General features: G+C 65.3%; 102 protein-coding genes, 1 pseudogene and 1 riboswitch (1 of these 104 running past the window's edge). Of the genes and pseudogenes, 48 read left to right on the forward strand and 55 right to left on the reverse strand.

The annotated features are described in order from the left end of the window. Positions 1 to 93: 93 nt before the first annotated feature. Both J2X42_RS18080 and J2X42_RS18085 read left to right on the forward strand, forming a co-directional pair. Positions 94 to 921: pseudogene (locus J2X42_RS18080) on the forward strand (ABC transporter ATP-binding protein); the annotation flags it as partial. Between the two features lie 220 nt (positions 922 to 1,141). Beyond that, positions 1,142 to 1,372, forward strand: coding sequence for a hypothetical protein (locus J2X42_RS18085; RefSeq protein ID WP_310167229.1), 231 nt, complete (start codon positions 1,142 to 1,144; stop codon positions 1,370 to 1,372). Positions 1,373 to 1,587: 215 nt separating this feature from the next. Here the strand turns inward: J2X42_RS18085 and J2X42_RS18090 are convergent, their stop codons facing one another. From J2X42_RS18090 to J2X42_RS18105, 4 genes are all read right to left on the reverse strand, one after another. After that, complete coding sequence (locus J2X42_RS18090; protein ID WP_310167230.1) at positions 1,588 to 2,886, reverse strand: hypothetical protein; 1,299 nt, start codon at positions 2,884 to 2,886, stop codon at positions 1,588 to 1,590. A 523-nt stretch (positions 2,887 to 3,409) separates the two neighbouring features. Continuing rightward, complete coding sequence (locus J2X42_RS18095; protein WP_310167231.1) at positions 3,410 to 5,068, reverse strand: DUF3732 domain-containing protein; 1,659 nt, start codon at positions 5,066 to 5,068, stop codon at positions 3,410 to 3,412. 289 nt (positions 5,069 to 5,357) lie between these two features. Next, positions 5,358 to 5,864: a three component ABC system middle component gene (locus tag J2X42_RS18100; RefSeq protein ID WP_310167232.1), complete on the reverse strand. Its 507-nt coding sequence runs from the start codon at positions 5,862 to 5,864 to the stop codon at positions 5,358 to 5,360. Continuing rightward, entirely contained in the window at positions 5,854 to 6,945 is a 1,092-nt protein-coding gene (locus J2X42_RS18105) for an ABC-three component system protein (protein WP_310167233.1), read from the reverse strand. The genes J2X42_RS18100 and J2X42_RS18105 overlap by 11 nt, the downstream gene beginning before the upstream one ends. Before the next feature lie 978 nt (positions 6,946 to 7,923). On the opposite strand from J2X42_RS18105, the gene metH reads away from it, so the two are divergent. After that, positions 7,924 to 11,574, forward strand: a complete 3,651-nt coding sequence (gene metH, locus J2X42_RS18110) for a methionine synthase (protein ID WP_310167234.1) — start codon at positions 7,924 to 7,926, stop codon at positions 11,572 to 11,574. Here metH and J2X42_RS18115 read toward each other — a convergent pair. The 6 genes from J2X42_RS18115 to J2X42_RS18140 form a co-directional block, all read right to left on the reverse strand. Next, positions 11,564 to 12,562, reverse strand: a complete 999-nt coding sequence (locus J2X42_RS18115; RefSeq protein ID WP_310167235.1) for a Gfo/Idh/MocA family oxidoreductase — start codon at positions 12,560 to 12,562, stop codon at positions 11,564 to 11,566. The genes metH and J2X42_RS18115 overlap by 11 nt on opposite strands. After that, complete coding sequence (locus J2X42_RS18120; RefSeq protein WP_310167236.1) at positions 12,559 to 13,791, reverse strand: family 1 glycosylhydrolase; 1,233 nt, start codon at positions 13,789 to 13,791, stop codon at positions 12,559 to 12,561. Before J2X42_RS18120 ends, J2X42_RS18115 begins: the two co-directional genes overlap by 4 nt. A 295-nt stretch (positions 13,792 to 14,086) precedes the next feature. After that, a complete protein-coding gene (locus J2X42_RS18125; RefSeq protein ID WP_310167237.1) occupies positions 14,087 to 15,706 on the reverse strand; it encodes a DUF5597 domain-containing protein in 1,620 nt (539 codons plus the stop codon). After that, complete coding sequence (locus tag J2X42_RS18130) at positions 15,703 to 16,554, reverse strand: carbohydrate ABC transporter permease (RefSeq protein ID WP_310167238.1); 852 nt, start codon at positions 16,552 to 16,554, stop codon at positions 15,703 to 15,705. The genes J2X42_RS18125 and J2X42_RS18130 overlap by 4 nt, the downstream gene beginning before the upstream one ends. A 1-nt stretch (position 16,555) precedes the next feature. Then, complete coding sequence (locus tag J2X42_RS18135; protein ID WP_310167239.1) at positions 16,556 to 17,410, reverse strand: sugar ABC transporter permease; 855 nt, start codon at positions 17,408 to 17,410, stop codon at positions 16,556 to 16,558. An 88-nt stretch (positions 17,411 to 17,498) separates the two neighbouring features. Beyond that, positions 17,499 to 18,782: an extracellular solute-binding protein gene (locus tag J2X42_RS18140; protein ID WP_310167240.1), complete on the reverse strand. Its 1,284-nt coding sequence runs from the start codon at positions 18,780 to 18,782 to the stop codon at positions 17,499 to 17,501. Between the two features lie 108 nt (positions 18,783 to 18,890). Here J2X42_RS18140 and J2X42_RS18145 point away from each other — a divergent pair, with 108 nt between their 5' ends. Further along, positions 18,891 to 19,499, forward strand: coding sequence for a TetR/AcrR family transcriptional regulator (locus J2X42_RS18145; protein WP_310167241.1), 609 nt, complete (start codon positions 18,891 to 18,893; stop codon positions 19,497 to 19,499). Positions 19,500 to 19,549: 50 nt separating this feature from the next. Here J2X42_RS18145 and J2X42_RS18150 read toward each other — a convergent pair whose 3' ends face one another. Together J2X42_RS18150 and J2X42_RS18155 are read right to left on the reverse strand one after the other, a co-directional pair. Continuing rightward, positions 19,550 to 22,426: an ATP-binding cassette domain-containing protein gene (locus J2X42_RS18150; RefSeq protein WP_310167242.1), complete on the reverse strand. Its 2,877-nt coding sequence runs from the start codon at positions 22,424 to 22,426 to the stop codon at positions 19,550 to 19,552. Further along, a complete protein-coding gene (locus tag J2X42_RS18155; protein ID WP_310167243.1) occupies positions 22,423 to 22,980 on the reverse strand; it encodes a hypothetical protein in 558 nt (185 codons plus the stop codon). Before J2X42_RS18155 ends, J2X42_RS18150 begins: the two co-directional genes overlap by 4 nt. A 116-nt stretch (positions 22,981 to 23,096) precedes the next feature. On the opposite strand from J2X42_RS18155, the gene J2X42_RS18160 reads away from it, so the two are divergent. From J2X42_RS18160 to J2X42_RS18170, 3 genes are all read left to right on the forward strand, one after another. After that, the gene (locus tag J2X42_RS18160; protein WP_310167244.1) at positions 23,097 to 23,759 is read left to right on the forward strand and encodes a hypothetical protein; all 663 of its coding nucleotides are present in this window, start codon (positions 23,097 to 23,099) and stop codon (positions 23,757 to 23,759) included. A 137-nt stretch (positions 23,760 to 23,896) separates the two neighbouring features. Then, entirely contained in the window at positions 23,897 to 24,559 is a 663-nt protein-coding gene (locus J2X42_RS18165) for a GntR family transcriptional regulator (protein WP_310167245.1), read from the forward strand. Next, a complete protein-coding gene (locus tag J2X42_RS18170; protein WP_310167246.1) occupies positions 24,556 to 25,737 on the forward strand; it encodes an MFS transporter in 1,182 nt (393 codons plus the stop codon). The genes J2X42_RS18165 and J2X42_RS18170 overlap by 4 nt, the downstream gene beginning before the upstream one ends. Before the next feature lie 4 nt (positions 25,738 to 25,741). Here J2X42_RS18170 and J2X42_RS18175 read toward each other — a convergent pair whose 3' ends face one another. Both J2X42_RS18175 and J2X42_RS18180 read right to left on the reverse strand, forming a co-directional pair. Next, positions 25,742 to 27,616 (reverse strand): Na+/H+ antiporter, encoded by a 1,875-nt coding sequence (locus tag J2X42_RS18175; protein ID WP_310167247.1) that lies wholly within the window; start codon positions 27,614 to 27,616, stop codon positions 25,742 to 25,744. 41 nt (positions 27,617 to 27,657) lie between these two features. Continuing rightward, positions 27,658 to 28,581: a LysR family transcriptional regulator gene (locus J2X42_RS18180; RefSeq protein ID WP_310167248.1), complete on the reverse strand. Its 924-nt coding sequence runs from the start codon at positions 28,579 to 28,581 to the stop codon at positions 27,658 to 27,660. Positions 28,582 to 28,775: 194 nt separating this feature from the next. Between J2X42_RS18180 and J2X42_RS18185 the strand changes: the two genes are divergently transcribed. Continuing rightward, positions 28,776 to 29,201 carry a hypothetical protein gene (locus J2X42_RS18185; protein WP_310167249.1) on the forward strand — a complete coding sequence of 142 codons (426 nt, stop codon included), beginning with the start codon at positions 28,776 to 28,778 and terminating at the stop codon, positions 29,199 to 29,201. A 22-nt stretch (positions 29,202 to 29,223) separates the two neighbouring features. Here the strand turns inward: J2X42_RS18185 and J2X42_RS18190 are convergent, their stop codons facing one another. Beyond that, positions 29,224 to 29,988, reverse strand: a complete 765-nt coding sequence (locus J2X42_RS18190) for a peptidase (RefSeq protein ID WP_310167250.1) — start codon at positions 29,986 to 29,988, stop codon at positions 29,224 to 29,226. A gap of 465 nt (positions 29,989 to 30,453) precedes the next feature. Here J2X42_RS18190 and J2X42_RS18195 point away from each other — a divergent pair, with 465 nt between their 5' ends. Both J2X42_RS18195 and J2X42_RS18200 read left to right on the forward strand, forming a co-directional pair. Continuing rightward, positions 30,454 to 31,458: a helix-turn-helix transcriptional regulator gene (locus J2X42_RS18195; protein WP_396134113.1), complete on the forward strand. Its 1,005-nt coding sequence runs from the start codon at positions 30,454 to 30,456 to the stop codon at positions 31,456 to 31,458. Next, positions 31,451 to 32,326 (forward strand): SDR family oxidoreductase, encoded by an 876-nt coding sequence (locus J2X42_RS18200; RefSeq protein ID WP_310167253.1) that lies wholly within the window; start codon positions 31,451 to 31,453, stop codon positions 32,324 to 32,326. Before J2X42_RS18195 ends, J2X42_RS18200 begins: the two co-directional genes overlap by 8 nt. Before the next feature lie 51 nt (positions 32,327 to 32,377). Here J2X42_RS18200 and J2X42_RS18205 read toward each other — a convergent pair whose 3' ends face one another. Further along, positions 32,378 to 33,388: a transporter gene (locus tag J2X42_RS18205; RefSeq protein WP_310167254.1), complete on the reverse strand. Its 1,011-nt coding sequence runs from the start codon at positions 33,386 to 33,388 to the stop codon at positions 32,378 to 32,380. A gap of 97 nt (positions 33,389 to 33,485) precedes the next feature. On the opposite strand from J2X42_RS18205, the gene J2X42_RS18210 reads away from it, so the two are divergent. Continuing rightward, a complete protein-coding gene (locus J2X42_RS18210) occupies positions 33,486 to 34,055 on the forward strand; it encodes a TetR/AcrR family transcriptional regulator (protein ID WP_310167255.1) in 570 nt (189 codons plus the stop codon). 40 nt (positions 34,056 to 34,095) lie between these two features. Here J2X42_RS18210 and J2X42_RS18215 read toward each other — a convergent pair whose 3' ends face one another. Further along, the gene (locus J2X42_RS18215) at positions 34,096 to 34,680 is read right to left on the reverse strand and encodes a mismatch-specific DNA-glycosylase (RefSeq protein WP_310167256.1); all 585 of its coding nucleotides are present in this window, start codon (positions 34,678 to 34,680) and stop codon (positions 34,096 to 34,098) included. A gap of 164 nt (positions 34,681 to 34,844) precedes the next feature. Between J2X42_RS18215 and J2X42_RS18220 the strand changes: the two genes are divergently transcribed. Then, a complete protein-coding gene (locus tag J2X42_RS18220) occupies positions 34,845 to 35,144 on the forward strand; it encodes an antibiotic biosynthesis monooxygenase family protein (protein ID WP_310167257.1) in 300 nt (99 codons plus the stop codon). 130 nt (positions 35,145 to 35,274) lie between these two features. Here J2X42_RS18220 and J2X42_RS18225 read toward each other — a convergent pair whose 3' ends face one another. Continuing rightward, positions 35,275 to 35,931 carry a peroxiredoxin gene (locus J2X42_RS18225; protein ID WP_310167258.1) on the reverse strand — a complete coding sequence of 219 codons (657 nt, stop codon included), beginning with the start codon at positions 35,929 to 35,931 and terminating at the stop codon, positions 35,275 to 35,277. Positions 35,932 to 36,042: 111 nt separating this feature from the next. Here J2X42_RS18225 and J2X42_RS18230 point away from each other — a divergent pair, with 111 nt between their 5' ends. Continuing rightward, a complete protein-coding gene (locus tag J2X42_RS18230) occupies positions 36,043 to 37,767 on the forward strand; it encodes a BTAD domain-containing putative transcriptional regulator (RefSeq protein ID WP_310167259.1) in 1,725 nt (574 codons plus the stop codon). A gap of 226 nt (positions 37,768 to 37,993) precedes the next feature. Here the strand turns inward: J2X42_RS18230 and J2X42_RS18235 are convergent, their stop codons facing one another. Both J2X42_RS18235 and J2X42_RS18240 read right to left on the reverse strand, forming a co-directional pair. Next, positions 37,994 to 39,436 (reverse strand): SLC13 family permease, encoded by a 1,443-nt coding sequence (locus J2X42_RS18235; RefSeq protein WP_310167261.1) that lies wholly within the window; start codon positions 39,434 to 39,436, stop codon positions 37,994 to 37,996. An 11-nt stretch (positions 39,437 to 39,447) separates the two neighbouring features. Next, positions 39,448 to 40,563, reverse strand: a complete 1,116-nt coding sequence (locus J2X42_RS18240) for a PrpF domain-containing protein (RefSeq protein ID WP_310167262.1) — start codon at positions 40,561 to 40,563, stop codon at positions 39,448 to 39,450. A 241-nt stretch (positions 40,564 to 40,804) separates the two neighbouring features. Here J2X42_RS18240 and J2X42_RS18245 point away from each other — a divergent pair, with 241 nt between their 5' ends. Then, entirely contained in the window at positions 40,805 to 41,743 is a 939-nt protein-coding gene (locus J2X42_RS18245) for a LysR family transcriptional regulator (RefSeq protein WP_310167263.1), read from the forward strand. 4 nt (positions 41,744 to 41,747) lie between these two features. Here J2X42_RS18245 and J2X42_RS18250 read toward each other — a convergent pair whose 3' ends face one another. Continuing rightward, positions 41,748 to 42,071: a hypothetical protein gene (locus J2X42_RS18250; protein ID WP_310167264.1), complete on the reverse strand. Its 324-nt coding sequence runs from the start codon at positions 42,069 to 42,071 to the stop codon at positions 41,748 to 41,750. A gap of 121 nt (positions 42,072 to 42,192) precedes the next feature. Between J2X42_RS18250 and J2X42_RS18255 the strand changes: the two genes are divergently transcribed. From J2X42_RS18255 to J2X42_RS18265, 3 genes are all read left to right on the forward strand, one after another. Beyond that, on the forward strand, positions 42,193 to 42,978 hold the full coding sequence (locus tag J2X42_RS18255) for a GPP34 family phosphoprotein (protein WP_310167265.1): 786 nt from the start codon (positions 42,193 to 42,195) through the stop codon (positions 42,976 to 42,978). Between the two features lie 194 nt (positions 42,979 to 43,172). After that, a complete protein-coding gene (locus tag J2X42_RS18260) occupies positions 43,173 to 43,370 on the forward strand; it encodes a hypothetical protein (protein WP_310167266.1) in 198 nt (65 codons plus the stop codon). Between the two features lie 34 nt (positions 43,371 to 43,404). Further along, positions 43,405 to 43,731: a hypothetical protein gene (locus tag J2X42_RS18265; protein ID WP_310167267.1), complete on the forward strand. Its 327-nt coding sequence runs from the start codon at positions 43,405 to 43,407 to the stop codon at positions 43,729 to 43,731. Here the strand turns inward: J2X42_RS18265 and J2X42_RS18270 are convergent. The 3 genes from J2X42_RS18270 to J2X42_RS18280 form a co-directional block, all read right to left on the reverse strand. Next, entirely contained in the window at positions 43,728 to 43,940 is a 213-nt protein-coding gene (locus J2X42_RS18270; protein WP_310167268.1) for a hypothetical protein, read from the reverse strand. The genes J2X42_RS18265 and J2X42_RS18270 overlap by 4 nt on opposite strands. Before the next feature lie 74 nt (positions 43,941 to 44,014). Then, positions 44,015 to 45,895 carry a pectinesterase family protein gene (locus tag J2X42_RS18275; RefSeq protein WP_310167269.1) on the reverse strand — a complete coding sequence of 627 codons (1,881 nt, stop codon included), beginning with the start codon at positions 45,893 to 45,895 and terminating at the stop codon, positions 44,015 to 44,017. Next, positions 45,895 to 47,238, reverse strand: a complete 1,344-nt coding sequence (locus tag J2X42_RS18280; RefSeq protein WP_310167270.1) for a polysaccharide lyase family 1 protein — start codon at positions 47,236 to 47,238, stop codon at positions 45,895 to 45,897. Before J2X42_RS18280 ends, J2X42_RS18275 begins: the two co-directional genes overlap by 1 nt. A 319-nt stretch (positions 47,239 to 47,557) precedes the next feature. Next, positions 47,558 to 47,656, forward strand: a riboswitch (glycine riboswitch). Between the two features lie 161 nt (positions 47,657 to 47,817). Between J2X42_RS18280 and J2X42_RS18285 the strand changes: the two genes are divergently transcribed. Next, complete coding sequence (locus J2X42_RS18285) at positions 47,818 to 48,687, forward strand: methylenetetrahydrofolate reductase (RefSeq protein ID WP_310167271.1); 870 nt, start codon at positions 47,818 to 47,820, stop codon at positions 48,685 to 48,687. A gap of 33 nt (positions 48,688 to 48,720) precedes the next feature. Here the strand turns inward: J2X42_RS18285 and J2X42_RS18290 are convergent, their stop codons facing one another. Further along, the gene (locus J2X42_RS18290) at positions 48,721 to 49,239 is read right to left on the reverse strand and encodes an isoprenylcysteine carboxylmethyltransferase family protein (protein ID WP_310167273.1); all 519 of its coding nucleotides are present in this window, start codon (positions 49,237 to 49,239) and stop codon (positions 48,721 to 48,723) included. Between the two features lie 226 nt (positions 49,240 to 49,465). On the opposite strand from J2X42_RS18290, the gene J2X42_RS18295 reads away from it, so the two are divergent. From J2X42_RS18295 to J2X42_RS18305, 3 genes are all read left to right on the forward strand, one after another. Next, on the forward strand, positions 49,466 to 50,452 hold the full coding sequence (locus J2X42_RS18295; RefSeq protein WP_310167274.1) for a manganese catalase family protein: 987 nt from the start codon (positions 49,466 to 49,468) through the stop codon (positions 50,450 to 50,452). 150 nt (positions 50,453 to 50,602) lie between these two features. Next, positions 50,603 to 51,067, forward strand: coding sequence for a DUF3237 domain-containing protein (locus J2X42_RS18300; protein WP_310167275.1), 465 nt, complete (start codon positions 50,603 to 50,605; stop codon positions 51,065 to 51,067). Between the two features lie 54 nt (positions 51,068 to 51,121). Then, positions 51,122 to 51,493, forward strand: a complete 372-nt coding sequence (locus J2X42_RS18305; protein WP_310167276.1) for a VOC family protein — start codon at positions 51,122 to 51,124, stop codon at positions 51,491 to 51,493. Between the two features lie 248 nt (positions 51,494 to 51,741). Here J2X42_RS18305 and J2X42_RS18310 read toward each other — a convergent pair whose 3' ends face one another. From J2X42_RS18310 to J2X42_RS18330, 5 genes are all read right to left on the reverse strand, one after another. Continuing rightward, on the reverse strand, positions 51,742 to 53,115 hold the full coding sequence (locus tag J2X42_RS18310) for a DUF3100 domain-containing protein (protein ID WP_310167278.1): 1,374 nt from the start codon (positions 53,113 to 53,115) through the stop codon (positions 51,742 to 51,744). Then, positions 53,112 to 54,338, reverse strand: coding sequence for an amidohydrolase (locus tag J2X42_RS18315; RefSeq protein WP_310167279.1), 1,227 nt, complete (start codon positions 54,336 to 54,338; stop codon positions 53,112 to 53,114). The genes J2X42_RS18310 and J2X42_RS18315 overlap by 4 nt, the downstream gene beginning before the upstream one ends. A 35-nt stretch (positions 54,339 to 54,373) precedes the next feature. Then, positions 54,374 to 55,921 carry an aldehyde dehydrogenase family protein gene (locus J2X42_RS18320; protein WP_310167280.1) on the reverse strand — a complete coding sequence of 516 codons (1,548 nt, stop codon included), beginning with the start codon at positions 55,919 to 55,921 and terminating at the stop codon, positions 54,374 to 54,376. Positions 55,922 to 55,955: 34 nt separating this feature from the next. After that, on the reverse strand, positions 55,956 to 56,864 hold the full coding sequence (locus J2X42_RS18325; protein ID WP_310167281.1) for an NAD(P)-dependent oxidoreductase: 909 nt from the start codon (positions 56,862 to 56,864) through the stop codon (positions 55,956 to 55,958). A gap of 159 nt (positions 56,865 to 57,023) precedes the next feature. Further along, positions 57,024 to 57,923 (reverse strand): MurR/RpiR family transcriptional regulator, encoded by a 900-nt coding sequence (locus tag J2X42_RS18330; protein ID WP_310167282.1) that lies wholly within the window; start codon positions 57,921 to 57,923, stop codon positions 57,024 to 57,026. A gap of 144 nt (positions 57,924 to 58,067) precedes the next feature. On the opposite strand from J2X42_RS18330, the gene J2X42_RS18335 reads away from it, so the two are divergent. Continuing rightward, the gene (locus J2X42_RS18335) at positions 58,068 to 58,751 is read left to right on the forward strand and encodes a GPP34 family phosphoprotein (protein WP_310167283.1); all 684 of its coding nucleotides are present in this window, start codon (positions 58,068 to 58,070) and stop codon (positions 58,749 to 58,751) included. Positions 58,752 to 58,770: 19 nt separating this feature from the next. Here the strand turns inward: J2X42_RS18335 and J2X42_RS18340 are convergent, their stop codons facing one another. Then, entirely contained in the window at positions 58,771 to 59,292 is a 522-nt protein-coding gene (locus J2X42_RS18340; protein ID WP_310167284.1) for a hypothetical protein, read from the reverse strand. 283 nt (positions 59,293 to 59,575) lie between these two features. Here J2X42_RS18340 and J2X42_RS18345 point away from each other — a divergent pair, with 283 nt between their 5' ends. Together J2X42_RS18345 and J2X42_RS18350 are read left to right on the forward strand one after the other, a co-directional pair. Then, positions 59,576 to 60,784 carry an aspartate transaminase gene (locus tag J2X42_RS18345; protein ID WP_310167285.1) on the forward strand — a complete coding sequence of 403 codons (1,209 nt, stop codon included), beginning with the start codon at positions 59,576 to 59,578 and terminating at the stop codon, positions 60,782 to 60,784. A 25-nt stretch (positions 60,785 to 60,809) separates the two neighbouring features. Continuing rightward, entirely contained in the window at positions 60,810 to 61,487 is a 678-nt protein-coding gene (locus J2X42_RS18350) for a 4-carboxy-4-hydroxy-2-oxoadipate aldolase/oxaloacetate decarboxylase (RefSeq protein ID WP_310167286.1), read from the forward strand. 164 nt (positions 61,488 to 61,651) lie between these two features. Here the strand turns inward: J2X42_RS18350 and J2X42_RS18355 are convergent, their stop codons facing one another. Both J2X42_RS18355 and J2X42_RS18360 read right to left on the reverse strand, forming a co-directional pair. Then, positions 61,652 to 61,831 (reverse strand): hypothetical protein, encoded by a 180-nt coding sequence (locus J2X42_RS18355; protein WP_310167287.1) that lies wholly within the window; start codon positions 61,829 to 61,831, stop codon positions 61,652 to 61,654. A 184-nt stretch (positions 61,832 to 62,015) separates the two neighbouring features. After that, positions 62,016 to 62,936, reverse strand: a complete 921-nt coding sequence (locus J2X42_RS18360; RefSeq protein WP_310167288.1) for a LysR substrate-binding domain-containing protein — start codon at positions 62,934 to 62,936, stop codon at positions 62,016 to 62,018. A 558-nt stretch (positions 62,937 to 63,494) separates the two neighbouring features. On the opposite strand from J2X42_RS18360, the gene J2X42_RS18365 reads away from it, so the two are divergent. The 10 genes from J2X42_RS18365 (at position 63,495) to J2X42_RS18410 (ending at position 72,777) form a co-directional block, all read left to right on the forward strand. Beyond that, on the forward strand, positions 63,495 to 64,283 hold the full coding sequence (locus J2X42_RS18365; protein WP_310167289.1) for a 5-oxoprolinase subunit PxpA: 789 nt from the start codon (positions 63,495 to 63,497) through the stop codon (positions 64,281 to 64,283). 1 nt (position 64,284) lies between these two features. Then, positions 64,285 to 65,010: a carboxyltransferase domain-containing protein gene (locus J2X42_RS18370; protein WP_310167291.1), complete on the forward strand. Its 726-nt coding sequence runs from the start codon at positions 64,285 to 64,287 to the stop codon at positions 65,008 to 65,010. Then, a complete protein-coding gene (locus J2X42_RS18375) occupies positions 65,007 to 66,020 on the forward strand; it encodes an allophanate hydrolase (protein ID WP_310167293.1) in 1,014 nt (337 codons plus the stop codon). The genes J2X42_RS18370 and J2X42_RS18375 overlap by 4 nt, the downstream gene beginning before the upstream one ends. Before the next feature lie 55 nt (positions 66,021 to 66,075). Further along, entirely contained in the window at positions 66,076 to 67,413 is a 1,338-nt protein-coding gene (locus J2X42_RS18380) for an MFS transporter (protein WP_310167294.1), read from the forward strand. Positions 67,414 to 67,506: 93 nt separating this feature from the next. Then, positions 67,507 to 68,256 (forward strand): SDR family oxidoreductase, encoded by a 750-nt coding sequence (locus J2X42_RS18385; RefSeq protein ID WP_310167295.1) that lies wholly within the window; start codon positions 67,507 to 67,509, stop codon positions 68,254 to 68,256. A 51-nt stretch (positions 68,257 to 68,307) separates the two neighbouring features. Continuing rightward, positions 68,308 to 69,252 (forward strand): 2-hydroxyacid dehydrogenase, encoded by a 945-nt coding sequence (locus tag J2X42_RS18390; RefSeq protein WP_310167296.1) that lies wholly within the window; start codon positions 68,308 to 68,310, stop codon positions 69,250 to 69,252. Between the two features lie 146 nt (positions 69,253 to 69,398). Beyond that, positions 69,399 to 70,169 carry an SDR family oxidoreductase gene (locus tag J2X42_RS18395; RefSeq protein WP_310167297.1) on the forward strand — a complete coding sequence of 257 codons (771 nt, stop codon included), beginning with the start codon at positions 69,399 to 69,401 and terminating at the stop codon, positions 70,167 to 70,169. Beyond that, positions 70,169 to 71,299, forward strand: coding sequence for an L-idonate 5-dehydrogenase (locus tag J2X42_RS18400; protein WP_310167298.1), 1,131 nt, complete (start codon positions 70,169 to 70,171; stop codon positions 71,297 to 71,299). The genes J2X42_RS18395 and J2X42_RS18400 overlap by 1 nt, the downstream gene beginning before the upstream one ends. Further along, positions 71,296 to 71,817, forward strand: a complete 522-nt coding sequence (locus tag J2X42_RS18405) for a gluconokinase (protein WP_310167299.1) — start codon at positions 71,296 to 71,298, stop codon at positions 71,815 to 71,817. Before J2X42_RS18400 ends, J2X42_RS18405 begins: the two co-directional genes overlap by 4 nt. Before the next feature lie 51 nt (positions 71,818 to 71,868). Next, complete coding sequence (locus tag J2X42_RS18410; protein WP_310167300.1) at positions 71,869 to 72,777, forward strand: DUF817 domain-containing protein; 909 nt, start codon at positions 71,869 to 71,871, stop codon at positions 72,775 to 72,777. Here J2X42_RS18410 and J2X42_RS18415 read toward each other — a convergent pair. Next, on the reverse strand, positions 72,693 to 73,721 hold the full coding sequence (locus tag J2X42_RS18415; RefSeq protein WP_310167301.1) for an EamA family transporter: 1,029 nt from the start codon (positions 73,719 to 73,721) through the stop codon (positions 72,693 to 72,695). The two genes, J2X42_RS18410 and J2X42_RS18415, sit on opposite strands and share 85 nt — an antisense overlap. Continuing rightward, positions 73,718 to 74,320, reverse strand: a complete 603-nt coding sequence (locus J2X42_RS18420; RefSeq protein ID WP_310167303.1) for a TetR/AcrR family transcriptional regulator — start codon at positions 74,318 to 74,320, stop codon at positions 73,718 to 73,720. The genes J2X42_RS18415 and J2X42_RS18420 overlap by 4 nt, the downstream gene beginning before the upstream one ends. 250 nt (positions 74,321 to 74,570) lie before the next feature. On the opposite strand from J2X42_RS18420, the gene J2X42_RS18425 reads away from it, so the two are divergent. From J2X42_RS18425 to J2X42_RS18445, 5 genes are all read left to right on the forward strand, one after another. Then, complete coding sequence (locus tag J2X42_RS18425; RefSeq protein WP_396134110.1) at positions 74,571 to 75,707, forward strand: response regulator; 1,137 nt, start codon at positions 74,571 to 74,573, stop codon at positions 75,705 to 75,707. Positions 75,708 to 75,777: 70 nt separating this feature from the next. Further along, positions 75,778 to 76,500, forward strand: a complete 723-nt coding sequence (locus J2X42_RS18430) for a GntR family transcriptional regulator (RefSeq protein WP_310167304.1) — start codon at positions 75,778 to 75,780, stop codon at positions 76,498 to 76,500. A gap of 306 nt (positions 76,501 to 76,806) precedes the next feature. Beyond that, entirely contained in the window at positions 76,807 to 78,162 is a 1,356-nt protein-coding gene (locus J2X42_RS18435) for an MFS transporter (RefSeq protein WP_310167305.1), read from the forward strand. Continuing rightward, positions 78,159 to 78,962, forward strand: coding sequence for a putative hydro-lyase (locus J2X42_RS18440; RefSeq protein ID WP_310167306.1), 804 nt, complete (start codon positions 78,159 to 78,161; stop codon positions 78,960 to 78,962). Before J2X42_RS18435 ends, J2X42_RS18440 begins: the two co-directional genes overlap by 4 nt. After that, complete coding sequence (locus J2X42_RS18445) at positions 78,959 to 79,222, forward strand: hypothetical protein (protein WP_310167307.1); 264 nt, start codon at positions 78,959 to 78,961, stop codon at positions 79,220 to 79,222. The genes J2X42_RS18440 and J2X42_RS18445 overlap by 4 nt, the downstream gene beginning before the upstream one ends. A 68-nt stretch (positions 79,223 to 79,290) precedes the next feature. On the opposite strand, the gene J2X42_RS18450 is transcribed toward J2X42_RS18445, so the two are convergent. Further along, complete coding sequence (locus J2X42_RS18450) at positions 79,291 to 79,887, reverse strand: helix-turn-helix domain-containing protein (RefSeq protein WP_310167308.1); 597 nt, start codon at positions 79,885 to 79,887, stop codon at positions 79,291 to 79,293. Positions 79,888 to 79,969: 82 nt separating this feature from the next. On the opposite strand from J2X42_RS18450, the gene J2X42_RS18455 reads away from it, so the two are divergent. Next, the gene (locus J2X42_RS18455; protein WP_310167309.1) at positions 79,970 to 80,749 is read left to right on the forward strand and encodes an SDR family NAD(P)-dependent oxidoreductase; all 780 of its coding nucleotides are present in this window, start codon (positions 79,970 to 79,972) and stop codon (positions 80,747 to 80,749) included. 20 nt (positions 80,750 to 80,769) lie between these two features. On the opposite strand, the gene J2X42_RS18460 is transcribed toward J2X42_RS18455, so the two are convergent. The 3 genes from J2X42_RS18460 to hxlB form a co-directional block, all read right to left on the reverse strand. Continuing rightward, a complete protein-coding gene (locus tag J2X42_RS18460) occupies positions 80,770 to 81,342 on the reverse strand; it encodes an MOSC domain-containing protein (protein ID WP_310167310.1) in 573 nt (190 codons plus the stop codon). 369 nt (positions 81,343 to 81,711) lie between these two features. Next, positions 81,712 to 82,335, reverse strand: coding sequence for a 3-hexulose-6-phosphate synthase (hxlA, locus tag J2X42_RS18465; RefSeq protein ID WP_310167311.1), 624 nt, complete (start codon positions 82,333 to 82,335; stop codon positions 81,712 to 81,714). 48 nt (positions 82,336 to 82,383) lie between these two features. Further along, a complete protein-coding gene (gene hxlB / locus J2X42_RS18470) occupies positions 82,384 to 82,980 on the reverse strand; it encodes a 6-phospho-3-hexuloisomerase (RefSeq protein WP_310167312.1) in 597 nt (198 codons plus the stop codon). Positions 82,981 to 83,237: 257 nt separating this feature from the next. On the opposite strand from hxlB, the gene J2X42_RS18475 reads away from it, so the two are divergent. Next, positions 83,238 to 84,467, forward strand: a complete 1,230-nt coding sequence (locus tag J2X42_RS18475) for a LuxR C-terminal-related transcriptional regulator (protein ID WP_310167313.1) — start codon at positions 83,238 to 83,240, stop codon at positions 84,465 to 84,467. Positions 84,468 to 84,515: 48 nt separating this feature from the next. Here J2X42_RS18475 and moaA read toward each other — a convergent pair whose 3' ends face one another. The 5 genes from moaA to J2X42_RS18500 all read right to left on the reverse strand — a co-directional run bounded on the left by moaA (position 84,516) and on the right by J2X42_RS18500 (position 91,394). After that, positions 84,516 to 85,643 (reverse strand): GTP 3',8-cyclase MoaA, encoded by a 1,128-nt coding sequence (moaA, locus tag J2X42_RS18480; protein WP_310167314.1) that lies wholly within the window; start codon positions 85,641 to 85,643, stop codon positions 84,516 to 84,518. A 39-nt stretch (positions 85,644 to 85,682) separates the two neighbouring features. Continuing rightward, positions 85,683 to 85,871, reverse strand: coding sequence for a hypothetical protein (locus tag J2X42_RS18485; RefSeq protein WP_310167315.1), 189 nt, complete (start codon positions 85,869 to 85,871; stop codon positions 85,683 to 85,685). 98 nt (positions 85,872 to 85,969) lie between these two features. Beyond that, entirely contained in the window at positions 85,970 to 88,024 is a 2,055-nt protein-coding gene (locus tag J2X42_RS18490) for a BCCT family transporter (protein WP_310167316.1), read from the reverse strand. A gap of 650 nt (positions 88,025 to 88,674) precedes the next feature. Beyond that, positions 88,675 to 90,093 (reverse strand): ferredoxin reductase, encoded by a 1,419-nt coding sequence (locus tag J2X42_RS18495; protein WP_310167317.1) that lies wholly within the window; start codon positions 90,091 to 90,093, stop codon positions 88,675 to 88,677. Next, positions 90,090 to 91,394, reverse strand: coding sequence for an aromatic ring-hydroxylating dioxygenase subunit alpha (locus J2X42_RS18500; RefSeq protein WP_310167318.1), 1,305 nt, complete (start codon positions 91,392 to 91,394; stop codon positions 90,090 to 90,092). The genes J2X42_RS18495 and J2X42_RS18500 overlap by 4 nt, the downstream gene beginning before the upstream one ends. Before the next feature lie 159 nt (positions 91,395 to 91,553). Here J2X42_RS18500 and J2X42_RS18505 point away from each other — a divergent pair, with 159 nt between their 5' ends. After that, positions 91,554 to 92,486: a LysR family transcriptional regulator gene (locus J2X42_RS18505; RefSeq protein ID WP_310167319.1), complete on the forward strand. Its 933-nt coding sequence runs from the start codon at positions 91,554 to 91,556 to the stop codon at positions 92,484 to 92,486. A 38-nt stretch (positions 92,487 to 92,524) separates the two neighbouring features. Here J2X42_RS18505 and J2X42_RS18510 read toward each other — a convergent pair whose 3' ends face one another. The 7 genes from J2X42_RS18510 to J2X42_RS18540 form a co-directional block, all read right to left on the reverse strand. Next, entirely contained in the window at positions 92,525 to 93,325 is an 801-nt protein-coding gene (locus J2X42_RS18510; protein ID WP_310167423.1) for an IclR family transcriptional regulator, read from the reverse strand. Between the two features lie 113 nt (positions 93,326 to 93,438). After that, positions 93,439 to 94,320 carry a formate dehydrogenase accessory sulfurtransferase FdhD gene (gene fdhD, locus J2X42_RS18515; protein ID WP_310167320.1) on the reverse strand — a complete coding sequence of 294 codons (882 nt, stop codon included), beginning with the start codon at positions 94,318 to 94,320 and terminating at the stop codon, positions 93,439 to 93,441. Beyond that, entirely contained in the window at positions 94,308 to 95,579 is a 1,272-nt protein-coding gene (locus J2X42_RS18520) for a molybdopterin molybdotransferase MoeA (protein ID WP_310167425.1), read from the reverse strand. The genes fdhD and J2X42_RS18520 overlap by 13 nt, the downstream gene beginning before the upstream one ends. A gap of 153 nt (positions 95,580 to 95,732) precedes the next feature. After that, complete coding sequence (gene fdhA / locus J2X42_RS18525; protein WP_310167321.1) at positions 95,733 to 96,950, reverse strand: formaldehyde dehydrogenase, glutathione-independent; 1,218 nt, start codon at positions 96,948 to 96,950, stop codon at positions 95,733 to 95,735. Positions 96,951 to 97,248: 298 nt separating this feature from the next. Then, complete coding sequence (folE, locus tag J2X42_RS18530) at positions 97,249 to 97,851, reverse strand: GTP cyclohydrolase I FolE (RefSeq protein ID WP_310167322.1); 603 nt, start codon at positions 97,849 to 97,851, stop codon at positions 97,249 to 97,251. Further along, the gene (locus J2X42_RS18535; RefSeq protein ID WP_310167323.1) at positions 97,848 to 100,175 is read right to left on the reverse strand and encodes an FdhF/YdeP family oxidoreductase; all 2,328 of its coding nucleotides are present in this window, start codon (positions 100,173 to 100,175) and stop codon (positions 97,848 to 97,850) included. Before J2X42_RS18535 ends, folE begins: the two co-directional genes overlap by 4 nt. Before the next feature lie 12 nt (positions 100,176 to 100,187). Then, the gene (locus tag J2X42_RS18540; RefSeq protein WP_310167324.1) at positions 100,188 to 101,063 is read right to left on the reverse strand and encodes a methylenetetrahydrofolate reductase; all 876 of its coding nucleotides are present in this window, start codon (positions 101,061 to 101,063) and stop codon (positions 100,188 to 100,190) included. 177 nt (positions 101,064 to 101,240) lie between these two features. On the opposite strand from J2X42_RS18540, the gene J2X42_RS18545 reads away from it, so the two are divergent. Continuing rightward, positions 101,241 to 101,936 (forward strand): GntR family transcriptional regulator, encoded by a 696-nt coding sequence (locus tag J2X42_RS18545; protein ID WP_310167325.1) that lies wholly within the window; start codon positions 101,241 to 101,243, stop codon positions 101,934 to 101,936. Positions 101,937 to 101,948: 12 nt separating this feature from the next. On the opposite strand, the gene J2X42_RS18550 is transcribed toward J2X42_RS18545, so the two are convergent. The 4 genes from J2X42_RS18550 to purU form a co-directional block, all read right to left on the reverse strand. After that, positions 101,949 to 102,824, reverse strand: a complete 876-nt coding sequence (locus tag J2X42_RS18550; RefSeq protein ID WP_310167326.1) for a bifunctional 5,10-methylenetetrahydrofolate dehydrogenase/5,10-methenyltetrahydrofolate cyclohydrolase — start codon at positions 102,822 to 102,824, stop codon at positions 101,949 to 101,951. After that, positions 102,821 to 103,447 carry a cyclodeaminase/cyclohydrolase family protein gene (locus tag J2X42_RS18555; protein WP_310167327.1) on the reverse strand — a complete coding sequence of 209 codons (627 nt, stop codon included), beginning with the start codon at positions 103,445 to 103,447 and terminating at the stop codon, positions 102,821 to 102,823. Before J2X42_RS18555 ends, J2X42_RS18550 begins: the two co-directional genes overlap by 4 nt. A 131-nt stretch (positions 103,448 to 103,578) precedes the next feature. Beyond that, complete coding sequence (locus J2X42_RS18560) at positions 103,579 to 106,071, reverse strand: FAD-dependent oxidoreductase (RefSeq protein ID WP_310167328.1); 2,493 nt, start codon at positions 106,069 to 106,071, stop codon at positions 103,579 to 103,581. Positions 106,072 to 106,126: 55 nt separating this feature from the next. Further along, entirely contained in the window at positions 106,127 to 107,041 is a 915-nt protein-coding gene (gene purU, locus J2X42_RS18565; protein WP_310167329.1) for a formyltetrahydrofolate deformylase, read from the reverse strand. A gap of 137 nt (positions 107,042 to 107,178) precedes the next feature. On the opposite strand from purU, the gene J2X42_RS18570 reads away from it, so the two are divergent. The 5 genes from J2X42_RS18570 to J2X42_RS18590 form a co-directional block, all read left to right on the forward strand. Beyond that, positions 107,179 to 107,856, forward strand: coding sequence for a GntR family transcriptional regulator (locus J2X42_RS18570; protein ID WP_310167330.1), 678 nt, complete (start codon positions 107,179 to 107,181; stop codon positions 107,854 to 107,856). A 168-nt stretch (positions 107,857 to 108,024) separates the two neighbouring features. Beyond that, entirely contained in the window at positions 108,025 to 109,323 is a 1,299-nt protein-coding gene (gene glyA / locus J2X42_RS18575; RefSeq protein WP_310167331.1) for a serine hydroxymethyltransferase, read from the forward strand. Continuing rightward, a complete protein-coding gene (locus J2X42_RS18580) occupies positions 109,320 to 110,540 on the forward strand; it encodes a sarcosine oxidase subunit beta family protein (RefSeq protein ID WP_396134111.1) in 1,221 nt (406 codons plus the stop codon). The genes glyA and J2X42_RS18580 overlap by 4 nt, the downstream gene beginning before the upstream one ends. A gap of 14 nt (positions 110,541 to 110,554) precedes the next feature. After that, positions 110,555 to 110,974, forward strand: a complete 420-nt coding sequence (locus tag J2X42_RS18585) for a sarcosine oxidase subunit delta family protein (RefSeq protein ID WP_310167332.1) — start codon at positions 110,555 to 110,557, stop codon at positions 110,972 to 110,974. Then, positions 110,971 to 113,285, forward strand: partial view of a sarcosine oxidase subunit alpha family protein gene (locus J2X42_RS18590; RefSeq protein ID WP_310167333.1) — the 5' portion only. Its footprint extends 634 nt past the window's final position; 2,315 of the gene's 2,949 nt are visible here — the first part of the coding sequence; it begins with the start codon at positions 110,971 to 110,973; its stop codon lies off the right edge, out of view. The genes J2X42_RS18585 and J2X42_RS18590 overlap by 4 nt, the downstream gene beginning before the upstream one ends.

The raw sequence follows: 113,285 nt of genomic DNA on the forward strand, positions 1-113,285 counted from the left end.
GCCCCCGCCCCCCCCCCCCCCCCCCCCCCCCCCCCCCCCCCCCCCCCCCCCCCCCCCCCCCCCCCCCCCCCCCCCCCCCCCCCCCCCCCCCCGTCGGCGGAGCGCGTATTCTCGCTGTTGGATGAGGACGAGCAGTCGCCGGATCCTGCTTCAGGTGTCTCTGTTGACGGCGCCGGGCAGGGGCACCTGGTGTTTGAATCTGTTTCCTTCTCTTAGTCGCCGGACAAGCCGCTGATCTCCTCTTTGTCTCTGGTGGCTGAGCCGGGACAGACGGTGGCGATCGTGGGACCAGCCGGGGCGGGGAAGACCACGCTGGTGAATCTGATGATGCGGTTCTATGAGCTGGATGCGGGGCGGATAACGCTCGACGGCGTGGACGTCACCGCGGTGCCGCGGCGCGAGCTGCGCTCCCGGCTGGGGATGGTGCTGCAGGATACGTGGCTGTTCGGCGGGACCATCCGGGACAACATCGCGTACGGGCGGCCTTCGGTTACCGAGGCGGAGATTCTGGAGGCAGCGCAGGCGACGCATGTGGACCGGTTCGTGCATTCGTTGCCGGAGGGGTATGACACGGTGCTGGAGGACGAAGGCTCGAACGTGTCAGCGGGCGAGAAGCAGCTGCTGACGATTGCCCGGGCGTTCCTGGCCCGGCCCTCGGTTTTGATCCTGGACGAGGCGACTTCATCCGTGGACACCCGGACCGAGGTGCTGCTGCAGAAGGCGATGAGTGAGTTGCGGTCCGATCCGACGTCGTTCGTCATTGCGCACCGCCTGTCCACCATCCGCGACGCCGACCTCATCCTGGTGATGGAGGCCGGCCAGATCGTGGAGCAGGGGACTCACGCTTCGCTGCTTGCCGCGGGCGGGGCTTACGCGCGGCTGTATGAGGCGCAGTTCGCGGCGCCTGTGGCGGAGGTTTGAGGGGAAGACTGCCGCAAAGACTGCGGCACTGTGTACGTGCTGATGGGCCAGCGCCGGACCTGGGCAGCCGTCGTAGCCGGACGGCACCTGATTCCGGTGATGATCATCGACAGCCCCGAGGAAGCCAGCGCATCGTGACGCAGATCGTGGAGAACATCCAGCGCGCCGAACACACCGCAGCCGATGAGGCCAGCGCCTGCTCCAGCTCTCCCTCATCGGCATGACGGCAGCCACTGTCGCCAAGAAGATCGAACCCGCCAAAACCACCGTGGGAAGCGCCCTGAACGCCAAGGCATCCACGACCGGAACCAAAGTCGTCGCAGAGGGCTACACTCTGGACATGGCGTTAGTCATGGCCGAGTTTGAAGGGGACGAGGACGCGGTCGAGGAGCTTGAGTCGGGTATCCGGAGCGGAAGGCTCCGACCCAATATGGGCCGGAGCCTTCCATGAAAAGCCGATCGCCGGCCCGCTGAAGTGGGACTAATCGCCATATGCGAGTCCAACTTTCGGGGACCACTTCAATCCCTCCCCGGACAGCCCCTTTGCAGAGGGAAACCAGGAAGGTGCCAGTTATTCTACGAAGTGGGTAGCCAAGCTGATTGTCCGCAAGCCGGTGGTGTTGCGTTTAGATGTGGATAGCACGTGCGTGGCTGATTGAGAGGACGCTACGCGGCGGATCGCCGAGCCAGACGTAAGGCCGAGACTTCCTTAAAGAAGTCCCTGAAGGATACGCTCCAGTCTGATTCTGTGGGGGCGTTCTGCTCGGCAAAAACCTTGATCTTGCCTCCCCAGAGATTGCGCTTCTTCAAGCCGGTGCGAGCAACGGTGATGAGAGTAGACCTGGGGTATATGTTTCGTTTTGCTGCGATCCGGTCGAATGCGAAGGTGTGCAGGTCCTTGGCCGCGCGTAGTGCTCTTACCGCTTCAGGATGGGTTGGCCAGTACGCCCCATGCACTATGCGGTGGCGCAAGAGGTATGACGCTTCAAACCACTCACCAACTGGCCCTTCAGCTGTCGACCAGGACGCTCCTAATCGGCTGGAGAGTTCGCGGGTTATGCGCTGCAGAACCTTGCCTTCAACAAATAGCTTCTCTGCGTCTTTAGGATCTACGCCCTCCTCCCAAAGTAGCAAGCTCAATATGACGTCCATGAGCGTCTCTGTCGCGGTGTTTGCAAGAATCACACCGCCGGACCTGTCACCGAGACCGTTGATCGCCTCATCCGCTTCGATGATTCGCTCGCGCCACAGAACGACCGGGTTTCCTTGCCGGAGATATCGCATCCACTGGTGAAACTCCGAGACCTGTTCGTCGGACAGGGACTCACCTTTGAGTGGATCAGCAAGGTTCTTATGTTCGAGCAGGACTAGTTGGGGCCCCTGCCACGCGGCGGTCGGCCGTAACACGCTGAAGGGCCCCTGATCCTGTCGGTACACCTCACGTACACCGGGAGCGGTAAACCGTAGGACAGGGAACGGAATCCGCTCATAATGAGGGAGTGCCACACCTAGGCCGCTTTGCAGTCGATAGGCCCGCACATAATCGGTGACGAGACGCAGGCATCGCATGAACTCATCGGACCGGGGCTCCGCATCCTGAGCGCTCCCAAGCGCTGCTTCGCCTGACTTGTCGGGGGATTCGACAGGAGTCAATGCCTCCACGACCGTATAGGCCGTTTTGACAGAGCTTTCGAAGTCGGTTGACGACGATGCTGGCGGCTTCACTGTTCCTGACCGCTCGGTCGCTTTCAGAACAGCTTGGCTAACGCCTGCCATGCGACCGTGAGTGTATTCCAGCTGGTGAAAAACCAAGCTGACGTCGGGGTCGTCTGGCTGGCTGGGGTCGTCGGGGCCATTAGCGACCTTCTCGCTCATTTGCAAACCATCCGGGAAAGGTATCGGATGTGGCAGGGCGAAGTACCACAGCGCCAAAGGTACTTCCGTTGAACTGATGAGATCACCCAACGGAAGCGGGGGCACCTTTGCGCGCCGCGGGCTGGTAACTTTTCGCTCCGCTCGAGCTCGCTTACCACTCACTCCGGCGACGGGGTTCGTCTTGGGTGGCGGCGAGTTCGCGCAGCAGGAAGGTCAATGGCGAACCTCTTCAACTTTTCCTCACTCCACCTGTCTTTGACAATTTCAAGGTCAATGATTGTCATACGAACTACCCTAGTGACCGACGTGGACGGTGATGCTAGGCGCACAGTCTTAGATAATAGCGCGGGTTATCCAGCAGATTTCAGACACCTGGCTCGACGAGCCACCAGCTTTCTCGCTTCCCTCGGCCTCTATTTAATTAACCTTCGGAAGATCCTTCAGCGCTTCGGAACCGAGGAGCGTACCCAGGATTCCCAACGGACAGACGACCGCACCAATGAACGCATGTTCGGTTGTGGGCTTTAGCGAGACGACGATCGGAACAACAGCTGCTACGGTGCGCGACTATTTGCAGAAGGTAGTAGTTCTTTGAGGAAACGTAGGTTCCCTTCTAAAGCCAGCTGAGAGGGACGAGCTTGTCGTCCCTCCAGTTATGTACAACTGAGTCTGCGAACCAGTCTTCTGAAAGGTCTGCGTGGTCGCTCACTATGATTTGAAAATCGGGTGAGAGTTCTTCGACGACGTCTTTCATGAGCCGGAACATGGCCAACACGGCCGTTCTATCTGAAGGCCTGCCTGAGCGCTTCTCTTCTTCCGACTCGTAGTATGCCTGCGTCGGTTGATCGAGCATCAGAAACCGCGGAACTGGTCTATTTTGCCGGGTAAAGAACCTGTGGAGTGCCAGGTGGGTGACCAGGTGATAGCCGATCGAATTAGCCGCGCTGCCGATACCATACATGGGTATTGGGCCGGTTTCGCTGTCGACAACGACCGTGAGCTTGGCCAGATCGAGGCGAACTCCTTTTTCAGCATGTTCGAGGGCTAACTTTTCCGCAAACGCCGTCATGTCGCGCCCCAGCGCGACCAATCTAGAAGTTAATTGCTCACGGGCCTCATCGTCATCCAACTCTTGTTCAAGAGCAATCACGCTCGCCCTTGCTGCTTCAGCTTGGCGCTTGAGTACGCCGAGATGGTTGTCGTCAGCGTAGGAATGTCGACCAAGGATGGCGTCTATGCGACCACGAATAAACTCGCGGCTCTCGGCGTCACTGACCGTTCTCGCTTCATTGCCCCGAAGATTTACCGTCTCCAAGGCCCTGTCCAGGGCTTGAAGCTGGGTGCGCAACTCTGAAACGGAGTCCTCCAAACGGATGAGAGCTGCCCGACGATTCGGTTCTGCAGCCGCCAGTGTCACTAGCTCCTTCCTAAGCTCGGACAACCGTTGTTCCAACTGGCTCGCCGCAGGATCCGGAGTCGTAAGTTCCTGACTACAAACGGGACAGTGATCTGTCACCCCGTCGGCTTGCGGGCCCTTGTGCCCTGCCCGCAAGAGATCCAGGCTGGTCATTCGCCCTGTCTGCAAGGCCACGGACCGCTGATAACTGCCTTCGCCGCTACGGAAGTCGAGAAGGAGATCGCGTTCCGACAAGAGTTGCTTCATCTGTTGCCGAAGCTCAGCCCGTTGTCCTTCGATTTCACGCCGTGCATCCTGGGACCGCAGGTCGGAATCTCGATCCAACTCTTTTGACCCTGAAAACCGAATGCTACTGAGAACGGCAACCGTAGCCCGTATGTCTGGAGCAGATGGACGGTCTGTCATCCCTGCAGAGTGCGCTTCAGAGAGGAGAGCCTGCAGGGTGATGTCCGTTGTCTGCGCAGTTGACTCAGCGTCGGTCAAGGACAGTTCTGCCCTGCGCAGGTCTCTACGAGCATCCCGGAGCTGAGCGCGCTTTGTGGCTTGGTCTTCCTGCAAAGCCCCCAAGAAAAATGGCAGAGCATCCTTGAGCGTCTGGTCGATTCCTCTTTCAGCCTGTCGGTGGAAGAGCAGACTCCTGCTAGCGATTTCATCTTGCCCTTGAAAACAAAAGAGTGCAGCGCTGCCAAGCCCGATGGAGTAGGGAGACCGCGTCGAATACTGGGATGGTTCGAAACGAACCTCCGGCAAGCCGATTCGAAGCCCCACCTGGGACCGAAGGGCATCGGAGTCTGTATTCACTTCAAGATCACGAAGCTGAAAGCCGTCGAGATCGTCTCCGCCAAACTCAAGCATTGCTCGCGAATTCGAAGAGGCGGATGCCCTCATTGCAGGACGTGCCAAGAATGCCCGTGATCCAGGGCCTAGTTGCCAGAGGGTGCCGAACCACGCGACTGTGTCGGAAATCGGGCCGGCTGGAACTTTGGCACTGTCGCGCCCCAAACAGTAGTCAACGATCGTCAAGAGAGCACTTTTGCCCGTCCGGGACTCCCCAGTCACGATGTTGAGTGAACCGGGTTTGAATCTGACCGAGCGCTCACGGCCATCGTGGTTGTAAAGGGTGATATTCAGTAGCTGCACGGTCTCATGGTGTCACGCCGAAATAGCCGTATACCGTAGATGACCTCTCGATCTTTGTGAGCCATCTCCCCAGGAAGGCGGCAGCTCTGACAATTTCCCTTACATCGCCGGTGTTTGCCGGGCGGGCTTTTGCTGGCAGCGACCCCGTCAAGAGACCAGTCTCGTCGACATCGAGGACGCCTTCTCTAAGCGCGAAGCGAAGTCCTTCCCTAACATGGGGGACCATCGCTTTGGCTCGCTCCGGAAACCCAGCGTGGATAGTTGGATGATTCGCAATCCAGGCTGAGAGATGCGAGGCCGTTGTCCGGGGGAGTGCTGCACGGGTGTCGCGATGCAGTACGAGAGGAGCGATGATGAAAACCAGTTCCCAAGGCATACTCTTGCCGGCACGGCGTTCGTACTCTTCGGCAGAGGCGGCGAATATGGCTGCAAACAACGCGGGATTGAGCATTGTTGCCACGACAGGAGACCTGGAGTCCCATTCACCGAGTCCGGGAGAGTCATTGGCCATTAGTGAGCCTCTCCGCCAGGAGTGTCTGAACTCGGTCCTCAAAATCCGGATGCCAACCGATCAAGTGTCTGTCGGCCAACTCATGTCGCTTACCGCGTGCGAAGAAGGTGTCCGTATAACGGCTGCGGACTGCCACCGCCGTCGAGTCTCGAAGCTTGCGCCAGAGCTCCCGCCCGACATTTTCGCGTGAGGCATCGTCGGCATCTACGTCCAGGTCCTCCATCATGTCCGCGTAAGCGCGCTCCCACTCGTCCACGAGATTATCTTCGAAAGTACCAAGCTCGTTTAGCCCGATGAGCGAGCGATCAATCCACTCCGTTGTCTGGGTCACGGCCCGGTAGTAGTCGCCGACTGCTTTACGAAGGTGGGTTGTGCCGACATTCACCCAACGAAGTTGATGAACGAAAATATGTGCATCGTGGCTCTGTACCAGCGTCTCCTCGTCAATCTGGTTCAGTTCAACCAGTGTCGGCAGATTGTCCGGTACGAACATGTCCCGAATGACTTGAACTTGCTGCTGCGCCTCCAAGACGTCAACCCGCTCTCGCCGCTTCTGGAGTAGGTCCAAGGCAACGCGTCGCCACCATTGCCAAAACAGGCCGAGAAAGGTCTGTTCCTGGCCTATAGGGAGTGCCCAACTAATCTCGTTTCTGACATGGGTTTCAACGTCCTCAATACGGATCGCACCTCCTAAGACCCGAATCCGCTCAACCATCGAGATTCGTGATGAAAGCGGCGTCTTAATCCACTTCAGACGCGCTGCTTCTGTAGTAGAGGACGTTGATGTGGACGCTGCCGAGTTGAGAAGTTCCAAGGCGCGCCCTGGATCTCTATCGCTGCCCGGACCGAGGTGAGAGGCCGCCGTTCCAGTTCCGCAGTCGCTCGTCGTCAGCAATGTGAGTAGTGGACCCCCTATGTCCGCGAAGGCCGGGGTATCGAGCCAGACTTTGAGCGTTTTCCACAAGTCAACGCTCATGTCGGAGAGACTCCCTGCCGACTGCTGATGATGCTTCAGCTGGAGCAGCTCTTGTACTTCGCCGTTCTTTTCCCACGCGACGTCGTCGAAAAGTTCGATGGTCATTGCTTGGTCCGGACGGTCCCGAGCTCCTCTCAGGAGCTCCAAAAGGGCCCAATCCGTTTGGTAGAGGTAGCCAATAGCGCTAGATGACGCATCATGGGAAGTCATTCAACGCGCCTCCGGAGACTCGGCAGAAAACGCTCGTTCCTGCAAGTGCCAACTGGGGCAACAGTTATTAGCCCCCTTGGCTGTGACTTTAGCTCATGGCGCATGCCACCGTGTGACAGGCAACATCACTGTGATCGCGCCTAGCTACCGCGGCCTCGACCGTGGAGGTGCGCTTCCTGACCTCGACGTCATCGAAGCTGCGAGGTTTCGTAGCATCGCGTCGCGTTAGTGTCTTCCGTTTGCGAAGGGCAAACGACCGTAGGCTAGCTCAAAGAGGGATACCTGGGGTTCGTTTCCAGGTGACCATGAGGTCTTTGACGTCCTTTAATTGCCATATGCGGTTCCCACCCTTCATGGGAGACTCCGTTTTGGCCGTGGCCGACTTAGCGCTGATAGGCGCTAAGTCGGCCCCTTAGAGTCGTCTTATTCTCGGAGCTCAGCCCTGCTGCTTCTATGTACATGATGGGAGTACCGTCGACCCACCGGCGATATAAGTTCGAGCTCGGACTAGTCGTCGGGTCTTTCCTGTACGTTCCGCCCGTGCTGTTTTCGAGGAATGATGGCGGCCCTGTGCTTGGCCGAAGGATCACATTGCGGTTCATGGTCCAAAAGTTTCTGGGTTCCTCGAAGTCCGTCTCGTCAAGAACTGTCACCCTAGGCACGGGTTCAGTGTCGCAGGCCCCAAAGCGGGTCATCCACTCGCGCTGAGCGAACGGAGTGCTCCAAAACCACCTCAAAACGGCCGCTTTTGCTGTGGGATACGGGCGCCCCTGTATTTGTACGGTGGCCAGAAGTGGACAAGTATGGTTGCAGTCGTTCCGTAGTACACGGACACACAGCGCAACGTTCCGGCCCCGCGCGTAATCTGTTTAGATGCCTCGTTTTGCGCTTGATATTGACTCCGTCCCGCGTCCCGTCCGCGCCCAGGAGCTCCTGGACGCAGTGAACCAGCGGGTCGTCATTGCCGACGGCGCGATGGGCACCATGCTGCAGGGCCGGGAACTGTCGCTCGAGGAAGACTTCCAGGGCCTCGAAGGCTGCAACGAAATCCTCAACGACACGCGCCCCGACGTCCTCGCGGACATCCACGATGCGTACTTCGCCACGGGCATCGACGCGGTGGAAACGAACACCTTCGGCGCCAACTGGTCCAACCTCTCGGACTACGGCATCGACGACCGCATCGAAGAGCTCGCCCGCAAGGGCGCGGCCATCGCCCGCGAACGCGCCGAAGCGGCAGAACAAACAGACGGACGTATGCGCTGGGTCCTGGGCTCCATGGGCCCGGGCACCAAGCTCCCCAGCCTCGGCCACACCAGCTACGACTACCTCAAGCAGACCTTCGCCCTGCAGGCCGAGGGCCTCATCGACGGCGGCGCGGACGCCTTCCTCATCGAAACCAGCCAGGACCTCCTGCAGACCAAAGCCGCCGTCAACGGCTGCAAGCAGGCCATCGTCACCCGCGGCATCCGGCTCCCCATCTTCGTCGAGGTGACCGTCGAAACCACCGGAACCATGCTCATGGGCTCCGAAATCGGCGCCGCACTCACCGCCCTCGAACCACTCGGCGTCGACGCCATCGGCCTGAACTGCGCCACCGGCCCGGACGAGATGAGCGAGCACCTCCGCCACCTCTCCAAGCAGTCCTCCGTGGCCATCGCCTGCATGCCCAACGCCGGCCTGCCCGTCCTCGGCCCCAACGGCGCGCACTACCCGCTCTCGCCCAGCGAACTCGCCACCGCGCACGAGCAGTTCGTGCGCGAATTCGGCCTGGGCCTGGTGGGCGGCTGCTGCGGTACGACGCCGGAGCACATGGCCGCCGTCGTCGAACGCCTTGCACCCTTCCGCAACGGTGCCTCCGTCGCCAGCGGCGGAAGGGGCGCCGACGGCAGCCGCGTCCCCACCGAACGTGAAGCAGGCATCGCGTCCCTCTACCACCACGTGCCGTTCGACCAGGAGTCCGCCTACCTCGCCATCGGTGAGCGCACCAACGCGAACGGTTCGAAGGCCTTCCGCCAGGCGATGCTCGAAGAGCGCTGGGACGACTGCGTCGACATCGCCCGCGAGCAGGTCCGCGTCGGTGCCCACCTGCTCGACGTCTGCATCGACTATGTAGGGCGCGACGGCGTCGCGGACATCAAGGAGGTCGTCTCACGTTTCGCGTCGGCCTCCACCCTCCCGCTCGTCATCGACTCAACCGAACCTCCCGTCCTCCAGGCCGGGCTCGAACTCATCGGCGGCCGCCCGGTGGTCAACTCCGTCAACTATGAGGACGGCGACGGCCCGGAGAGCCGCTTCGCGCGCATCATGCCGCTGGTGAAGGAACACGGCACCGCCGTGATCGCCCTGACCATCGACGAACAGGGCCAGGCACGCACCACCGAGGGCAAGGTGGCCATCGCCTCCCGCCTCGTCGACGCCCTGGTGGGCGAATGGGGCATGCGCGTCGAGGACATCATCGTCGACGCCCTGACCTTCCCCGTCGCCACCGGCCAGGAAGAAACCCGCCGCGACGGCATCGAAACCATCGAGGCCATCCGCCAGATCACCACCAAGTACCCCGGCATCAACACCACCCTCGGCGTCTCCAACGTCTCCTTCGGCCTCAACCCGGCAGCGCGCGTGGTGCTGAACTCCGTGTTCCTGCACGAAGCCGTCCAGGCCGGCCTGTCCAGCGGCATCATCGACGCCGCCAAGATCGTCCCGCTCGCCTCGCTCCCGGAAGAACAGCGCAAGGTCGCCCTGGACCTCGTCTATGACCGCCGCGAATACGACGCCGACGGCAACGTCACGTACGACCCCCTGGCCATCATGCTGGACCTGTTCGCCGGCGTCGACACCGCAGCATTGAAGGACCAGCGCGCCGCCGAACTCGCCGCCCTTCCCACCGGCGAACGCCTGCAGCGGCGCATCATCGACGGCGAAGGCAAGGGCCTGGAAGCGGACCTCGACCTCGCCCGCAGCGAAGGCATGACCCCGCTCGGCATCATCAACGACCAGCTCCTCGAAGGCATGAAGGTGGTCGGTGAGCGCTTCGGCGCCGGCGAGATGCAGCTGCCCTTCGTACTGCAGTCCGCCGAGGTCATGAAGAACGCGGTGGCCCTGCTCGAGCCGCACATGGAGAAGTCGGACTCGTCGGGCAAGGGCACCATGGTGATCGCCACCGTACGCGGCGATGTGCACGACATCGGCAAGAACCTGGTGGACATCATCCTCACCAACAACGGCTACAAGGTCGTCAACATCGGCATCAAGCAGGGCATCGCCGAGATCATGGCCGCAGCCGAGGAGCACAACGCCGACGTGATCGGCATGTCCGGCCTGCTGGTGAAGTCCACCGTGGTGATGAAGGAAAACCTCGCCGAACTCCAGTCCCGAGGGCTCGCGAAAAAGTGGCCCATCATCCTCGGCGGCGCAGCCCTGACCCGCGCCTACGTGGAGCAGGACCTGGCCGAGCAGTTCGAAGGAACCGTCCGGTACGCCAAGGACGCCTTTGAGGGCCTGGCGCTCATGGAACCGCTGGTGCAGGTGGCCCGCGGCGCCGACCCGGACGCCGTCGGCCTGCCGCCGCTGAAGAAGCGGATCCACAAGGGCGGCGCGAAGTTCACAGTGACCGAACCGGAGGCAATGCCCGGCCGGTCCGACGTCGTCGCCGACAACGCCGTGCCTGCGCCGCCGTTCTGGGGCACACGCATTGTGCGCGGCGTCGCCCTCCACGACTACGCCGCCATGCTCGACGAACGCGCCACCTTTATGGGGCAGTGGGGCCTCAAGCCCGGCCGCGGCGATGACGGCGCCTCCTATGAGGAACTCGTGGAACGCGAAGGCCGGCCGCGCCTGCGGTACTGGCTGGACCGCATCCTCGGCGAAGGAATGCTCGATGCGTCCGTCGCCTACGGCTATTTCCCGGTGGTCTCCGAAGGGGAACAGGTGGTGGTGCTGCACCACGGGGAGGATCACGACGGCGTCCTCGGCACCGCGGGACTGCTCGCCCCCGACGGCGGTTCAGGCGGTCCGATCGGCACCGAGCGGCTGCGGTTCGACTTCCCGCGCCAGCGCCGCGACCGGCACCTGTGCCTGGCCGACTTTGTGCGCTCCCGCGAATCGGGCCAGATCGACGTGCTGCCGGTGCAGCTGGTCACCGCCGGTTCGAAGATCGAAGAGTTCACCGCCAAGATGTTCGCCGCCAACCAATACCGCGACTACTACGAGCTGAACGGCCTGGTCATGCAGCTCACCGAGGCGCTGGCTGAGTTCTGGCATGCCCGCATCCGAACCGAGCTGGGTTTCGCGGCCGAGGAGCCGAAGGACAAGGCCGGGTACTTCAAGCTTGACTACCGCGGTGCCCGGTTCTCGCTCGGGTACCCGGCGTGCCCGGACATGGAGGACCGCCGCAAGGTGACGGAGCTGCTGAAGCCCGAACGGATGGGCGTGGTCCTGAGTGATGAGCTGATGCTGCACCCCGAACAGTCCACCGACGCATTTGTGTTCCACCACCCTGAGGCGAAGTACTTCAAGGTGTGAGTTGGCGCCGGTCACGTCGAAGCTGCGCGAAGATGGCGTCTATGGTCGATAGGACGGCGATCGTGTCGTCGGCCGTGTGGAGCGGGTGCTCCACACGGCCGGCTGCGACGGCGTCGACCACCTCGCGAAGCATCGGCAGGTAACCGTTGCCCTCCTGGCCCAGCTCCGTCCGGTTGCCGACCCCGAAGACGTGTTGAGCGTCTCCGGCGTGTATCACCAGATCGGTTGTCGCCCAGAACGGGGCCGGCAGTGTGAGCCAGCCTCGCTGGCCAGCTACCGCGGCAGAGCAGTCACTGAACTGGGTCATTCCGGTGGTCAATTGTGCGAACGACCCGTTCGCGAACTCAAGGGTGATGTGTGACTCCAGGTCCAGGCCATCGGATCGGATGTTACCGCGAGCAGTTATGACTTCAGGGCGTCCGAAGACTGTATGCGCGAGCATCAGTGGGTAGATGCCCTGATCGAGCAAGGCGCCGCCGCCTAGCGAACGATCCCATCGAGCCGATTCGTCCTCGGGCCACGGAACGGAGAACCCGGCCCGAATGTTACGCGGCTCGCCAATAAGACCGGCATTGATCTCCTCGATAAGACGCTTGAAAGCGGGATTGAACTTTGTCCACATCGCCTCCATCAGGAAGCAGTTTTTCGACTCTGCGATGGCGAAGAGGTCGGCGGCTTGCTCGGCAGTCATGGCGATGGGCTTCTCGACCAGCACGTGTTTCCCGGCAACAAGCGCGTCTCGTGTGAGCGCATGGTGTGTGCCGATCGGTGTGGCGATATACACCGCGTCGATCGACTCGTTTGCCAGGACTGCGGCATAGTCGTCTGTGGACTCAGGGATCCCGAACTCCTCAGCAAAGCGGCCGGCTTTTTGAGCGTCCCGGCCGTGCACCAAGACTACCTCGGCGCCTGCGCACGCTTGCAGGTCCGGAATCACGCTTCGCGAGATCGTTCCGGTGCCGATGGCCGCCCATCGCTGGACGTTCACGGTCGCACTCCGGTGGTAAGGGAGGCGCCGTGGGTACGGGCGACCTCGCCCAGCCAGCCCAGGCTCGGTTTCGGCGTCCGCTCAAACGTGTCCCGGTCGACCGCGATGAGGCCGAACGTGGGTTCCCAATGACCCCATTCATAGTTGTCGAGGAGGCTCCAGTGAAGATAACCACGGACGTCCAAACCCTCGTCCACAGCATCGAGCAGCACCCCCAACGCGCCGGTGATGTATTCGATACGGCGTTCATCGGAGGCGGTGGGAATGCCATTCTCTGTAACTAACAGCGGCACACCCTCGGTGATCTCCCATGCATGCCGCAGCGCGATTCCGAGGGCATCGGGACGGTATGCCGCCCCCGTGAGGGTGTTGTCGGGGTGGGGCGGGTGCGGGACGATTCCTTTTGCATCGACCGGCTGGGAAGTGTAGGACTGAACGCCGACGAAATCGTCGCCTCGGGATCCGAGGAGGTACAGGTCCTCCCACACGTAGGACACATCTGCGAACTGTTGTTCATTGCCGGGTGTCGCTGTAAGCGCTTGATTGGCGATGCTCCAACCGACCTTCGCGGCAGTGCGGGCGTGGAGGATGTCCACTGCTTCCCTGTGCAGAACGACGAGGGCGGACCCGATCGCCGGGTCGGGTGCGGGCAGGGAGCTCACGAGACTGCCTGCCCGCTCGCCTTCGACGGTGGGGCTGACCCACTCGTCAAGTTTCCCGCTGGTCACCATCTCGGCGAGCCCGGTCATGATGGCTAACATGTTGGGTTCATTGATTGTGATCAGCCACTCCACTCCGTCAAGTATGGTGGAGACCCTCTCGATATAGGCGCGCCAACGCTCAAGTGCGGTGGGGCCCGTCATTCCACCTTCATCGGCGAACCATGCTGGCAGGGTGAAATGCTGAAGCGTTACCACGGGGGTGATTCCGAGCTCGAGTGCCGTTTCGATCATTCGCCGGTAGTGCGCGAGTTCGGCGTTAGACCATAGATCGGGACGCGGTTGTATCCGGGCCCATTCGATCCCGAACCGGTAGGCGGTCAGGCCGGCATCGGCACTCAGCTGCATGTCTTCGCGGTAGCGGTGGTAGCTGTCGCACGCATCGCCACTGTAGGACGATCCTGGCATGCGTCCCTCGAGACGCCAGAAGTCCGAGTTGAGATTGTTGCCTTCGATCTGGTGCGGCGCGGTCGATGCGCCCCAGAGGAAGCCTTCAGCGAGCTTTGTCACGGTATGTCCTTTCAAATGGGAAAAGGGAGGAATCTGCCGCGGACAGGGTCGTGTCGTGGTCATGGACGCCGATCAAAGTCAGTGCGGTCGCGGTTACGCGGTGTTCGCAGCTTGTGACCTGTCACTGTTGACGGCGCTTGCACTCGGCAGGACTGCCCGAACGTTGAAAGTACTTGGTCCACTGCCCGTACACCCCGATCGCGAGTGCGCTCAGGACGCCGCCCACGATGAACTAATCACGCTCGTGGCGGGGCCGGGAAATGATGGGATTCAACGGTGGCTGATAAAGACGCACTCAAACCGCACCTAGGGCAAGGGTCTTTGGCAGGCGATAAAGACGACACCTCGACATACCTGAGTGCGCGTGGCTCATGGGGATTGGGAACGGACTTTCGGCGGATTGAAGCGGCGGGTGGATTATGGCCGTACCACCGGCAGTCTCGTCACCGTTCAGCATTCGAGCGAGCATGCCGTCGGGTTCAAGTTCGTCTACAGCCTCGAGACCGACCTGCCAGGATTGGTCAGCATGTTCGAAGTGGATCCTAAATCCGCGGCCGACGGTCAGCAACGTGTCATCGCCGAGATTCACGACCATGCCGTAGCTGTCGGATCCAGCTGGATCTACGCCGATTCCTGCGGCTCTGGTGATCACCAGATCGATGCTCCCCAGGGACCGCGTTACCGTCGGGAGGGCGTCCGTGAGATGAAATCCCGTGAGTTCGCGGCGCGTGCCGTCGGGATGACTCGTCACCGGAAACACTGCAGACAGTAAGGCGTAGGCGTCCTCCAAGGGAGCCAGATCTTCCCCCTCGGCAGAGTCAACACCGAAGGGAGATACGCCGAGCGCGCCGTACTGGCCAATGGCGAGGAAGGCGGTCCCGACGCCAGACTGATCTCGCCGCTGCTCGGGGATGAACAAGCCCCGGGACATTTTTGCAAAAGCGGGCAGGATCTTGTCCGGGTCACCGAAGTACACGTCGGGTGTGAATAGGTCCACAGTTGTCGCGATGGATGTCCAAACATCCGCGACCCGCGGGAGCGGACCGCCGCTTGGGTACGTGCCGGGGACCTGGCCTCCCGCTACCGCGAACCCTTCGATGTCGATGTCAATCTCGCTGTCAAGCCACGCGTTCACGAAAAAGGGAAGCGGCGAGACCGTTCGTGCTCGGCGTGCCAGGGCTTCGACATGGGATGCATACCCCCAAGCCATGAACGCCTCGTCACGACCCAGCGGATCGTCGGTAATATCTGCCCAGGTTCGAAGTTCTCCCTCGAACCCGGGACGTTGGAGAAGGGATTGCCTCAAACTTTCCGGCACGGCTGCATGGAAGGCGCGATCGGCTTGCTCGGAATGATCTCTGGATGCCCCCAGCAGACCTATTTCGTTCTCGATCTGGATCATGATGACGGTACGGTGCTCGGCGTCGGTCTGCTCTACGTGCTCCACAAGCGCCTGAAAGGCAGGCGCGTCGAGCTGTGTAGGGCCGAACGGCGTGAGCGTGTCGGACAGCCGGCCGTCGTCGAGCACGCAGCGTGGGAATCTCTGCCAATCGAGCTTCACCCATGCGGGTGCGTAGCTGGAGGATCCGTTCTTCCAGGCCCCGAACCATAGCAGTACGAGGCGGAGACCTGCTTTACGCACCTCGGCGACGAGCTTGTCGACTGAGGAGAAATCATAGGTGCCCTCTGTGGGTTCGAGTGCTTCCCAGGTGACACTGGCCAGGACCGTTGTTGCGTTGACTTTGCGGGCTATCTCAAGTCCGTGGCCCAGGGCAGCGGTTCCTGATGCGGTGGAGTTGTGGAGTTCGACTCCGAGCACGGGAAAGTGCCGGCCGTCGACGACGAGTTGCGCAAGCCCGCTGGTGCGGTCAAGGTGTGGCGCCATAACGGCGCTTGCGGTGGTTGTGTTTGTCACTTGATTCCTGTGTTTGCGATGCCCTGGATGAAGTAGCGCTGTAAGAAGAGGAAGACCACGATAATCGGCAGCACGACGACGACCGCGCCCGCCAAGAGCAGGCCATAGTTTGTGCCGTTGGCCCCGATCGAGAAGAGCGCGAGAGCCACCGGAAGGGTGTACATGTCGTCCGTCTGTGCGATCACCAAGGGCCAAAGGAAGTTGTTCCATTGGGCCAGGAATGTCAGGATCGCTAGCGTGGCGAGGGCGGGTCCTGAAAGTGGAAGGATCAGCCGGAAAAAGGTCCGGACCTCGCCGGCACCGTCAAGTTTGGCCGCCTCAAGGAGGGCATCGGGGATGTCGCCGATGAACTGGCGCATGAGGAACACACCGAGTGGCGTGACGATATAGGGAAGAATCAGCCCAAGATAGCTGTTGGCCAAGCCCAGGTTGCTGACCTGCACGAACAGTGGCACGAACGTAGCTATACCGGGGACGATGAGCATCAGTAGCACGAGCGAGAACAGCAGCCGTTTGCCCGCGAAGTCGATCTTTGCCAAGGCGTAGCCGGCCATCGCGCAGAAGAGAAGATTGCCTACAACACAGGCGACGGCGACTACGACGCTGTTGAAGAAGTACAGCCCGAAGTTCTGCCGTGACAGGAGATCCGTAAAGTTGCCGAGGGTGGGGTTTTTGGGGAGCCAGGCGTTGGGGTCGGCCAGAATCTCTCCTGTCGGCTTGATCGATCCGAGAATCATCCATGCGAAGGGAGCGAGGGTGACGACGAGGCCGAGGGAGGCGAGTACGTAGATGAGGGTGCGTGCGCGGAAGCCCTTGCGGACTGAGCGCACCGAAGCGGTGATGGTCATTTCAACTCCTGGTACGGAACAGTCGGAACTGGAGGAAGCTGAGCAGCGCGATGACGAGTACAAGAACGTATGATGCCGCTGACGCAAGCCCGTACAGTCCAAAGCCGAACTGCTCGTACGCGTAGTAGCCGATCGAGATCGTGCTGTCGAGGGGGCCGCCGCCGGTCATGACGAACGGCTCCTCGAAAAACTGCAGGTAGGCGATGCTCAGCAGCACCGCAACGACAAGAGTTGTCGGTTTCAACAGCGGCAGGGTGATGCTGCGGAACGAACGCCACTTGCTGGCGCCATCGACACTCGCTGCTTCATGGAGCTCGGTCGGAATAGCCTGGAGTCCGGCAAGAAAGATCACCATGGGGATTCCGAAGTTGCGCCACACGGCCATGATGATGAGGGCCGGCATCGACCACGCCGGATCGTTGAGCCAATCAGGCCCGGCGATTCCGATTACTCCGAGGGCGGCATTGAACAGTCCGTCCTCCTGGTACATGTATCGCCACACGACGGCGACGGCGATGATGCTCGTCACAACCGGCGCGAAATAGCCCACGCGGAACACAGCCTTCAGCCGGTTGATACCCGAGTTGAGGGCAACGGCCGCGAGAAGGGAAACGAGCATCGTGACCGGTATGCCAACCGCGACGAAGTACAAGGTGTTCAGTACCGCGCGAATGAACGTGTCGTCAGCGAACAACGTCAGGTAGTTCTCCAGTCCGACAAAGCCCACACCGAACGGGGTCCGCAGGTCGCGGCTGGTGATATCGGTGAAGCTCATCAGCAACGACGCAAGCACCGGCCACAGACCGAACGCGAAAAAGAAGATGAGGAATGGACTGCAAAACAACCAGGCGGCCATAGTGCGAGTACGCCGGGCACGGTTCCCCTTCCGGGGTGGCAGACTGGGGCCTGCCACCTCGGAAGTTGCTATAAGAGTTGCCACGGTGTTACCTGCCTGTCCCGATCTTCTTGGCACTGGACTGGATCGCTGCCTGCGCCTCCTCGGGAGTGCTGGCACCCTTCGCGACCTTCTCCGCTTCGGCGTCTATAAGCGCACCAACCTGGGTCCAAGTCGTAACTGCGGGCGCATTCTGCGCGTTCTCGAGCTGCTTACCGAACACCTTGAGGTAGGGGTCCGACGAGAGAGCGTGGGAATCCCAGGCCGACTGCACCGCAGGCAGATCGCCGGAAATCTTGAACCACTGTTCCTGCGTTTCGGCCTTTGAGAGCCATCGGACAAGCTTCCACGCACCGTCGCGGTTCTTGGCGTTTTTGAATACCGCGAGGTGGCTGCCGCCGATATACGACGTGTTGCCCGCTGGGCCAGCAGGGACGGGCGCCAACCCCACCTTGCTGAGGAACTCCTCACCTCCAGCCTGCTTCAGCAGACCGATCTCCCACGGTCCGGAGAGGAACGAACCGACTTCACCTGAAACGAATTTCGGTTCGATCTCTCCGAGGTTGACCGGCCCGTTCTGACTGGCGATTCCGTTCGTGAACAACGACTGGTATCGCTTGAGTCCTTCCAGCGCCTCCGGGGAATCAAAGGTTAGCTGCGTACGCTTCTCGTCTGTGAGCTGAGCCCCCGCTTGCCACATATACGGCAGTATCGTCTGCCACGTGTACGCGGCACCGGTCCCAGCCGAGAAGCCCCACTTGGCACCCTGGCCCTGGAGGCCCTTGGCGAAATCGTCGAACTTGTCCCACGATTCCGGGGCCGTGAGCCTTGCCGCGTCGGCAAGGTCCTTCCGATAGAACAGAGCTCGCGTTTCGACATACCACGGCACCGCAAACGTGGCACCGTCGATTTCGGAGCTGCCTTGTGCGCCCGGGAAGAACGATTTTTTATCAACAAGATCATCAGGCACGGCCTCCAGGCCGCCGCCTGCGACGAACGAAGCCAGGTCGGAGGAACCGACCATCGTCGCGTCGGGCGTGGACCCTGATGCGACCGCAGTTTCGATCTTCTTGGCATAGTCCTGCCAGGGCACTGCAGTGACCTCAACGGTCGCGTCGGGGTTCGCTTCCTTGAAGCCCTTGATGAGTTCGGGCAGCTTTTCGCCCTCTGTTCCCATCGCCCAGACCTTGACGGTACCCGTCGCCGGGCCGGCGTCCACCGCGGCGCCGGGCTGGACGTCTTCGGCCGCAGTGTCAGTTCGTCCGCATCCAGTAAAGACAAGGGCTGTCAACACGCCACCCGCGACGGTAGCAAGAAGTTTTTTACGTTTCATCAGCAGATTTTCTCCTCATTGAGTACGGCGAAGTGGGCCGTAGGACGAAAATACCATCGAAAACAGAACGAGTGCAACATTTTCATGAAAATTGGCTATCATGAATGAGTGACCACCACGATGCCCCCCTCCGCCCAGCCGCCGATACGTCGGGGCCCATACGCCAAAACAGCGCAACGGCGGCAGGAAATAGTGGAAGCGGCGACGAACGTTTTCGCCTCCCGCGGCTACCACGGGGGATCCCTGCGTGACATCGCCCGACAGATCGGGTTGAGTTTGACCAGTGTCGTCCATCACTTCCCGGCAAAGAGCGACCTTCTTGAGGCTGTCCTGGAGAACGCCGATCAAACAGGAGGATGGACACTGGGTCTCGCACGCACTGAAGGGGTGAAGGTTGCGATCCTCGCGCAGGTGGATTTCAACCTAGAGCGCAAGGAACTGCTGCGGCTCCTGGCGATTGTGTCTTCCGAGGCATCGGATCCAGCACACCCAGCGCACCAGTGGTTCGTGGACCGTTATGACAATCTCGCCTCTGGTCTCGCCAAACTCCTTGAGTACGACATTGAACGTGGCCGCGTTTCGGCAGACGTCGACCCGGAACTGACTGGGCGATTGCTAGCGGCTATGTGGGACGGGCTGCAGTTGCAATGGTTGCTCGACCCCACGCAGGACATGCACGGACAAATGGACGCCGCCCTTAACCGCCTGTTGCAGTAGGTGCGCTTGTTCCGTCGATAGGTCAGGGACGGTGTGCGGCCCGGGTGTCCTCAGACCCGGAGTTGAAGCCGGTCCTTGGCTTGGGCGGGGTGTCCGTTGACGCTTCCGCCCAGGCTGGAGACCGGCTTCACCCGCCGCAACGCGGCGAGGATGGCCCGCCCCACCACAGCGATTCCGATAATGGTGGTGACGGCACGCAGGGTGTCCCAGCCCGCCGTCGACGTCACCAGTGTGTAGAGCAGGAAGCTGCTGAGGTTGGTGCCCAGCGGCGCGCCGGCCACGTATGAAATGCCGGTGCCGGCGCCGACGGCGAAGGGCCAGAACCACAGGTTGGTCAGGAGCCCGAACAGGTAGGACGCCACGGCGCCGTAGCCTCCCAGCATCCACAGTTCTGCTTTGCCGCGCACCCGGCGGGGGAGCAGGCCCGCGCCGGCACCCACCCAGGCGCAGGCGAAGATCTGGAACGGCGTCCACGGCCCGATCCCGCCCCACAGGGCGCTGGAGACGGCGATGGTCGCGGCGCCCAGGAGCATGCCGAAACGGGCGCCGAAGGCACGGCCGGCCAGGATCAGCAGGATAAAGACTGCCTCCACGCCCCCGACGCCGGTGCTGGCCACCCGGACTGCCGAGCCGACGGCGGCGAGGACACCGAGCAGCGCCACCGTGTGCGCCGAGCTGACCGAGCCGTCCAGGGAGACCACGATGGCGATGACGGCGAGCGGCGCAATGGCCAGCGCCGCGTAGGGGAGGGCCGCGGCGGCATCCTCCGGGAGGGCCGCGGCGAGCAGCGGCCAGCAGAAGGCGCCGAGGGCCAGGAGGTTTGCTGCCGCGAGGACGGCGAGCTCAACGCCCCGCGGCATCCGGATGCGCCGCTTTGTGTCCGTTCCCTGAGGGTCTGGTTCGATGATCCGTGGTCGTGCTGCGGCAGCTGCCTGCCGGGGAGGCGGAAGGTGCGATTCGGGGACCCCGGCCGCCACGGAAGAGGGCACGACGCCGTCCCGCATCGGGATGATCCGGGCGCCGAGGCCCTGGGCGAAGTCGACGTCGTGCGTGGCGATCAGGACCGCCGCGCCGGAGTCCGCGGCCGCCCGCAGCGCCACCGAGACTGCCGAGCGCGCCGCAGGATCGAGTCCGCGGGTGGGCTCATCGATCAGGAGCACCCGGGGCTCGTCCATGGTCTGCAGCGCGATGGCCAGGATCCGGCGCTCACCAGCGGAGAGGTCCCGGGGATGCTCCTGTCCGATGGGCATCGTCACGTCACCCCGCAAACGGGCAAGGCGTGACTCCGCAGGCATTGGCGGAAGTCTTTCACTGCCCGGGCGGTTCCGCTCCGCGTGACGCCGGTCTGAGCGTCTGGCGCGCGCCTGGCGCCGGTCGGCGGCGCGGAGCTCTCCTGCGACGGTATCCCGGGTGAAGAGGTCGTCCGAGGCGTCCGGCACCAGGGCGACGCGGCCGCCGTCGACCATGCCGCCGTCGACCTTTCCTTCACCCACCGTTCCTTCGCCGAGAGCGAGCGCCACCAGGAGGGACGACTTCCCGGCCCCGTTGGGCCCCACCAGGGCCACCACTTCACCGCGGTGCAGGGTCAGGGACGCGTCGCGGACAAGCGCCGTGCCCTTGCGGTGCACGGCGAGGTTTGCCGCCGTCAGGACGGGCACGGGGTCCGTGCGCTGTGCCGGGTGTGGAGGCGCGGCGGCAGGGGCCGACGGCGCGGAGGGCGCGGTACCGGGGACCAGGGCGCCGCCGTCGATGGTCCACCACGAGTCGGCAACCGGGATGAGCGGCTGCGCCCGGTGCTCCGCCACGATGACGCAGACACCGGCGTCGCGGGTGAGGGTATCGAGCACGGCGATGACGCGGGCCCGTGCCGCGGGGTCGAGGTCGGCCAGGGGTTCATCCACCAGGAGCAGGGCAGGCTGCTCCACCACCGCGGCGGCGATGGCCACGAGTGTTGCCTCACCGGCCGAGAGGGTGCTGATGTTCCGGTCCAGCAGCGCCGACACGCCGGTCTGCTCCGCGACCTCCAGCACGCGCGCCGTGGCCGTGCCGGATGCCATGCCGCGCAGCTCAAGGGCGAGGGAAATTTCGTCCCGGACCCGGGTGGAGGCGAAGGCGGCGCGGGGATTCTGCAGGACGACGCCGATCAGCCGGGCGGTATCGCGGGGCGGCGTCGCGGCACGGTCCGTTCCGGCGATGCGCACTGTGCCGGAGACTTCGCCGCCGTCGACGTGGGACAGGAGGCCGGCGATGCCGCGCAGGATGGTGGACTTGCCGGAGCCGGTGGGCCCGGTAATGACCGTTAGTGACCCGGTGGACGGCGTGAACGCTACGACGCGGACCTGGGCGTCACCGATGCGGAAGTGGGCGTCCCGGATCAGGACCGGTGCTTCGCTGTTTTGGCCGGGCTGGTGTGCCGCCCGGCTCCCGAAGCCGCGCAGCTCCAGGGCCGCGGCAACCCGGCTCGCGTGCTCCAGGGTGCGCTCGAGCACGGGCACCAGGGCACGGGCTCCGAAACGTTCGCCGCGCAACCGGAACGCCAGGCGCACGGAGGTAACGGCGTCGGCAAGCGCGGGGAGCGCCGCCCACGCCACCACCAGCATCCGGGCAATGCCCTGCATGGGGCCGCGGCGGGCCAGATGCACAAAGCCGCGGGCCACGTCCACAAACGCATTGAGGATGCCGAAACCGAGGATCATCCCGGCAATCGGCAGGGCGGACAGGACCGCCGCCCACAAACCGGGTGCCGTCAGCGGGCCGAGGAGCACCACATGGGCGTAGGGGGCGGCCAGCCGCACCGCCGGCAGGTCGAGCAGGACCGGTTCACCGATGCCCGCTCCGTTGAAAAGGCAGCGGTAGATGACCCGCGCCGCGATGAACACAACGGCGAGAGCCGCCGCTGCGCGTAACGGCGCGGGTCGAAAGGTCATGCCGTGGGTGCAGCCGGTGCGCCGTCGACGGTGTAGAGCAGTTCGAGGCTCTCGCCGGGGCTGACCTGCAGGGTGGCGAGGCCTTCCTGGGCGTAGGCCCAGTCACCGGTGGCCGGCTTGACCCAGAGGGACCAGTAGGCGAACGCGGCAGGCATGCCCGCGCATTCTTCCTTGTACGTGCCGCCCTTGTGGGTGATCTCAAAATCTGCGGCGGGCACACCGTTAACGCGGCACACCAGTTCGGTGGGGTACTGCGTGGTGCCTACGGTTTTAACCTTGGCCTCTTCGAGCACCTTGGAGGCGGGAGTCTTGGCGTCCACGGGCACGCAGACCGACGTTTCAGCGGCGTCCTGCTTCAGGGCACCCGTATCGACGACGACCTTCACGCCGGCACAGGGCCCGCCGGAGGCGTTGGACGAGGCCGCTGCCGAAGAAACCGGTGCGGAGGCGGATGGCTGGGTGGTGGCCGGCGTGGAACAGGCGGCGAGGGTCAGCAGGAGACCGGCGGCGGCGAGGGAGCTCGCGGCGGCGGTGCGGATCTTAGTCAAAGTCACGTGCCAAGCGTAGGGCGTTGCTGGTCAGCAGCGGGATGCCGTCGCGTTGTGTGACGCCAGTTCTCCACTAAATCCATGATCTTGTCTCTGCCGACGTCGAGGTTTACCGTAATCCCATGGCTCGGCGGATTCGCGGAGATGCGGCGGCGGCGGCCGTCATGGTGGCGGGATCGGCGACGTTCCTGGCCGGGGCCTTTATGCCGGTCTCGCGGGTGTATGTCGAGGCAGACCCCCAGCGCAAACTGGCCATTCTGATGGCGGACCCCGGGCAGTGGCGTGCCCAGCAGATGCTCTTGGCCGCCGGCACGGCTGCGTTGCCCGTCGGGGTGGTGATGCTCGCCCGTCACTGGGATACGGGAAACGGGCCGGAACCCAAGGCGGGGCAGCGGCTTGCCCAAGGCGCCGCACTTGCGTGGATCGCGGGAGCTGGCCTGTTCCTGGGCAACCTGAAGGCGCGCTACAGGGATCCGGAGGCCTTCGCGTTGGGGAACATGCCCGCCTGGCCCTTTCAGGGGTATATGGGACTGAGCCTTGCAGGCATGGCTGCCCTCGGTGGCGGGCTGCTGGCACGGGCGCGTGCCCGCGCCAATTCAGGCGCCCTGCCACAGGACCCGCGCTGGCCGGGCTGGCTGAATGTGGGCGGGGCCGGAGTCTTCGCCGCCGTCCTGGTGGGCACCGGTGACCTGCCGCCCCTGCTGGTCTACGTCGTGGAACTCTCGACCGGGGCTGCGCTGCTACGGCAAGCCCGCCGGGGCGCCAACCTGGACAGGCCAGCCTAGCTCCTCAAGTATCACTCAGCGATGGTGAACCTGTGCGCACCCACATTCACAGGGGCCCCACAAGGGAAGCACGGTGTGCCCCTGAAACGTGTACTTGTATAGTTGTATACAAGTACACTGATGCCGGAGGTCACCACATGACGGATTCACCGTCCCGGAACACCGGGGCACATGTTGTCTACGCGGAGCTGAAGCGGCAGATCCTGAGCCTTGAGCTGGAGCCAGGGGCGCGCATCTACGAACCGGCCATGGCTGAGGCACTGCAAGTAAGCCGTACCCCGCTGCGGGAGGCCATACGAAGGCTCATTTCGGAGAACCTGCTGGAACAGCAACCTACCGGGGGCGTGCGGGTGCCCTCCCTTGATGAGGCAGTAATTTCCGAGCTGTACGAGGTGCGCGCGGCGATGGAGTCGCTTATGGCGCGGCAGGCGTGCCTGAAGGCGACCCCGGCCGACATCGAAGCCCTCAACGGCATTCTTGAACGCAACGCCGCCATGGTGCAATTTGCCGATGAAGCCATGAAACAGGGGATGTCGCTGCACGCCAAGATCGCCGAGATTGCGGGGAACTCGTGGGCCCGGCGGTTCCATGACCAGATCTCCAGCCAGATGGAGCGGTACCGCCACTTCACCAACAGCACGCAGGAACGGCGGGACCAGGCCCTTGCACAGCACCGGATCCTGGTGGACGCGGTTGTCGCCGGGAAGCCGGAGAAGGCCGCCAAGCTCGCTTTCGACCACGTCATGGGAGCCCGGGACGCTGCGGTGCGTGCCATTACGGGCAGCAGCGTCACCACATGATTGGTGAACTCGGGCGCCGCTCGGCCGCAGCCCTCCTCACGCATTCCGCCCTGATCCAGGCTGTCACGTTCCTGGTCCGTCCGGCCGCCACCTACCGGGCGCTCGAGCTGGACGTTCCCGGTTTCGCACTGGGTCTCCTCGCCGCCAGCTATGCCGTCTTTCCACTTTTGCTCGCGGTCCCGACGGGCGGACTGGTGGACCGCCTGGGTGAGCGCCGGCTGATGGCGATCGGATCCGGCGTCGTTCTTGCCTGCTCTGCCTTCCTGCTGCTGTGGGGGTCGTCGATCGTGGCCCTGGTCATCGGAACCGCGTTCCTCGGTGCCGGCCAGCTTGCCTGCGTAGTGGGGCAGCAGGCCGTGGTGGCCAACAATGCTGCCTCGTCCAGGATGGACTCGGCCTTCGGCTACCTGACCTTCGCGGCCTCGCTGGGCCAGGCACTGGGGCCGTTGGCGATTTCCCTGGTGGGAGGCGCATCGATCCGTCCCGACACCCAGGCCATCTTCCTCCTCTCCGCCTGCATGAGCCTGGTGCTTTTTGTGGCCACCTTCGGCGTCTCGGCCAAAGTCAGCGGCGGCAAAAGGAAAGCAGCCGTGGGTGCCGCTGATGGCGGCGATGGTGCTGTGTCGCTGCTGAGGACACCCGGCGTCGCCCGGGCCCTGGCCACCAGTGCCACCGTTCTGGCCGTGGTTGACCTGACCATGGTCTACCTCCCGGCGCTCGGGTCCGAGCGCGGGCTCACTGCGGCAACGGTTGGCCTGATGCTCACCACCCGCGCCGTGTTCTCCATGGTTTCCCGGCTCGTGCTGGGGCAGATGTCCCGGAAGCTGGGGCGCATGCGGTTGTTGGTGTCCAGCCTTGCGTTGTCCACTCTCGCTCTTTCCGCGGCCGCAGTTCCCATGCCGGTATGGCTGCTGTTTGTGGTCATGGCTGTGCTGGGGTTGGGGCTTGGCATCGGCCAGCCACTCACCATGTCCTGGCTTTCAGCGCAGGCTCCGGCCGGGCAGCGCGGCCGGGCGCTGGCCCTGCGGCTGGCCGGCAACAGGGTAGGCCAGGTGGTGCTGCCCAGCTCCATCGGCGTAGTGGCGGCCGGGCTTGGCGCAGGCGGAGTTTTCCTCGCGTCGGCAGTGGTGGTGGCCGGGACGCTGCTGCTGCTGCGCGGCGTGCGCCTCGACGGGTAGGCCGTCACCCCAGCAGGTCATCCTGGTAGCACCATCGCCAGTCTTCCCCCGGCTCGATGCTCCGCATGACAGGATGCCCGGTCGCTTCGAAGTGCCTTGAAGCGTGAGTTGCCGGCGAGGAATCGCAGCACCCCACTGTCCCGCAGGCCAGGCACATCCGCAGGTGAACCGTCGTCGTGCCTTCCCGGAGGCAGTCCGCGCAGAAGGCGGCCTGGGGCACCTGCCAGGACCGGGCGGACTCGAGATGGGCGCACACCCCGCCGGGCCTGGCGATTCCTTCCCCGCCGCCCTCGCCTGAAGTGTCCACCTCGTCCAGCGCCACGTCCAGCATGGATTCCTCCACATCCAGCCGCTCCAGGACGTCGGTGAGGACCTCGTGGGCGAACTCGCCGCCGCGCCGCAACTCCAACACCTTGGCCCGTTCCGCGTCCAGCATTGCCAGCCGCAGCCTGGCATACCGCTCGCTGGGCGTCGCCGTCTCCGCCGCCGGTCGGCCCAGGCGTTCCCAGGCAGCCAAGCCGCGCTCCTGAGTCCGCCGCTTAAGCATGGCCACGACCTCAGGCGGATCGTTGTCCGTCCGCAGTTCCTCCAGGCGGGCGACGCCCGCAGCGGTGGCCAGCTGCATCAGCGACGCCTTGTTCAGGGCGTCCTCGCGCTGGTCCGGGCCCTGCACGCGCAGGATCCGTACCAGTGCCGGAAGGGTGAAGCCCTGCAGCGTCAGGGTGCCGCCCACCACCACGAGGGCAGCGAGGATCAGCACCGAACGGTGTTCCAGGTCCGCAGGCAGCACCAGCACAGCGGCCAGGGTGACCACCCCGCGCATCCCTGCCCACGAGACCACTGCGGCGAACTGCCACGGGGGAGCGGGGTCGTTCCGACGCACGGCCGGGATCAGTCGGGGCAGATAAGTCGCCGGGAACACCCAGACAGGCCGGAGTGCCAGCACCGCCAGAAGGATCAGGGCGCAGCCAGCCCAGATCCTCCCGGCCCCAAGGGAGTCGTCCTGGACGCCTTCGATGATGGTCCGAACCTGGAGCCCGATCAACAGGAAGACCGAGTTTTCCAGGAGGAACTGCACGGTGTTCCAGTTGCTGCGTTGGCTTAGCCGGGCGGCGCCGTTGGGCATCGAAGGCGCTTTGGTGCCCATCACCAAGCCGGTAACGACGACGGCGAGTACTCCCGAGGCGTGGATCGCTTCGGCCGGCAGGTACGCGACAAACGGGGCCGCCAACGAGGTGGACGTGTTAATGGCGACGTTCCGGATCCGCCTCCGAAGCGCGGTGAGGACGTAGGCCACTGCCATGCCCACTACCAGCCCGCCACCAACAGCGAGCAGGAAATCCCCGGCGATCCCCGCCGCGGATACCGAGCCGGAGATGGCAGCGATGGCAGCCCTGAGGCAGATCAGCGCCGTGGCATCGTTGACCAGGGACTCACCCTCGAGGATGGTGACAATCCTGCGGGGCATTCCCACCTTGCGTGCTATGGCCGTTGCGGCCACCGCATCCGGCGGCGCCAGGACCGCACCAAGGGCGATCGCGGCGGCCAGCGGGATCTCCGGGAAGAGCCACCAGACCACCAGGCCTACGGTGATGGTTCCGAAGATGACGTAACCCACGGAGAGCAGCCCGATGGCGCGGCGGTTTGAACCGAAATCGAACAGGGAGGTCCGCAGCGCAGCGGCATAAAGCAGGGGCGGTAGCAGGCCCACGAGGACCAGCTCGGGGTTCAGGTCAATGTGCGGAACGAATGGGAGGAACGACCCGGCGACGCCCGCCAGCACCAGCAGCAGGGGAACGGAAATGTTGAGTTTCCGGCCCAGGGCGCTGCCGGCGCAGACCACCGCGACGAGAACCAGAAGTCCCAGTGCGGTTTCCATTGGGCCATTGTCTCAGGCCCGAAAGCCCGCCACACGGCCCGTCAGGATGCGGAGCGCGTGTCGAACGCCGCAGCCGATTCCCGCAGCAGGCGTGCGACGGTGTCCACCGGCGTGCTGCTTGACCGCCGCCGGTCGAACCGGCGCAGAACGATCCGCCGCGTTCCGAGTCCGGGGACGTCGAGTACGTCGACCCCGTCGTGGGCGACCCCGCTCAGTGCCAGGGTGGGCACGATCGCAATACCCTCGCCCGCAGCGACGAGCGCAAGGGCGGTGAGCGTCTCCTGGTATTGATGCACGGTTTCCATCTGGGCGCCCGTTGACTGGCGGAGCCGGCCGAGCACTGCAGAGTTGGCGGTTGTGGGCTCGACGCCGAGCCACGGAAGTGGAAGCCGGGCAAGGTCGATGTTCTCGGTGCTGAGCAGGGCGCCGGCGGGGACCACCAGTTTCCATGGCTCGTCCAGCAGGGGCTCCTCGGTCATTCCGGCGGAGAGTGAGTTCTGTTCGGCCGTCGTCGAATCGAGCTCCACCACGACGGCGTCGAGCTGGCGCTGGCGGAGCAGCCGCATCAGGGCAGGGAAGTCGTCTTCGACAATCCTGATCTGCAGTTGCGGGTACTGGGAGCGCCACTCCGGCAGGCGCGGGATCACCACCGTCCGAACGAAGCTGGTGAATCCGCCCACGCGCACGACCCCTGCGATCGTGGCCCCGCCTTCGATGCGTGCGCGCGCAACGCTGAGTGCGCGTTCAATCTCCTCTCCGGCTTCCGCCACTGCCAGTCCGGCGGGCGTCAAAACTGAGCCTTTGGGCGTGCGCACCACCATGGCGTGGCCCGTTTCATCCTCCAGTTTGCTGAGCTGCTGTGAGACGGCCGAGGCCGTAATTCCCAGCTCGTCAGCCGCCGCGAGCACCCCGCCCGTACGGGCAACCGCAAGAAGAACGCGCAGCCTGCGCGGATCGATATCCATGTTAAGTAGTTCTAAACCACACCTTCAGTGGAATGCAATTGCTCTAAAGGTGTTTCGAACTCATAATTGCTGTTAAACCGGACGTGCCCGGCGGAAGAATCCAGGCAACGCCGTCTTCCAAACACCTACCTACAGCCCGCCATCAACACTCCGTCCAGCGGATGGCAGCCGGGCATCACCTCTGAAAGGACATCATGGAACTGCTCTGGGAAATCGCAGGTTGGTCGGGGGCCGTTCTGATCCTGTCGGCATACCTGTCTGTTTCCATGGGCTGGTTGAAGGCCGGCAAACGCTTCCAGGTGGCCAACCTCATCGGTGCATGTGCCTTCATCGTCAACGGCGCAGTCCACCAAGCGTGGCCCTCCGTGGTGACCAACGTTGCCTGGTGCCTGATTTCCGCCGTCGCGATTCTTCGGATGCGTGCCACTCAGGAGTCGCCGGTGGCCGCAGCTGAGGCCCCGCAGGTGCAGTTTCCGGGCGTCCCGGACACCACCGGCCAAATCGCTGTTGTGGAAGCAATTACCTCTGCCGTCCACGGCGACGTCGCCGGACGGGCGGCTGAGTGCCAGGCCAGCCTGCGTGAGGCACGGGCAACAGTGCCGGCGGCGCGGACGTCCTGAGCTGGGGGAGGGTTTCCCGCGGTCAGATCCCCGGCACGCACTTTCCGGTTCCCAACAACGCCAGCCCGGCGCGGTCTCCGGCCCCGAAGTCCAGCTGCCCGCTGTTCTCTGCGTGCATCAGCTGGGTGGGATCGTTGACGTGGTCCAGCCCTACCACGTGCGCCAACTCGTGCATGATGATGGCCCGGACCAAGGCCGGTCCCTCGGGAAAGGCCAGGGTTTCTGTCAGCCCGGGCGCATCGAGCTGCACTTGGCCGGTGACGTAAACATACGGTTCGCCCGGAACCTGGATGGCGGAGCTGCCGCCGGTGCCGGCGATCTTTCCGGCCAGCTCAGTGGCCTCTTCGGGCGTGGACCAGGCAATCAGGACCGGCGCCCACTTCCTGCCGTAGCGGTCAGGTTGGTACGCCTCGCGATCCTTTGAGGGCGCTTCGGTTGTGGTCCCGTCGTACACGAACCGCAAACCAGTGGCAGCGGACACCGCCGCTACCGACTCCTGAACGAGCTGATCCGTGCCCGCCGGCGCCAAGTCCGGCCGGACCACGTAATGCACCGGCCGGCACGGGTCGTAGGCAACAAACAGCTGGTCCGTGTCGGGAGACGCCTGCAGGACATATGCGGTTGATCCGGTGCTCGCAGGCGGGACGCCCAGGGGAGAGGAAGCGGCTTCAAAACCTGGCGGAGGGACCTCAGAACCGGGCAGGTAGGGCCGCGCCGCCGACATCACGTACCGGTCGAACAGGGTCGGAGTGAAGTAGAGCCCGACGACAAGTGCAATGCCCAGCACGGTGGCCGTCCGGGACTTCCACCTCCGGGTGCGCCCAGTCTTGATCCTGCGGAGACCCCGCTTCCTGCCAGGCGTTGGTGCAGGAACGGCACGCCACGGCCCAGGATCCTGAAGTTTGCCGAGCGCCTCATCAATAGCCCACTGCGGAATCCGGCCGCTCGGGGAACGCCGGACTCCCGGTATGTCCGGCCCGTCCTCAGGCCCTCCGAAGTCCCTGCTGCCAAAATCCGATGCCACGCGCGCCCCCATGCCCCCAAAACCCATCTCCTTCGATGGCTTCGCCCAGCATAGTGGCCGGTCTTACCGCAAGCTATGGACGCGGCGACGAAAGTTCCGGCGCCGGCGGGCGGACGACGGCGGGCGCCTCCCGCCGTCGTCCGCTCCCTTTTGCCCTGGCTGCTTCAGATTCCGGCTGCCCTGGGGGTGTCTGGCAGACACTGCCGCCGGATGTTCGGGCTGCGTACCGTGGTGGTTGTGGACAGAAAAGAAGAGATCCGGGAGTTCCTGATCTCGCGCCGCGCGAAGGTCAGCCCGGAGCAGGCCGGGATCCCCAGCTACGGCGAACTGCGCCGCGTGCCAGGCCTGCGCCGTGAGGAAGTGGCACAGCTGGCCGGGGTGAGCACGGACTACTACACGAGGCTGGAACGCGGCAGCCTCCGCGGCGTATCAGACTCCGTGCTCGAGGCTGTGGCCTCCGCCCTCCAACTGGAGGAGGCCGAACGGGCACATCTCATGGATCTTGCGCGCACGGCCAACACGCCGTCGCGCCGGACGCCCCGCCGTCCCACGCAGCAGCGGGTCCGTCCCGGGGTGCTGCGCCTGCTGGACGGGATGACCGGAGTGGCCGCCATGGTGCAGAACGGCCGCGGGGACGTGCTCGCCGCCAACCTGCTGGGCCGGGCGCTGTACGCGGACGTCTTCAACTCAGCAGTGGCGTTCACGGATGTTCCGGGCCGGCTGCCGAACCAGGCCCGCTACCTGTTCCTCGATCCCCGGGCGGCCGACTTCTACCCCGACTGGAACGCGGTCGCTGCCATCACCGTGGCGATGCTCCGCCTGGAATCCGGCCGGAATCCCCACGACCGCGCCCTGAACGAGCTCGTCGGGGAGCTGACCACGGGCAGCGGCCTGTTCGCGGCACTGTGGGCCGGGCATGACGTGCGGATCCACACCACGGGAACCAAACGCTTCCACCACCCGGTGGCCGGCGACCTGTCCCTGCAGTACGAAACGCTGGACCTGCCCGGCGACGAAGGACAGACTCTGTTCACCTTCACCGCCGAGCCGGGCTCCGCCTCCGAGAACGCGCTGGCCTTCCTCGCCAGCTGGGCGGCATCGCCACCCGAACCAGCCACCCACACCACCCACACCGCCACCGCCGGCGATCCTGCCGCCGGATCCATCGCCGCCGTGCGCTCCCATGCGCAGCCAGGGCGCAACCCAGGAAAGACAGAACCCTCCCATGACTGAACAAAACACCCCCACTGCGCTGGCCAACAACACCACCGGCAAGAAGGTCTGGTTCATCACCGGTGCGGGCCGCGGCATGGGCACCGACATCGCGAAGGCAGCCCTCGCCGCCGGCCACGCGGTGGTCGCCACCGGCCGCAACCCGGAAAAAGTCACTCTGGCCGTCGGCGAGAACGAGGACCTGCTTGCCGTGAAGCTCGACGTCACCGACCCCGCCGACGCGGCCGCCGCCATCCAGGCAGCCGTGGACCGGTTCGGCCGGATCGACGTCGTGGTGAACAACGCCGGCAACTTCTACGCCGGCTTCTTCGAGGAAATCACCCCGAAGGACTTCCGGGCGCAGATAGAAACCACCATGTTCGGGCCCATGAACGTCACCCGCGCGGCCCTGCCGGTCCTGCGGGCCCAGCGTTCCGGCCTGGTGGTCACCATCTCCTCCACCGCCGGCATCGTTGGCGGGGAGTTCCTCTCGGCCTACGCTGCGTCGAAGTTCGGCGTGGAGGGCTGGGCCGAGTCCCTGGCCCCCGAGGTCGCACCGTTCGGCATCCGCTCCATGATCGTGGAACCGGGGTTCTTCCGCACCGAGCTGCTCACCCCGGAATCCACCAGCTACGCGGAATCCACCATCGGGGACTACGCCGAACGCACCGCGCAGACGGTCGCCGGCTGGAAGAGCATGAACGGCCTGCAGGGCGGGGACCCGGCCAAGCTCGCCGACGCGCTGATCCAGCTGGCCGAACTGGACGAACCGCCGCTGCGGTTCGCCGCCGGCGCCGACGCTGTCAGCACCTTCGAGAGCCGCGCTGCGGCGCTCCAGGCCCAGGCCGGCGCGCACCGGGAGCTCTCCAGCAACCTCGCGCACGCCTGAAAAACGGGCGGACGACGGCGGGAGGTCCCGCCGTCGTCCATCCAGATGCGGTTAACGCGCCACGAGGTGCCGCGACCGCCGTGCTGCGCGGGTCGTGGCGCTGAGCACGAGGATGGACTTGGTCGCGATGCAGACGACGAGGAGCGTAACGGCGGCCAGCACTCCGACGGTGGTGGCCTGCCAGCCAAGCGGCTGGACCATGTGCAACCACGTGATTGCCAGCGCAGCGACACTCGCCGCGGGGAAGGTGAATGACCAGAAGCCGAGCGAGAACGGCAGTGCGAGGTAGCGCGGCAACAACATCACCTGGGTCAACACCATGAATGCCGTCATCGCCGTCAATCCCTCGAACACATGATTAGGTTGACCGCCAGAGATCGCGAGCCACGCTGCTGACGCAACGGCCGGGGGAGCGATCATGATCGCAAGGGTCGGGACGAGCGGCTCTGGCAGGGTTGGGTGGAGGGCGAGCCGGAGAAAGAAGAACACGGAGATCATCAGCCAGAAGAAGATGCCGACCGCGAAGCTGCCGACGGCAAGCCAGTCAAGCCCTGTCTCTGCGGCGGCGAGGGCGCCGACTAAACCGGCTGCACTGATGGGCAGGTAGTACCCGCCGTGAACGGATTCGAGTGGCATCTCCCCGCGCATCCAGAAGCTGAGGATCCATGCGGCGAACGCGGCCGCGGCGGCGAGGGAGATTAGCGTCAGCACGGTTCCGGCAATCGGAACCGTGCGGTGAAGAGCCGCTCCAAGCAGCATCGCGGCGATGGGAAGCAGTGCCGCAAGCGGGCCTTGGGCGAAGTGCGTGAGCTGATGAGTGAGCGGCTGGGCGGTGCGCCTGCCGCGATGCAGGTGCACCGTGATGGTCCAGATCCAGGCGACCGCGGCGATCAGCCAGAACGCTTGCCCGACCTCGACCGGGAGGCCGAGTGCGGACGTCGCCACGGACCAAACTTGGGCGAGGCCCGCCAGGCCAAGCGGGATGGCGAGCGTGTTCAACGGGACGCGCATCCGCACGGTTGCAGCAGGGGTGACGGGCGCCGAGAGCAGTTGAGCAGGCAACGGAATGCCTTCCTGATAGGGGGTAGGGGGACCCGTCGAGTGGTCAACAGTAGTTTTTGACCTAGAAGTACAATACCACGGGGGTTACGCTTTTCCCATGGGCAGACCGATGCAGTTCGAGACGGACACCGCCGTCGACAAAGCGATGGAGCTGTTCTGGCGACAGGGTTACGCCGGGACCACGCCGCAGGAGTTGGCCAGTGGGCTGGGGATCGGCAAAGGCAGTCTCTACAACACATTTGAGAGCAAGCACGCGCTGTTTATGCGTGCCCTTGGGCGCTACAGCGAGAGACGGCTCGAGTACCTGACCGACCTGTTCTCAGCGCCCGGGCCCATCCGGCCGCGTCTCAAAGGGGCGATGACTGTCCTGGCCGGCCTAGGCGAGCACCGGAGGGGGTGCGTCATGGTCAATGCTGCCGCGGAGCTCGGCACCACGGACGACGAGGTGAACCGCATTGCGGACCACCTCTTCACGCAGATCGAAGCGGTGTTTCGGCAAGCAGTGGCGCAAGGGCAAGAGTCTGGTGAATTCAGCATTGATCGGGGCGCCGAGACCATTGCCGGTCAGCTGCTTGCCTCTGTGATCGGGCTGAGCGTGCTCGCTAAGACAGGCGGGCCGGGGGAGAGGTTCGGCGCCGTCGTGGACGGAATCGTCGACGGATTGTGACGTCGAAAGAATCCACCATCAGACGTGAGGCGCGCGCCGGTCAGTCTCGTGCTGTGAAGACGTCGATGCCGGCTGCGATTGCGGCTTCTCTGTAGGCGTTTGCCAGATCGGCGAGGCTCGCGCGCTTGTTCAATCCGCTCGGGTTGGGAACCACCCAGACGGGGGCGCCGCCGAGAGGATCCGGCTGACGCCCGACCACCGCCCGCGGCCGGGCGAAGGCAGTCCTGTAGGCGGTGATTCCCAGTACCGCCACCACTGCCGGGGTGATGCGTCCGACGCGCTCCGAGAGGGCATCGGCTCCAGCGATAAGTTGTTCCGCGGTGAGTTCGTCCGCGCGTGCCGACGCTCCCGCAACGAGTGAGGTGATGCCGAGGCCGCGCTCTTTCAGATGTGCGAGGTCCTGGGGAAGGAAGCCTGCGGAAGCATCTATCCGCCGATCGACGATGCCCGCCCGGTAGAGCGCAGGATAGAAGCGGTTGCTCCCGCCGCCGCCGAAATGCGCCTGCACCGCAACGGCACGCAGACCGGGATTGATACCGACGAACAGAAGCCGTGTGTCGTCCCCGAGCAGGTCCGGCAGCCTCCCGCCGCGGAACGAATCAAGCGCAGACCGAGTAAACCGCACTACTCCACCCTATGACCTGCACCCGCTCCAATGAGACTGAAGTCCGCGAAGTCCTCGCCCAAGAGGATATCGCCGACGGTGTTGCCCACAACGCGAGCCGAGGAACGCGCGGGGAACGGCCGCGACCTACCGTTAAGCGACAAATCGGAAAGGAGGTGAGAGCAATGGCAGACCACTATGCCTCAGGAACGTGGCAGGTGAAGCAGGGCAGCGATCAGGAGTTCATAGACCGGTGGACGGACTTCCTTCAGTGGTCCCGGGCGAACTACCCGTCGATCCTCGTGGCGAACCTCATTCGTGACCGACGTGTTCCCGGTCATTATGTTTCGTTCGCGGAGTGGACCGACGAGGCGTCCCGGGACGCGTGGAAGCAGAACCCGGAGTTCATGACCCACTTTGATGCCTGCGTGGCGCTGTGCGAGCACATGAGCGGCGCTGATTTCGATCGGGTAGCGACGGTGTAATCCACCTGCTTTATGACCTGATCGCCGAGCGCGGTCCGGCCGCCCACAGCGTCAGCCGGACCGCCCGCGCGGGCCAATCCGGCCCGCAGCGGGCGGACTCGGCCATGTCCGGGTCCGGTCTCATTCGCGATCACACCGGTTGCGGCACGATCCGAATGTACGGCTTGGGCTCCTTCCAATCGCCAAAAATCTCGAGGGCCTCGCTGTTCTTCACGGAGCCGGCGATGATGACGTCCTCGCCTTGCTTCCAGTTGGCCGGCGTCGCCACCCGGTGCTTCGCAGTGAGCTGAAGCGAGTCGACAACCCGAAGCACCTCGTCGAAGTTGCGTCCGGTCGTCATGGGGTACACGAGGATCAGCTTGATCTTCTTGTCCGGCCCAATGACGAACACGTTGCGGACGGTCTGGTTGTCCGCGGGCGTGCGGCTCCTGGCGTCCCCGGACGTGGCCGCCGGGAGCATGCCGTAAAGCTTCGCCACGGTGTAATCGTCGTCGCCGATCACGGGGTAATTGGGGCGTGCCCCCTGCGTCTCTTCAATATCGGCGGCCCACCGCTCGTGATCAGCCGTCGAGTCCACGGAAAGGCCGATGACCTTGACTCCGCGTCGGTCGAACTCGGGCTTGATCCTGGCCATGTAGCCGAGCTCGGTCGTGCAGACCGGGGTGAAGTCCTTCGGGTGCGAGAACAGCACCCCCCATGAGTCTTCGAGCCAGTCATGGAAGCGGATGTCTCCGGCAGTCGTCTTGGCGGAGAAATCGGGTGCGGTCTCACCGAGTTGCAGTCCCATCACGTCCTCCTGGTCGTTGTGATGTGATGACGGAGCCAAGTGGCTCGCCGTCACTTCTGACGGTAAGGCGGCCCTGTTCCCCGACCGTTCCCCCCGGACTACCATGAGGGCGTGGAGAAGTGCGCCGTCGTCATGCTGGGCGCGTTCGGTGTCGTGATTGACGGCCGGCCGGTTCAGGACGACGCGTGGAAACGGACCAAGGCAGCTGGGCTCGTTAAAATCCTCGCCCTCGCGGAAGGGCACCGGCTGCACAGGGACGCCGTCGCCGATCTTCTCTGGCCCGATCTCAGCGCGCAGGCTGCCGCTTCGAACCTCCGCAAGGCAATGCATTTCGCACGCGCCGCCCTCGGCTCGCCAGGTGCCATTCAGGCGCACGGCGACCTGCTGGTCCTGCTGCCAGGCGCGGATGTTTCCATCGACGCGGAGCAGTTCGAAGCGGACGGGCGCGCCGCGCTCGCCTCATCGGCAGGGGTGGATGAGGCGCTCGCCCTGTACCGGGGCGACCTGCTTCCTGATGATCGGTTTGCCGTGTGGGCCGAGGACATCCGCGATCGGCTGCGCACGCTGTACCTGCGTTTGCTCAAGGCCGCCGCTCGGTGGGACGACGTGGTCAAGGCAGACCCGGCGGATGAGGAAGCCCACCGCGCCATCATGGTTCGTGCGCTCGGCGCGGGCGACCGCCAGGGCGCGATCCGCCAGTTCGAGCGACTCTGCCGGCGGTTGCGCGCCGACTTGGGCGTCGGCCCGGGGGCGGCGACAGTCGCGGTCTACGAGGAGGCCATCGCCGGGGACAGCCGACGCGCGGAGAATCGGACGCGGGTCACGTTGGCGCGGGCACTCATCGCCCTCAACAGTGGCGACCTCGTCGAAGCGACCTCATACGCCCGGCGTGCACGGGAGCTGGCGATGGAAGCGGACTTGGGCCGAGAGATCGGCGAGGCCAGCGCCGTGTTGGCGATCGCGGCGAACCTGCAGGACCGTTGGCCCGAGGTATTCGAGGCCGAGTTCGTGGAGTTCACACGGCACGACTCCGCGCGCTCCGGCTACATTCTTGACGCACAGTTGTGCCTCGCCGAGTTCTGCCTGAGCGGGCCGGACGGGCACCGGAACATTGCGCGGCGGATAGCGCGTCTGCGGACGATCGCCGAACGGGCAGGCTCGGTGCGTGGCCAGGCCATCGCGGACCTGTTGCTGGGGGAGGCGGCACTGTTCTCCGGTGAGCTCGGCGACGCGCGCAGTCTGCTCCAGTCCGCACTTGAGCTGCACCGGCGGGCCGGGGCACCGGCTGGCGAGATCGTGACACTGCAACGACTGGCTGAGGTTGACCTCGCGCAGGACCGGCCCGGGGAGGCTGCTCGGGCAGCCAGCCGCGCACTGGCTGCCGCTGCGTCCACGTGGCTTGAACCGCACCTCGTTGTACGCCTGTACGGGGTGCTCGCTGAGGCAGCCAGCTCCCCGGCGCAAGCGGTCCGCATCATCGAGCGGGCCGACGCCGCTCTCGCCGGTAGGAGCGTCTGTCCGCCGTGCTCGATGGGTTATCAAGTCGCCGCAGCGACGCATTACGCACTTGCGGGGAAGCTGGACGCCGCCCGCCGCCGGCTCGCCAGCGCCGAGCAGCTCGCAGGCATGTGGCCTGGCGGACCATGGCACGCCGCCCTCTGGGAAGCACGAGGCATCCTGCGCCGCGCAGAGGGTCACGATGATCAGGCCATCGCCCTGTTTTGGGAGGCGGCAGCCAGTTTTGCCGAGCTCGGCAGGCGCCAAGACGAGCAGCGCTGCCTGGCCCGGGCAGCACAAAGACCGCCAATGGCGACCGGAAAGCCTTTGGCCGGCTAGTTCCTGGGAGGCTTCGCTCCGCGCGGGCCTCAAAAATTTCCATCGCCGCGCCAAAAGGCAGGACCCTTGCGGGTCCTGCCTTTGACGTGCGCGGATGCCCGCTCCTGCGCCCGGCTTTCGGGCTACCTGTTGCGATGGAGTGCAGGAGCGGCTCCGTACGTCTGCCGGGCTTGTGCCGGCAGTCCGTGGGCCGCGGCGGGGCTTTTGCCCGCCGCGGCCGGAGAACTCACATGACGCCCGTGGGTACCAGCAGGGCCCAGGCCAGTGCCGGCGCCGCCAGGACCACTCCGCCGGCGTACATCATCAGCTGCTTGTAGACGCGCTGACGGTCGTCCTCGCGGGCGTTGGCCACCACCAGGGCGCCGTCGGTGGAGAACGGCGAGACGTCCACGACGGTTGCTGCGATGGCCAGCGCGGCAACCGTTCCGGAGGCGCTCAGCGAGCTGGTGGCCAGCAGCGGGCCCGCCAGCGGGATGAACGCGGTGAGCAGCGCCGTCGACGACGCGAAGGCTGAACCGACGCCGATCACGTAGCAGAGGACCAAGGCCACCAGCAGCGGTGCTCCCAGCGCCAGTGCCTGCTCGGCGAGGGTGTCGATGACGCCCACGTGCTGGAGGAGGGAAACGTAGGTGATCATGCCGGCCACCAGCAGGACGGTGGACCAGGACACGCCGCCGATGAAGGTGCGGTGTTCCTTGATGTTGACCAAAGCAAGGAGAAGCCCGGCGGACAGGGCCACGAAGCCGATCGGCATGTGGAAGCCCAGTGCGCACACGAGCATGGCAGCGATCAGCGCCAGCGTCAGGATCTGCTGGCCGTGGGGGCGGCCGGTGCTGGAGGTCTCAAGGTCTGCGTGCCGGCCGTCGCCGTCGCGCAGCTTGCCCAGCAGGGCAAACAGCACCACGGTCAGGACCGACAGGATGAGGTTGATCGCGAAGCTGGCGGTGAACAGGGCGCCCTGGGAAATGGGGAAACCGTTCTTCACCGCGATGTCGTGCACCAGCACCCCGGCCACGGAAAGCGGCGAGAAACCGCCGGCGTGGGCGCCGTTGATGAGGAACGCACCCATCACCACCGGGTGGATGCGGGACTCGTACGCCAGGCCAATGGCGGCCGGTGCCAGCAGGGCGACGGCGGCGGGGGAGAAGGTGCCCAGCGACGTGAGGGCTGCGGCCATCAGGAAGAACACCCACGGCAGCAGGAGCGTCCTGCCCCGGACCAGGCGGACGCATGTCTGGACGATGATGTCGATGGTGCCGTTCCGCTGCGCCATGCTGAAGAAGTAGGTGACGCCGATGATGGTGATGACAATGTTGGCGGGGAAATCCGCCAGGATCTCCTTGTCGGTCATGCCCAGCATGAAAATGCCGACGCCGAAGGACGCTACCAGCCCCATGACACCGATGTTCAGCGGCCACTTGGTGGCGACGACGAACATCACCACGAGGATGATGAGCGGGATGATCTGGACAGCTGTCATGCTCGGCTCCGATTCCGCGGTGGGCGCCTGGTTGAAGACGCCTCCCGCCAAAACCAGGGCAAGCACACCCAGGAGGGTGATGCCGACCACCGCCATCAGCAGGATACGGCGGCGGCGGGCAGGACGCGGAGACTTTTGGTCCCGGGTCTCCTCATCAGTGCCGGTGGGGCGTTGCGCAGTCTTAGTCATGGCAGTACTCCTCATTGAGTGGCGCCCGCGAGGGTCGCCTCGGCAGCAGTGCCGAGGGCCTCGGGGAGGTGGATGATGGTGGTTGCGATGGTGCGGGCCGTCCGGTCGACGCCGACGAGCAGGGCGCCGTCGTGGTCCTCGGTCCAGGTTTCGATGACGCCGGCGGGGGTACGCAGTTTCAGGGTGGGTCCCAGACCGCTGCCGGTCATGGCATGCAGGACTGTGCCTGCTGTCCGGGCTGCCAGGGTCAGGGCGATGCTGCCAGTGATGGCCAGCGCCGGGTGGGGCCGGCCCATCGACAGCATCATGACGTTGAGGTCGCTGCCGTTGTCCGCAGGCGACGGGGCGGCGGCGATGGCCAGCTTGGGGATGGCCCGCGCCGCCTGGGCGGTGGTGGGCGCCAGCCCCATGCGCACTGCCGCCTGCCGCCGGATCAGGTCCAGGGTCTCCAGCTGCAGTTCGACGCCGGGCAGCCAGCTGCTGTACCGGCAGGGATCCAGGCCAAGGTCCTCGGCGCGGACGATCACCACGGGGGCGCCGGCGTCCACTATGGACACTGTCCAGCGGGTTCCGCCGGCGGTGATGGTGTCCGTCGCGGCGCCGGTGGGCAGCAGGGCACCCGTGGTTTTCCCGGCCGGATCGTGGAAGCCAAGCCCCACGCGGTAGCCGGGGAACGGGACGCCGGGCATCCGGGCGTCCGGGACAATGGGCAGGGCGCCGGCGGGGGTTGCCACCCGCTGGACGATGACCTGCCCGGTGTTGGTGTTGCGGGTGACAATCCTGGTGACGTCCCCGCTGGGAACCACCCAGCCCTTTTCAATCGCGTACAGGCCAACCACGGCGGAGCAGTTCCCGCAGTTGCTGCCCCAATCCACTGAGGCCTCTTCGATGCCCACCTGTGCGAAGGTGAAGTCGACGTCGATATCGTCGTCGTCGGGCCGGTGCAGGATCACGGCTTTGCTGGTGGTGGAGGTTGCGCCGCCCACCCCGTCGATCTGCCGGGAGTCGGGGCTGCCGAACACGCGGGGCAACAACGAGTCCAGGCTGGTGCCGTCGCTCAGATGTCCGGCGTCAAACACCCAGCATTTGCTGGTGCCTCCGCGCATCCACTCTGCTTCGATCTTCATTGTTCTTCCACATCTCCTTGTGCCTCGATTCCTTCAAGGGGCCCTGATAAGAGATTGATCCGGATCACAACTTAAGACAATGTTCAATAAATGAAGGGGGATGTAGGATTGCTTCAATCACAACGGTTGAGTGGGTCGGTTCGCGTCCACAGGTGCTTTTTAGTCCGCGGGAGGGGCGCATGTTCCCGGGCCCTGCGGACCGCGTGCACGAAATTCGCCATATCCAGCGAGGGGTAAATCAATGCTTCACGACGACGAGCAGCATCTATTCGACATCCGGCGCCTGGCGCTGCTGATGGAGGTCGTGGAGCAGGGATCCATCACCGCTGCGGCCGAACTGATGATGTATTCGCCCTCCGCCGTCTCACAGCAATTGCGCAAGCTCGAGCAGGAGGTGGGACAGCCCCTGCTCAACCGCCGCTCCCGTGGCGTGGTGCCCACCGAGGCCGGCCAGGTCCTTGCCGGCCATGCGCGCCAGATCATCCGGCAGATGAAGGCGGCCCAGTCCGACCTGGACCAGATTGCCGGTCTCAAGCGCGGGGCTCTGACCGTGGGCACTTTTCCCACCCTGGCAGGGTCTTTCCTGCCCCTCGTCATCCGCGCCTTCAAGAAGCGCTACCCGGCCATCAGCCTCTCGCTGCGCAGCGCCCGGTTCGATGAGCTGGTGGCGGACTTGCAGTCAGGGGTCACCGGCCTGTGCCTGCTGTGGGATTACCCGTGGAACAGGTTCCATGACGACTCCATCCGGGTCACTGAAGTCTTTCGCGAGAGCACCGTGATCCTGGTGGCCGGCAGCCACCCGCTGGCCGACCGTGAGCAGGTGAGCATGGAGGAGCTGCGCAACGAGTCGTGGATCGTGCGCGCGGAGGCGCATCCCGTGGTGGAAGTGCTGCAGCGTTCTGCCAAGGAGGCCGGGTTCGAACCGACCATTGGATTCCTCGCCAACGACTACCAGGAAGCCCAGGCCATGGTCAGCGTCGGCATGGGAGTGGCCCTGGTGCCCAAGACCGCCGTCGCCCTTCAACACCCCGACGTCAAGGTACTCAGCCTCGGCAACGCCGCCCCGCTGCGCCGCATCCTGCTGGCGCAGCGCCAGGACAAGGTCTACGCACCGGCAGAGGTGGCCTTCCACTCCACGCTGCTCGAGATTGCCCGCGAGCGGGCCGGCGACTACCTCTAGGTCCTCAGGTGCTCAGGCTCCAGTGCACCCGGATGGCCTCGGCAATCGGGCCGGCGGCGACGTCGACCCGGAAAGCGACGGGCGCCGTCCCTGTCTCCTCGATGACCGCGTCACGGTACACGCGGCCGCATGAGGGACACAGGGTGTAGAGATCCTCGTCGGCAGGCCATTCCGCCAGCCCCGCCGGGACCGGGGTGCCGTCACCATTGTGGACGGGGACGCCTTCGGAGTTGGCCTGGATCAGCCCGTCCTTGCTGACAGTATTGCCGCACACGCAGGTGATGGTGGTGACATCATGGCCGGTCACATCGGCGGTTTCAGTGTCCATGATGACTTCCCCGGTGTTGGAAGAGACGTTGTGTAATCAGCTTATGCCTGCTGATCCGTGCCGTCGCCGGCGCTTGTAAATCCCCGTTGTGGTGGGCGCCCAACAGGGCCACCATGATCGTATGAACGCTGACACACCTAAGGCGGCGGAGCTGAACCTGCCCCAGGCTTTCCTCCTGCTGGCAACGAACGACACGACCGGCAAACCGGACATTCCGGTGTTTGTGCTCAGGACCGCACTGGCCGGGGCAATACTGGCCGAGCTGGACCTGATCGACGCGATCGAACTGCAGGGCAAGCGCGTCCGGGCCACCGGCACCTCCCCGGCAACGGATCTCCAGCACGAGCTGGAACTCATCCGGGGCAAATCCCGGCCGCACGCTCCCAAGAGGTGGGTCTCCATGCTGGAGGGCCGCGCCGAAGTCCAGCGCGCCTACGAGGGGATGGCATCACGGGGCATCGTGGAACATGTCGGCGAAAAGCACCTGGCCCGGTTCCGGCCCGTGCGGTACCCGGAGAAGGACCATGGTCCGGAGGCGGCGCTCCTGGAAAAAATCCAGGCCGCACTCAGCGGCCCGCCGTCCGCTCTCGAGGTGCCTGATACTGCGGCCGACGCAGGCACGACGGATGTGGAAACAGCCGATGTGGAAACTACTGATGCCGGGGTGCCAGAGTCCACGACGTCCGATACCGGGGCGGCGGATGCAAAGCCTGATTCCACGGAACCCGATGACAGGACCACGGCACTGATCGCCCTGCTGCAGGCGGCCGGACTGCTCGGAAAACTCTTCCCGTCAGCAGATCTGACCCGGGCAAATGAGCTGTCCAGGGACTATTGGCCCACCCGCGCGGTGGAGGACGAACTTCGCATGATCAGACTGGCGCAGCAGGAAGCTGCCAACTTGTGACGCTGCCCGAGTGTGCCGGGAACGGCACCAAGGGGAGGGGGCGACGGCGGATGGTCCCGCCGTCGACCGCTTTTTGACGCAATTGGTCAACCGGTTGGCGGATTCTGCCGGGGATGCCCGATAATCGGGATGAGGGTTGTGCCGCGTTGACCCACCCTCCCTCCCCAAAAATCCACACATCAGGAATCTTCTCTATGGACAGTTCAGGCTTTATTGCCCTCTTCCTTGCCGGATCGGACAGCACTGCCACGAGCGCGCTGCCGAACGCCCCGCGACAGCACCGGGCACCCGAACCCGAACTGTCACGCTGGTCCGTCATGCGCGGCCGGGTGGCCAGTTGGCTCCACCGCCTTGCGTGGGCCATTGAGCCGGATACGCGCCGCATTTACTGATCAGGTCCGTGCCGCCCCCGTTAGACTCGCCAGCATGGGGGAACACAACACATCCGGGGAACGCAACACATCCGGGGAACGCAACACAACCAGGCCTGCCCGCCTGCCTGCCGCCGTCCTGCCCGTGGCGGGCCTCGTCGCGGTGGTGGTCGGTTGCGCCGTGGCATGGAGCAACGCAAACGCCAGTATCGGCTGGTTCGCCTACGCGCCGCTGAGTAACCAGCCTTTTTCGGCCAACGGCATGGCCTTCGTCAGCCAAGGGACGCAGATCGGCCTGGCAGTGGCCGTCGCCGGCCTCCTCGTCCTGGCGTTCTGGGCCGGCTACAGAATCGGCAGGAGCTCCGGCAAAACGGGAGGTTAGTCGGCGAACCGCAGCCCCTGGGCTTCAAGCGCAGCTTCCAGAATCCGGACGGCTTTGGGGCCCACGCCGTGCATGGCCAGCAGCTCGCTGCGGCTGTGCCCAGCAACTTCGGCCAAAGAGCTGATGCCGGCCTGGATCAGGGCGCTGTTGGCCGGGCGTCCGATCGGCGGGAGGTCGCCGATCTGCGCAGGCGTATCACGGGTGCTCATGCTGGCATGGTACCGAAATCGAAGGAATGCCCGGCCCTAAAATTAGGAACCGGGCATTCCTTTTGCCTCAGCAGCTACGCGGCGACCTCTGACGGCACCACGCTGCAGTCCGCCGTCGAGCCCGCGAGCTGTGGGGCCCAGCCGTCCGTTCCCTGCAGGTACGTCCTGACCGTGTAGGTGCCCGCCTCAGCCGAGGGCAGCTGCGGACGGTCGGGGGTTACCTGCGCACCGGGCCCGCGGTTGTTGTGCTCGTGGAACCGTGCCTCCCGCCAGGAGAAGCCGCTCATGTCCGTCCAGGGTGTCCCGGCAATGTGCGCGCCGAGCCAGGAGTCCCTGACCAGGACCTGGGCCACTGCGTCCGGGTCACCGCCGGCGTGCCACGGCCTGCCCAGGTGGACGCTGTTCGCCGCGGCATCCGAGACGAGCCGGCACTGGTCAAAGAGGTAGCCGTACCTGATGGACAGATCCAGGCTCCCTGCCGACACATAGCCGTTGTTCGTGGCCGACCCGCGGTCCAGGGACCTGACCTCGCAGCCGCTGAAGACAGCGGTCCCGCGGCCGAAGATGAAGTCAACGTCCCCTTCCACATAGCAGCCGTCGAAGTAGAACCGGGCAGGAACGCCCGCCCCCGGCGAGTTGACCAGCAGGGTGTCCTGGTTGCCCAGGCACCTGACGTTGGACAGCACCGAGCGGTCACCTGTGATGTGCAGGGCGACGGCCTGGCGGTCCTTGATCCCCGTGTTGGCGGCCTCGTCGAAATCGTTGCTGAACGTCAGGTTCGTGGCCACGAAGTCCGGCCCGTCGATCCGGACCGATGCGCTGCCTGAGGTGCCGAAGTTCCCGGTGCCGTCCGGCTTGGGTGTGCCGGAGGCGTTGTTGTAAACGAGCACCACATCCTCCGGCCTGCTGCCCTGGCCGATGAAGGAGATCCGCGGCTTGTTCCCCGGCACCCGCACCATCTCCCGGTAGGTGCCGGGCTGGATCCTGATGACCGTGCGCTGGAGGCTGTCCGCGGGAACGGAGTCGACGGCGGACTGTACGGTGGCGAACGTCCGGCCCGGCCCGACGTCGAGCGTTACCGGGACGTCAATGGGACGTTCGGCCGGCCAGTACATTGCCAGCAGGGGGTCGATGGCGGCGTCAATATTCAGGAAGTAGCCCGGCGGCACAATCTGTTTGGACTGCAGCTCGCGTGCCACGAGGCGGGCCACGGCCACGGCGCCGGCGGCCTGGAAATGCGTGTTGTCCTCCGAGCCTTGCGGATACTGCGGGTGCTCGCCGGGGGCCAGGAAAAGGAAGTGCTCCTTGGTTCCTTCCGGCCCCAGCTGCTGCCACAGTTCCTTGGAGGAACCGGTCAGGTCCACCAGCGGAGTACCGGACGCCGCGGCGAGTTCCCGCACGGCCTGGGGATACGCGCCGTGGGAATCCTGGGCATTCCCGAAGGAATCAAAGCGGCGGCGTTCGACGGAGGTGACCAGGACCGGCTTGCCTCCGCGTGCTCTGGCACCGTCGACATACCGGCTCAGGTACTCCTTGAATGTGGTGTCCGGGAGTGTGCCCCGGGCAGGGTCCGCCACTTTCTCGTCATTGTGGCCGAAGGAGATCAGCAGGTAGTCGCCCGGCTGGATCAGGGACAGGACGCGGTCCAGCTTTCCGGTGTCGGCGAAGCTCTTGGAGGAGGCGCCGGACCATGCGTAGTCAAACACGGTTGCCTGCGGCCCCAGCAGCAGCGGCAGCGCCTGTCCCCAGCCGGCGCGGGGGCGTTCGGACTGCTGGTACGCCGACGACGTCGAGTCCCCGACGACGAAGATGACCGGTTTGGTGCGGGGTTCCGCGGGGTCAGGGACGGTTTGGGTGACGGCTTTCGCGGCGCCCGTTCCCGAGAAGGCCATGGCTCCTGCGGTGAGCCCCAGGGTGGCCAGGACGCTGCGCCGGTTCGGCAGAAGGGCGGCCATCAGAGTTCCCCTCCTGCCGTGAAGATCGGGCCGGTGGAATCCTGGAGCAGGGTCGGCACAGCCTGGGCAGGGTGGACCCGGGTGCGGAGGACAGGTGTCCAGGACGTGTCCCCGGACAACTGGTCCACGGGCGCTGCGGCGGCGTTGTACGCGCCGCGAAGGTCCGTGATCTTGCCGTTGACTGCGTTGGCGGTGGTGGTGATTGCCGTTCCCTTGAAGCGCCGGATGATGTTCGCGGCGTCGATCCCGGCCGGAAGGGTGAAGGCATTGGCCTCGGCGTGGACGTGGGAGTCGAATCCTGCGCCCAGCGTGTACGTGTAGGGGACGGTGCTGTCTTCGGTCACCTTGAAGTGGTTGTTGTACACGTCCACCTGGCCGAAGCGGACGCGCGGGGCGCGCTGGCCGACGTTTTCGAACACGTTGTGGTGGATGGTGACACGCAGCTTGCCGGGGTCCCCGCGGGTGGGCGAATCGGTGGAGCCGATCAGGAGCAGCTTGTCATGGTCGGCGAAGCGGTTGAAGGACATTGTCACCAGGTCCGAGCCGTTGGTGACGTCGACGGCGCCGTCGTGCACCTGGTAGTGGCGGCCGAAGTAGAGCGGCTGGGAGCTGTCAAGGTTGGGTGCGTCGGTGAACTCGTTGTGGTCGATCCAGACGTGCGTGGCTTGGTTGATGACCTGGAGCAGATCGTATTCGCTGTTCCAGTTGCCCTCGGCGCCGTCGGTCGGATCCCAGGCAGGGAAGCAGTCGGCGGCGTCCCGCACGGTGAGGTTCCGGACGATCACATTGGTGGCGCCGTTGATGCGTAGTGCTGCACCGGAGATGCCGCTGTCCGGGGTGGCGCCGACGATGGTGGTGTTGCTTGGAATGTCCCATCGGATGTTTTTCGCCTGGTTGGCGGCGGCGATGCGCCTGGCGCTTTCCTGCGGACCTGCCGGCGCCTGGCCGCGCCCGTAGGTGGCCGGGTCGAAGTCCTGAAGGTACTGGGACAGGCTGTAGCCGGTGCTTTCGGCGTAGTTTTCGCAGGTCAGCGGTGAACCGTCAGGCGCCGTGTTGGCGTCGATGGTTCCGTGGACCCGGACAATCTTGGGCTGGGTGCCGGCGGCAGCGAACGCAGCCAGCAGTTCTGCTTTCGTGGAGACGTCGTAGACGTGGGCGTCCTCCGCAGCTGTTCCACCGGTAGTGCCGGTTCCTTCGGAAGCCCAGCCGTTCCCCTGGGAAAGAACCTGGCGCTCCAGCGGGGTTTGGGCGGTCTGGGCGGCGGGGTCAGCCACCGGGTTGGGGGAGGCCCCGGCGGGAGCCGAAATGATCAGTGCCCCTGCCACGGCCAGGGCTGCGGGCATGGATAAGTACGTACTGCGTCTTCGCATGTTCTCTCTTCCGTCATTGGAATGAACTGCGCTCCGGTCCGGCGGCAACTATGACGACGGTCACTGCGGAGCGCTGAGAAGGACACTACCCAGAAAGCGGTTTCTCGGCAACACCCCTGATTGCGACGGGGTTGTCGTGGCTGGTCAAAGGCCTGACCTGGCCGGATCCCCGGCGGTGAGCTGACAGCGGCGGGCGCTTCCCGCCGTCGTCCGTTTTCCGGTCCAAACTTTGCATCCCGTCCGGTTAGTGGATAGCGTGTGAGGCGTGTCACCGACCAGTGGCACATGCTTATGATCTGCGGCGGGAGAGTCCTGCCGGTACGTTTCAGCAGGCGCCGTAGGAGCAAATCCTCCCCAGGAATCTCTCAGGCCCACGTACCGCCGCGGCAAGGCAACTCTGGAAAGCAGTCCGGGAAACCGGGCTCACCGACGGGGCAAGTGGCGCGCTGCTGAGAGCAGGGCAAAGCGGAAACTCTCAGGTCCAATACAGAGCGGGGAGGAACCCGAATCATCGTGGCGCCTTTGCGGCCACCAAAGTGATGGAGTTCCTCAATGACCGTTCCACCGTCCATTTCCGACGACCGCCCGGCCGCGCCCACCAGAATCGAAATCATCCCCACCGAGGGAATCGTGGAGCGCGTCGCGGCCAAGGTGCCGCTGACCACACCGATCACCGTGACGTGCCTGCCCCATCACGGCATTGAGCGGACCATGCGCGCCGCCGTGCAGCTGAGCGCGCTCGGCTACAAAGCCATCCCGCACCTCGCCGCCCGGAGCCTGCAGAGCCGCGCCGAGCTGACCGGAATCCTTCGTGAATGCGACGCTGCCGGCATCGGCGAGGTGTTCGTGATCGGCGGGGACCGGAAGAGGCCCGCCGGTATCTACGAGTCCGCCCTTCCGGTGCTGGAAGACATCGCCCAGTACACGGGCGGGACGATGCGGGCGGGCATCGCGGGATACCCCGAGGGCCACCCCGCTGTTGGCCCGGTGGACGTGCTGGACGCCCTGCTGGCCAAGCAGCACCTGGCCTCGCACGTGGTCACGCAGATGTGCTTCTCAGCCACGGCAATCCTCGACTTCGCTGCGCTCCTGCGCCGTGAAGGCGTGGCGCTGCCAGTCTGGGCCGGCGTGGCCGGGTCCGTGCCGCGGACCAAGCTGGTCTCGCTGGGAACCCAGATCGGCGTCGGAAGTTCCCTGAAGTTCCTCAGCCGCAAGGGCCCGCTTGCCCGCAAGCTCCTGGGCGGGGAGCGGTACTCGCCAGACTCCCTGATTGCCGGGCTGGAAAGCACACCCGGCAGCATCGCGGGCATCCACCTCTACAGCTTCAACAGCCTCGATTCGGTACCCGGCGGGCCGGACCAGGCCCCCGCCCCAACAGGGCTCGGGGCAGTCTTGCTTGCCGGGCCGGCGCGTGAGGCCTGAGTCCGTAACAGGCCTGCCGCACTGGCGCCGTCGTCAGGTTTGACCGGTGCGCCACGGCGAGAGCCGCGGCCACCAACCGGGGACGTTGCGCCGGTAGTCGAGGTACTGCTCGCCATACGTCCGGGAGAGGGTCGGCTCCTCGTAGCCCTTCACGAATGCGACCACCGCGGCGAGGACGATCACGGCGTAGAGCGCGAGCCGCCAGCTGCCGAACAGCAGCGCCTGGCCGAGGATGATGGTGAGCACCGCGAGGTACATCGGATTGCGCACGAACCGGTAGGCCCCTGTCACGACGAGCGTCTCGGTCGGAGCGACCGGAGCGGGCGTTCCGCGGTGCAGGGCGAACAGCGCGAACGCGTGCAGGAGGACAGCCGCCCCGATAACGATCGCGATCCAGGCGGCCGGCACGAGGACCCCGGCCGCGCCTCCCCAGTCGTACCACCGCCAGCCGGAGATGATCCATGGGATGAGGCCCGCGACGACGCCGGGTGCGAGGAAAAGGAAAACGATCGTCCCGATCCACGCGCGTGCGGGCGATTTTGCCTGGGCCATGTGCGTCAGGCTAGCTCCATTCCTCCCACCGCGCGAGGGGGTGGAGTTCAGGCACCTGCGGGCAGCAAAGCACTGACTGCGGCTGGTTTTGGAAGTAGATGATAAGTATGCTTCCAATTTGATACTAAGCATGCTTATGGTAGGGCTCACACCGCACCGCAGCCGGCATCCCCTACTTTCGCCCTCAGTTCATTCCAGTTATCAGATCAAAAAGTAAGGAAACTCCATGTACCTGCATACACAGCTTTTGATCAACGAAATCGCCGCAGATGAGCCGGATCCCGCAGCGGCCAATGCGCTCCAGGAAGGACTCGGCGGGCAGTTCGGCGAGATGCGCACCATGATGCAGTACCTGTTCCAGAGCATGAACTTCCGCGGTGACGCCGCCGCCAAGCCCTACAAGGACCTGCTTCAGGGAGTCGGCACCGAGGAGATCAGCCATGTTGAGCTGATCGGCACCACCATCTCCCAGCTCCTGGATGGTTCCCCGAGGTACCAGGGCAAAAAGACGGACCCCGTGGATGAGCCCGGCGCCAAGGGTGCCACGCCGCTGAAGATCGCGCTGGACACAGGCAACATCCACCACTACCTGGTGGGCGCGCAGGGCGCGTTGCCGGTGGATGCAGCCGGCAACCCGTGGAGCGGATCCTATGTGTACAACAGCGGAAACCTGGTCCTGGACCTGCTGTACAACCTGATGCTGGAATCCACCGGCCGGCTGCAGAAGTGCCGGATCTACGAAATGACGGAGAACAAGACCGCGCGGTCCACCATCGCCTACCTGATCGTCCGCGACCAGGCGCATGAGAACGCCTTCGCCAAGGCGCTGGAAAGCCTGGGCGTGAACTGGGGCAAGGTGCTGCCCATCCCCAAGACCAACGCCGAGCAGTTCCCTGAGGTCAAGAAGCTGCTGGACCTGGGGCTGCAGAGCATCCAGTACACGTTCAGCGCGGACAACCTCAGTGAAGCCGGGAAGCTCTACCGGGGAGCCTCGCCCTCCAACGACGGCACCGAGCTCAGCACGGACGTCATGCCCGAAGGCTTCCCCATGGCCATCTCGCCGGAACGCCGGGAGGAATTCGCCCCCGGACTGGATCCGGACCTGCTTGCCCTGATCCAGGCCACCGCGGAAGTGGAGCTCAAGGACCCGGACAATCCCAAGGAGCCCGCGAAGAAGGCGGCAACCGCCCCGAAGGGGAGCCGGAAGAAGTAGGCAACCCTGGCGGCCTTAGGCCGCAATCAAAACGGAAACGGACGACGGCGGGACCTCCGCCGTCGTCCGTTTGCTTGGCGATCGTGGGCACCAAGGTCCGGGCGAAGCTACCTTTGGTAGGAAAGCGGAACTGCCACCCAGAGGACACGAATGATCCAGCCGACACCGCCCCGCTGCACCTACCTGGCCTCGATCTCCGTCCGGGTTGGTCCCGCCATCGAAATAGGGGAAACGTCCGAGGGGATCCGCCGCGTCATCCCGATCCTCGGCGGAACCGTCACGGGCCCTGAACTTTCCGGCAGGGTACTTCCGGCCGGAGCCGATTTCCAGGTGCTGCGGACCCCCACCACCACGGAGATGGACGCGAAGTACGTCCTGGAGACGGACGACGGCGACCGGATCTATGTGAGCAACTCAGCCATCCGCACGGGCTCGGCCGAAGACATCGCGGCGCTGGTGGCAGGGGTGCCTGTGGACCCGGAACGGATCTACTTCCGCTCCACGCCCCGGTTCGCCGCGGCCGGCCGGTGGTCCTGGCTCAGCACGCGCATTTTTGTCGCCTCCGGAATCAGGCTCCCTGACGAGGTGAAGCTGGATGTGTTTATGGTCGAGTGACGGGCCGGCGCGGGTAGCATCGGAGCATCCGGCCCTCTAAGAGTGGAGTAACCCATGCAGCTCGGCGCGTTTTCGATCAGCCTCACCGTCAAGGACATCGCAGCTTCTGCCGCGTTCTACGAGAAACTGGGCTTCAGCAGCTTCGGCGGCGACATCACCCAGAACTGGCTGATCCTCAAAAACGGCGAGACGGTGATCGGCCTGTTCCAGGGGATGTTCGAAAAGAACATGCTCACGTTCAACCCGGGCTGGAACCAGAACGCGGAGGCAGTGGATTCGTTCACCGATGTGCGCGAACTCCAGCGGGAACTGAAAGCCGGCGGGACGGAGTTCGTTGCCGAGGCGGACGAGTCAACGACGGGCCCGGCGAGCTTCATCGTGGTGGACCCGGACGGCAACCCGGTGCTCGTCGACCAGCACGTCTGACCTGCAAGGCACTCCGCACTAAACGCCAGACCCAACGCGGGGTCACTTTTGGCCCGATAAGTCCCCATTATTGGGCGGTAAGTGACCCCGCGTTGCAAGGTTAGTGCCAGAGGACGACGGCGGGAGGTCCCGCCGTCGTCCGTTCACCTCCGCCGCGAAAGCAGCGGGGAGGGGTGGCCCGAAGGCGGAGTCACTTTTGGCCCGATAAGGGCCCATTATTGGGCAGTAAGTGACCCCGCGTTGCAAGGTTAGTGCCAGAGTCCGAGCGCAAACTCCGCGATCACCGTGGAGAGCAGGAAGGACGCCGTGATGGCCACCAGCCCCACGGGGATGATCTTCCAGCCGATGTTCTTCAGCAGCGGGATGTCCTTGCCCAGCGACAGGCCAGCCAGCGTCAGCATCACCGTGGCGATGGACAGGAAATCGACCGTCTTGATGATGGTGGTCAGCGATTCCGCGGCGAAGAACCACGGGCTGGAGATGTACGCACCGATGGTGGTGATGTAGACGATCGCCGAGATCTTCTTCGTGACCTTCGCCAGTGCAATGCTGACCAGGACCAGGGCGAGCATGATCCCGTACCCGGCAACGATCGAGAGGCTGAGCCCCTTGGCCGCCACCGACGCCGTGCCGATGCCAAGGACGGTGAGGACTGACAGGGACAGCCAGAGCGGGAGCTTGATGGCTGCCGAGGATTCGGCCACCTTCTCGCGGAACCGCCGGTTTTCCTCGGCCTGGGCATCGTCCCGGTCAATATCGGCCTGGCTGCGCACTGCGCCGCCGCCGGCGGCAACCGCAGCGGCCTCGCGGGTCTGCCTGCGGGTGAGGAGCTTGTAGAAACGGTCAGCCAGCGGCAGCGCAATGTAGATGCCTACGTACACGCCAAGGATGGTGGTGATCAGGTTGGACACCGCCGCCATGCCCAGGATCGCTTCCTGGTCCCCGGGATAGGCCGCGATGATGCTGGCAGACGACGCCGCCATCATGGAGCCGGATCCCACGCCGGCGCCCATCGCCAGGGCCAGCGGATCGAAAATCTTCCAGTTGGCCACCAGCGAGGTGAGCAGCGTGATGAACACGGCGCCGAACAGCGTTCCAAAAACGTACATCGCCAGCACGCCGCGGTACTGGTCCGAATCGGGACCGTACTTTTCGGAGACCATGGCGAAGGACGGCTCGCGGTCCAGGGAGAAGGTGGCTCCCACCGTTGCCTTGCCCATCCGGAGCAGGACGGCCAGGGGGAGGGCCAGCGCGATGGTGCCCAGCAGGTGCCCCACTTCCTGGAGCAGCAGCGCCGGGCCGGCCTTGAGCAGGCTGGGGAGGCTGGGGCCGATGTTGAACGCCAGCCTTGCCACCAGCAGCAGCACGGCCACGCCCACCAGGGCCGCGGCGATCCGCTGCAGGTCCAGGCCCAGGGGCTTGAACTTCTGGATGGAGACCAGAAGGCCCAGGATGAGGCCCCAGACCATGGGGAAGATGACGATGGCGCCGATTCCGATGTCGATCTTGGCCTGGCCGATGAACTGTACGGCCAGCGCGATGACAAACGCCAGCGCGGCGACCGGCAGGGTCAGCCGGGCACCAGCTTTGTCGATCCGCGGAGTTTTGGTGCTGGTACTCATGATGTGCCTTCCTGGGTGACAGTACGACGGCGGTATGCCGCTTGGATGAAGCGTTCCCGTTCGGTGGGGGTTGAGGCAGCGGCGGCAACGGTCCAGGCCAGCGCGGTGGCTGCCTCGAACATCACGCCGTACGCCTCGGGGGTGTCGGCAAGCGCGGCGAACGCGTGCGAATGGATGGCGACGTTGGCGCCGGGAATGCTGAGCCACGGATGCAGGGACGGGATGACCTGGGAGATGTTGCCCATGTCCGTTGACCCGCCGCTGAGGCCGGCCGAGGGGGACGTGTCCTTGCCGAACGCGTCCATCGCCTCCGTCCAGTGCGCCGCGAGCGCGTCGTCCTGGAGCAGGGGTTCGTAGAGCGGTTCCGTTGCCTCGATGGCCAGCGTGGTTCCGGTGGCCAGGGCCGCCCCTTCGAAGCAGCGGCGGACCCGCTCGAGCAGCGCCTCGTACTCCGGCAGGGTGAAGGCCCGGCACTCAAACTGGACCACCGCCCGGTCCGGAATGATGTTGGTGACGTGTCCGGCCTCGGCAACGTACAGTGCCACGCGGTGGTCGCCGGGTATCTGCTGGCGGAGCAGCCCCACGGCCACCTGGCTCAGCACGGCAGCATCGGCGGCGTTGACGGCCAGGTGCGGGGCGGCCGCGGCGTGCGCGGCCTTCCCGGTGAAGGTCGCCTTGTACCGGCCTACCGCCTGGGCGCTGGTGCCGGCCGGGTTGTACGTCAGGCCGTCCTGGACCGGGTGGACCATCAAAGCCAGCCCGACGCCGTCGAACGCTCCCTGCTCCAGCATGAGCACCTTGCCGCCGCCGTGCTCCTCGGCGGGAGTGCCGATGGCCTTCAGCGTGATGCCGAGTTCGTCCACGAACGGCTGCAGGGCGAGGGCGGCGGCCACGGAGGCGCCGGCGATCAGGTTGTGCCCGCACGCGTGGCCGATGTCCGGGAGCGCGTCGTATTCCACGCACAGCGCCACCGTCAGTTCGCCGCTGCCTGCGCTCGCGGTAAACGCGGTGGGCAGGCCGCCGGTGCCACGTTCCACGGCGAAGCCGCCTTCTTCCAGCAGGGCTGCGATTGCCTCGGCGGAGCGGACCTCCTCGAAGGAGATTTCCTTGTGGGCGTGGATTTCGCGGGCCAGGGCCTGGACGCGGGGTTTCCAGGTGTCGACGCCGTCAGCGAGGGCGGTGCGGAGGGCCGCGTTTGCGGGGGTGGTGTCTGTCAGTTCCATCAGTACCTGCCTCTGGTTGAACGCATAATGACGCCTTAGTAGGACAGCGACGGGAAGGGGGAGCCTGCCGCGCGGGTGGGCACCCAGATGGCCTTCGTCTGGGTGTACTCGTCCAGGACGCCGGGGCCGGAAGAGCGGCCGTGGCCGGAATCGCCGAAGCCGCCGAACGGGACCGCCACGTGGATGGTTTTGTAGGAGTTGATCCAGAACGTGCCGGCCTTCACCTCGCGGGCAATGTGGTGGGCACGCGAAACATCCGAGGTCCACACCGCGCCGGCCAGGCCGAAGCTGGTGTTGTTGGCCCGGGCGATGGCCTCCGCTTCCGTGTCGAACGCGTCCGCGCCCACCACCGGGCCGAAGACCTCCGTGGTTTCGAGGCGGTTCGACGGCGTGACGCCGTCCAGCAGGGTGGGCATGACCCAATGCCCGCCAGCCAGCGCGGACCCGGCCAGCGCCTCCGGAAGCGTGGCCCCGGTGACCCGGCGGCCGCCGTCGTGCATTCCTGCCTCGATGAGCGTGTTGACGGTGGCGAACTGCTGGGCCGTGATGATGGGGCCCACCTCGGTGTCCGCGCTGAGCGGGTCGCCCACGCGCAGCCGGGCGGCCTTCGCGGCGACCATTTCGACGAACCGGGCGTGCACGCTGCGCTCCACCAGGAGCCGTGAGCCGGCGACGCAGGACTGCCCGGCGCCGGAGAAAATCGCCGAGATGGCGCCGTCCGCGGCACGGTCCAGGTCGGCGTCGGCGAACACGATGTTGGCGCTCTTGCCGCCGAGTTCCAGCAGGGCGGGAATGCCGGCTTGCGCTGCCGCGACCGCCACCCGGCGCCCGGTGGGGACGGAGCCGATGAAGCTGACCTTCCCGACGCGCCGGTCGGTGGTGAGGATGGCGCCGACGGTCTGGCCCAGCCCTGCGGCGACGTTGAACACGCCTGCCGGGAGCCCCGCCTCGTGGGCCAGCTGGGCGAGCCGGACCGAGGAGGCCGGGGTGAATTCGCTGGGCTTGATGATCACGGCGTTGCCGGCGGCCAGCGGGGCAGCGGAGTTCCAGCCGGCGGTGAACAGGGGAGCGTTCCAGGGGGTGATGGCGACGACGACGCCCCAGGGAACGCGCTCGGTGTACGTGTGCCAGTTGCCGGGAACGGGGATGGTCTGGCCGGTCAGCTTGTCCGCCCAGCCGGCGTAATAGCCGAACATCTCGGCCACTTTGGCGGCTTCGACGCGGGCGTCGCGGATGGGCTTCCCGGTGGTGGCGGACTCAAGGATGGCGAGTTCCTCGCCGTGCGCCTCGACAACGCGGCTGACATTGCGGAGGATGGCTGCCCGCTCGAAACCGTTCAGCGCGGCCCAGACAGCCGCGCCCGCCGTCGAGCTTTCCAGGATGGCGTTGGCGCCCTCGGCGCCGGGGTCGGCGTAGGTGGCAAAGGGTTCGCCGGTGGCCGCCGCGGTGAGGGTGATGCTTTCGCCGCTGCCGGTGACGACTTTGCCGTCAACGAAGGCGCCGAGGCCTGAAGGGAAGGCTCCGTCCAGGACGGCGCGGGCGGTGGCTGCCGAGGAGGAGGTGGGTGCTGTGGTGATGCTCAATGTGGGGGTTCCTTTGAAGCTGGGGGCTGGGAGTTTAGGCGACTGGGTTGCCGGGGGCGCCGGCGGGCGTGATGGCCGGGGCCACGGTCCTGGCGATTTCGGTGAAGTCGGCGCGCGGTCCGAGGACGGCGAGGGCGTCCTGCCACTGGCCGGCAACGGCGGCGAGCAGCGCCGGTTTTTCACCGATCTGGCCGGCGACCTCCACGGCGAGGGCGGCATCGCGTGCCATCAGGCCGAGGGAGAAGCCTGAATCGTGGGTGCCGCTGAGGACCCAGTTGGGATACATGTTGGCGGAGACTTTGCTGCCGCCGGAGGCTTCGCTGATGCTGGCGGCGGCCGTGGCGGGATCGATGCCGTAGGCCTTGGCCACACCGAGGGCCTCACCCACGGAAACCAGGTTGGCCGCGGCCAGGACGTTGTTGAGGAGCTTGACCACGTTGCCGCTGCCGGGGCCGCCGATGTGGCTGTACTTGCCGCCGGTGAGGGCCAGCAGGACGGGCTCGGCCGCCGTGAGGGCTGCGTCGGTTGCGCCGACGAACGCGCTCAGCGAACCCGTGGCTGCGCCGTCGCGGCCGCCGGAGACCGGGGCGTCCACGAAGGCCGCGCCCTGGGCTTCGGCGAGTTCTGCCATGTGCTTGCTGGTGCCCGGTTCGGAGGTGGTGGTGTCGATGATCGCGACTGTTCCGGGTGCTGCCAGGAGCTGCGGGACGGTGGTTTCCACCATGCTGGCCGCGGGCAGGGAGAGGACTGCATAGGGGGTTCCGGCGACGTCCTCGAGGGTGGCGGTGGTTTTGATCCCGGCCTCGGCAGCGGCGGCCCGGGCGCTGTCGAACGGGTCAAAGCCGGTGACGTCCCAGCCGGCGCGGTGGAGGGTGGCGGCCATCGCCCCGCCCATGGCGCCGAGGCCAATGACGGCGATGCGGCGGTTGGTTGTGGTGTTCATAAAACTGCTCCTGGAATCTGTGGGGCTGTGCGTCTGTGGGTCTGTGGGTCTGTGCGTCTGTGGGTCTGGGGGGCAACGCGGGGTCACTTTTGACCCAATAAACGCCCAATATTGGGTGCTAAGTGACCCCGCGTTGGGTTGGGCGCGGGGGAGAAGGGGTCAGTCGAGGTAGATGTCGAGGTCTTTCCACAGCTGCTGGGTGCGGCGGATGGCGGTGCGGCTGCGTTCGGGGTGCGCCGCCTCCATCCCCGCCAGCAGGCCGTAGACCAGCGAGTTTGCGGCGGTGACGGACTGGAAGAACGAGATTCCTTCCGAGGCCACCACCAGGAGGTGGTCCGCCGCGGCAGCCAGGCGCCCGCGGCGCATGTCGCTGATGGCAATCACAGTTGCGCCTGCCTCCTTGGCCGCCTCGGCGGTGACAATGATCTGCCGGATGGAGCGCCACATGTTGATGACCACCAGGACATCCCCGGCACCGAGGGTGTTGGTGCTGGAGGCGAGGTGGACGCCGCCGCGGTTCTCCAGCGAGATGGGGTAGCCCATCGTGGAGCCGAGGTGTGCCATCACGCTGGCGGGGCCGGCAAACGAGCCAAGCCCGACGACGGTGATGGACTTCGCGGCGGCCATCGCCGCGATGGCGGCCTCGGCGTCGTCGGCCGTGTTGGAGTCCAGGGTGAGGCGGAGGTTTTCGATGTCGTGGTTGATCGCGTCGTGCAGGGGGCTGCGGTGTTCGCCGTGCTCGGTCAGGGTGTCCTCGGTGGAGATCATCACCAGGTAGCGGGAGCGCAGTTCGCGCTGGAGGTCCGGCCAGCCGCGGTAGCCCAGGTGCTGGGCTGCGCGGACCACTGTGGAGTTGTTGACGTCGGCCCGCTGCGCGATTTCAGCGATGTCGGCGTACGAGGAAAGCTGCGGATTGCGGCCGATCACATCCACCACCCGGCTCTGGGCCTTGGACAGCGGAACGTCCGGCAGCACGTCGCCGAGCCAGGCGTGCGTGAGGTTCCCGGCGCTTGTGGCGCCCGCCGCGTTGGCTTCAAGATCGACTGCGTTGGTGTTCAATCCGGACCTCTTCTGTAACGTGGCTCACCATGCAAGGCTGATTGCATTAAATGTACTCTGCAATTTCGATTGCGGAAAGAGGTTTTGGTTTCCGCCTTGTAAATCATCGTTGTGGTAGGCGCAGAACAGGGCCACCATGATCGTATGAACGCTGAAAAACCGGAGGCCGGGGAGCTGAGTCTTCCCCAGGCATTCCTTCTCCTCGCAACGAACGACAAGGACGGCGAGTCGGACGTGCCGCAGGCCGTGCTCAAAGCCGGTTTGGCCGGGGCAATCCTCGCCGAACTGGATCTGCTCGGCGCAATCGAGCTGCAGGGCAAGCATGTGAGGGCCACCGGCGCCGCACCCCAGACCGACTTCCAGCACCAGCTGGAACTGATCCGGGAGAAGTCGCGGCCGCATACGCCGAAGCGCTGGGTCTCGATGCTGGAGAGCCGGGCCGAACTGCACCGTGTTTATGAGGGGATGGCGTCGCTGGGGATCGTGGAGCATGTGGGCGAAAGGCACCTGGGCCTGTTCAAGACCACCAGGTACCCGGAGCGGAATCACGCACCGGAAGCGGCACTCCTTGAGAAGGTCAGGGCCGCGCTCGGCGGTACCGCCTCCGGGCAGGGAATGTCCGACGGCGGGATGTCACCTTCCGGTGCGTCGGATCCCCGGACCACAGCACTGGTTGGTCTGCTGTACTCGGCGGAGCTGCTCGGCAAGGTTTTCCCGGGTGCAGACCAAAGCCGGGCCAGGGAGCTGGCTCATGAACTTTGGCCGTCCCGCGCGGTGGCGGACGAACTGCGGATGATCAGGCTGGCGGAATCGGAGGCCGCAACGTAACTAGACGGCCTGGCTGCTGCTAACCGGCCTCGCTGACCGGCGCCGGCTGCATGCCCCAGGTCATCTTCCGGATGGTCTCGCGCTGGAGTCCGCTCAGCGCGGCGAGCTCGTAGTCATCCATGACCCCGAGCCGGCGGGCGGTGGCCAGGAGTTTTACGCGCCGCCCCTCGAGGGCGGCCTTCGTCTCCTCCAGCCCGGCCAGCTCCGCCTTCAGGCCGCCGATCACTGCCAGGTGCTGGTCTGCCGGGACGCCGGACGGGAACAGGTCCTCGGACGACAGGCCGATGGTCCGCACCGCCCAGCGGGAGAGTTCCGCGGCGCCGGCGAGGCGGGTCACCTTCATGCCGTCGCAGAGAGCCTGGGCGACCTGCTGGTTCAGCCGGACGGACAGGGCGCGGATGCTGCTCGCATTGAAGGAAAGCCGCCGCCGCTCCTCCCGGAGCTGTGAGCGGATCCGATCCGCCTGGACAGCAGCCGTATCAGGCTTCCGCTTGCCCCGGTAACGGTAGCCGCCGCCGTCGGCATGGGTCGTAAAGGGCAAAAACACTCCTCGGTCGGGATCCCGCCAAGCGGGCCAGCTTACCTAGAAGGCTAGGCAGGACGGCCCGGCTGCGGAAATACCAATAGTGCGTGGAGCCATAACCGGAACGTGTGGCTGGCGGCGCCGGCGGGCGGTAAAACAGTGCCAGCGGACCGCCGTCGTTCATCCAGCCATAAGGGACGCTTATCCGTCCACGCACTTTAGGTCTTATCCAGACCCGGCGGAATTCCTTAGTGTCGAAGGAACTGAGTACCGCTTTCTCCTGAGCCCCTAGGAAGAGACCATGTCTGAATTTGCACCTGCAACGCGGGTATCCCGCATCAAGTCCTCCGCGAGTGTGGCCGCCGCGGCCCGCGTGCGGGAGCTGAAGGCAGAAGGGCGCCGGATCCTGGACCTGACGGTCGGCGAGCCGGACTTCGACACTCCGGAGCACATCAAGGCGGCTGCCGTCGAAGCCATCAGCCACGGGGAGACCAAGTACACCTCCGTCACCGGAACCCCCGCCCTGCAGCACGCCATCCTGCAGACCATCGAGCTGCGCACCGGCCTGCACTACACCCCGGCCGAGATCACCATCGGCGGCGGCGCGAAGCAGGTCATCTTCACGGCCTTCATGGCATCCCTGGACGCCGGTGACGAAGTGATTGTGCCCGCCCCCTACTGGGTCTCCTACCCGGACATGGTGCTCGCGAACGAGGGCACCCCCGTGGTGGTGCCCTGCGGCGAGGACGTCGGCTTCAAACTCACGCCGGAAGCCCTCGCAGCAGCCCTCAACGACAGCACCAAATGGGTCATCCTGAACACACCCTCCAACCCCACCGGTGCCGTGTACTCCCCGGCGGAACTGCGGGCGCTCGCGGACGTCCTCGCCGGATTCCCGCACGTCTACGTCCTCACCGACGAAATCTACGACCAGATCTACTTTGGCGAAGGCCGGCTGACCAGCCTGGTGGAAGTCGCTCCGGAGCTGAAGGACCGCATCCTCGCCGTCAACGGTGTGTCCAAGGCCTACGCCATGACCGGCTGGCGGCTGGGCTACGCGGCCGGGCCCGCCCCGCTGATCGCCGCGATCAACAAGCTCCAGTCCCAGATCTCCTCGTGCCCGTCCTCGGTGAGCCAGGCCGCCGGCGCCGCCGCACTCACCGGCGACCAGGCCTTCGTCCGGGACAGCGTGGAAATTTACCGCAGCCGGCGGGACAAGGCAGTTGCCGGGCTCAACGCCGTCGAGGGCCTGTCATGCGCGACGCCGGAAGGCGCCTTCTACGCCTACGTCAACTGCGCCGGGGCCATCGGGAAGGCGACGCCGGACGGCACCCTCATCCGCGATGACCAGGACTTTGTCCTCTACCTGCTGGACCATGCGTCGGTGGCGGCGATCCCCGGCTCCGCCTACGGACTGGGCCCCTACTTCCGCATTTCCTATGCGACCAGCCTCGACATCATCGAGGAATCTGTCGCTGCCATCGACAAAGCCGTCCAAGCCCTCGTCTGACCCGCACCCACTGAAGGAAATCACCATGATCCATGTAAAGACCACTATCGACCGCCCCGACGCCGACGCCGTCAGCCGCCTGGCGAAGTTCTCCTCGGCCACCATCCACGAGGCCCAGGGCCGCAAGGGCGCCCTCAGCTCCAAGATCAAGCCGATCGACCGGGCCATGTCCTTCTGCGGCCCCGCCGTCACCGTCCGCTGCGCACCCAGGGACAACCTCATGCTGCAGGTGGCCATCCACTACGCCGAAGCCGGAGACGTCATCCTCGCCGCGGCAGGGGAGTTCGAGGAAGCCGGCACGTTCGGCGACGTCCTCGGCAACGCCATGAAGGCCAAGGGCCTGGCCGGACTCGTAACCGATTCAGGTGTCCGTGACACCCAGGACCTCATCGAACTGGGCCTGCCCGTCTTCTCCGGCAGCATCTCCATCAAGGGCACCGTGAAGGAAACCATCGGCCCCATCAACCACCCGGTGGTCTTCGGTGACGAAATCATCTACCCCGGCGACGTCCTCCGCGGCGACGCTGACGGAGTTGTAGTGGTCCGCAAGGACGAGATCGAGGAAGTCATCCGCCTCTCGCAGGAACGTGACGACGCCGAGCGCGAACTCATCAGCCTGTACAAGGCCGGCGGCACCACCATCGACCTGTGCAACCTCACCGAGGTCCTGAAGGCCAAGGGCCTGCTCGTCGAACAGGCCTAGCAGCGACAAAGTGCCGCCGCACGGGAGGAATCCCGCGCGGCGGCACCGGCATGCGCAAGCCAATTAAGCGCGAACTGGCACGTAATCCCCTCAAATCCGCGATTTGAGGGGATTACGTGCCAGTTCGCGCAGGTCCTTGGGCGGCGGCTTCTACGGGGCGGCGCCTACCGGGCGGGAAGAGCGTGTGTGGGAGGACCGACGACGGCGTCCTCCAGGTACCAGACCGCTGAGCCGCCGCCGGTGGCCGGCATGATGCTGCCTTCGAACACGAAGACCGGATCCTTGGAACGGTCTGCGGGACGCCAAAAGCCATTTGCAGGGCAGTGGAAACCGGTTTTTGCCATAAGCCCCAATTTCCCGTTTGCAATTCTTCGCAGGGTGTTGATCTTTTTCACGGAATGCTCCCAATTAATTCTTTGTGAAAGTAGCCGCCGCTTTTGTTCGGCCGTGCTCCAATTTTAGAATCACCGGGCGTCCCATTACTAAGACCAATGATGCGTGGCCTAATAAGCGGATGCTATGGGACGGCTACCGTGCATATTTCCTGCTCAGCATTTCCTGGAGCATTTCCTTCAGCACCAGGAGGACCGCCGATGCGGCCTCCGAGAGCGGGTCATGGTCCGGCGTGCACAGCGCGATCTTGCACTGCAGTGCGGGGTCCACGATCCGCAGGACATGGAAGTCCTCTTCGTGGAACAGCGCGTCCGCGGCGGACTTGGGCATGATGGTGGCGCCCAGGTCCGCGCGCAGGAGCCGGGTCAGCGACGGCACTGACTCCACTTCCCCGACCAGCCTGAGTTTGAGCCCTTTACTGTCAAAACCGGCTTCCACCACCTGGCGCAGCGTGTGGATCTTCTCGGGGAGGAACAGGCCAAAGCCGGCGGCGTCCGCCAGCGTGATTTCGCCGTTCTCCGGCGCCTTCTCGAACCTGTTGGCGTTGACCACAAAGTGCAGGTCCTCGACGATCATCGTGGTGAACTGCACGCCGCGGATGGGGCCAGGCTCGTAGATAAGCGCCATGTCCAGCCGGCCGTTCTTGATCGCTTCGCTGAGCACCCCGCCATAGATTTCCGTGACATGCAGGACGATGTCCGGGTAGCGGCGGCCCACTTCGCCGATGATCCGGGGCGTGAGGCTTGAGGCCATGCTGTACGGGGCGATCGCAATGGAGACCCGACCGGACGGTGCGGCACCCGACGCCGCGACGTCCTGCCGCGCCTGTTCCACCAGCCGCAGGATGGACTGAGCGTGCCGGTAGAGGGTGTGCCCGGCAGCCGTTGGCTTAACTCCCTGCTTGCTGCGGATCAGCAGGCGCTGCTTGAGGTCCGTTTCCAGGGCCGACACCTGCTGGCTCAGGGCCGGCTGGGCCACATGCAGCGCCGCCGCAGCCCTGGTGATGCTTCCCGAATCCACGATCTGGACAAAGTACGCAAGCTTGCGCGTATCCATGGCCGCCTTCTCTCGTTTGCGGCGTCCCGGACCCGGAAAGGTCATAAGCAGATGTGGTGGAGGGATACGCAATAAGTCTTTGTGTGATCCACATCGCAGACACTAGGTTGAACCCAGAACGCTATTTCACTAATCGTACATTCTAGCTCCCCCCGGCGACATGCAATTTTGCGATGACGTCAGACGAATTTCGCATAAAAGACGTGTTTACCGGAATAGGCGCTTTCTTTTTACATTTCTGAAATATGCACTCCATAGCTTGAATGCAATCGCAATACCGCGGCGGCACGGCAGATCCGGACGAAAGGAACGAGGTGGCACGCATGAGGGCAGCACTCCACGGAGCACCCGTCATAACCGGCACCTATCCCGTGACATGGATTACGTCTTTGTGTGGGCCAATTCGCGGTGCCAGACTTTTTGACAGATGCCCGGCAGCCCGGGCCGCCGCACCGCAGACCCCCAACGGGGCAGGTTCCCGGCATTCAGTTCACTACCGGAAGCTGACCCCTGCGCCCCGCTGCGCAGCGGTCCAGCCAACACCCCAGGAGGGCTCACATGGGACCCACAGTTGATCTCGTGGCAGATCTCGGAGAAGGCTTCGGCGCCTACTCGATGGGCGATGACGCGGCCCTCCTCGAGGTGGTTTCCAGCGCCAACATCGCCTGCGGATTCCACGCAGGGGACCCGGACATCATGAACGCCACCGTCGCCGAATGCGTGCGCCGCGGCGTCAGCGTCGGGGCGCACCCCAGCTTCCCCGACCTCCGCGGCTTCGGCCGCCGCGCCATGGACCTCACGGCGGATGAAGTCCGCAACGACATCCTGTACCAGTTCGGCGCCCTCAGCGCCTTCGCCGCGTACCACGGCACCGCCGTCGCCCACATTGCACCCCACGGACGCCTCGGCAACCTGGTGGCCACCCGCCCCGACTACGCCGCAGCCGTGGCCGACGCCGCCGCCCGCATCAACCCGGACCTGATCGTCCTGGCCCAGGACGGCGAACTGGCCGACGCCGCGGCAGCGCGGTGGCTCCCGGTGGGCATCGTGGGCATCGCGGACCGCGCCTACGAGGCCGACGGCACCCTGGTGCCGCGCGGCCGCCCCGGCGCCGTCATCCACGATCCGTCAGCCATCGTTGACCGCACCATCCGGATGGTCCGCGAAGGCCTCATCGAAACCGTGGCCGGAACCGACCTGCCCATCGTCGCCGACACCGTCCTGCTGCATGGGGACACCCCCGGCGCCGTCCAGCTGGCCCGCCAGGTCCGCGCCGAACTGGAACGCGCCGGCGTGACCATCGCCCCCCTCGCCCAGGTCCTCGCCGCCAAAGTGAAGGCTGCCTGACATGCCAGCCACAACCACGCCCACCCCGGTGGAAGTCTTCGAGTCCGGGGATGCCGCACTGCGCGTCGTCGCCACGTCCCCCAGCAGCGAGGCCAACTGGTCCACCGTGCATGCCCTCGCCGAATGGCTGGAGGCTGCAGGCGCCGACGGCGTCCACGGCGCCGTGCCCACGTACGACTCCCTGCTCGTGGAATTCGACCCCGGCGTCACCTCCGCACGCCAGGTCCGGGCTTTTGTGCTCCTGGGTATGCGGCAGCTCGACTTCATCGGCGCACCCGCCCGGGCTCCCCGCGAGTTCAGCGTCCCCGTGGTCTACGGCGGCGAGTACGGCCCCGACCTGGAGCGCGTTGCCGAACATGAGCAGCTGCCGGTCGAGGAAATCATCGCCCTGCACACCGCCAAGTCCTACGTCATCCGATGCCTCGGCGCCCCTGCCGGTTCGCCCATGATGGACGGCCCCGATTTCCCGCTCCCGGTACCGCGGCTGAAGGACCCGCGCCTGTCCGTTCCGGCTGGTGCCGTGGCGGTCGCCGGCCGGCAGGCAGTCATTGCCCCGGCGATGGCCCCCGGCGGATGGTGCGTCATCGGCCAGACGCCGCTGGCAGTCCTGGACGCCGGCAGCGAACCGCTGGTCCCCTACGTTCCCGGCGACCTGCTGCGGTTCCACCAGATCCAGCCCGAAGACTTCGCGCACTACGCAGGCCGGAAACTGGAGGCGACACGATGAGCGGCTCCCTGATCATCCTCCAGCCCGGCAACTCCGTGGTCACCGACCTCGGCCGCTTCCGCGGACCCCGGTTCGGGCTGCCCGTGAACGGCGCGCTGGACCAGTTCTCCGCACGCGCCGCCAACATCCTCACCGGAAACGACGACGCCGCGCCGCTGCTGGAAATCACCGCCCTGGACTTCCGGATGCGGGCCACCACGGACATCCTCATCGCCGTCACCGGAGCGCCGCTGCACCTCACGGTGGGCGGGCGCGAATGCCAGCAGTGGGAACCGGTATCGGTCCGGGCCGGCGAAACAGTCGCCCTGCGCCAGATCACCGGTGGGCTGCGCGCCTACCTCGCCGTCCACGGCTCGGTGGAGGCACCCGTCCTGCTCGGAAGCTGCGCCCCGGACACCGTCGTCGGATTCGGCCTGCGCCTGGCCGAAGGCACCGAACTGAAGACCTCCCTAAGCGTCGCACCCATCCGGCAGCCCTACTTCGACCTGCCGCTGTTCCGGCTGGGACTGACCCGGCCCGAGTTCAGCAGCCAGGCCGTCGTCGAGGTCACGGACGGGCCCGACGTGGAGGAATTCGGCGACACCGCCGACCTGCTCTACACCACCGAATACACCGTCAGCGCCCGGAGCAACCACATCGGCCTCCGCCTCGGCGGCGCCCTCCCGGAACGCCAGTCGAGCGCCGAAGTGCTCTCCCGCGGCGTCCCGGTAGGCGCGATCGAGGTGCCGTCCCGGGAGGAACTCCTGGTCCTGCACCGCGGCCGCGGCGTCACCGCCGGCTACCCCGTCCTCGCAGTGGTCACCAGCCGCTCACTGGACGTGCTGGCCCAGGCCAGGCCGGGCCACACCATAACCTTCCGCAGGACCACCGTCCCGGACGCCACAGCGAAATACCGGGCGGCCCTGCGGGAACTGGAAAACCTCCGTTCCACCGTCAGTACCGTCTTCGCGCTCCTCGGCATCGGCAGCCAGCCGGGCTGGCAACAGCTCGCCCCGGCAGCCGGAAGCTAATAACCCTCGCATCAGATCCAAAGCCTTGTTACCATCCCCCTTAGTAAGGAAAGCCATGTCAACTTCTACGCACGCGGCCCAGCCGCAAGAGCGGCTCAGCAGCAAGCAGACCCGCAAAGTAGTGACTGCCGGCTGCGTCGGCATTTTCGTGGAGCTGTACGACAACGGCATCTTCGCCTTTATGGCCGGAACGCTTGCCCTTGTCTTCCTGGCACCCGGCAACCCGGACAACGCCTTGTTGTTCGTCTTCGCCGGCTACGCCGTGTCCTTCTTCGTGCGCCCCCTCGGCGCCGTGGTCTGCGGCTACCTGGGGGACCGGATCGGACGGCAAAAACTGCTGGTCTTTGTCATCCTGCTGATCAGCGTGGCCACGGCGGGCATCGGCCTGCTGCCGGCCTACTCGGCCATCGGGATAGCCGCCCCGATCCTCCTGGTGCTGCTCCGCATGCTGCAGGGCTTCTCCGTTGGCGGCGAAGCCGCCGGCGCCATGACCTTCCTCGCCGAGCACGCCCCTGAAGGCAAGCGCGGCATCATCACCTCCTACGCCCAGATCGCCTCCTTCGCAGCCCTGCTCACCGGCACCCTCGTCGCCTTCTCCATGTCGCCGTGGCTCACCCAGGCAGCGATCGACGGCGGCGGCTTCGGTTCGTTCGCATGGCGCATCCCGTTCCTGGTCGCCATCCCCATGGGCGTCATCGGCTGGTACATCCGCAAGGCGATCAGCGACACCCCGAACTTCGTGAAGCTGAAGGAAGAGGGCGGCCTGTCCAAGAACCCGCTCAAGGAAGCCTTCAAGTCCGCCGAACACCGCCGCGCCATGCTCCTGGCCCTGTTCATCCCGCTCATGAACGGCTCCGGCTACTACGTCCTCTTCTCCTACATGCCCACCTTCCTCAAGGGCAAGCAGCTCAACTTCACCATCGGCGAGGCGCTCATCGTCACCGCATGCAGCCTCGTGGTCATCTGCATCGCCATCCCCTTCATGGGCGCGCTGTCAGACCGGGTGGGACGCAAGAAGGTCATCGCCGGGTCCGCGATCGCCATGGCAATCGTCGGCATCCCCGCCTACGCCCTGATTGCCACCGGTCAGATGGGTCTGGCCATCCTGGGCGCCTGCATCATGGCAGTGGTCTTCGCAGGCCACACCGCCGTGATCCACATCCTGATCGTTGAACTGTTCCCCACCCGCGTCCGGTACTCCGCCTACGGCCTGGGCTACAACATCTCCTCGGCACTCTTCGGCGGCACCGCCCCGCTGCTGATGACCTGGCTGATCTCCTCCACCGGCAACATCTACATGCCCGCGTTCTACGCCGTCATCACCGCGCTGGGCACCCTCGCCGCCGTCAGCACGGTCAAGGACCGGGCCCACCAGCCGCTCCGCGACGCCTAGCCACCCACCATCCGAACAGCAGTGCGCTGCCCCACGGCAGCGCACTGCACCAATTGCGGGGCACCAACTGCGCTGCACCCACAGGAGACCCACATGCCTTTCTCTGACTACTCAACAGCCGTCGTCACCGGCGCCTCCACCGGAATGGGCGCCGCAATCGCCGAACGCCTGGCCAAGCGCGGACTCACCGTCCACGCCCTCGCCCGCAACGAGGCCCGCCTGACCGAACTCGCCGACAAGACCGGCGCCGTCCCGCACGTAGTGGACCTGACCGACACCACGGCCCTGGCCGCCGTCGTCGGTGACCTTGAGGTGGACGTCCTGGTGAACTGCGCCGGAGTTTCCCGGCCGGGGAACATCCTGGACTCCAGCGAGGGCGACATCGACGAACTCATCGACGTCAACCTGCGCGGCCTGCTGCAGCTCACGCGGCTGGTCCTGCCGGGCATGGTGGAACGCGACCGCGGCCACGTCATTAACATCAGCTCCATCGCCGGCCTCTACAACTTCTACGGCCACACCGTCTACCACGCCACCAAGGCGGCAGTGCACCAGGTCTCCCGGCAGCTGCGCAACGACACCGTGGGCAAGCGCATCCGCGTCACCGAGATCTGCCCCGGCCGCGTCGAAACGGAAATCTTCGGCCGCAACATGGGCGGCACCCCCGAGGCCATGGAAGAGGCGTGGAAGACGTACTACGAGGGCTACGAGTCCCTGACCACCGACGACATCGTCAACGCCATGGACTACGCGATCGAAACCCCCCGCCACGTGAACGTGGGCATGCTCGAACTCATGCCCACCTTCCAGGTTCCCGGCGGACTCACCTTCGACCGGCGCTGACCGCCCACGCCCGCCACCCAACCCCACACGCCAGAATCGATAGGTTTTCCGATGCAAACAGTCCGCACCGTCAGCTTCCCCGACCGGCAGCTCCTCGCCGATCTCTCGCCCCTTCCCGAAGGGCTGCGGGGGGTGGTGTGGGACCTGAAGTCGGATCCCGACGGCGGGACGCTCAGTGAGATCGACGGCGTCATCCTCCCGTACATCGACGCCTCCGCCGTGCTGGGCTCGCTCGCCCGGGTCCCGGGGCTGAAGTACGTCCAGACCCAGTCCACAGGGTACGACGGGGTTATCGAGGCGGCCGGACCGGCGGCCGGCGTCGCCAGCGCCTCCGGCGTCCATGCAGCCGCCACCGCGGAACTGGCCGTGGGGCTGATCCTGGCCAAGCTGCGCGGGATCGACCAGGCAGTCCGCGATTCGCAGTACGGCCTCTGGCGGCCCGAACGGCGACAGTCCCTGGCGGACCGGCGCGTGCTGCTGGTGGGCGTCGGCGGGATCGGACACGAAATCGCCCGCCGACTGGAGCCTTTCGAGGTCACCTTGACCCGGGTGGGCAGTTCGGCCCGCACGGACGAACACGGCGAGGTGCACGCGTCTTCGGAGCTGACCGCGCTGGCTGCCACGCACGACATCCTCGTTTCGGTGCTGCCCCTGAACGGGCACACCCACCAGCTGATCGGTGAAGAGGTGCTCGCCGCGCTGCCGGACAACGCACTGGTGGTGAACGTGGGCCGCGGGTCCGTGGTGGACACAGCTGCCCTGACCAAGGAAGTCCTGTCGGGGCGCCTGCAGTGCGCGCTCGACGTCGTCGACCCTGAACCGCTGCCGCAGGACCACCCGCTGTGGTCCACGCCGAACGCCTTGATCACCCCGCACGTCGGCGGCAACGCGTCGGCCTTCCAGCCCAGGATCCTGAAGCTCCTGCGGAAGCAGCTCGAAGCCCTGGCCGCCGGACAGGCCCCGGCCAACCTGGTGCAGGCGGGTCCCTTCCAGTGATCTGCGCGAACGTACACTTCGCGCCCTGAGCCGCAGGGCCACAAGTGTACGTTCGCGCGAAAAAGAACCGCCGTTCGAAGCCGAGCGGCCAGAAACGACCATCGTGCGCACAGACAGCGCAACCGCGGCGAAGGAGCTGCTCAATTATGAATTCACTTTTTGATTTGACCGGGCGGGTGGCTTTGGTGACGGGGTCGAGCCGGGGGATTGGGAATGCGTTGGCGCGGGCGTTGGCCGATGCCGGTGCGACGGTGGTGCTGAACGGTCTTAATGCTGAGCGGCTTAAGGATGCTGCGGCGTTGATGGCCGCGGAGTATGCACCGGGCCGGGTGCACAGCATCGCGTTCGATGTCACGTCTGATGCTGAGGCGGCGCGGGGTGTTGCGTGGGTGGAGGAGCATGTGGGGCCGTTGGAGGTCCTGGTGAACAATGCCGGGATCCAGCACCGGGTGCCGATGCTGGAGTTGGACGTCGCGGACTGGGAACGGGTGATTTCCACGGACCTGACCAGCGCGTTTTTGGTGGGCCGGGAGGCTGCCCGGCACATGATTGCCCGCGGCCACGGCAAGATCATCAACATCTGCTCGGTGCAGACGGACCTGGCCCGGCCGACGATCGCCCCGTATGTGGCGGCGAAGGGCGGGCTGCGGAACCTGACCCGGGCGATGACGGCGGAGTGGGCTGCCTCGGGCCTGCAGATCAACGGGATCGCGCCCGGGTACATCCATACCGAGATGACCCAGAACCTGGTCGACGACGAGCAGTTCAATGCCTGGATCCTGGGGCGGACGCCGGCGCACCGGTGGGGGACGGTGCAGGACCTTGCCGGGCCGGCGGTGTGGCTGGCCTCGAGCGGGTCGGACTTTGTGAACGGCCAGACGATCTTCATCGACGGCGGAATGACGGTGGTGGTCTGATGCCCACGGACACAACCCTCCCCGAACCTGCCCTCCCCGAACCTGCCGTGCCCGTACCTGCCGTGTCCGGGTCGGTGCTGCCGGTGTCGGGTCTGGCGGTGGTGGCGCACGCGAAGGGGGACCTGCGCATCGATGAGGTGCCGCTGGCCTCGCCCGCCCCGGATGAGGCGGTGGTTGAGGTCCGGTACGGCGGGATCTGCGGGTCGGACCTGCATTACTGGCTGCATGGCGCGGCGGGGGAGTCGGTCCTGAAGGCCCCGCTGGTGTTGGGGCATGAGATTTCCGGGACCGTGGTCCGCGCCGCCGCGGACGGCACCGGCCCCGCGGCGGGGACCCCGGTCGCGGTCCACCCGGCCACCCCCGGCCCCGGTGCCGGGGAGATCCGGTACCCGGCGGACCGGCCCAACCTCTCACCCGGGTGCACGTACCTGGGGTCCGCGGCCCGCTACCCGCATACCGACGGCGCGTTCGCCCGGTACGTGAACCTGCCCTCCCGGATGCTCCGGGAACTCCCGGCGGCCCTGGACCTGCGGACCGCGGCGCTGATCGAACCCGCGTCCGTGGCCTGGCATGCCGTGGCCCGGGCCGGGGCCGTGGCCGGGAAGACCGCACTCGTGATCGGCTCGGGGCCCATCGGCGCGCTGACCGTCGCGATCCTGAAGCGGGCCGGCGCGGCCCGGATCACCGCGGTGGACATGCACCCCAAACCGCTGGACATCGCCGCCGCCGTCGGGGCTGACGAGGTGATCACCGCCGGTGACCTCGAGGCGATCGCGGCCGTGCAGGCCGACGTCGTGATTGAATCCTCCGGCAGCCACCACGGGCTCGCCTCGGCCATCCAGGGCGCGGCCCGCGGCGGGACCGTGGTGATGGTCGGGCTGCTGCCCACCGGTCCGCAGCCGGTCCTGATCTCCCTGGCCATCACCCGGGAACTGGACCTCAAAGGCTCCTTCCGGTTCAACAACGAGATCGACGACGTCATCACAGCCCTCACCGACGGCACCCTCCACATCGACCCCGTCATCACCCACGACTACCCCGTCGAACACGCCCTCGAAGCCTTCAACATCGCCCGCAACTCCGCCGAATCCGGCAAAGTCCTCCTCAGCTTCGGCGCGGGGTCCGCATGATCACCCAGTTGCCGCCCCTGGTGGTCATGGGCGTGTCCGGCTGCGGGAAGTCAACCGTCGGCGCGCTGCTGGGGGAGCGCCTGGGTGTTCCGTTCTTCGACGGCGACGACTTCCACCCGCCCGCGAACAAGGCAAAGATGGCCGGCGGGACGCCGTTGGACGACGACGACCGGGCACCGTGGCTCGCCGAGATCGGTGCCGCGCTGGCAACTTCGGTGGGCGGAGCCGGCTCACGCATCATCGCCTGCTCGGCGCTCAAGCGCAGGTACCGCGACGTGCTGCGCAGCTTCGCGCCGGACGTGGTGTTCGTTCACCTGTCCGGCGAAGCCGCGACGATTTCCGGCAGGCTGAGCGGCAGGGCGCACGAGTACATGCCCAGCAGCCTGCTCGCCTCCCAGCTGGCAACACTTGAGCCGTTGGGTGCGGATGAGGCCCACGTTGTGGCGGACATCCTGGGCGATCCGGCGTCCCTGGTGGACGGCATCATCCGTCAGTTGGGAGTGCTTAGCCCGGGCTAGACTGCTCCGAAAGCAGATTCAGTCGTGGGAACGCGGAGGTACAGGAATCCAATGCGCAGCTTCACGCCTGTAGAACAACGCATTGACGAGCGGGCCCACCGCTTCCTGGACAACGCTGCGGCGGGCGGTTTCAGGGCACGGCTCACCGAGTTTGTGGTCTTTGGCCTCAAGCAGGCCTGGGCCTGCATCTTCGGCGCTGCCCTCCTGGCAGTGCTGATGGCGGCGCGGCTTTGGTATCCGGACGGCGCCGCACTGGCGAGGAACGACTTCCTGACGGTTGCCGCCGTCGTGATCCAGGTCCTGATGGTGGCGGCGCGGCTGGAAACGCTCCGCGAGCTCCGGGTGATTGTGCTCTTCCATTTGGTGGGAACGGTGATGGAGCTGTTCAAGACCGACGTCGGCTCCTGGTCCTACGAGGCCGAAGGCGTCCTGCGCATCGGCGCGGTTCCGCTGTTCAGCGGCTTCATGTACGCGGCAGTCGGTTCGTACATGGTCCGCGTGTACAGGCTTTTCGACCTGCGTTTCGCCAGGTATCCGTGCCGCTGGATCACCGCCCTCGTGGCTGCCGGCATCTACGCGAACTTCTTCACCCACCACTACATCTGGGACGCCCGCTGGGTGCTGCTGGCCGCCGTCGTGATCATCTTTGGACGGTGCGTGATGCACTTCCGGGTGTTCCGGAGGAAGTTCCGGATGCCCCTCGTCCTGGCCTTCCTGCTGGTGGCGCTGTTCATCTGGATTGCCGAGAACATCGCCACCTGGTCCGGCGCCTGGCTTTACCCGAGCCAGCTGAACGGCTGGCACCTGGTGCCGCTCGACAAGCTGGTGGCGTGGTTCCTGCTGATGATCATTTCCGTGGTGCTGGTGGCCTGGGTCTACAGGCCGGAGCCGCCGGACGAGCCTGCCGGGGCTGCGGAGGTACTGCCGGCAGTGGCCGCGGACGTGTCCCCGGGCGACTGACGCACAGGCGCCTCAGGAGCGCCGGCGCCTGCGTTCCGCCGCCGGCCCGGCAGGGTCAGGACGAAGAGGCTGCCCGCGATCAGCGCCGCTCCGGCCCAGGCGAGGGCGGGCAGGCGTTCACCCACCACGATCACTGCGAGAAGAGCCGCCACCACCGTCTCGGCGAGGGACAGGGTGGTGGCTGTGCTGGCGCGGACGCGGGCCAGGCCCCAGCCGAACAGGACGTAGCCGGCGAACATGGGGACGACCGCCATGTACGCGCCCACCGAAAAGTTCTGCCAGGACGCCAGGAACGGCGCACCGGTGGCCGCCAGCACGGGCATCAGCAGCAGGCCGCCGATCCCGAAGACGGCGCCCATCACCGCCCGGGACGGCACGCCGGTGTTGATCAGGCGGTGGGCGGCCCAGGAATAGAGGGCGTAGGTCAGCCCGGCCAGCAGCCCCAAAACGATGCCCGCCGGCGTCGACCACTCCGCACCCGCTGCCGGATCAGCGTGCCCTGCTTCCGCGAGGCACAGCAGCACGGCGCCGGTGACGCCGAGCAGCGCACCGGCCGCCCACCGCCGGGTAAACCGCCGCTTGTCCACCACGCGTTCGACGACGGCGGAGGCCAGGGGTGCCGACCCGATGGAGACGACGGTGCCCACCGCCACGCCGGCCAGGTGCATGGAGGAATAGAAGGCGAGCGGGTACAGGGCTACGGCGATCGAGCCCAGGGCCACCGTGCGCCATTGCCGGCGCAGGGGACTGCCGAACGCCAGCATCGGGCGGGCGGCAATCGCGGCCTGCAGCAGGCCGCCGAAACCCATGGCCACTGCCCCGATGGCCAGCGGACTCACGTCCGGGGCGAAGGTGGCCGCCGTGCCGGTGGTGCCCCAGAGGACGGACGCGGCGAGCACAAACAATGCACCCCACGTGGCTCCCTGGAATCCAGCCGGCTTCACAGGGCGCCGATCAGGGTGGCCGCGATGGAGCGGGCTTCCCGGACGCAGTTGTCGTCGCCGTCGAGGCCGGCGCGGACCATGGAGCCTTCGAGAAGGAACGCCAGGTGCCTGGCCAGGGCGGCCTGGTCCGCTGGGTCCGGCAGAAGCCCGGCCAGGTGCTCGGCCAGCAGGGCCTCTACGTCCTCCTTGTGCTTCCGGACAACTTCCCGCCCGGGATCCCCGGCAGGGAGTTCGGCCGCGGCGTTGAGCAGGCCGCAGCCGCGGAAGCCGTGCTCGTAGGCCAGGTCGGCGTGGTCCGCGTAGGCGTCAAAGACAGCCAGGACTCGGTCTTTAGGGTTCGTTGCCTTCTCCAGCCGTGCCCGGTACAGCCCCAGCCACTCTTCGTGCCGGGCGTACAGGTAGGCCGTCACCAGATCGGCCTTCGAGGCGAAGTTGTTGTAGAGGCTCTTCTTGGCCACGCCGGCCTCGGCAGTGATGGTGTCGATGCCGGTCCCTGTCAGGCCGAAGGCGTAGAAGCGCCTGGCGGCCGCCTCGAGGAGCGCGTCGCGGGCAGGCCGCCGGGAAGCGGTGTTCGCTGGGGCAGTCTTCTTCGAGGTCATGGCCGGTCCTGATCGGGTCGATGAGTAGATAGACCAGTCTACCTACTCATGCGCCAAGTGCAAGTGCAGGTGCAAGTGCCGGGAGCCGCGCCACCGAAGCTCGCGGGCGATCCCCGGGTGCAACCGGGGCGATCCCGGCTAGCCTGTTCCTTGGGCGGCAATCCAGCTGACCGATGGTGGGTGGGCATCGTGATAGTGACGGCGGGAGGGTCTGATGGCGATTGATTCGGCATGGGGTGGGCGGGGACCAATGTCCCGCCCCGACAGGAACACCGCCAGGATTGCAGGACTGGAGGACGGGTCCTCGGCTGCCATGACGGTGCTGGTGGTCGACGACGACGAAGGGTCCCGTCTCGTGGCGAAGGCCGCCGTCGAAAAGTCCGGGCATGAGTGCATTGTGGCAGCGGACGGCGACACAGCCTGGCGGCTTTACCAGGAGTACCGTCCCCAGGTGGTGGTCAGCGACCTGATGATGCCTGGCCTTGACGGCTTTGACCTGTGCCGGGCGATCCGGGCCGCCGAAAACAACTCCTATACGTATGTTGTGCTTTTGACTTCGCACGGCGCCCAAAAAGACGTGCTGGAAGGGATGAAGGCCGGCGCCGATGACTATGTGAACAAACCGCTTGACCCGTTCGTCCTGCATACCCGCCTGCTGGCTGCCCGGCGGGTCACCACACTGCACGGCGCCCTGGCCGACGCCCTGGGTGAAGCAAGGGACAGCAATGAGCGGCTGGCTGAGTTCACCGGCCGCGTCAGCCACGACCTCCGGAATCCGCTGACCTCCATTCTGGGCTACGTCGAGCTGGGTGCCATGGATGGGGAACCGGCTCCGGAAGAGGCCGCCGAGTACCTGGAGATCGTCGGCAAGAGCGCCCGGAGGATGCTGTCCATGGTGGAGGAGTTGCTGGCGTTCGCTTCCATTGGCGGTTCAGTGGCCAGGACCCGGCTGTCGCTGTCCGGCCTGGTGAAGGACGTCACCGATGACCTGGGCCTGGGGCTGCGGGAAGCCGGAGCGGTAGTCGAATGCGAGGACTTCGTTTTCGAAGCCGACGAAAGCCAGCTGAGGGTGGCATTGCAGAACCTGATCCAGAACGCGGTGGCTTACCGCCGCCCAGGGGTGGCCCCGGTCATCTGCATCAGCGCGAAGCCGGCCGGCGCCGGCGCCGTAGTGCTCGTGGAAGACAACGGCAAGGGGATCAGCGCGGGGGACCGGCGGCGTGTGATGGAACCGTTGGTCCGGCTGCACCGGGACGGAGATCCGGCCGGAACAGGGCTGGGCCTGGCCACGTGTGCCAGGGTTGCGGCCGCCCACGGCGGGCGCCTGGAGATCTCCTCCAGCCCCAGTGGCGGGACGGCCGTCGCCATCCATCTCGGGGCGCCCTAGTGTGATGGCGCAGAAATCAATGGGGACAATCCAACAAAAGGATTGTGGGGCATTCGTGTAAATTCGGGATATGGCCACCCTGAACCCCAATGCCCAACCTGACTCCCTCCGAGCACTCCCGGGTGGCGGAGCCAGGCTGCGGGTGGCTGTGCCGTCGGTGGCAACCCGCGTGGCTTCGGAACTGCGGCTGCAGATCGCAGAGGGTGACCTCCAGCCCGGCGCGAAACTCAAGGAAGAGGCCCTCTCCGAGGAACTCGGAGTCTCCCGGAACACCGTCCGCGAAGCCTTCGCCGAACTGGTCAGCGAGCGCCTCCTCGTGCGCGAACCCAACCGCGGCGTCTTCGTTGCCAGCCTCGGCGCCAAGGACATCCACGACGTCTACACCGTCAGGCGCGCCATCGAAGTGAGCGCTGTCCGCGGCGGCGGCACCCCCGAACGCATCGCCGCGGTGCGGGCAGCCGTGGAAGAAGGAAAAAAGGCGGCCGCCGCCGGGGACAATGAAGGCCTCGGCAGCGCCAACCAGCATTTCCACGGAGCCCTCGTGGCCCTGGCGGACAGCGAGCGGCTGAACACCATCATGTCGCAGGTGCTGGCGGAGATGCGGCTCTTCTTCCATAAGGCATCGGTTGACGGCGGCTTCTACCGGCACTGGCTGGCGGACAACGACCAGATCTGCCAGGCCCTCGAAGCCGGCGACCCGGAGCTCGCCGCCGAGCGCCTGACCGACTACCTCAACCGGTCCGAAGAGCACCAGAGCGCAGTGCACGCGGCCGGGTCCGCGGCTTCGAAGTAGCCCACAGCAGCCATTCCCGGACCCTAGAACAAAAAGGAGCCCCCGCCGGGGGCTCCTTTTTGCTGTGCCCGGAAATTTTGGGAACCGAATTCGAGTCAGCCCTTGACGATGTGATCTGCGTCGCGTAAATTGTTCAACACAAGGATTGTTCAACAATCCAACGATCACCGCAGTTACGACTTCCGCACCACCGGCAGCCGCCTATCCGCTCTTCTGCCTGGCTTGCGACGCCGCAAGCCAGGACACACCGGGCACCCAGCACGTCCGCGCAGCGGATGACATCCACTCTCTTCATGGAGGATACAAATGGCCACTCCCCAAGCAATGGCCCCCGTAGACCCGAAGCCCCCGGTGGGGCGCAAGGACATGTACAAGGCATTCGCGGCCAGCCTGACCGGAACCGCACTGGAGTTCTACGACTTCGCCGTCTACTCCGCCGCCGCGGCGATCGTCTTCCCGCTCATCTTCTTCCCGGCCTCGGACCCGGTGACCGGTACCCTGCTGGCGTTCTCCACCTACGCCGTCGGTTACATCTCCCGTCCCGTCGGCGGCATCATCTTCGGCCGGCTCGGGGACGAGATCGGCCGCAAGAAGATCCTGGTCATCACGCTGATGCTGATCGGAGTGGCCACCTTCCTCATCGGCCTCCTGCCCACATACGACAACATCGGCGTCATCGCCCCCGCCATCCTGGTGTTCCTCCGCTTCGCCCAGGGTGTCGGCGTCGGCGGCGAATGGGGCGGCGCGGTGCTGCTTTCCAGCGAATTCGGCGACCCGAACAAGCGCGGATTCTGGGCCTCTGCCGCCCAGATCGGCCCTCCCGCCGGCAACCTGATGGCCAACGGTGCACTCGCCGTCCTCACCCTGACCCTGTCAGAAGAAGACTTCCTGAGCTTCGGCTGGCGCATCGCCTTCCTGATTTCCGCATTGCTCGTGGCCTTCGGCCTCTGGATCCGCCTCAAGCTCGAGGACACCCCCATCTTCAAGGCCATGGAAGCCCGCGGCGACAAGCCCAAGGCCCCCATCCGCGAAGTCCTCGCCACCCAGCGCCGGCCCCTGATCGCCGCCATGCTCAGCCGCATCGGCCCGGACGTTCTCTACGCGATGTGCACTGTCTTCACCCTGACGTACGGCATCCAGGAACTCGGCTTTGACCGCGGCCAGGTTCTCGTCGCCGTCCTGATCGGGTCAGCCCTCCAGATCTTCACCATGCCGCTTGCCGGCGCCATCTCCGACCGCATCAACCGCCGCCTGGTGTACGGGATCGCAGCGGTTGGCGCCGCGGTCTGGGCCTACCTGTTCTTCATCGTCCTCGAAGGACGGTCACCGGTGATGCTGATTGTGGGCATCGTGCTGGGCCTGCTCTGCCACTCGTTTATGTACGGACCCCAGGCAGCGTTCGTCGTCGAGCAGTTCTCACCGCGGCTCCGCTCCACCGGCAGCTCACTGGCCTACACGTTCGCCGGAATCATCGGCGGCGCCATTGCACCGTTTATGTTCACCCTCCTGCTGAGCACCTACGACAGCTGGGTTCCGGTGGCCATCTACCTCAGCGTCGCCTGCCTCCTGACCCTGGTGGGCCTGGCACTGGGCCGCGACTCCAACGTTGCCGAGGACGAGGAGTACCTGCAGTCCTCTACTGAACTTGTGGAGTCCAAGTGAGCCAGTCACACGCCCTCCTGGCCCCCGCCGACGCCCGGCTCAAGTTCCGCAGCGGCCTGGCCACCCCCACCTCCGGCTGGAGCGACGGCTACACCCAGGCCAACCTGATCGCAGTCACCGCAGACTACGCCGACGAATTCATCGAGTTCTGCCGGCTCAACCCCAAGTCCTGCCCGATCATCGACATCATCCCGGCGGGACAGTACGAAAGCTCGCTGGCCGCCGGGTCGGACATCCGCACGGACATCCCCGCCTACCGGGTGTGGGTGGACGGCGAACTGGCGGATGAGGTCACCGACGTCGCCTCTCTCTGGCGCGACGACATGGTGGGCGTCCTCATCGGCTGCAGCTTCACCTTCGAAGCGGCGCTTGCCAGTGCGGGGATCCCGCTGCGGCACACCGAAACGGGGCGCAATGTGCCGATGTACCGCACCACGGTCGAGTGCACTCCTGCCGGCCGGATCCACGGCCCCATGGTGGTGTCCATGCGTCCGATGCTGCCCGAGCTGGTGGAGACCGCCATCCGGGTGACGTCGGAAGTGCCCAAGGTCCATGGCAGCCCGGTCCACGTCGGATCGCCCGAGGAGCTTGGCATCACCGACATCAACCGGCCCGACTTCGGGGATGCCGTGGAGATCAGGGACGGCGAAGTGCCGGTTTTCTGGGCCTGCGGCGTGACACCGCAGAGCGCGGTGATGGCCTCCAGGCCCGCCTTCGCCATCAGCCACGCCCCTGGTTACATGTTCATCACCGACGTCCCCGAAAGCAGTTACCGGGAACCGGCGGGAGCGGCATTGTGAAGAAGAGGATCCCCGTGGCCGAGAAGCGGGCACGCCGCGTCATCAACCTGTCGGTGCCGCGGCAGCAGGCCACCGGCTCGCACTGCGAACTGACCGGCGTGTGGAAGAGCCCGGCGGGAGCGACCATCTCGCTGTCCGAAGGCCAGCTCCTTCCCAGCGATTCCGGCCGGCCATGCCTCTGGACCTACGCCGGCCTCCCGGCAACCAAAGCCAGCGCCAGGGATGCCCGGTGGGCAGTGCCGGAGCACCACAGACTGTAGCGGCAGAAAAGGCAAGCGGACGACGGCGGGACTTCCCGGCGTCGTCCGCTTCCGTTTAAGCGGGGCTGCTAGGGCAGGCGCAGGACGCCGACGGCGGCCGCCAGGTACGGCACCGGATCCGGGTCCGACCCCAGGGCCCACTGGATCCACGCCTCGAACGTCGCCCCGATCAGTGCGGCACAGAGATACCGGGCGGTCTGTTCGGGCACCCCGCGCAGCGTGAGGTAGGACAGCGCACGCTCCCGCTGGGCGCCGAGGGATTCGTAGCTCCGGCTCATCAGTTCCGGGTGTTCGGCGATCAGCCGCAGCCTGCCGCGGGTCACCGCCAGGTCCGGCAGGACGGCGACCCCTGCAATCACGGCCTCGCGCACGCCGGCCAGGACGTCGCCGTCGGCCCCGTCCTTGGATGGCGGCGACTCCAGCACCTGCTGCGACGCCTCGATCACGGGGCCGGTGCCGCCCCAGACGAGGTCGGCCTTGCTGGCGAAATGGCGGTACAGGCTCTTGCGGCCGATCCCGGCTTCGCGGGCGATGTCCTCCATGGACGTCTGCTCATAACCGTTCTCGGCGAAGAGGTGCAGCGCCAGGGCAGCCACGGCGTCGGGGTCGATGCTCACCGGCCGTCCGGAGGGGCGTGCGGCTGTCTTCAGGGCGTCCGTTGGCATCCCTCCAGTATTCACCCTTACATAATGACACAGAGTGTCATAAGCTGGTGGGCATCATCCCTCACACGTCTGGAAGGACATCATGGGCAACGAAGCCACGTGGCAGGAAACCATCACCGGCGGCCGCTTTGCAGGAAAAACCGTCGTCGTCACCGGCGCCGGATCGGGCATCGGCCAGGCCACCGCCCTGCGCATCGCCAAAGAAGGCGGCAAGGTCATCGCCGCCGACATCAGCAAGGAACGCCTGGACGACCTCGTCGCCGAAAACGCCGGACTGGACCTGGTCCCGGTGGCTGGCGACATCTCCACCGAGGAAACCGTGGCCGCCGTGCTCACCGCCGCCGCCGGCCGGGTCGACGCCCTGGCGAACGTCGCCGGCATCATGGACAACTTCGCCCCCATCCACGAGGTGGACGACGACCTCTGGGACCGCGTCTTCCGGATCAACGTCACCGCCCTGATGCGCCTCACCCGTGCTGTCGTGCCGCTGATGCTCGAAGCCGGCACCGGCTCCGTGGTCAACATCGCCTCCGAAGCAGGGCTGCGGGGCTCGGCCGCCGGCGCCGCGTACACCGCGTCCAAGCATGCCGTCATCGGGCTGACCAAGAACTCCGCCGTGATCTACGGGCCCAAGGGCCTGCGCTTCAACGCCGTGGCCCCCGGCCCCACCATCACCGGCATTGTGGCGAACTTTGGATCACAGCTGGCCGCCGAGCGCCTCGGGCCGCTCATGCAGGCCAACATCCCGACGCCGGCCACGGCGGCGCAACTCGCCGCCTCGATCACGTTCCTCCTCAGCGACGACGGCACCAACCTGAACGGCGCCATCCTCGCGTCCGACGGCGGTTGGTCGGCGCTGTAGGGAGGGGCGCCGCCGGGCTGCTAGGGAAGGCGGGAAGGCCTGAGCAGCGTGGGGGCGCCGGCGCGTCCGGGGTCCAGCGGAACGGGGCTGATCAATACGGCGGGACCGCGGTGAAGGACGCCGTCCGACAGAACCTGGCAGCGGATGCCGCCGCGTCCGCGCATCGCTTTGTGGGCGCCCGGGGCGAGCATCTGGTCCATCCACGCGCAGGGATGTGCGGGCCGGCCGGCCTTGAACCGCGCGATTTCGCCGTTCGATTCGAGGGCGAAGTCGCCGCCGAGCAGGGGAGGCAGGTCCGCTCCCCGAAGGATCACGTTGCGCCGTGTCAGCAGCGGGTCAAAGGGTGCCGTTCCCAGTTCGGCTGCAATGGATTCCAGTGCTTCCACGGCCATCACGGTGACGGCGGCGTCCATGTGTGCCGCCTTGCCGAAAAACCTGTCGCCCACGATGCCTTTGCCGGCCACCAGCTCAACCCGGTCCGCATCCGTGGTGGGGACGTCCGCTGCTCCCTCGCGGGCGCGGCCGAAGTAGGCGTGCGCCGGGGAGACCAGCAGGTGCAGGACCTCGACGTCGTACCGGTAGCTTGCCGTCATGCTCCAAAGCTATCGTGCGCCGGCACAGCGGGCGACAGACGTCACCACCAGGAATGGGGGAGCGAAGCGTAGGTCGCTCCGAAGATGGCAACAGCGCCAAGAATTCCGACCGACCACCCTTCGACAGCGTTCTGCCTTTTCCGTCCCCGGCAGTGGCAGACGGTTCCGACCAGTTTGCTTTCGGTACATTCGTTCGCCTGAAGTCCGTCACTTGGGATAAAGCGGTTGGCGAGGTTACGGGGTGGCCGGACGAGGGTATCTGGCATTGGCTGCTTTCTTGGGCGGAGAACACTATCGGGCCGAGGGGCGCACTAACCAGATGCGGCGGCCGGCGCCTTCCGGTGCCGGCCGCCGCATCTTGGGTGGGAATCAGGCGATGGCGGCCTTGAGTTCCTTGGCTGCCAGTGCCGGGTCGGCTGCGCCGTAGATGGCGCCGCCGGCCACGGCAACCTCGGCCCCGGCCCGCTGGACGGCTTCGATGGTGGCGAGGTTGACGCCGCCGGCCACCGAGAATGGGACGCGTGCTTCGGCGCCGGCGCTGAGCAGTCCATTCAGGTCGAAGCCCGGCTTGGCCTGCTCGTCCAGCCCTGCGTGGAACTCCACGAACTCCGCGCCGAGTGCCCGTGCTTCCTTGGCGCGGGTGACCTTATCCGGCACACCAATGAGGTCAACGACGATGCCCTTGTTGTGGGCACGGGCCGCCTTCACGGCGCCTGCGATGGTGGAATCGTCGGCGCTTCCCAGCACGGAGACGAGGTCGGCGCCGGCCTTGAAAGCGATGTCGGCTTCGAGTTCTCCGGCGTCCATGGTCTTCATGTCGGCGAAAACAATCTTGTCAGGGTGGGCCTGCTTGACGGCCGTGACAGCGGTGAGTCCTGCGGCCTTGATCAGCGGGGTACCGAGTTCGATGATGTCGACGTACTCGGCGACCTTGCCGGCCAGTTCGAGGGCGTCCTCGGTGGTCAGGAGGTCCATTGCTACCTGAAGCTTCATGATGTTTCTCTTTCTGTTGTTATGGGTATCGGGAAGGCGGGCGGGAAGTTATTCCAGGTTTGCGTGCCGAAGCCAGAGCTCTTCAGCCGGTGCGTCGGTGTGGTTCCACAGGGTCTGGAAGATGGATTCGGTCAGGACGAAGAGGACCTGTTCGAAGAGGCTCCCGGAGTACTGGCGGGTGACGCGGGAGCCGTGGTCTGTTTTTTGGGCGGCGGGCACGATGACGACCGTGTCAGCGAGCCCGGCCAGGCGGGAGCCGGGGTTGGTGGTCACGGCAGCCACCAGTGCGCCGGCCGCCGCCGCTGTTTCGGCAGCCTTGACCACACCGGCTGTGGTGCCTGAACCGGAGGCCACCAGGAGCAGATCTCCGGCGCGGATGGCAGGAGTCGTGGTGTCACCGGCCACATGGACGTTCAGGCCAAGGTGCATCAGCCGCATTGCCGCCATCCGGAGAACGAGGCCGCTTCGGCCGGCGCCGGAGACGAAAACGCGTTCTGCCGAGCGGATGGATGCCGCCAACGCTGCAAGCTGGTCTCCCTCGACCTGGCCTGCGGTGCTTGTGACTTCATCGGCAACGAGGGACAAATTTGTGAGGATTGCTCCTGCGTTGATCCGTGTGGGGGAATCAAGTGCGGTTGGACCCAAGGTATTTCCTTCGCGTTGGTAGAGTCGTCCACCCATCAGCTGGGATGTGTGCCGTCATCAATCCTGCCGCCGCAAAGGTATGGGTGTAACGCGCAGTCCGGGTGGTTTTGGCTATACTTTCGGGTAGTCCCAGCCCTGATTGCCTTCGAAAGGATGCTGCCATCACCTCGCCTGCACCCGGGAACGCGCCCGTTCAACCACCGGCCAACCCCGGCCGCCCAGGCCTGCCGTGGCCGCTGCTGGACTCCATCGCCGCGGTGACCGATGCGCCGCTGACCGCCATTGCCGACGTGCTGCGGGACGCCCTTGGTCCCTGTCTGGGCAGCAGCGCACTGGTCATTTTCACTGAGGACTGCACCGGCAGGCCGCAGAAGAAGGCCGGCCGGGACAGCATCATTTCGCGGGTCTCGATCGATGAACTGGACAGTCTCCGGGCTGCCCTTGACGGCGAGGATCCTTGGCTGGGGGCGGCAATGATTGCCGGGCAGGAGCGCCCGGTCCTCGCCATGAAATACCTCCCCAGCAGGGCCCTGCTTGTGGTCACGGACCCCGTGGATGCCGGCGCCGCACAGGGCGCTGATGATGCCGGCCGAAATATCGTGAAATACCTGTGGCACCTCGCCGCACGCAGGATCCAGGAGAAAGTTGCGGATGCGCCGCCCTCGTATCTGTTGGAGTCAAGGGCAGCGTCGGCTGAGCGGCTCCGGGTGACCTCCGAGTTGGTGGACCAGCACGCGACCACACTCGAAACAGTCGCAGCTGCCCTGCGGTCCACGGCGCTGGACGACGCCTCGTCGCGGGCAACGGCCACGGACCTGGTAGCGAAGGCCCTGGTGCGCCTGCGTACACAGAGTGACAGGACCACGGACCTGGTGGAAGAACCGGTGGCAAAGGCGTTTGAGCGCCTCCGGGAAGACCTCCTGCCGTTGACGCGCTTCAGCGGCGTGGATGTGCAGTTCATCGAACCTCCGCTGAACGGACGCGCGCTGCCCGGGGAAGTCGCCCACGCTGCCCGGGCCATCGTCCGGGGCCTGCTTCTGGCCATGATGGACCAGCCCGAGGTCCGCCGCGTCCGTGCCCAGTGGGACTGCGACGGCGAGAATTTGCTGATCAGCGTCCGCGACGACGGCGGCGGCACCCTTTCGGTCGAGGCACCGAGTATGGGCCGGCTGGACCGGAGGGTCCAGGCTTTGGACGGAAAGATGCAGGTGGAGGTTATGCCGGGCTGGGGAGCCGACGTGTCCGTGACCCTCCCGCTCGACGCCCCGCAGGCGACTCCGGCCGACGTCAGCGCCTGGAAGCTTGGGGGCCGGGAACTGGAAGTGCTGCAGCATCTGGCAGCGGGCCAGCGAAACAGGTCCATCGCCGGCGCCCTGAACATCAGCGAAAACACCGTCAAGTTCCATGTGGGAAACATCTTCCGGAAAATGGGCGTCAGCTCGCGTACGGAAGCCATCGCGCTGGCAACCAGCTATGGGGTGCGCTGACGGCTTACCGCCGCCGGTGGACGGCGACAGGACAATGGCGACGCCGGGCTATCCTCCGATGGCGCTCATGCTGCGGTCCGGCTGCACAAACTCTGACGTTCCGAGGCCTGCGTGATCCATGCCGTGAGCCCGGGGTTTCGCCCACATGGCATCCTGCCAGCGCCGCACCAGCTCGTCGTCATCCGCGCCTGACCGCAGCAGACCCAGGAGGTCGAACTCCTCCCGGGAGAACAGGCAGCTCATGATCTTTCCCTCTGCTGTAATCCGGGTCCGCCGGCAGTCCGCGCAAAAAGGTTCGCTGACGGACGCGATAATCCCCACGGTTCCCAGGACGGGTCCGGAGGCTTCCGCGGCGGATGCGTTCCGGCGTCGTACTTCAAACCTTTCTGCCGGGGCGCCGTCCCGCAGCTGCCTGTCCCGCTCCAGGACAAAGTCCGTGGACAACAGGGTGCGGATTTCGAGGGCGGTGATCATCTCCCGTTGGGTCCAGCCGTGCTGGGCGTCCAACGGCATTTGTTCAATAAAGCGCAGCTCGACGTTCCGGTCCAGCGCCCACTCCAGCAGTGCCGGGGCTTCGTGGTCATTGATGCCGCGCATCAGCACTGCATTGATCTTGACCGGGCCCAGTCCGGCGGCGCGCGCATGGTCGACGCCGTCGAGCACTTTGCTGAGGAACGGGCGCCGCGTCAGCTGCGTGAACGTGTCTTCGTGCAGCGAATCGAGCGACACGTTGATCCGGGTAAGGCCGGCGTCCCTGAGCGCCTGCGCCTTCTGCGCAAGCCCCACCCCGTTCGTGGTCATGGAGATGGGCAGTTGCTGGTGGCGCTCCCGCACCGCGGCGATGATGTCGACCAGATCCGGACGGACCAAAGGTTCGCCACCGGTGATTCGGAGTTCCCTCACACCCAGGCGCTCGACACCAAGGCCCACGATTCTCTGGATCTCCGCTGCCGTCATCACGGCTTCCTTGGGTAGCCACTGCAGTCCGTCCGCCGGCATGCAATAGGTGCACCGAAGGTTGCATTTATCCGTGACCGAGAGCCGCAGGTCAGTTGCCTGGCGGCCAAAACGGTCCAGTAACTTCGAGGGCAGTCCGGCCGGACGCGATATGGGTGCGGACCCCTGGTTGTCATTCCCGGCCGGGCGCAGTACGGGGATGCCCAGCTGAATGGTCATGATTTCAGGGCCGATGCGGCGTGGCCGATGCAGCCGCTGTCAGCGGAGGCCAAGGTCGCTGTCAGTGTACGAGCCTGGGCGGTTTTCGGTGTCGTGCCGGCAATTGCAGCCACCATCGACCTGCAGCCGAACGGTCACGGGGCTCGATGATTCAAGCCGGATGTCCACCGATTCCTTCCCTTTGCTGCTCACCCGGAGAATCGGTTCCTGGTCCTTGCGGTGGGTCATGTGCTGGCCTTTGCTGATGCGTGGGGAGTGAGTCCGCCCCGGCGGCACGGGCTGGGAAGCCGCGTGCCGCCGGGGCGGGTTGCTACTACGGTGAACTGCTATTTACTGTCCCGGTCCGCGTGCCGGGCTTCGACGGTGGGAATGCTGCCCGTGTGGGTGCCACCGTTGTGGGAGTCCGGGTCCGGACATGAATCAGCGCAGTCATGCTTGGTGACCAGGTCGAACTGAACGCCGCCGTGCTGTTCCACGCCAGTCCTGATGGCCCGCTCGACGACGGACGTAGCCAGGCGCCGTCGCAGGGACAGCGGATCGCGGCGCAGGTCCTTGGCGAGGGCAAAGCAGAGCAGGAGCATGACGACGATGAACGGCAGCGCTGCGACGATGGTGATGCGTTGCAGGCCGGCCAAAGCCTCCGAAGGTTCGTCGCCGCCGGCCAGCAGCATGACCGCCGCCACGGCGCCTGTGAGGCTGCCCCAGAAGATCACCACTCCGCGGCGGGGGTGTTCGGCGCCGTTGGAGCTGAGCGATCCCATCACGATGGAAGCAGCGTCGGCGCCGGTGACAAAGAAGATGGCCACCAGGACCATGGCCAGCACGATGACGCCGGCAGTAAGCCAGCCGGGCATCCCGAGGTTCTTGACCAGATCGAAGAGCGCACCGTCGAAGTTGACCGACGAGACTCCGTCGACTGTTTTCACCAGCCCCGGAGTACCTGCCTTATCGGCTTCCTGCTGGACGTGGAAAGCGGCTCCGCCGAAGATGCCGAACCAGATCACGCTGACGACGCTGGGCACCAGCAGCACGCCGGTGACGAACTGGCGGATGGTGCGGCCGCGGCTGATGCGGGCGATAAACATGCCTACGAAGGGCGTCCAGGAGATCCACCAGGCCCAGTAGAAGATGGTCCAACTGGTCATCCAGCTCCGAAGCGCCTCATCGCCGACCGCTTCGGTCCGGGACGACATCTCGGCCAGGTCGCGGGCGTAGTCGCCGACGGCAGACGGGATCAGGTTCAGGATGAACAGGGTTGGGCCGGCAATGAAGACGATCAGGGCCAGAACGACGGCCAGGATCATGTTGATATTGGAGAGCCACTGGATGCCGCGGCTGATGCCGGAGACGGCCGAAGCGACGAAGCAGAAGGTCAGGACGGCGACGATCCCCACAAGTACGGGGGTGCCGATTTCGCCGAACCAGCCGTTGGAGGTCATGCCGCTGCCGATCTGCAGGGCGCCGAGGCCCAGCGAAGCGGCCGTACCAAAGAGGGTGGCGAAAATTGCGAGGATGTTGATGAACTTCCCGAGCGGGCCTTCCACCATCCTGATGCCGAAAAGTGAGGTGAAGGCCGCGGAGACCAGTTGCCTGCGGCCCAGGCGGTAGGTGCCGTACGCCATGGCAATGCCTACCACTGCATACATTGCCCAGGGGTGCAGGGTCCAGTGGAAGATCGAGGTGGCCATGGCTGTCTGGATGGCTGCGGGGGTGCGGCCGTCCACGGTTCCGGGTGGGGGAGAGATGTAGTGGTAGAGCGGTTCGGCTACTCCGTAGAACATCAGTCCGATGCCCATGCCGGCGGCGAACATCATCGCGACCCAGGAGACGGTACGGAATTCGGGCTTCTCGCCGTCCTTGCCCAGCGGGATGTTGCCGAACTTGCCGAGGGCCAGCCACAGGACAAAGACGACGAACAGGGAAGCCAGGACCATAAAGAGCCAGCCTGTGTACTCCATGACCCAGTTCAGGGCGGTCGTGGAGGTGGCGGAGAGGCTGTCGCGGCCCACGAAGCCCCAGACCACAAAGGCGATGGCGATGACGCCGGTGATTCCGAACGTTACTTTGTCCAGGGTGAGCGAGTGGTTCCGGCGGAGGGAAACGGCTTGCTCGGTCTTGGCGTTGCGCAGTTCCTCAAGGATCTGCTCATACTCTTCGGCGTCCGGCAGCGGTGCTGACCCTCCGTCCTCCGGATCGAGGACTGCGGGGTTGGTGTCCCTTTCTTTGGTGACACTGATGACTTCTTTGGTATTGCCCAATCTTTCGGGCTCCTCACTATGGCGAGTCGCTGCCAGGCCGGTGTCGGCAGGCAACTCCTCAGGTGTCAGGGGTTTTAGGTCACTATTTATAGCCATGAGCGGGTCCTTTGCTCGGCGAGTCATGGGCTTGCGGTTAAACATGGCCGTCGGCTTTTAGTACGGGCGGAAGGTTGGGGGCTTCGCCCGATTCGATGACCATGATGTTGCCATCGACGATTTGCACTTCGTGAGTCCGGACCGGCAGATTAGCCGGCGATTGGTCCACGCCCTCCGAACGGAGGTTGACACTGGATGCGTGCAGGTGTGGTCGATTGCGAAGATTGCGCCCTCTTCTGTGGTGAATTCCGTGTTGAAGGCGGCGAGTGGCCGTGCGGTGTGGAGCCGTAGTGCCTCCCCAGGTGCGAGTTCACTTAGCGGGCAGGCATTGTGCATATTGCACCTCTTCCGGGGCTGGAGTCAGGCTTGCTTGGATTTAGGCGTTCGTTCCGTAAGGATCAACAGATCTCGCACTAAGCAACAGGGTGCCCCGGGTCACAGCTCCATGTCAAGGTTTTTCTGAAGTCTCGTGCCGTATTTCCTGGGTTCTTGCCGAACCTTGACAGGACGCGTGGCATCGGTCATCCTGTTGCGTATCGTGACCCATGTTGCGTAGAAAGCTGTTTCTGCGTACCCCCCGCGGGGCATCCTGGAAGAGGCCGCGGCGTTGACCGCCTTGGCTTTCATGCCGTGAAAACGGCCCCTGATGCTGTCCGGCTTAGGGCAGCCGCAAGCGGCTAGGCATCGATCACCAGATCGGTCCGCGCCGTGGAGCAGCAAGGCAGGAACTTGCCTGCATCGATTTCACGTGACCGGATCCCGCCCTGGTGGTTCATCTCAACCTCTCCGGAAAGCTTGACGACCTTGCAGGAGCCGCACATGCCTTCCTTGCAGTTCGCGCCGATCCTGACGCCTGCACGCTGGGCCGCCCCGAGGATGTGTTCGGTGGGGTCGATCCGCACGTTGATGCCGGTGCGCATGAAGGACAGGGTGAGGCTTCCCGTTCCCACGGTGTCGAAGCTGGAGGCATCCGGGGATGCCGCCTCCGCTCCCGCAGCCGAGCCGCCGTCGGAGTCTCCGGAATCGGTTGCGTCGGGGTCCATGGCTTCCAGCGGCAACCCTGTGGCTTTGAGGGGACCTTCGGCGTCGTAGCCGGGCTCGTAGAGTCCGAACGCTGCGGGCTGGCTTTCGTAGTAGTCCTCGGCGGAATCGGCGATTTCCTCGGCGATTTCTTCGGCAATGTCCACTGCGAGCGCGAGCTCCGCCTGGTATTCAAGGAGCGTCTGGCGGTCTCCCGAGAAGAACTCCATGTAAATGGAGGTGTCGTCGACGCCAACCTTCCCCAAGAGCTCGGTGGCGGTGTTCAGGTAACCCTCGGGGCCGCAGGCGTAGACCTGGCGGCCGTTGGCATCGGGGGCCACCTCATCCAGCATGGCTGCCGTGAGCCTTCCGCTGAGCCCTTCCCACCCCTCGGGTTTGTTGCGGTCGCCCAGGGAGTAGAAGACCTTGATGCGCGAGTCCACGGACGCGATGTAGGCCAGCTCCTTGTGGAAGGCAAAGCCTCCGGCCTCCGCTCCGTGGTAGAGCACCACAACATCTGCATGTCCGGGCAGGGAGTGGATGGTCCGCACCATGGACATGATGGGAGTGATGCCTGCGCCGGCGGCCAGCAAGAGATACCGCGCCCGCCTGTCGGCATCCGGCAAGTGGAATGCGCCGACCGGTCCGAGCATCTCGAGCACAGTGCCCGGTTTGACGTTCTCGTGCACCCACGGTGAAACCACGCCTGTGGCGTCGCGTTTGACGCTGATGTTGAAGGTCCAGGGCTCGGTCGGGGAACTGGACAGCGAATAGCTGCGGTCCACCGGATCCTGGTCGTCGCCGTTCACCGGAAAGGCGACGTTCACATACTGGCCTGCACGGAACGCCAGGGGCGCACCGTCGCGACGGCGGAACACGAAGGTCATTAGGCCGCCCGCCTCGGGAACGGTCTCCACGCATTCGGCCATGAACTCCTGTGGATGCCAGGGGCCCAGGGCGCGGGCAGCACGGGCGGGTGCCTCGGTGCTGCCCATGACCCTGTTCCACGGCATTTCAAGACCGCGAATGCGCTGTGGCTCCTGGACTGCCGCCGTCTCAGTGAGGAGTTCAATCATGCCAAGTGCTCCTGCACGCGCTGTACGTACCAGTTGATGAATGCCTCCACCTGGTACTCGCTCTTCATGTACGGGCCGGGCTCGTAGGCGGGGCTGCCGGCACCCGTCTGGCACAGCTCCACGAACGCCTTGTCCTGCAGGTTTGTCTGCTTCCAGGTGTAGGTGAGCTTGTCCAGATCGTAGTCAACGCCTTCCACGGCGTCGTCAGCTACCAGCCAGGTGGTGCGTACCAGTGTCTGGTGTTCGTTGACGGGGAAGACGCCGAACGTGATGACATGGTCGCTCTGGAAGTGGAACCAGCTGTTGGGCTGCAGGTGCATCGAGCAGCGGCCAAGGCGGAAGTCCGGCAAGTCACCGAGCAGCTTCTTGGAGAGCCTGCGCCCATCGGCCGAGAACGATTCGCCCTCTCCGTCGAGCGATTCACGTGAGATACGGATTCCGGCGATGCGGGTATCGAGCTCCTCGACCACCTCGTAGGGAAGGCCATAGCGGCGGCAACGCTCCTCGAGCGAGGACTGGGCTTCCTTGTTGCGGTCCCACACTTCTTCGAGATGGGCCGGGATCAGGCCCTCCGTCAGTCCCCAGGTGGGAAAGAGGGAACAGGCGAGCTCCGGGTGTCCGTCGCAGTGGTAGCACTCACGGTTGTTCTCCATGACGAGCTTCCAGTTGCCCTCCTCGATGATGTTCTGCTGGTAGGCGACTTTCGTCTTCGACAGATCGTGGGGCGCGAGGTACGGCTCGAAGATCTTTGAGGTTTCGTCGAAATCCGCCGGCGGTTCGTCGGCAATGCAGACGAAGATGAGTCCGGCGACCACGCGGCTGTGGGCACGCTTGAGGCCGAAACAGCCCTTGTCGAACTTGGTTTCCCCCGGGGCCGAAGCATGGATCAGGTTACCTTCTGGAGAGTATGTCCAGGAGTGGTAGCCGCAGACCAGGTTTCCTGTTGACCCTGCGGCCTCGGTGAGGACGCGGGCACCGCGGTGGCGGCATACGTTGTGCAGGACGTTGACACCGCCGTCGTCGTTGCGCAGCACGATCAGGGAGTAGGGCCCGTAATCGACGGTGACATAGTCTCCCGGCTCCGGCAGCTCGGCGACGCTGCCGGCAAAGATCCAGTGCTGGCCAAAAATTGCTTCCATGTCGATTTTGAAAATCGTGGCATCGGTGTAGAAGGGGGCATCGAGGGAATATCCCTTGCGCCGGAAGTCGAACAGATCACTGATCTCCGCCAGCTGCTCTGCAGGCAAAGATGAAGCGAGTTTTCCGCGTGATTTGAGGGGCACGTTTACTGGGGCAGTCATGTGTTTCCTCCCTAGAGGGCTGGTCAGTGTTGGGTTCGTGGAGAGCGCGGGTTGGTGGGTGCAACCGGCGTTGTCGAAAAGTTTCTTGTCATGAGATTAGGGGCGATTGATCTGCAACAAAAGCGCAAGATTTAGGAGATAACCGTGCACAATGGATGCATGATTGATCCACGGCTCATAACACTTCGGGTGTTTGCCCGGTGCGGCACCGTTGGTGCAACCGCGGAGCTCACTGGTTATTCCCCTTCCGCAGTCTCCGCGCAGCTGCGGGAGCTCCAGCGCGTGCTTGGAATGCAGCTGTTGACGAAGGACGGCCGGGGTGTGCGGCTGACCGCCACGGGACGCTTTCTCGTGGCGGGCTCGGACACCCTCATTGCGGAATGGGAGAGCCTTCGTGCCGCGGCCATGGAGGCCGGCGACCAGGTGCAGTCCCGGTTTGGCCTCGGCGGATTCTCCACGGCGGCTGCCCAGTTGCTCGCGCCGCTGGCCGCCACGCTGCGCTCAACGCGCCCCCTGCTGGAGGTGCAGGTACTCGAGGCCGACCCGGCCCGCTGCTTCGACTTGTTGGTTGCCGAGCGAATCGACCTCGCGGTCATCGTCGCCATGCAGTCCGACACCCCCGTTGAGGACGATGCGCGCTTCGAGCAGACCGTTCTGCTTGACGATCCCCTGGACGTGATCATTCCTGCCGACCATCCGTTGGCATCGCGGGAAACGGTGACGCTCGAAGAACTGGCGTCGGAACCCTGGATTACAGAGGCCGCCGGTTCCACCTACCATTCCCTCTTCACCGCGGCGTTCACGGCAGTCGGGGTGAAACCGCGGATTGCCCATGAGGCCGTTGAATGGGAAACCCAGATCGCCTTCGTTGGTGCTGGGCTGGGCGTGGGCCTGCTGCCGCGGCTGGCGCCTTTGCGTAGTGCCGAAAACGTGGTTCGCCTGCGCATTACCGGCAAGGGGAAGCCTGCGCGCCGCATTGTCGCGGCGGTGCGCAGGGGCAGCATCGCATCGCCCCTGATCCAGGAGTCGCTCGGCATCCTGCAGTTCAACGCCAATCGGATCCTCACCGCACGGCCCGAAGAGGATCGCTGAAAGCGGGGATTCCGCAGGCCTTGCCTCATGGGCCGGGCCTACCGGCGTCTGTAGCCCATTTTTGTGCTGATTTTCAGGCCTGCATCCTTGAGGCCGTCAATAAGCCCGGGCTGCTCCTCCGGCGTGAACCGGAAGGCAGGGCCGGAAATGCTGACCGCGGCGATGACGTTTCCCAGGTGGTTGTAGATCGGCACGGCAACCGCCGTCAGCCCGATCTCGAACTCCTCGTGGACGACGGCATAGCCATCGCGGGCGACGTGCAGCAGCTGCTTCTCCAGCTCCGAGCGGTTGGTGATGGTACGTGGCGTGCGGGCAGGCAGTCCGATGCGCTTAAAGATCGTGTCCCTTTCGTCTGCAGTCAGGGCAGCGAGCAGCACTTTGCCGCTGGACGTGGCGTGCAGCGGTGTCAGGCTGCCCACCCAGTCATACGTGGCCAGCGTTGAGGGTCCCATTGCCTGGTCCACGTTGACGGCGAAATTCGATCGCAGTACGGCCAGGTTGACCGTTTCCTTATATGCCGCTGCCAGGCTCTCCAGGACCTCCCTGGCTTCGTGAACTACGCTCAACCTGCCCGGGATGGACGATGCAAGGCGCAGGATGCCAAAGCCCAGCTGGTACTTTCCACGTTCGCTGTTCTGGCGGACCAGTTCGCGCCCGACCAGGGATCCCACCAGCCTGGACACGGTGGACTTGTGTACGCCCATCTCCTCGGCGATTTCACTGACACCCGCGTCGCCTTCCCGGGCCAGGATTTCCAGAATCTGGAGGGCGCGATCCACCGATTGGACGCCTCCCGCCTGTGCATCTGCGTCCTTGTCCTGGTCATTGCGTACGGCCATCATGCCTCGTGTCGTCGTTCATGCAGGGTCGATGGGCTCGGGGGAGGTCCAGCCAACCAACCGGCTCATCTTTGTTTCATCCTAGACCGACACTGCGGCACCGCCTTCCAACGTCAAAGCCGGGCGGGGGTTTCCTCGCGGCCCACCTTCTGCGGGCGGCCCAGCCTTTCCCGACCGGCGTAGACATTCAGGCTGTGTCCCCGGCTGAATCCAACCAGCGTCACTCCGGTCTCGACGGCGAGGTCGGCGGCCAGGCTTGAGGGAGCGCTTACGGCAGACAGGACGGGAATGCCTGCCATGGCGGCCTTCTGGACAAGCTCAAAGGACGCGCGCCCGGAAACCTGGAGGACGGTGCCGTTCAGGGGCAACAGGTTTTGGCGCAGCGCCCATCCAACAACTTTGTCCACAGCGTTATGGCGTCCAACGTCCTCCCGGAGACAAAGCAGTTCCGGGCTGGCGCCGTCCACCCGGAACAGGCCGGCCGCGTGGACGCCGCCTGTCTTGTCGAACACCGCCTGGGCTTCGCGAAGCCGCTCCGGCAGCTCGGCGAGGACATCCACGGGAATCCGCAGCGCGTCCCGGGCAGGATCGAAGGGAAGGGTCTTGCGGACGGACTCGATCGAGTCTGTCCCGCAGATGCCGCAGGAGCTTGAAGTGTAGACATGCCGCATGGTGTCGGGCATGGGTACATCCGGCCTGAGTTGGACTTCGATCACGTTGTATGTCTGCTCCCTGCCGGTATCGCCGGCGCAAAAGCGCAGGGACACCAGCTCGGAGGGGGAACTGATGATGCCTTCTGAGACCAGGAATCCGGCCACCAGGTCAAAATCGTCGCCGGGGGTCCTCATGGTGACAGCGAAAGAGCGGCCGCCGATCCGGATTTCCAGGGGCTCCTCAGCGGCGAGTTCGTCTTCCTTGAACCGAACCGGGTATTCGGTGCCGGTGCCGTCCAGCTGGAAGCGGTGGATCTTACGGCGCTGTGTCATGCGGGCCATGCGCTGCTCCGTGCTCGGTTGGTGGAAAGGATCGTTTCGTTGGACTGCGTCCACGGGAGGGGGAGCACAGGAACCGGCTCGCCGGACTGCACTCCGGCCGGCGGAACAGCCATGAGGCCGTCAGCCCAGGCCAGTCCACGCATCATGCCGGAGCCCGTGTGCGAGGCGGGGAAGGCAAGCCCCTCGATGAACCTGCAGGGAATCAGGCGCGTACGGCCGGGGCATGGTTCGACGTCAGCGGCGGAGGTCACCTGTCCAACGGCGCTGAGGGGCCTGCCTCCGAGTGCCGCCAGCAGCGGATCTGCGAGGGTGATGAGGGCCATCATTGCCGCCAGGGGGTTGCCGGGGAGCCCGACGACGAAGCGACCGTCGGGGAGTTCTGCCAGGACGGCCGGGTGGCCGGGGCGCATTGCGATGCCGTCCAGCACCAGGCGCCCACCGAGGGCGGCCACTGCGGCGCGAAAATGGTCTGTCCCTGAACAGCCGGTTCCGCCAGTGGTGATGGTGACGTCCGGCGTCCGCCCGGGGAACGCGTCTGAACCGCCAAGTGCGGCGAGCCATTCGGGGTAGGAATCGCCGATCCGCAGGGAGCCGGCGGGCGTGCCTCCCAGGAGGGAAATGACCGTGCCCAGCTGCGGACCAAAAGTGTCCCTGACCTGTCCTGGTGCCGGAACGCCCCGGGTCACCACTTCGGAGCCGGTCAATACGATCGCCACCACTGGTTTCGGCTGGACCTGCAGTTCGTCGTGGCCCGCCACGGCTGCGAGGGCCAGGTGGGCGGGGTTCAGAATTGTGCCTGCCGGGATCAGCACTTCACCGGCGCCAGCTTCTTCGCCTGCCGGGCGAATGTGTTGGCCCGGCCCCGGTTCGCCTTCCTTTGCGTTGTCGTTGAGCCGCAGGAGGAGGCTGCCGTCGGCGTTGTGGTGGATCTGGCCGCTTTCCTTGCGGAGTATCGACTGGGCGCCGGCAGGTACCAGTCCGCCGGTGGCTATGACGCTGGCACGCCCGGGGGACAAAAAGGCCGCATGGCCGGCAAGGACCCAGGGACCGCCGCCGTTGACGGCCCAGCCGTCCATGGCAGCGGAGTCATAATGGGGGAGTTTTTGCAGGGCGGCGACGTCGCGGGTCAGGGTGTGGCCTGCTGCCAATGGAAGCAGGACATCCACGGGCGCGAGCGGAACAGCGCAATCGAAAGCCAGCTGCCGGGCTTCGGGCCAGGTGGGGGAGGAATGTCCGGAAGGTCGCCAGGCAGAGTGCAACTCCGAAGCGCTGCCGCTTGTGGCGGTTTCTTGGGCGAGCAACTGTGGCCCCTTTTCTAAAGGTAGTGATGCACTGAAACGAGAGGGCCGGGGACCGTAAGGATTGCACCACGTGGTGCCTGCCTCGCAGTCCCCGGCCCCGTCAGCCGGGTGCTATCCCTTGACGTATCCGTTGGGGTTCAGCACGAACTTTGTTGCCGAACCGGCGTCGAATTCGGCGTAGCCGCGCGGTGCATCCTCAAGCGGGATCGCTGTGGCGTTCACTGCCTTGGCGATCTGGACCTTGTCATGCAGGATCGCCATCATCAGTTGGCGGTTGTACGACATGACAGGGCACTGGCCGGTGGTGAACGACAGGGACTTGGCCCATCCGGTGCCCAGGGACAGGGACAGGGAGCCGTGCTTGGCGGCCTCGTCAACTGCACCGGGGTCGCCGGTGACGTACAGGCCGGGGATGCCAAGGGCCCCACCTGCGGCGGTGATGTCCATGAGGGAGTTCAGCACGGTGGCCGGCGCTTCGTGGGAGGCGTCTTTTCCGTGCCCGCGGGCTTCGAACCCCACGGCGTCGACGCCGCAATCCACCTCGGGAACGCCAAGGATCTGCTCGATCTGGTCCTTCGGATCCCCGTTGGAGACGTTCACCGTTTCGCACCCGAAGGAGCGGGCCTGCGCCAGGCGGTCCTCGTTCATGTCGCCGACAATCACGACGGCGGCACCAAGCAGTTGCGCGCCGACGGCGGCTGCGAGGCCGACCGGGCCGGCGCCGGCAATGTAAACGGTGGACCCGACGCCGACTCCGGCGGTGACGGCGCCGTGGAACCCGGTGGGGAAGATGTCGGAGAGCATGGTCAGGTCCATGATCTTTTCCAGGGCCTGGTCGCGGTCCGGGAACCTGAGCAGGTTCCAGTCAGCGTAGGGGACCAGCACGTATTCTGCCTGGCCACCCACCCAGCCGCCCATGTCCACATAACCGTAGGCGCTGCCCGGGCGGTCCGGGTTGACGTTCAGGCAGATGCCGGTCTTGCGCTCCTTACAGTTCCGGCAACGGCCACAGGAGATGTTAAAGGGTACGGAGACGATGTCTCCCACCTTGATGAACTCCACATCCGGTCCGACCTCCACCACCTCGCCGGTGATTTCATGGCCGAGGACGAGGTCCTTGGGAGCGGTGGTGCGGCCGCGCACCATGTGCTGGTCCGAGCCGCAGATGTTGGTTGTCACCGTACGCAGGATCGCACCGTGGGGTACTTTCCGGCCCACGTTGGCCGGATTGACGCCGGGCCCGTCCTTGAGTTCGAACGTCGGGTAGTCGGTATTGATGATTTCGACGACACCGGGTTCTTTGTAGGCGACGGCTCTGTTTCCTGACATGGACACTCCTTTGGCTACGGGGGATGGTGCTGGGATTTGGTGCCAGGCCTGACCGGCAAGTTGCCGGCGCTGCCCCGTTGCCCGAAAGCGGTGCTTCGATGAGGATACCTCCCCAGGTTTCAGGCCATCGAAGCACCATTCACGGGAACGGGACAGCTCATTCTGCGCGAGGACGGATTCAGTGCCGTTCGGCACGGCGTCCCGGTTTTGCCTCACGCTGTGCTGATATTTCTAATCGTTCATTAAAGATATATCAGCTACATCGTATGGCAGCCATGGGGGCATGTCCAGAGATTTCTCAGCGGCCGTGGATGAGGCTGAGCGCCTCGGCCCGGGCGGCCGGCAGGCGCAGTTCACCGCGGACTGCAGACGTGATGGTCTTCGCCCCGGGCTTCCGGACGCCCCGCATCGACATGCACAAGTGCTCGCACTCGATCACCACAATGGCGCCCAGCGGCCGCAGCGATGTGACCAGCGCATCCACCACCTGCGTGGTTAGCCTCTCCTGGACCTGCGGCCTGCGCGCAAAGACATCCACCAGCCTGGCAAGCTTGCTGAGGCCTGTCACGAGTCCCTCAGCGGACGGGATGTAGCCGACGTGTGCCACGCCGTGGAACGGCACCAGGTGATGCTCGCAGGTGGAATAGAACGGGATGTCCTTGACGATGACCATTTCACCGTGGCCGAGGTCGAAGGTCCTGTCCAGGAGGGCAAAGGGATCCTCATGGAGCCCGCCAAACATTTCCGCGGCGGCGCGGGCTACGCGGGCCGGGGTGTCAGCCAGGCCCGGCCTGTCAGGGTCCTCCCCGATGGCCAGGAGGTATTCGCGGACAGCCCGCTCCACCCTCGGCCCGTCCACGCCCTTGGTGACGGCCGCTTCCGTCGTCAGGACGGAGCTCACGCTGCGGCCCGCTCAAGCCGCACGATGACGGACTTGGAGGTTGGCGTGCCGCTGGTGTCGGCTACGGAGTCCAGCGGCACGAGGACGTTGGTTTCCGGGTAGTAGGCTGCCGCGCAACCTTTGGGCGTCGAGTATGACACGATGCGGAAGTTTTCGGCCCGTCGTTCGGTCCCCTGGAACTCGGAGATGAGATGGACCATGTCCCCGTCTGTGAACCCCAGCTCGGTAATGTCCTCGGCGTTGATCATGACGACCCGCCGCCCGCCGTGGATGCCGCGGTAGCGGTCATCCTTGCCGTAGATGGTGGTGTTGTACTGGTCATGGGAGCGCAGGGTCTGAAGGACGAGCCGTCCCGCGGGGACCCTGATGAATTCCAGTTCGTTGCCTGTGAAGTGGGCCTTGCCCGAAGCGGTATCGAACTTCCTCGCGTCCCGGGGTGGGTGGGGAAGGACGAAGCCGCCAGGGTTCTGGATCCGTTCCTCGAAATTCTCGAAGCCGCTGAGGACCGCTTCGATATGTTTCCTGATGATGGTGTAGTCGTCCCTCATGGCGAGCCAGTCGGCTTTGGGGGTATTGGGCAGCGGGAGATTGTCGCTCCCTGTGAAGATCTTGTGGGCGATATTGCAGACAATGGCCACTTCGGAGTGCAGGTGCTCGCTGGCCGGCTTAAGGCGTCCGCGGGAGGCATGGACCGCACTCATGGAATCCTCCACGGTCACCCTCTGGTCGCCGGTGCGCTGGGTGTCCTTCTCGGTACGTCCGAGCGTTGGAAGAATCAGCGCGCGACGACCAGTTGATACGTGGGAATGGTTCAGTTTCGTGGAGATCTGCACCGTCAGGCGGGTGTTGGCCAGCGCCTGTTCCGTGACCTCGGAATCCGGGGCAGCCCGCACGAAGTTGCCGCCCATCCCGATAAAGACCCGGACCTTGCCGTCCCGCATGGCGCGGATGGCGGCCACGGTGTCGAAGCCATGCGCCCTGGGGGAGGTGAAGCGGAACTCCTGGTCAAGCCGGTCGTGGAAGCTCTCGGGCATCTTCTCGAAGATACCCATGGTCCGGTCGCCCTGGACGTTGGAGTGGCCGCGGACGGGGCAGACGCCGGCACCCGGCTTGCCGATGTTGCCTTGGAGAAGCAGAACGTTGACCACGTCGCGGAGGGTGGGAACCGAGTGCTTGTGCTGTGTCAGGCCCATGGCCCAGCAGACGATGGTGGCGCTCGAGGCCAGGAGGCGCTCGCCAGTGGACTGGATCTGTTCCAGCGTCAGTCCGGTGGCTTCGACGATGTCGTCCCATTCCGCCTTTTCGAGGTACCGCAGGTATTCGTCGATGCCAACGGTGTGGTCCTTGATGAATCCATGGTCCAGCACGGTGGTGAGGCCGGGGGTCTTGCGCCCCTGGGCTTCGGCTTCGAGAAGGTACTTGCCAAGCCCCTGGAAGAGGGCCTGATCGCCGCCGGCGCGGATCTGGAGGAAGTCGTCGGTCAGTTGTGTGCCCACCACCATGCCGGAAATGTTCTGCGGATTCTCGAACCGCAGGAGCCCGGCCTCGGGAAGAGGATTCACGGAGATGATGACGGCGCCGTTCTTCTTCGCCTTTTCCAGCGCGCTGAGCATGCGCGGGTGGTTGGTGCCGGGATTTTGACCGGCAACGAAAATCAGCGACGCCGTCTCCAGGTCCGTGAGGCTGACCGAGCCTTTGCCGATGCCGATCGTTTCAACCAGGGCCGAGCCGGACGATTCGTGGCACATGTTGGAGCAGTCGGGCAGATTGTTCGTCCCGATACCCCGAACGAGGAGCTGGTAGGCGAAGGCTGCCTCGTTCGATGTCCGCCCGGAAGTGTAGAAGACTGACTGGTCGGGGTGCTCCATGTCCCTGATCTCCTGGGCGATCAGCTCGTAAGCGTCGTCCCATTCGATGGGCTTGTAGTGGGTTGCACCTTCATCGAGGAGCATTGGATGCGTCAGCCGGCCCTGTTGACCCAGCCAGTAGTCGTCACGCGTCTTCAGGTCCGCAATGGAGTGCGTCGCGAAGAATTCAGGCGTGACGCGGCGGCGCGTGCCTTCTTCGGCCACCGCCTTGGCGCCGTTCTCGCAGAATTCCGCAGCATTGCGCTTTTCGTGTTCAGGCCAGGCACAGCCCATGCAGTCAAAACCGTCAACCTGGTTGACTGCCAGGAGTGTCTGGATGCTGCGCAGCGGGCCCATCTGCTCAAGGGAAATTTTCAACGCGTTCGCAACAGCCGGAAGGCCCACGGCGGTTGTTTTGGGCTTCGTCACGCTCAGTTTTGATTCGTCGATATTCTGCTTGGGGGCTTTTGAAGCCATGTGATCTTCCCTTCAGATCTTGGCAGGAAACAGTGGAATGGAGGTGTTGCCCGGGGTCGGCGTGGTGGCCGGCTGCAGTGTCGGCAGATCATCCAGCAGGCCCGGCAGGCGGCCGAGGTCGTTGAAGGTGTAGACATGGAACCCGGCAAAGAGGGGATCGCCCGCCATCTCCTGGTGAACCTCGCGGATCAGGCGTCCGCTGTCATAGCTGAGGAAGTCGTCCCGCCGCCAGAGGGCTGCCGCCATCCCTGTCCCGCGGGCGAGCTTGAGCGAGCGGCCGACTCCGAGGCGTGCTCCCATGGATACCAGTTTCCTGACGGAGACAGGACCAGGGACTCCAACCCATACAGGTAGCTGGATGCCGCTCTTTCGAATGGTCCGGAGGTACCGGCTGATTGCCTCGGCGGAAAAGCACATCTGCGTGACCATGGAGGACGCCAAGGGCGCTTTCGTGAGGAGGCTGCTGGTGAGTTGCTCCTGGCTAAGCTGCGGGTGGCCTTCCGGGTAACCGGCAATTCCAACGGAGAAGCCGGGTGAAAAGGCGTTGACCGCCTCAAGGAGTTGTCCGCTCCAGCTGTAGGGGCCGGCGGGCGTGCGCCGGTCGCCCGCGACGAGAAAAAGCTCCGAGACACCTGCCTCCTGCAGCTGCAGCAGCAGCGAATGGAGTTCTGCCTCGCCTGTGATGCTGCGGGCGGCGAGATGGGGGACCGTGTGGTAGCCCAGGCGGGCCAGGTCTACGGACGCCTGCACGGTCCGGGCAGGCCCGTGGTGTGGCAGGCACGTCACGCTGACGGATCCCGGGGTGGCAAAAGCCGCGGGGAGTTGCGTGAGCAGGTCGGCAGACGGAACAACTTCCAGCCGTACCCTTGCACCAGCTTCCATGCTCATTGCGCTCCGTTCTTCGGCATCACCGCCACACTGCCTGCCGGAGCTGGAATCTCCAACTGGCACCTACCGGAGGATTGACATTTTTTTGACGGGATATTGATATATCAGTTCTAGGAATACTATGTACACGAGGCCTTCGCGTCAAGGCTCAGCCGTGCACCGGGAGGAGACTTGGAAATGGCAAGCGGTGGAGAACTACCGTCGGATGCAGGGGCGTCCTTCCTGCCGGCGAGGCAGGAGGACGAGTCCTTCGCCGACTTCGCCTACAGGGTGCTCTGCGATGAACTGATCGTTTTGGACATCAAGCCGGGCGAACCATTGAACGACGAAGTGATTTCCAGGCGGCTCGGAGTGGGGAGGACACCCATCCGGGAGGCCATGAAGCGCCTTGAGAGCGACCATCTGGTGGTGGCGTATCCCCGCCGGGGAACATTCGCCGCCGGGGTGGACATCACGGACCTGGCCGAAATTTCCGAAATCCGGCAGCTTTTGGAGCCAGCGGCCGCGGCACGGGCTGCCCGGATGGCGTCGCCGCAGCTCCGGCAGGAGATCAAGGAATTTGCCAGGGAAGTCGCGGACCTCCTGCCGGTTACGCACTCGCAACGGGACCTGATGCGCCTGGACATGCGCGTGCACCGGATGATCTACCGGGCCACAGGGAGCCGGCACCTTGAGGATGTCCTGATCCGGTACGACAACCTGGCCACGCGGATCTGGAGCCTTGTGCTGGAGAAACTTCCTCCCGTGTCCGAGCACATTGCCCAGCACATTGAGCTGCTCGAGTGCATCGCGGACGGGGATTCCGAAGCTGCTGCGCGGCTGACCACCAAGCATGTGACGGGCTTCGAGAACCTGATCAGGGCCGTCCTGTAGCCCTGGGCAGGATCACCCTGCTGTTCCCCGGACCAGGGCACGCGACTGTTCCCGCGCGGCCTCGGTGGTGTGCAGCAGGAGCAGGGACGTGGTGACTGAGCCGACGCCGCCCGGAACGGGCGTCAGCGCCCCGGCGATGCCCCTGACGCTGGCCTCGTCCACGTCCCCAACGAGGGACCCGTCGGGAAGGACGTTGGTGCCGACGTCGATCACCACAGCCCCGGCGGAAATATGGCCGCCGTTCAGCAGGCCGGTGCGCCCGGCGGCCACCACCACGACGTCGGCCGTCCTGGTGTAGTTTTCCAGCGCCCCTGACCTGGAGTGGCAGACGGTGACAGTGGCGTCGCGTTCCAGCAGCAGCAGGGACAGCGGTTTTCCGACGACGGCTGAACGTCCAATCACGACGACGTTCTTGCCCGCCACCGGGATGTCGAAGTGGTCAAGGATCTCGGTGACGGCACGCGCCGTGGCAGGGGCGAACGAGGGCTGGCCGACAGCCAGGCGGCCGAGGCTCAGGGGATTCGCGCCGTCGATGTCCTTCTCAGGGGCGATGTGCCCAACCAGTGCATCTGCATCGACACCGGGAGGCAGCGGCGTCTGCAGGATGATGCCGTTGACCGAAGGCTCGGCGCTGAGGTCATCCAGGACGGACGCCAACAGTTGTCCCGTCGCGTCGTGGCCCAGGTCCACGATCCTGCAATTGATGCCTGCGCTTTCTGCAGCCCGCTCGATGGAGCGCACATACCAGTGCGTGGAGCCGTCGTCGGTGGCCACAACCACGGCGAGGGAGGGGCACGGGCCGTCAGTTTCGAGGTCACGGGCTTCGTCGTGGGCCTTCTGCTGAATGAGCTTTGCCAGGTTTCGTCCAGAGAGGAGTGTGGTGCTCAACCGAGGATCCTTTCGCGCACGCGCTTCACGAGCGAGTCGGCTCCCAGGATGACCTTTTCCTCAAGGCCGTCGGTCTGGCCGGCCAGCCTGGAACGGGCTTCGGTGTCCTTGATGGCCACCACGTTAATGTCGATGTTTACCCGTGCAGTGCTGGCTGCTGCCCGGGCTGCGTCGGCGGCGGCGGCGACGTCGCTGATCACGTTGGGATTGGCCACGTCGAACAGTTCCGTGGCGAGATCCACGACGGCGCCGGCAAGGAGGATCAGTTGTGCCGGCGTTTCCGCGGCCTGGACGAGCGCGTCCTGGATTGATGCTGTCCGCGCGGCCTTGAGGTCGTCCGTGCCGTTGGGCAGCTTGTACGCATCAATGACGCCTTGGAAGGCGTGTTCGTCGGCATCCGCGAGGCCCAGGGCCTGGGCCACCAGTCCGTCGGCGCTGCTGATGATCCGGGTGACGAGTTCGGCGTGCTGTTCGTATTTCGTGCCGGTGGTGTACCTGGCCACCATGGCGACAAGTGCCGCCCCCTGGGCGGCGTGGAGTGCCGCGGCCGCGCCGCCGCCTGGGGTGGGTTCGCGCGAGGCAAGCCTGGCGAGGTAGTCGTTTATTGTTTCTGAACTGATCATGTGTCTTCCTGGGGCTGAAGCTCTCGTCGACTGGCCTGGGGCATGGGACGGGCCATGGAAAAGCAGCGGCCCGGATTCTCGTTGCGAGGGAATGAGTCCGGGCCGCGTGCCCTTGAATGGCCCGGCGGCTGTTAGCCGCGGAGCCTGGTCATCGTGGGGTCGTACAGCGGATCCGCCGTGACCGTGGCCTGGATGCGCCGGCCAAAGTACTCGATTTCAACCGAGTCACCCACGGAGACGGCGGCGGGCAGGTACGCGTAGGCGATCGGCTTGGCCACGGTGTAGCCATAAGCGGCGCTCGTGACGTAGCCAACCGCCTGGTCCTTGTAGAAGACAGGTTCCTTGCCCAGCACGATGCTCCGGCCGTCGTCGACCGTCAGGCAGCGCAGGAGGCGTGCGGAGTTTTCCTCGGTCCGGCCTTCCAACGCTGCCTTGCCGACGAAGTTTTCCTTGGTCATCTTCACGGCGAAACCGAGTCCAGCTTCCAGCGGGTCGTGCTCGGTGGTCATGTCGGTGCCCCACGAGCGGTAGCCCTTCTCCAGGCGCAGCGAGCTGAACGCGGCGCGGCCTGCGGCGATCACGCCGAACGGCTGCCCTGCCTTCCACAGTGCGTCCCACAGGCGCTGCCCGTTGTCTGCGCTGGTGTACAGTTCCCAGCCCAGCTCGCCGACGTAGGACAGCCGCATCGCGGTGACGGTGACGCCGCCGATGACTACCTTCTTGGCCCGGAAGTAGCGCAGGCCGTCGTTGGAGAAGTCGTCGCTGCTGACGGTGCTGATGAGGTCCCGGGCGAGGGGGCCCCACAATCCGATGCAGCATGTCCCGCCGGTGGTGTCGCGCACCTGGACCCAGTCGCTGGCGGTTCCGTTTTCCGTCTGGTGGCGTGCGGCCCGCTCAAAGTAGGCCGTGTCGATGTTGCCGTTGGCTCCGAGCTGGAAGGTGTCTTCGCTCAGGCGGGCCACGGTGATGTCGCTTCGGATGCCGCCGGCGTCGTCCAGCAGGAGGGTGTAGGTGACGGCCCCCGGCTTCTTGGTCATGTCGGCGGTGGTCAGTTCCTGCAGCAGCTTCATGGCTCCGGGGCCGGAGACCTCAAGGCGCTTGAGCGGGGTCATGTCGTACATGGCCACCGCGGTGCGGGTCTTCCAGGCTTCGGCGGCGGCGATGGGCGAGCTGAACATCCCGGACCAGGCGTCACGTGCCGGCGGCTGCCATTCGTCAGGCATCTCCTTGAGCAGTTCGGCGTTGGCTTCGAACCAGTAGGGGCGTTCCCATCCGGCGCCCTCCAGGAAGTAGCCGCCCAACTGCTTGTGGCGGGCATGGAAGGGGCTGACACGGAGGTTGCGGGGAGAGAGCTTGGGCTGGAGCGGGTGCAGGACGTCGTAGATTTCCACGAAGTTCTGCTGGGAAGTTTCGCTGACATATTCGGGGGTCAGCTGGACCTCTTCGAAGCGGTGGATGTCGCAGTCGCCCAGATCGATCTGTGACTTCCCGGTGGTCAGCAGTTCGGCCACGGCGCGGGCGATGCCGGCCGAGTGGGTGACCCACACGGCTTCGGCCACGAAGAAGCCATCCACTTCCTTGGATTCGCCCACCAGCGAGCCGCCGTCCGGGGTGAAGGAGAAGATGCCGTTGAAGCCATCCTCGATTTCGCTTTCGCGGAGGGCCGGCAGCAGTTGCTTGGTCGCTTCCCAGGCGGGGAGGAAGTCTTCCAGCGTGAAGTCCAGGCGGGAGGGCATGTTGTGCTCGGTGATGCTGCTGGGTTCGTAGCGGCCCAGTTCATCCAGATCCACGGGCATGGGGCGGTGGGCATAGGAACCAATGCCGTAGCGGTCCCCGTGCTCGCGGTAGTAGAGGTCCTGGTCCTGGTGGCGCAGGATGGGCAGGGAAGCGCCGTTGGGCAGCTCGTTCTTGCCTTGCTGTGCCGGCACCGGTGTGGTCTTGACGTACTGGTGGGCCAGCGGAAGGAGCGGCACGGACATGCCGATCATCTCGCCGATCTTGGCGCCCCAGAAGCCGGCGCAGGAAACCACGATGTCTGCGGGGATGACGCCGTCAGCCGTCTCCACACCCGTGACCCGACGGTTGGACTGCTCGATCCCGGTCACCTCGGTGTTGCCGATGTACTTCACGCCTGCGGCTTCCGTGCGCTTGATCAGCAACTGGACAGCGCGGGCCGCCAAGGCCAAACCATCGCTGGGAACGTGGAGGCCGCCGAGGATGTCCTCCTCGTTGATGAGCGGGTACAGCTCCTTGCATTCCTCGCGGGTAAGGATCTTGCCGTCGATGCCCCACGATGCCGCGTACCCGAGCTTGCGCTTCAGGTCAGCCAGGCGGGTCTCCGTGGTGGCAACTTCAAGGCCGCCTACTTGGTTGAAGCAGCTTTGTCCGTCCTCGGTGAGGGAGAGAAGCTTCTCCACTGTGTACTTGGCGAAGAGTGCCATGGACTTTGAAGGGTTTGTCTGGAAGACCAGGCCCGGCGCGTGGGACGTGGAGCCACCAGGCATATTCAGGGGTCCCTGGTCCAGGACGGTGATGTTGTTCCAGCCCCGCGTGACCAGTTCGTCGGCCAGGTTCGTGCCGACGATTCCCGCTCCAATAATGACAATGCTTGGCGTCGAAGCCATGTGGTTTCTCCTGCTGATTTTCGTGTGTTGTCTGACGCTGATGTGGTGGTCGTGCTTACCGGAACACGACAGTGCTGGTTTGGTCCAGCAACACACGGTGCTCGCAGTGCCACCGCACGGCGCGGGACAGTGCCAGCGCTTCCGCGTCCTGCCCGACTGTTGACAGTGCGGTGGGACCGTAGCTGTGGTCCACCCGGATGACTTCCTGCTCGATGATGGGCCCTTCATCGAGTTCGGCAGTCACGTAGTGGGCAGTGGCACCTACCAGTTTGACGCCACGGTCGTACGCCTGGTGGTACGGGCGCGCTCCCTTGAATCCAGGGAGGAAGGAGTGGTGGATGTTGATGGCCCGGCCTTCAAGGGAGCGGCAGAGGTCATCGGAGAGCACCTGCATGTACCGGGCGAGGACGACGAGGTCGATGTTGTGCTCGTCGACGAGGTCCAGCAGGCGCTGTTCGGCGTCTGCCTTCGTCTCGGGGGTCACGGGGAGGTAGATGAAAGGCAGGCCGGCGGCGTCGGCCATGGCCCGGTGGGTTTCATGATTTGAAACTACGAGGACGATGTCGCCGCCGAGGCTGCCACCGCGCCAGCGGAAGATCAGGTCGTTGAGGCAGTGGCCGAACTTGGACACCATCACCAGGATGCGCTGCTTGGTCTGGTCATGGAAGCTGAACTTCATCTCGAACCGGTCCGCAATCGCGCTGAACTCCTCCTGGAGCCTCTCCGGCGTGTACTCGGGGGAACCCGAGAATGCGGTGCGCAGGTGCAGCGTCTCGCGGAGCCCGTCGTCGAACTGCTGGTGCTCGTCGATGTTGAAGCCACGTTCGAAGAGGAAAGTGGTGACCGCCTGGACAATACCGGCACGTTCGACGCACGACAGTGTGAGTACGAACTTCTGGGCCTGGTCTTTCACGCGGGGGTCGGTCTGAGCCAGCGTGCTGGTCGATGAGTCTGTTGCCACTAGGGTCATGTCTCCTCCTTTGGGTATCTTCCCGTTAGATATATTCTCAGATCAGGAACTGATATATTAGGGTTGGGAATCAGCGTATACTGGTCAGTGGGCGAGGTCAATAGCCTGTTTGGCTTGAATGGAAAGGGGTCCATGTAATGGCAGTTGAAGCTTTGGCAATCGCGGACGATGCCGTCAAGAAGTCGTTGGCGGACATGGCGTACGAGCGCATCCGCGACCGGTTGCTGATGCTTGACATCAAGCCCGGCGATCTCCTGAATGACGACCACCTCGCCAGGGACCTCGGAATGGGGCGTACTCCGGTGCGTGAGGCATTGAAGCGGCTCGAGCTTGACCGCCTGGTGGTTTCTTACCCGCGGAGGGGCACCTTTGCCACCCGGGTGGAGGTGACCGACCTTGCTTTCATTTCCGAAATTAGGACGCAGCTCGAGCCGCTCGCGGCGTCCCGTGCTGCCCGGGTGGCCACGGAGCAGCAGCGGGAGCAGCTGCGGGCTGTCATGCAGGCTGTTGAGTCCTTCGATACACATGCCGCCTCCGTCGTGGAGACCCTGCGGCTCGATGCGCGCGTGCACCGGGGCATCTACGCGGCTGCAGCTAACCCACACCTCGAAGACGTCCTGATCCGCTACGACAACCTCGCCACCCGCATCTGGTGCATGGTGCTTGATCGCCTTCCCGACCTCTCACGGCACGTGCATGAGCACCTGGACCTGCTCGGCGCAGTGATTGACGGCGATGAGGCGCGGGCCGGTGACCTGGCGAGGAGCCACGTCAGTGGCTTTGAGGATGCCGTCCGCAAGGCGCTCTTCACCTGACCTGGGCCCCAATTTCTTCCTCTGCTACCAAAAGCGCGGCCCCTCCGGCCGCGCTTTTGTCGCCTCCGGAGCCGCCTGAAAAATCTGTTGACACCCATCGACCGGGATAGCATACTTGAGTCACGAAACTAATATATCAACAGGATATTAGATAGCTGAGGAGAAAAGATGGTCGACGTTCTGACCCGTACGCTCGCAGAGACCGATCCTGCGATCCACGCAGCCGTTCAGCAGGAGCTCCTGCGCCAGCAGGGCACGCTGGAGATGATCGCCTCCGAAAACTTTGCGCCGACTGCCGTCATGGAGGCGCAGGGATCTGTCCTGACAAACAAGTACGCCGAAGGCTACCCGGGCAAGCGGTACTACGGCGGCTGCGAACACGTTGACGTGGTCGAGCAACTGGCCATCGACCGTCTTAAGTCATTGTTCGGCTCCGAATTCGCCAACGTACAGCCCCACTCCGGTGCCCAGGCCAACGCAGCGGCGATGTTCGCCCTGATCCAGCCCGGCGACACCATCCTGGGGCTTAACCTGGCACACGGCGGGCACCTGACGCACGGGATGCGAATCAACTTCTCCGGCAAGCTCTACAAAGTGGTCCCGTACGGAGTCAGCGAGGACACCATGCTGATTGACATGGCTGAAGTCGAGCGCCTGGCGGTTGAGAACAAGCCGAAGCTGATCGTCGCCGGCTGGTCCGCCTACTCCCGCCAGCTGGACTTCGCCGAATTCCGCCGTATCGCGGACCTGGTAGGCGCCTACCTGATGGTGGACATGGCCCATTTCGCAGGCCTGGTGGCCACAGGGCTTCACCCCAACCCCGTGCCCCACGCCCATATCGTCACGAGCACCACCCACAAGACCCTCGGCGGCCCACGCGGTGGCGTGATCCTGACCAACGACGCCGACATCGCCAAGAAGGTCAACTCCGCAGTGTTCCCCGGACAGCAGGGTGGCCCGCTGGAGCACGTCATCGCCGCGAAGGCTGTGGCGTTCAAGCTCGCTGCTGAGCCGGCGTTCCGCGACCGCCAGGAACGCACCCTGGAAGGCGCCCGCATCATCGCGGAACGCATACTGTCTGCCGACGTCGCAGAGGCCGGCGTGACCGTCGTCAGCGGTGGCACCGATGTGCACCTGGTCCTGGTGGATCTGCGCAATTCGGACCTGGACGGCCAGCAGGGCGAAGACCGCCTGCACAGGATCGGCATCACCGTCAACCGCAACGCCGTGCCCTTCGACCCGCGTCCGCCGATGGTCTCTTCCGGTCTTCGTATCGGCACGCCGGCACTGGCCACGCGTGGCTTCGGGAAGGCAGAATTCACCGAGGTCGCGGACATTATCGCCGCAGCACTCAAGCGCGATTTCAGCGACGAGACCGTGGCGGAACTTCGGCAGCGGGTTGAAAACCTGGCCGGAAAGTTCCCGCTGTACCCCAACCTCTCCTCTGACATGAACGAGGTGGCATGATGGCCGATCAGCTTCCGGAGCACCCTGAATTCCTCTGGCACAACCCGGATCCGAAGCCGTCCTATGACGCAGTCATCGTTGGTGGCGGCGGGCATGGCCTGGCCACCGCGTACTTCCTGGCCAAGAACCACGGCATGACCAACATCGCCGTCCTCGAAAAGGGCTGGCTTGCCGGCGGCAACATGGCCCGGAACACCACCATCATCCGGTCCAACTACCTCTGGGACGAGAGCGCGGCCATCTACGAGCACGCACTCAAGCTCTGGGAAGTCCTGCCGGAGGAGCTCGAATACGACTTCCTTTTCAGCCAGCGCGGCGTGATGAACCTCGCCCACACCCTGGGTGATGTCCGCGAAAGCATGCGGCGCGTGGGTGCGAACAAACTCAACGGAGTGGACGCGGAGTGGCTGGACCCGCAGCAGGTCAAGGAACTCTGCCCCATCCTGAACATCAACGACAACATCCGCTACCCCGTCATGGGCGCCACGTACCAGCCGCGGGCAGGTATCGCCAAGCACGACCACGTGGCCTGGGCCTTCGCCCGCAAGTGCGACGAACTGGGCGTGGACATCATCCAGAACTGCGAAGTCACCGGCTTCGTCAAGGACGGCAACCGTGTCACCGGTGTCAAGACCAACCGCGGCACCATCAACACCGAAAAGGTGGGCCTGTGCGCCGCCGGGCACAGCTCGGTCCTGGCCGAAATGGCCGGCTTCCGGCTCCCCATCCAGTCCCACCCGCTCCAGGCGTTGGTGTCCGAACTGCACGAACCGGTCCACCCCACCGTGGTGATGTCCAACCACGTGCACGTCTACGTCTCCCAGGCCCACAAGGGCGAGCTGGTCATGGGCGCCGGCGTTGACTCCTACAACGGTTACGGCCAGCGAGGCTCCTTCCACGTGATCGAGCACCAGATGGCGGCCGCCGTCGAACTCTTCCCGATCTTTGCCCGTGCGCACGTACTCAGGACCTGGGGCGGGATCGTTGATACGACCCTGGACGCTTCCCCGATCGTGGGCACCACTCCGGTGGAGAACATGTTCGTGAACTGTGGCTGGGGCACCGGCGGCTTCAAGGGCACGCCGGCCGCGGGACTCACCTTTGCGCACACCATCGCCACGGGAACGCCGCACGAACTGAACAAGCCGTTTGCGCTGGAGCGGTTCGAAACCGGCGCCCTGATCGACGAACACGGCGCAGCCGCCGTGGCCCACTAGAAGAGAGTCCGGACATGCTCCTCATTTCATGCCCCAACTGCGGCTCCCGCGACGAGACCGAGTTCCACTACGGCGGCCAGGCCCACGTGGCCTATCCGGAAAACCCGAACGAACTGAACGACCGCGAATGGGCCGAGTTCCTGTTCTACCGGGACAACACCAAGGGCGCCTTCGCCGAACGCTGGCTCCACAGCACCGGCTGCCGCCAGTGGTTCAACATGCTGCGCGACACGGTCACCTACGAGATCCAGGCGATTTACCCCATGGGCACGCCCCGCCCGGACAAAGCCGCCCCGGCACCTGAGTCCGGCACTGCCAGTACCGCCCCGGACAGCACCACCACGGGGACCGCGGCTCCCAGCATCGCTGCAACCAGCATGGCCACCAGCACAGCCCCCGCCAGCACCACCGCCCCGGAAGGAGCAACCAAGTGACTTCCCAGAACGCCCGCCTCGCCGGCGGCGGACGCATCGACCGCACCATCTCCTGGCGTTTCACCGTGGACGGCGAGGAATTCACGGGCCACCCCGGTGACACGCTGGCCTCCGCCCTGCTCGCCAACGGCCGCATCGCCGTCGGCAACTCGCTCTACGAGGGCCGGCCCCGCGGAATCCTGTCCGCCGGTGTGGAGGAATCCAACGCGCTGGTCAAGATCGCGCCGCGCTTCCCCGGTCACGTGGCGGAGTCCATGCTTCCCGCCACCACCGTCACCCTGGTGGACGGCCTGAAGGCGGAACTGCTCAACGGCCTGGGCCGCCTGGATCCCGAGGAAGACCGCGCCGAATACGACAAGAAGTACGTCCACACCGACGTCCTGGTGGTCGGCGGCGGCCCCGCCGGCCTGGCCGCGGCCCGTGAGGCTGTCCGCACCGGCGCACGCGTGATGCTGCTGGACGACCAGCCCGAGCTGGGCGGATCGCTGCTCTCCGGACCCGCCGCGCCTGAACTTGCAGAGACCATCGAAGGCAAGCCGGCCCTGGAATGGGTGGCTGACGTCGAAGCCGAGCTCGTCTCCGGCGCGGAATCCACCGTCCTGAACCGCACTACGGCCTTCGGCGCCTACGACGCGAACTACGTCATCGCCGTCCAGAACCGCACCGACCACCTGTCCAGCCCGGCCGCTTCCGGCGTCTCGCGCCAGCGTATTTGGCACATCCGTGCCCAGCAGGTGGTGCTGGCCCCCGGAGCCCACGAACGCCCGCTGGTCTTCGAAAACAACGACCGCCCCGGGATCATGCTCGCCTCGGCCGTCCGCAGCTACATTAACCGCTACGCGGTGGCCGCCGGACAGCGTGTTGTCATCAGCACCACCAACGACAGCGCCTACGCCCTGGCCGCTGACCTGCGCGCCGCCGGCGTCAAGGTCGCCGCCGTCATCGATGCCCGTCCCAGGCTCACCGAGGTTGCTGCTGCCGCCGTCGAGGCCGGGACCCGCGTCCTGATCGGCAGCACCGTGGCCAACACCGCCGCTTCAGAGTCAGGCGACGGCCGGCTGACCTCAGTCACCGTCCGCAGCATTAACGACGACGGCGAACTCACCTCCGGCGTCGAAGAAATCGCCTGCGACCTGCTGGCAGTCTCCGGCGGCTGGAGCCCGCTGGTGCACCTCCACTCCCAGCGGCAGGGCAAGCTGCGCTGGGACGATGAGCTTGCCGCCTTCGTGCCAAGCACCGTGGTCCCCAACCAGCAGACCATCGGCTCCGGCCGCGGCAGCTTCGAACTCCAGGACTGCCTCACCGAAGGCATCTCCGCAGGTGCCACGGCAGCCACCGCCGCCGGCTTCACCTCAGGCACCAAGCCGTCCGTCATCGGCGAGCCGAAGGCGTCCGCCCCGACCCGGCAGCTGTGGCTGGTTCCCGGACAGACCGGAACCCCGGATGACTGGCACCACCACTTCGTTGACTTCCAGCGGGACCAGAGCGTTGCCGACGTCCTGCGGTCCACCGGAGCCGGCATGCGGTCCGTGGAGCACATCAAGCGCTACACCTCCATCAGCACCGCCAATGACCAGGGCAAGACCTCCGGCGTCAACGCGATCGGCGTCATCGCCGCCGCACTCCGCACGGCCGGCGAAGCATCCCGCGGCATCGGCGACATCGGCACCACCACGTACCGCGCACCGTTCACCCCGGTGGCGTTCGCGGCACTTGCCGGTCGCCAGCGCGGCGAACTTTTCGACCCCGCCCGCAAAACATCCATCCACCCGTGGCACGAAGCCAAGGGCGCACTGTTCGAGGACGTCGGACAGTGGAAGCGCCCCTGGTACTACCCCCAGGGCAGCGAGGACATGGACGAGGCCGTGCTGCGTGAATGCGCCGCCGTCCGCGAATCCGTGGGCTTCATGGACGCCACCACGCTCGGCAAGATCGAAATCCGGGGCAAGGACGCCGGCGAGTTCCTCAACCGCATCTACACCAACGCCTTCAAGAAGCTCGCGCCCGGTTCCGCCCGCTACGGCGTGATGTGCCAGGCAGACGGCATGATCTTCGACGACGGCGTGACCCTGCGCCTGGACGAGGACCGCTTCTTCATGACCACCACCACCGGCGGCGCCGCGAAGGTGCTGGACTGGCTGGAGGAATGGCTGCAGACCGAATGGCCGGAACTGGACGTGCACTGCACCTCGGTGACCGAACAGTGGTCCACCATTGCCGTCGTCGGGCCCAAATCCCGCGCGGTCCTCGCCAAGGTGGCACCGGAGCTCGCCGCCAACGGCGGACTGGAAACCGAAGCGTTCCCGTTCAT

Source organism: Arthrobacter sp. BE255, assembly GCF_031457335.1.
Classification (GTDB): Bacteria; Actinomycetota; Actinomycetes; order Actinomycetales; family Micrococcaceae; genus Arthrobacter.

What these genes read in the sequence shown, in the direction of transcription:
- J2X42_RS18085 (WP_310167229.1), top strand. Translation starts at nt 1,142, where the DNA reads ATGACGGCAGCCACTGTCGCCAAGAAGATCGAACCCGCCAAAACCACC.
- J2X42_RS18095 (WP_310167231.1), bottom strand. Translation starts at nt 5,068, where the DNA reads ATGCTTGAGTTTGGCGGAGACGATCTCGACGGCTTTCAGCTTCGTGAT.
- J2X42_RS18100 (WP_310167232.1), bottom strand. Translation starts at nt 5,864, where the DNA reads ATGGCCAATGACTCTCCCGGACTCGGTGAATGGGACTCCAGGTCTCCT.
- J2X42_RS18105 (WP_310167233.1), bottom strand. Translation starts at nt 6,945, where the DNA reads ATGACCATCGAACTTTTCGACGACGTCGCGTGGGAAAAGAACGGCGAA.
- metH (WP_310167234.1), top strand. Translation starts at nt 7,924, where the DNA reads ATGCCTCGTTTTGCGCTTGATATTGACTCCGTCCCGCGTCCCGTCCGC.
- J2X42_RS18130 (WP_310167238.1), bottom strand. Translation starts at nt 16,554, where the DNA reads ATGACCATCACCGCTTCGGTGCGCTCAGTCCGCAAGGGCTTCCGCGCA.
- J2X42_RS18135 (WP_310167239.1), bottom strand. Translation starts at nt 17,410, where the DNA reads ATGGCCGCCTGGTTGTTTTGCAGTCCATTCCTCATCTTCTTTTTCGCG.
- J2X42_RS18140 (WP_310167240.1), bottom strand. Translation starts at nt 18,782, where the DNA reads ATGAAACGTAAAAAACTTCTTGCTACCGTCGCGGGTGGCGTGTTGACA.
- J2X42_RS18150 (WP_310167242.1), bottom strand. Translation starts at nt 22,426, where the DNA reads ATGACCTTTCGACCCGCGCCGTTACGCGCAGCGGCGGCTCTCGCCGTT.
- J2X42_RS18160 (WP_310167244.1), top strand. Translation starts at nt 23,097, where the DNA reads ATGGCTCGGCGGATTCGCGGAGATGCGGCGGCGGCGGCCGTCATGGTG.
- J2X42_RS18165 (WP_310167245.1), top strand. Translation starts at nt 23,897, where the DNA reads ATGACGGATTCACCGTCCCGGAACACCGGGGCACATGTTGTCTACGCG.
- J2X42_RS18170 (WP_310167246.1), top strand. Translation starts at nt 24,556, where the DNA reads ATGATTGGTGAACTCGGGCGCCGCTCGGCCGCAGCCCTCCTCACGCAT.
- J2X42_RS18175 (WP_310167247.1), bottom strand. Translation starts at nt 27,616, where the DNA reads ATGGAAACCGCACTGGGACTTCTGGTTCTCGTCGCGGTGGTCTGCGCC.
- J2X42_RS18180 (WP_310167248.1), bottom strand. Translation starts at nt 28,581, where the DNA reads ATGGATATCGATCCGCGCAGGCTGCGCGTTCTTCTTGCGGTTGCCCGT.
- J2X42_RS18185 (WP_310167249.1), top strand. Translation starts at nt 28,776, where the DNA reads ATGGAACTGCTCTGGGAAATCGCAGGTTGGTCGGGGGCCGTTCTGATC.
- J2X42_RS18200 (WP_310167253.1), top strand. Translation starts at nt 31,451, where the DNA reads ATGACTGAACAAAACACCCCCACTGCGCTGGCCAACAACACCACCGGC.
- J2X42_RS18210 (WP_310167255.1), top strand. Translation starts at nt 33,486, where the DNA reads ATGGGCAGACCGATGCAGTTCGAGACGGACACCGCCGTCGACAAAGCG.
- J2X42_RS18220 (WP_310167257.1), top strand. Translation starts at nt 34,845, where the DNA reads ATGGCAGACCACTATGCCTCAGGAACGTGGCAGGTGAAGCAGGGCAGC.
- J2X42_RS18225 (WP_310167258.1), bottom strand. Translation starts at nt 35,931, where the DNA reads ATGGGACTGCAACTCGGTGAGACCGCACCCGATTTCTCCGCCAAGACG.
- J2X42_RS18235 (WP_310167261.1), bottom strand. Translation starts at nt 39,436, where the DNA reads ATGACTAAGACTGCGCAACGCCCCACCGGCACTGATGAGGAGACCCGG.
- J2X42_RS18240 (WP_310167262.1), bottom strand. Translation starts at nt 40,563, where the DNA reads ATGAAGATCGAAGCAGAGTGGATGCGCGGAGGCACCAGCAAATGCTGG.
- J2X42_RS18245 (WP_310167263.1), top strand. Translation starts at nt 40,805, where the DNA reads ATGCTTCACGACGACGAGCAGCATCTATTCGACATCCGGCGCCTGGCG.
- J2X42_RS18250 (WP_310167264.1), bottom strand. Translation starts at nt 42,071, where the DNA reads ATGGACACTGAAACCGCCGATGTGACCGGCCATGATGTCACCACCATC.
- J2X42_RS18255 (WP_310167265.1), top strand. Translation starts at nt 42,193, where the DNA reads ATGAACGCTGACACACCTAAGGCGGCGGAGCTGAACCTGCCCCAGGCT.
- J2X42_RS18260 (WP_310167266.1), top strand. Translation starts at nt 43,173, where the DNA reads ATGGACAGTTCAGGCTTTATTGCCCTCTTCCTTGCCGGATCGGACAGC.
- J2X42_RS18265 (WP_310167267.1), top strand. Translation starts at nt 43,405, where the DNA reads ATGGGGGAACACAACACATCCGGGGAACGCAACACATCCGGGGAACGC.
- J2X42_RS18270 (WP_310167268.1), bottom strand. Translation starts at nt 43,940, where the DNA reads ATGAGCACCCGTGATACGCCTGCGCAGATCGGCGACCTCCCGCCGATC.
- J2X42_RS18275 (WP_310167269.1), bottom strand. Translation starts at nt 45,895, where the DNA reads ATGGCCGCCCTTCTGCCGAACCGGCGCAGCGTCCTGGCCACCCTGGGG.
- J2X42_RS18280 (WP_310167270.1), bottom strand. Translation starts at nt 47,238, where the DNA reads ATGCCCGCAGCCCTGGCCGTGGCAGGGGCACTGATCATTTCGGCTCCC.
- J2X42_RS18285 (WP_310167271.1), top strand. Translation starts at nt 47,818, where the DNA reads ATGACCGTTCCACCGTCCATTTCCGACGACCGCCCGGCCGCGCCCACC.
- J2X42_RS18290 (WP_310167273.1), bottom strand. Translation starts at nt 49,239, where the DNA reads ATGGCCCAGGCAAAATCGCCCGCACGCGCGTGGATCGGGACGATCGTT.
- J2X42_RS18295 (WP_310167274.1), top strand. Translation starts at nt 49,466, where the DNA reads ATGTACCTGCATACACAGCTTTTGATCAACGAAATCGCCGCAGATGAG.
- J2X42_RS18300 (WP_310167275.1), top strand. Translation starts at nt 50,603, where the DNA reads ATGATCCAGCCGACACCGCCCCGCTGCACCTACCTGGCCTCGATCTCC.
- J2X42_RS18305 (WP_310167276.1), top strand. Translation starts at nt 51,122, where the DNA reads ATGCAGCTCGGCGCGTTTTCGATCAGCCTCACCGTCAAGGACATCGCA.
- J2X42_RS18310 (WP_310167278.1), bottom strand. Translation starts at nt 53,115, where the DNA reads ATGAGTACCAGCACCAAAACTCCGCGGATCGACAAAGCTGGTGCCCGG.
- J2X42_RS18315 (WP_310167279.1), bottom strand. Translation starts at nt 54,338, where the DNA reads ATGGAACTGACAGACACCACCCCCGCAAACGCGGCCCTCCGCACCGCC.
- J2X42_RS18325 (WP_310167281.1), bottom strand. Translation starts at nt 56,864, where the DNA reads ATGAACACCACAACCAACCGCCGCATCGCCGTCATTGGCCTCGGCGCC.
- J2X42_RS18335 (WP_310167283.1), top strand. Translation starts at nt 58,068, where the DNA reads ATGAACGCTGAAAAACCGGAGGCCGGGGAGCTGAGTCTTCCCCAGGCA.
- J2X42_RS18345 (WP_310167285.1), top strand. Translation starts at nt 59,576, where the DNA reads ATGTCTGAATTTGCACCTGCAACGCGGGTATCCCGCATCAAGTCCTCC.
- J2X42_RS18350 (WP_310167286.1), top strand. Translation starts at nt 60,810, where the DNA reads ATGATCCATGTAAAGACCACTATCGACCGCCCCGACGCCGACGCCGTC.
- J2X42_RS18355 (WP_310167287.1), bottom strand. Translation starts at nt 61,831, where the DNA reads ATGGCAAAAACCGGTTTCCACTGCCCTGCAAATGGCTTTTGGCGTCCC.
- J2X42_RS18360 (WP_310167288.1), bottom strand. Translation starts at nt 62,936, where the DNA reads ATGGATACGCGCAAGCTTGCGTACTTTGTCCAGATCGTGGATTCGGGA.
- J2X42_RS18365 (WP_310167289.1), top strand. Translation starts at nt 63,495, where the DNA reads ATGGGACCCACAGTTGATCTCGTGGCAGATCTCGGAGAAGGCTTCGGC.
- J2X42_RS18370 (WP_310167291.1), top strand. Translation starts at nt 64,285, where the DNA reads ATGCCAGCCACAACCACGCCCACCCCGGTGGAAGTCTTCGAGTCCGGG.
- J2X42_RS18375 (WP_310167293.1), top strand. Translation starts at nt 65,007, where the DNA reads ATGAGCGGCTCCCTGATCATCCTCCAGCCCGGCAACTCCGTGGTCACC.
- J2X42_RS18380 (WP_310167294.1), top strand. Translation starts at nt 66,076, where the DNA reads ATGTCAACTTCTACGCACGCGGCCCAGCCGCAAGAGCGGCTCAGCAGC.
- J2X42_RS18385 (WP_310167295.1), top strand. Translation starts at nt 67,507, where the DNA reads ATGCCTTTCTCTGACTACTCAACAGCCGTCGTCACCGGCGCCTCCACC.
- J2X42_RS18390 (WP_310167296.1), top strand. Translation starts at nt 68,308, where the DNA reads ATGCAAACAGTCCGCACCGTCAGCTTCCCCGACCGGCAGCTCCTCGCC.
- J2X42_RS18395 (WP_310167297.1), top strand. Translation starts at nt 69,399, where the DNA reads ATGAATTCACTTTTTGATTTGACCGGGCGGGTGGCTTTGGTGACGGGG.
- J2X42_RS18400 (WP_310167298.1), top strand. Translation starts at nt 70,169, where the DNA reads ATGCCCACGGACACAACCCTCCCCGAACCTGCCCTCCCCGAACCTGCC.
- J2X42_RS18405 (WP_310167299.1), top strand. Translation starts at nt 71,296, where the DNA reads ATGATCACCCAGTTGCCGCCCCTGGTGGTCATGGGCGTGTCCGGCTGC.
- J2X42_RS18410 (WP_310167300.1), top strand. Translation starts at nt 71,869, where the DNA reads ATGCGCAGCTTCACGCCTGTAGAACAACGCATTGACGAGCGGGCCCAC.
- J2X42_RS18420 (WP_310167303.1), bottom strand. Translation starts at nt 74,320, where the DNA reads ATGACCTCGAAGAAGACTGCCCCAGCGAACACCGCTTCCCGGCGGCCT.
- J2X42_RS18425 (WP_396134110.1), top strand. Translation starts at nt 74,571, where the DNA reads ATGTCCCGCCCCGACAGGAACACCGCCAGGATTGCAGGACTGGAGGAC.
- J2X42_RS18430 (WP_310167304.1), top strand. Translation starts at nt 75,778, where the DNA reads ATGGCCACCCTGAACCCCAATGCCCAACCTGACTCCCTCCGAGCACTC.
- J2X42_RS18435 (WP_310167305.1), top strand. Translation starts at nt 76,807, where the DNA reads ATGGCCACTCCCCAAGCAATGGCCCCCGTAGACCCGAAGCCCCCGGTG.
- J2X42_RS18450 (WP_310167308.1), bottom strand. Translation starts at nt 79,887, where the DNA reads ATGCCAACGGACGCCCTGAAGACAGCCGCACGCCCCTCCGGACGGCCG.
- J2X42_RS18455 (WP_310167309.1), top strand. Translation starts at nt 79,970, where the DNA reads ATGGGCAACGAAGCCACGTGGCAGGAAACCATCACCGGCGGCCGCTTT.
- J2X42_RS18460 (WP_310167310.1), bottom strand. Translation starts at nt 81,342, where the DNA reads ATGACGGCAAGCTACCGGTACGACGTCGAGGTCCTGCACCTGCTGGTC.
- hxlA (WP_310167311.1), bottom strand. Translation starts at nt 82,335, where the DNA reads ATGAAGCTTCAGGTAGCAATGGACCTCCTGACCACCGAGGACGCCCTC.
- moaA (WP_310167314.1), bottom strand. Translation starts at nt 85,643, where the DNA reads ATGACCATTCAGCTGGGCATCCCCGTACTGCGCCCGGCCGGGAATGAC.
- J2X42_RS18485 (WP_310167315.1), bottom strand. Translation starts at nt 85,871, where the DNA reads ATGACCCACCGCAAGGACCAGGAACCGATTCTCCGGGTGAGCAGCAAA.
- J2X42_RS18490 (WP_310167316.1), bottom strand. Translation starts at nt 88,024, where the DNA reads ATGACTCGCCGAGCAAAGGACCCGCTCATGGCTATAAATAGTGACCTA.
- J2X42_RS18495 (WP_310167317.1), bottom strand. Translation starts at nt 90,093, where the DNA reads ATGATTGAACTCCTCACTGAGACGGCGGCAGTCCAGGAGCCACAGCGC.
- J2X42_RS18500 (WP_310167318.1), bottom strand. Translation starts at nt 91,394, where the DNA reads ATGACTGCCCCAGTAAACGTGCCCCTCAAATCACGCGGAAAACTCGCT.
- J2X42_RS18505 (WP_310167319.1), top strand. Translation starts at nt 91,554, where the DNA reads ATGATTGATCCACGGCTCATAACACTTCGGGTGTTTGCCCGGTGCGGC.
- J2X42_RS18510 (WP_310167423.1), bottom strand. Translation starts at nt 93,325, where the DNA reads ATGGCCGTACGCAATGACCAGGACAAGGACGCAGATGCACAGGCGGGA.
- fdhD (WP_310167320.1), bottom strand. Translation starts at nt 94,320, where the DNA reads ATGGCCCGCATGACACAGCGCCGTAAGATCCACCGCTTCCAGCTGGAC.
- fdhA (WP_310167321.1), bottom strand. Translation starts at nt 96,950, where the DNA reads ATGTCAGGAAACAGAGCCGTCGCCTACAAAGAACCCGGTGTCGTCGAA.
- J2X42_RS18535 (WP_310167323.1), bottom strand. Translation starts at nt 100,175, where the DNA reads ATGGCTTCAAAAGCCCCCAAGCAGAATATCGACGAATCAAAACTGAGC.
- J2X42_RS18540 (WP_310167324.1), bottom strand. Translation starts at nt 101,063, where the DNA reads ATGAGCATGGAAGCTGGTGCAAGGGTACGGCTGGAAGTTGTTCCGTCT.
- J2X42_RS18545 (WP_310167325.1), top strand. Translation starts at nt 101,241, where the DNA reads ATGGCAAGCGGTGGAGAACTACCGTCGGATGCAGGGGCGTCCTTCCTG.
- J2X42_RS18555 (WP_310167327.1), bottom strand. Translation starts at nt 103,447, where the DNA reads ATGATCAGTTCAGAAACAATAAACGACTACCTCGCCAGGCTTGCCTCG.
- J2X42_RS18560 (WP_310167328.1), bottom strand. Translation starts at nt 106,071, where the DNA reads ATGGCTTCGACGCCAAGCATTGTCATTATTGGAGCGGGAATCGTCGGC.
- purU (WP_310167329.1), bottom strand. Translation starts at nt 107,041, where the DNA reads ATGACCCTAGTGGCAACAGACTCATCGACCAGCACGCTGGCTCAGACC.
- J2X42_RS18570 (WP_310167330.1), top strand. Translation starts at nt 107,179, where the DNA reads ATGGCAGTTGAAGCTTTGGCAATCGCGGACGATGCCGTCAAGAAGTCG.
- glyA (WP_310167331.1), top strand. Translation starts at nt 108,025, where the DNA reads ATGGTCGACGTTCTGACCCGTACGCTCGCAGAGACCGATCCTGCGATC.
- J2X42_RS18580 (WP_396134111.1), top strand. Translation starts at nt 109,320, where the DNA reads ATGATGGCCGATCAGCTTCCGGAGCACCCTGAATTCCTCTGGCACAAC.
- J2X42_RS18585 (WP_310167332.1), top strand. Translation starts at nt 110,555, where the DNA reads ATGCTCCTCATTTCATGCCCCAACTGCGGCTCCCGCGACGAGACCGAG.